Consider the following 96835-nt stretch of genomic DNA (forward strand, 5'->3'; position numbering starts at 1 on the left):
TTTCCCAATTAGTAAGACCCCTTGAAGACGACGAGGTTGATAGGTTCGGGGTGGAAGCGCAGCAATGCGTGCAGCTGACGAATACTAATCGGTCGAGGGCTTATCCTAAATTTACCCCACAAAGTGAAGCTTAGGCTTCCGGAGTATTCCGAATACTTTGCGGGGGCCCCAGAATCAGCTAAAGTAATTATTCTAATCTTTCGCATCCAGTTTTCAGCGTGCAAACGCTACGTTTGGTGGCGATGGCGGAGGTGAACCACGCGTTCCCATACCGAACACGACCGTTAAGCCCTTCAGCGCCGATGGTACTTGGACCGCAGGGTCCTGGGAGAGTAGGACGTCGCCAAGCACGAGAAGCCTGTCACATCATGTGACAGGCCTTTTTGTATTTTATTTTAGAGGGAGAATATGAATGCTTTAATTGCTTATAGTGAGCTATCTATGACATAATCTCTCTAGATTACAGTAAAGGTTGCGAGAGGTGGATAAGCATGAGTATTGAAATTCGACCATTAAATAACGATGAATTTTTGGAAAGCCTGGAATTATCGAAGTTTGCTTTTCAATATGAGGTTACATCTGAACAACTACAAGGAATACAGGAGCGTCAGGAGCAAGAACCTGCACAGCGTATCGGGGGCTTCTCGGATGGCAAGCTGGCAGCACAGCTAACTATTCTAGAGCTGCAAACCTATATCGGCGGTAAACCTTTTGCGATGGGAGGTATAGCTGGTGTAGCTACATGGCCGGAGTATCGAAGACAAGGTCTCGTATCGCAGCTGCTTAAGTATTCCTTACAGCAGATGAGAGAGAAGGGGCAGACTATATCCTATCTACATCCATTCGCAGTTGGATTCTATCGGAAGTTCGGATGGGAGCTCTTCACAGATAACAAAAAGTATAAGATCAATACGGCGCTTATGCCGGCAAGAACGAATTATAATGGAACTGTTGTAAGACAGCCAATAGATGATCCATTACTCTCTGAGCTGTATGATACCTATGCTAAGCAGTATAATGGACCATTAGTTAGAACAGAGACTTGGTGGAAATACCGGATCAAGAACTCGAAGAAGGGCCATGCTGCTGTCTACTATGGTGTAGACTCAGCTGCACAAGGCTATGTGTTCTACGAGGTTAAGAACAGAGTATTGCATATTCATGAGCTTGTCGCACTTACAGAGGAAGCTCGTCAGAGCTTATGGTCTTATATGGGTCAGCATGATTCTATGATCGATTATGCAGAGATTACGGTGTCAGCGGATGATCAATTAGCTTATTTACTTCCTAATCCTCGCATTCAAATAGAGATCCACCCTTACTTCATGGCTAGAATTGTCGATGCTGCTGCTTTCTTGGCTCAATATGGTTTCGTGCCAGGCAATGAGGAGACAATCGTTCTGAATATTAAGGATGAGCATGCGCCATGGAATAATGGAGCAATAGGTCTGCATATCGCTGCCGATGGCTCTGCCTCCGTTACAGCTGTTCAGAATAACGCAGCCGCAGAGGGTATAACCTTAAATATTGGAACATTATCTGCTCTATTATTAGGTTATCGCCGGCCTTCGGAGCTGTTCCGTTATGAAATGATAGCAGGTGATAGATCGGTGGTAGAGCGACTTGAATCTAGAATGGCGTATGCGAATCCGTTTCTCCCAGATTTCTTCTAATGCAATAATTGAAAAAATACAAGCCTCCCAGTAGTGGGAGGCTTTTCCTTATGGGCCTGTCGCGCAGTCTGATCGAGGTATGGGACAGCCTTGACAGCCCCTACCCCCTCTGATAATATTGCTAATAATATATATCAGAGGTACTAAATTTAAAGGAGGAACATACTCGTGTGGGAAACGAAATTCGCCAAGGAAGGCCTTACATTCGATGACGTGCTACTCATTCCACGGAAATCAGAAGTGCTGCCTCGAGAATCAGACATATCAACAAGACTTAGCGGGAGCATCAAGCTGAATATTCCGCTCATTAGTGCAGGGATGGACACGGTAACGGAATCGGCTTTGGCGATTGCTATAGCTCGTGAGGGCGGAATCGGCATTATTCACAAGAACATGTCGGTCGCACAGCAAGCGGAGGAAGTAGATCGTGTAAAACGTTCGGAAAGCGGCGTTATTACGAATCCTTTCTCGCTGACGCCAGATCATCATGTATATGACGCAGAAGAGCTTATGGGCAAATACCGCATATCAGGGGTTCCGATTGTTGATGCGAATAAGTCGCTAGTCGGTATTCTTACGAACCGTGACCTACGGTTTGTTCATGACTATTCGATCAAAATAAGCGAAGTAATGACCGTATCCGATCTGGTTACAGCGCCAGTAGGAACAACATTGGAAGAAGCAGAAGTTCTTCTCCAAAAGCACAAAATCGAGAAGCTTCCGCTTGTCGATGAGTCGAATATTCTTAAAGGCCTTATAACCATTAAAGATATCGAAAAAGCAATTCAATTCCCGAATGCAGCTAAAGACAAGCATGGCAGACTGCTATGCGGCGCTGCAGTAGGTATTGGCAAGGATACGGTAGATCGTGCCGAAGCGCTTGTCCAAGCAGGTATTGATGTTCTCGTAGTTGACTCAGCTCACGGACATCACATCAACATCATTGAAGCTGTCCGCAAGCTGCGTGCCAGCTACCCGGATCTGACTATCATTGCAGGTAACGTTGCAACAGGCGAGGCAACTCGCGATCTAATTGAAGCAGGCGCATCCGTCGTTAAAGTCGGTATTGGACCTGGCTCGATCTGTACAACACGCGTTATCGCAGGTATCGGTGTTCCACAAATTACTGCAATCTACGACTGCGCAGCTGTAGCTCGTGAATACAATGTGCCTGTTATTGCTGATGGCGGTATTAAATATTCTGGCGATATTACGAAAGCTATTGCTGCAGGAGCAAGTGCGATTATGATCGGCAGCTTGTTCGCAGGAACAGCAGAAAGCCCTGGCGAGACTGAAATCTTCCAAGGCCGCAGCTTCAAAGTATATCGTGGTATGGGCTCGCTTGGCGCTATGAAGGAAGGCAGTAAAGACCGTTACTTCCAAGAGAACGAGAACAAGCTCGTTCCGGAAGGTATCGAGGGCCGTGTTCCTTTCAAAGGGCCACTAGCTGATACTGTACACCAGCTTCTTGGCGGCCTTCGCTCAGGCATGGGCTATTGCGGTACTTCGAACCTTGAAGAGCTGAAGAATGATACACAGTTCATTCGCATCTCTGGATCAGGTCTTCGTGAGAGCCATCCGCATGATGTTCAAATTACGAAGGAAGCACCAAACTACTCGCTGTAATAACCCGACTAACGGGAAAGACGGCAGACAAGGACTAAGCGACTAGGTCGCTGATCCCTTGTCTGCTTTTTTTTGTGAGGAAAATGAAAGCTGTTCATGTCAGGTTTATCTCTCCCTCCCGCATGTGATACAATTAACACGACAAACTTACGGGGAAAAGGGGAGAAGACGTTGAAGGCAATGATTAGGCCGATGAGACTGCGTATGGCAGTGACGGCTTTTATGGCGGTATGGTTGGCGGTGTTCTCATTAGGCGGAAGCTATGTGAACGCAGCGGGGACAGCAGGCGGCGAATGGGTTACCAATTCTCTCGGTCTGGAAGTAAGCTCAGCGATATTGATTGACGCGGATTCTGGCCAAGTCTTATATGACGTCAATGCGGACGAGCCTCGGCCTCCGGCAAGTATGACGAAGCTAATGACAGAGTATATCGTTCTTGAAGAAATTTCGAAAAAAACGTTGGCTTGGGATCAAGTGATTACTGTAAGCGAAGAAGCAGCTTCTACACCGCCTGATGGTTCACAAATCTATTTGGCACAAGGTGACCAGCATACAGTAAAGGACTTATATATTGCTATGGCAGTAGGCTCTGCGAATGATGCAACAGTAGCACTGGCTTCCCATATTGGGGGCAGTGAGCAAGGCTTCGTGGAGAAAATGAATGAGACGGCTAAGGATCTTGGACTGAAGACGGCGCATTTCACAAGTGCAACAGGTCTGCTCGATACGACAGTTATCTCAGCACGTGACATGGCATTGCTAGCTCAGACTATTCTGAAGAAGCATCCGGAGTTCCTTGATTACTCCAAGCTTCAAGAATATAAGTTCCGTGAACGTGATGATAAAGCGATGACGAACTGGAACTGGATGCTCGGCTCGAATGCCAGCAATACTTATTTGCGCGCTTTTGCATATGAGGGCGTTGATGGTATGAAGACGGGCTATATCTCAGCCGCAGGCTATACCTTCACAGGTACCGTGAAACAAGGCGATACGAGATACATTAGTGTTGTTATGAATGCCAAGTCTAAGGAATCGCGATTCTACGAAACAGCGAAGATGTATAATTACGCCTTCAGCACGTTCGAGAAGAAATCCGTTATTGCTGCGAAATCCGTAGTGGAAACGATCGAATCGGTCAAAGTTAAGAAGGGCGTCGAGAAAACGGTGCCAGTCGTGACAGAATCAGACATTTCCTTTATGATCAAAAAAGGCGTGGAGCCTAAGATTGAAATGGTAAGCAGTGAATTGATGAAGCCAGAAGAACTCGTTGCACCAATTGCCGCTGGTCAGAAGGTTGGTACGGTAACGTATAAGTATACGAATGATGAAGGCATCGAAATGGATAAAACGATTAATCTAATCGCAGCTGAAGAAGTGGAGAAGGCAGGCTGGATTCGCCTGTCCTTCAGAGGCATCGGAAACTTTTTCACAGGGCTGTTCAATGGGATTGTTGATCTGTTCTAGACCGCTGCAAGAAGGCAAATCAAAGCTTGTCGATTGATAAGCCTTCCTGTAAAATAAGTGCTTAGAACAAGCGATGATAGATGAATTTATGATTAATATGAATAAGCGCAGCCAAGGTAGATGAGCCTATAGAGATGCGCTAAACTTTGAGGAGGATTTACAGCATGGAAACTGGAACTTCGCGTGTAAAACGTGGTATGGCAGAAATGCAAAAAGGCGGCGTCATCATGGACGTTATGAACGCCGAGCAAGCAAAGATTGCGGAAGCTGCTGGGGCAACGGCTGTTATGGCCCTTGAGCGCGTACCTTCCGATATTCGTGCTGCTGGCGGCGTAGCTCGTATGGCTGACCCGACGATTGTCGAGCAGGTAATGAAGGTTGTATCAATTCCGGTTATGGCGAAGGCACGTATCGGACATATTGTAGAAGCACGCGTACTCGAATCTATGGGCGTAGACTACATCGATGAGAGTGAAGTTCTTACTCCTGCTGATGAAGTATTCCATATTAGCAAGAATGACTTCACAATTCCATTCGTATGCGGCGCCAAAGACCTCGGTGAAGCTCTTCGTCGTATTCAAGAAGGTGCAGCTATGCTTCGTACGAAGGGTGAACCAGGAACAGGCAATATCGTAGAAGCTGTTCGTCACCTTCGTCTGATCAATGGCCAAATCCGCAAAATTCAAGGCTTGTCGAAGGACGAGCTCTATAATGAAGCAAAAGTTCTAGGCGTACCTTATGACCTGCTGCTTCAAGTGCATATCGATGGCAAGCTGCCAGTCGTTAACTTTGCTGCAGGCGGCGTAGCTACACCTTCTGACGCAGCTCTTATGATGGAGCTTGGTGCTGACGGCGTATTCGTAGGCTCCGGTATTTTCAAATCCGACAGCCCTGAGAAATTCGCTCGTGCTATCGTAGAGGCAACTACGCACTACCAAGATTACAAGCTGATCGCGGAAGTATCCAAGAACCTGGGTACACCAATGAAAGGCATTGAAATCTCCAAGCTTGCTGCTTCAGAGCGGATGCAAGACCGCGGTCTATAAGAGACGGCATATAGAAAGGCGTGTAAGCGATGAAGATAGGTGTACTAGCGCTTCAAGGCGCAGTTGCAGAGCATATACGAAGTTTGGAGGCGGCGGGCGCAGAAGCGCTCGCCGTTAAACGGATTGAACAGCTAGATGAGCTGGACGGGATCGTTATACCTGGTGGAGAGAGCACGACAATCGGCAAGCTTATGCGCAAGTATGGCTTTATCGACGCACTGCTCGATTTCTCTAAGCATGGCAAGCCATTGTTCGGAACATGTGCAGGGCTTATTGTGCTTGCTGATCGTATTGAAGGGCAAGAAGAAGCCCATCTGCGACTCATGAATATGATCGTGGCGCGTAATGCATTCGGTCGCCAACGCGAGAGCTTTGAGACAGATTTGGACATTCAAGGCATTGATCAACCGGTAAGAGCTGTATTCATTCGTGCGCCTCTCATCAAGGAAGTCGGTCAAGGTGTAGAGGTATTGTCTGTATACAACGGAGAAATTGTCACTGCAAGACAGGGGCATTTGCTTGCCTCATCCTTCCATCCGGAGTTAACCGATGATTACCGTCTTCATGCTTATTTCGTTGATATGGTGAAAGAAGCGGCAGCAAGCCGGTTATAGAGAGGGGTTCATAAGTCGTGTTAGATATAAAATGGCTAAGAAACGAATATGAGCAGGTGGAGCAGGCGCTGAACAATCGTGGCGCTTCGCTCGACCTGATTGCTGGTTTCACAGAAATAGACGTCAAGAGACGTGATTTGCTGCAAGAGACGGATCAGCTGAAAAACCGCCGTAATACCGTGTCACAAGAAGTGGCTAAGCTGAAAAAAACAGGCGGCGACGCGGATGCATTGATCGTTGAGATGCGTGAGGTTGGCGATCGGATCAAGGAGCTCGATGAGGAGATTCGTGCCATTGAAGCTCAGATAGAAGAGCTGACACTGGCTATTCCGAATATCCCTCATGAAAGTGTGCCTGTAGGCTCTTCGGAAGCTGACAATGTGGAGATTCGTCGTCATGGCGAGCAGACCAAGCTTGATTTCGAACCGAAGGCACACTGGGAGCTCGCTCAAGAGCTTAATATCCTTGATTTTGAACGTGCAGGCAAAGTTACAGGCTCTAGGTTCACTTTCTATAAAGGGCTGGGTGCGCGTCTGGAGAGAGCTCTAATCAGCTTCATGATGGATCTGCATAGCGATCAGCACGGGTATGAGGAAATACTACCTCCATACATCGTGAATCGCGACAGCTTGATTGGAACAGGCCAGCTGCCGAAGTTCGAAGAGGATCTGTTCAAAATTGCGGATTCCGATTACTTCTTGATTCCGACTGCTGAGGTTCCCGTTACGAACCTGCACCGGGAAGAGATTCTGTCCTTAAGTGATCTTCCTAAGCATTATGTGGCATACAGCTCTTGCTTCCGTTCAGAAGCAGGTGCAGCAGGCCGTGATACGCGCGGTTTGATCCGTCAGCATCAATTCAATAAGGTTGAGCTGATCAAGCTGGCGAAGCCGGAGGATTCCTATGAAGAGCTGGAGAAAATGACCGCAAATGCGGAAAAAGTATTGCAGCTGCTCGGACTTCCTTACCGTGTGCTTGCGCTGTGTACGGGTGATATGGGCTTCACAGCTGCGAAGACCTATGATCTAGAAGTATGGCTGCCAAGCGCAGATACGTACCGTGAGATATCATCCTGCTCGAACGTAGAGGACTTCCAAGCGCGCCGTGCTGGTATCCGATTCCGTAGGGATACGAAGAGCAAGCCAGAGTTCGTTCATACGCTTAATGGATCAGGTCTTGCGGTCGGACGTACGTTCGCTGCTATTCTAGAAAATTATCAGCAAGCAGACGGAACTATTGTTATTCCTGAAGTTCTTCGTCCATATATGGGCGGAATTTCGGTCATTGGTCCGCGCGCTTAATTTTTTTTGGCAGAGGATCAAAAAAAGGTTGCATCTTTTTTTGATCCTGTGCTATAATAACACTTGTGCTGATTTAGTTCTTGGAGAGGTACCGAAGCGGTCATAACGGGGCGGTCTTGAAAACCGTTAGGGGGCAACTCCACGTGGGTTCGAATCCCACCCTCTCCGCCACTAACTTATAACCGACAACGTCTGGGATAACATCCTAGACGTTTTTTTGTGTGTAAAATTAATAACATGTGGATAAGTAGGCTCATTTTTCACTGTTTTTGGGGATAATAACTTATAAAATGTTAATAACGGGGATTCAATGTGGATATAACTGTGGATAAGTAGGATAGATTTGGCCGCATAAATCGAATAACGTTGCCGCATCTTATAAGAGGTGGAGGTGCTTTATCATATGGCCAAAGAAGATGACGAGCTTCAAATCGATCAACAGCAGCTTGTAGAGGCTTGGCAGCGGACACTGCCGGACTGGATTAAGGAAGCGGACAAATGTGAAGTTGTAGGCGATGAATCGGAATCAAGCGCTCTGCGCGTAACGATTCAGACAGCAGGACGTCAAGCGTATTCCTTCGACTTCAAGGTGCAGTATGTGGATAGCCGAGAAGTAAGGGTAGAGCTTATCGACGTTGAGAAGGATGGCTTGCATGTGGATGAACGAGGAGATATCATCCAACAGCTTGTCGAGGACTATACCCGGCACTTGCACGAATGCGTACAAGCGCTGCATCAGTTAACGCACGCCTAGCTAAGGGAGGGCATAAGAACGATGACCAGAGCAAAGGGATCACTTGATAAAAACCTATCAAACGTGATTGATGAGCTGGCGGAGACGCCAGTGAACAGCCATCATGCACAGCAGATTCAGCAGGATGCGAATGATCGCAGCCATCAGGATGATATGAATCATGATAAGAAGATCGATATGAAGAACCAGCAAAGCTGAACTTGCTAGAAGGAGGAGGGTTAGCCATGGGTAAACCAAGCAGCATTCCCGTACCAGAGGCAGAAGGAAATCAGAACAAGAAGAGCAAGCGGCATAATCAGTCTCAAGAGCCGCTGTCTGGCTCCAAGAAGACCAAGCAGCATAATCATACACCGCACTTAAACCCTGAAGGATAATAATAGCCACTACTATTGCATACAAAATCCCGTATCCGTCCTTCGGTTACGGGATTTTTGGTGTGTGGCTTCTAAATCCAATAGAGGTGTTATAAAATGGAGGTGCTGTGTAGAACAATAAGGGGGGACTAAGACGAATGAAAAGGTTGCAACGAATAACAGTGCTACTGCTCACTGCCGTTCTTATTGTAATTGCTGGCTGCAGCTCAGGCACACCGCCGAAGGAAGCGCTGCAGGATGCTATGACTCGAATGATGGATGCGGACTCTTACTCAGCTACTATAGCCTTTGGAATCGATGAGCTCGAGCTCGCGGCAGATGCCTCGCAGCAGCAAGGATTGTTATCAATGCCAGCAATCGCAGGGATGCTGAAGGGTGCCGTTATGAATGTGAATGCCGTATACCAGAAGGAACCCATGCGCACGGATATGGAGCTCAGTATCGTTCTATCCGGACTTACCATAACGATTCCAATGATTCTGAGCGAGCAGAAGCTATATGTACAGGTGCCTAATATTCCATTGCTGCCGCTGCCAGAGAACCTTATCGGCAAATACATGGAGATTGATATAGAAGCGCTCGCCGCTCAGCAGGATGCACCTGCATCGCTTGATGCTGCTGTACTGCAGCAGTTCGCCCAAGAAATAGGCGTGGTATTCTTGAAGCATTTTGACGAAAAAGCATACTTTAGCAATGTAAAAGTGGAGGATGCGGGCTTGCCGGAGAGTATCACCGCAGATCAAGTTGTGAAATTCTCTGTTGATGAGAGCGGCTATCAGCAATCGGTGGAAATGATCGTGACTAAGCTCCTGCCAGAGCTGATTGATGTACTAGCCTCGAATGAGGCCTACCTCCAATCAGCCCAGAAGAGCCAAGAGGATATTGAACAGATGAAGACTGACCTGGAGAAGAACCAAGCCGACATCATAGCTACGCTGGAGAATGATGTGAAGGTGAATGAGCTCTCTGTTGTAGGAGCCATCAAGGATAAGCTTCTCGTGTATCAAGCAGGGAAGTTCAATGTACAGTATACAGATAAAGACAGTGGGCAGGCCTCTAAGCTCGGGTTCCACTTCGACGTAGCGTACAGCGACATCAACAAAGCTCCTTCATTCAAGACTGAGCCGCCTACCGATACGATCAAGCTGGAGGACCTGACGAAGCAGCTCCAATTGCCAGTCGGGCTATAGTCTGCAGCATATCAGAAAGAATGGCCCTTCACTCGGTCTGCCGAGGGTTGAGGGTTCTTTTGTACAGGACAGGTAAAATGATGAACTTGCTTTAGAATATAAAGTATATTACTATTAATAAGATAAACAGGAAGGTTGGTGTCTTATGAAAATAGAAGTATGGTCGGACTTTGCATGTCCCTTCTGCTATATTGGAAAACGTCGGCTGGAGGGTGCGCTTGAGCAGTTCGCTCACGGCGATGAGATAGAAGTTGAATTCCGCAGCTTCGAGCTTGATCCGAGCGCAAGCCGTGAAGTCGATTATGATGTACATGATATGCTGTCTAAGAAGTATGGGATGACCCGGGAGCAAGCGGTTTCCAACAATGTGAGCTTAACCGAGCAAGCTAGAACACTCGGCCTTGATTATCATATGGATACAATCAAGCTGACCAATACATTCGATGCGCATCGCTTGACGCATTTCGCAGCGCAGTATGGGAAGCGGGAAGAGATGGCAGAGCGTCTGCTCAAGGCATACTTCACTGACTCCAAGCATATTGGCAATCAAGAGACGTTAGCGGATTTGGCGGCAGAGATCGGACTTGATCGTGATGCAGCTATGAAGGCGCTTGAAGATGCTGCTTATGCTGAGGAAGTTCGTGCAGATGAGGAGGAAGCGGGTCAGCTTGGCGTGAGGGGTGTACCGTTCTTCGTTATTGACCGTAAATATGCGGTATCTGGCGCTCAGCAGAGTGATGTGTTCCTCGGGGCCATTCAGAAGGCTTGGGAAGAGCAGCAGCCCTTCACCGTTATTGGTGATGAAGGCGATGCAGCGGATGCTGCGTGTGCCGATGGTGTCTGTGCACCAACTCCAACTAAACCTTAACCATAGGAAGAAGCTTGCGGCTAATGTGCCGCAAGCTTTTTTGTGGAGGTTTCCGTGGAGCCTTGCAGGAATGGAGCAGTAAATCCGTCAGTCCGTCGTTAGGCCACGCCTAAGGACTGCTTAAGCAGCTCTTTCATCATTTGTGCGGCCTTCACCTTCACATGAAGACATGGTGATATCTCGAGCTGATAGGCACCCGACAGCAGGGCAAGACGCAGCTGCTCAGCGGTATCGCAATCCTGATCCAGGCGATTCATCACACTTCCGAATTGAAGCGGCTGATGGGAATCGCTGCCGGCGAATACAGGCAGCCCCACCTGCTCTGCAAGCTCTCGAACCCGGTCTGCCATAGAGATTCCGGCAGCATGCAGGTCCTTGGCGTTGAGGTCTAATCCATCAAGGCGTCCAAGCAGCTCGCTCGGGTGGTGAATAAGCGGTGTGCTCTCACGCAGCGGATGAGCGCCAATACGTACGCCAGGCATGTTCTCCGTCCGATCAAGAAGCTGCTCGAAAGGAATGAATTCCCTCTTCTGCGAGAAGGGCTCCAGCTCGGTACGAAGCTCGCGAATCCAGTGGCGGTTGCCGATCACAAGAATATGCCCGGTTTCCTTCACGTCAATCTCCATGCCGGAGAATACCTTCAGTCCTTCAACCACGTAATGATCACCGACATAGTCGAAGTTATGATCCAGCTGGTCGATCATATCGAAGAACCGATGGGTGTTGAAATGCTCGGTAAGCGCAATGGCATCAAGTCCGTTATCCTTCGCTTCACGTGCCATAGATAAAAAATAATCGAGTGAAAACTCCGTTTTTTTGGATAGCTTTCCATGAGTGTGCAGGTCAATGTTCATGCAGATATTCCATCTCCGTTCATTCAGCAGATATTATAATACGATGTAATTGCCAGCGGTAAATAACCCAATAATATAGAGCAGTGAAACCGTTAGAAAAACATAATCAAGCGGGCGAATACGCAAGTAGGCGAGCTTTAGCCGTTTCGCATCCGGACTCACTAGGGCATAAGTGAAGCCCTTCACCTCGAGAGCTTCGACGGTGGTTCGCGTCCGCTTCGCGGTGTTGAGTATGAGGGGGTAAAAAGCAAACACAGCAATCTTCATCATATAGACGATAGCCCGCCAGTGCAGGAGGCCTCTACGCAGCGGAGCGCGTCCGCGCAAGCGGAAGGAATGAATGAGGTTATGATATTCCTCAATTAAGATTGGCAGCATACGGTAGCCATAGGATACACCGAAGCTGAATTGTCCAGGCATGCCTAGACTAAGCAGAGCGTCACTCAGCTTCTCCGGGTCCATACTGTTAAATACAGCGATACTGGCTAGCGAGATGATAAGCAGCTTCAGCGTTAAGGTCATTAATGGCCATACACCCTCGAGGCTGCCTCCGAATAGGAGGGAAACGATCAGAATATAACTGATCTCGCTCACAAGGCCGATTCCAAGGATGAGAAGGACAAGCGGGCTCACCTTGGAGGTTAGCGTTAGGACGACCATCGGTATGAGCAGGCCAATCAGTACCGCTTGGTTGTGAATGAACCAAGGGATGACGGCGAAAAAGGAATACCACACCAGCAGGATACGGGGATCAAATCGAGAGAGCAGAGTCGATTGTCGTCCGAATGCTGTTCGCATCAGCTCGATCTTGATCTGCTCGACGCTTAGTTTATCCAGCAGGCTTTGTTTCAGAGTTTCCAAGGCTGTATTCCTCCTCTTGAATGCTTGTAGCGCTCGTGCTGGCTATGCCTGCGAACCGGCTAGTGAACTCCTCGACAGACAAGCAGGGTGGACGCATGCCAAGCTGGACGCTGAGCTGTGTAATCTGTGGTGAGATAAGACCAGCTTGCTCCAGCAGGGAGACGCGGCTGAATAGTGTTCTGACGTCAGTATCGAGCGCAATTTGACCATTATGCATCACGATGACACGGTTCGCCCATTCCGCGACCAGCTGCATATCGTGCGTGGCGATAACAACGGTACGCACCCGATCCTTCAGCTTGGACAGCATCGCTGTCATCTCGCGTCTGCTGGAGGCATCGAGGCTGGCAGTTGGCTCATCCAGCAGCATAACGGTCGGACGCATAGCCAGCCCGATGGCTAACGTTGCTCTGCGCTGCTGCCCGCCGCTTAAGAGACGGCCATCCCTCCCTTGAAGCTTGGTCAGATGAAGACGCTCCATAATCTCATCTATGAACGGCTGGCGGTCTGCGATCTGGCGCGCCTTCAGGAAATACTCCACATCCTTGCGGATGGTATCTTCAATGAACATTTCCTCAGGGTTCTGGTAAATGTACGAGACATAGTCAGACAGATGCTCCGGTGCGGTGGTTCGCGTGTTATATCCGCATACATCAATCTGCCCCTCGCTTGGCCTGCGGATGCCGGAAATTAGCTTCAGCAGTGTAGATTTGCCTGCACCGTTGTTGCCGACCAAGGCAATCCTCTCCCCTTCATGCAGGGTCAAGCTGATGTCCCGCAGAACGGGATGCTTCTGCCTTGTTATCGTCTTATAGGCATAGGAGACATTGCGGAAGTCGATGACGGGCGCTGGCTGCTCCTTGCCTTGATCAGCTTGCGAAGAGGTCGAGTATGGCTGATCCAGAGTGAAGTCGGTATGGCCTTGCTTCTGGGCGGTGTCTATGCTGTCTCTGAAATAGGTTACGGCCTCAGCTATCGTAACCGGATACAGCCTTGGAGCGGGCTGGCGAGCGTCAGCCGCCTTCGTCTGTGCTTCCATATCCCGTACGGCTAGTGTCACCTGCGGAGGCAGAATATGAAGGGATTCCAGCTCCTCTACCGCAGATAGTGCTTCCTGAGTCGGCTTCACAGAACGAATGCTGCCACTGTCCATCAAGATGACCCTGCTGCAATAATCCGCTATGAATTCGGTATGGTGCTCAATCACGATAATCGTCTTGCCATGCTGCTCATTCAACAGCTTCAGCTTGTCGTAGATTAACCGAGCATGGTAAGGATCGAGCTGGGCTACCGGCTCGTCAACGATAATGATGTCTGGATCAAGCGACAGAGCACCGGCAAGTGCGGTCAAATGCTTCTGGCCGCCGCTTAGCTGCCAGATCCATTGATCCTTTAAGTGTTCCATATCAAGCATCGCAAGTGCGCGGCTTCCCCTGTCCCGATAATCGGGATATCCGTAATTAAGTGGAGCGAAGATAACCTCATCGTAGACAGTAGGGCGTACGAGCTGATTCTCGAAGTCTTGAAACACATAGGCGGTCTTACGAGATAAGGAGGCAACTGATTCCGCTTCTGCGCTTAGTCCAGCGATCGAGATCTGACCTGTCAGATCTCCAACATAATAATTCGGGATAAGCCCATTCAAGCATTTGCATAAGGTGGATTTGCCGCTCCCGTTCGTTCCTGCGATTGCTATGAATTCACCGCGCTCAATAGTCAGATTAATCTGCTTAAGAGAGGGCGATTCCGCTCCGGGGTAGGTGAAGCTGACGTCTGACATTTGGATAATCGGAGCTTCTAGCTGCCTGCTAAGTAGAGAGCTCCTTGCTGAGGAAGTGCTCACAGCTTAGCTCCCCCAGCGGTCTTGCCAGAACGGCTGCGTACGGCATAGATAATAGTAGCAGCAAGCACTAGAGCAGCTGCGCCTACACTCACCCACATGAAGCCGCTCCCGTATTGCTCAATGAACTCAGGCTCCCATACGGCAAAGTTAATGTCGGATTCAGACAAGAATTCGGCAATGACACCGACAAATACGAACAGAATCGATACGATGAGCAGGCGTGGTGTAACGAGCTGTCCCCAGGATACAGCTACACGGCTGTCACGCGGCTTCATGCCGAGCAGTGGTTCGATTTTGCCATATAGACGGGGTACAAGATAAAGAGTTGGCAGCAGAGTGAAGAAGATACCCGTAACGACCATCGCATTAAGGAAGCCTAGTCCCTCAATAAGGAGAATGCTCTCAGGGATGCCCTGCACCGCTTCAAGCTCCTCAATACCGAACCAGACCTTACTCATGTCGACGATTGCACCCAGCATCTGATCGATGCCCACGGCCGTGAAGGAAGCGATTGCGAGCTGCTTGCGGTTGCGTGGATCTTTGACCATCAGTCCAGCTATGTACATGGCTAGCGAGAATTCGATGAATTTCTCCAGCTCGCCAAGCCCGCCGAATTGACCGAGCAGCAGCTCACCGAAGATGACTTCTCCGAATGCGGCTCCAATAGCCGCATACAGCGGGTGAAAGAGCACGCAGAGGGTCAACGGGATAAAAGCAAAATACTCCACCTTGATTTCAATCGGGCCAAGCTTGAGCTCGGGGATGAGCTCGGAGAACATGTTCGATATTCCGTATAATGACATCGACAGGATGAACACCATTAGCTTCTGAGATTGCGTTAACTCGTATCGGCGCTTAAGCGCTGAGACCATTGTAATTCCTCCCTATTATTGGCTTCTCACTCAATATAGGGATCAATTGTTATCGGACAGTTAAGGTATTATATATATTGTGTAAAAAAATACATTTTTATTTAACATGAAAGAAAACTTTCATTTAATTGCATGAACAGCTATAATAAAGGAAGCATTAATAGCCTAGTCAACAGAAGAAGGAGCAACCACAATGGCAACATTTCCGTTCGAGATGGATACCCAGCGCATGTCGAAGAGTCAGCAGGTGATAGCCAATTATGTAGCTGGAGCATTGAACCAAATCCCGTTTTGCACCGAGGAGGATATTGCAGAGGCTGTTGGTGTAAGTACGGCAACCGTATCTCGGTTCTGGCGCTTCATAGGCTTCGATAATCTGAAAGCGTTCAAGAAGCATCTGCAGGAGAACGAACATGCCACACCCGCCGGGAAAATGCAGCATATCATCCGCAAAGTAGGTTCCGAGGAAGCCGATGTGATGGGGGAGATGGTAACCATCGCGCACTCTAATCTGGCGATAACGTCTGAACGATTGGATCGTGCCCACTTCGCTAGTGCGGTGGAAGCTCTCCATCAGGCAAATACGGTGTATGTATATGGTACGGGAGCGGCATCCTGCTTAACGGAGCTCTTAAGCTTCAGGCTAAGCCGAATAGGGCTTAGAATTGTGGTGATGGCTGGCAGTGGTCGTCAACTGCTGGAGACGCTTGCCCTTGCTGGCGCACAGGATGTCGTCCTTCTCTTCGGCTTCGTCAAGCGTTCACCAGAGCTGACCGTTCTGCTCGACCATGCTGCGCATGCAGGCTACACAACGCTTCTCGTTACAGATCTGCTCGTATCCGACATGCTCACCCAAAGCGATATCGTCCTTCAGCTAGATAGAGGCGAGATTGAAGGCTTTCATTCGATGACGGCACCAATCGCATTAGTGGAAGCACTCATCGTCGGCGTCACGAAGCTGCGAGGCAGCCGGGCCTTCGAGCAGCTCGATAAGCTAAGCGGTCTAAGAAGGCAGTATGCTTCATTGCTTCCGAAGTAAATCATTAGGTAGAATAGAATAGGATAGTATAGTGAACGAACATCAGGGGGAAACGTACAGTTGAGTCGGAAACGGAAAAAGAAATCGAAAAACAGTTTTTTAGCAGCCGTCCTTATTGCTCTATTCGTCATCTTCATTGCGCCCAGGCTGGATTTGCTGAAGGAGAGCCCCTCATCGTCGGAGACGACAGTGGGCAGCGATTACACGATCTATGTCCCGTCTGACCGCTACCCAGAGACAGCCAAGCATATTGAGGATGCCATTGCAGCCGGCGAGTCAGCGATATGCACGATTGATCGGGAAGGCGCAGAGGATAACCGGAAGGCATCTCTTAAGGATATTCCTACGAAAAAAGGATTTGATCGCGACGAATGGCCGATGGCCATGTGCGCGGAGGGCGGTGAAGGTGCTGATATTGCCTACATAACACCATCTGATAACCGCGGAGCGGGGGCCTGGGTCAGCAATCAGCTGGAGGAATGGCCAGATGGAACGAGAGTGGAGTTCAAGATCGAATAACTAACCCTACAATGAAAAGCAGGAGCAGCTGCCGCAGCAGACTGCTCCGTTCTTATGCTTACCGAGGCGGACCTCTACTCTAGGATTGCTGCTCCAGACGATCTACGCGCCTGCGGAGGCGATCAAATTGATTGTTCAACTGTTCTACTTGACGCTCCAAGCGCGTCACCCTTCGTTCTAGGTTATCCGGTCCGGGCGGGCTAGGAGGGAACGGTGGACCAGGCGGGAACGGCGGGCCGGGTATAGGGATGTACAACGTTAATCCGACATAAATATAGTTCGGGTTCGTCAAGCCGTTCGCTTGCATAATGGCTTGAACGGACGTGCCGAATCTCGAGGCGATCGACCAAAGGGTATCTCCGGGTCGTACCACATAATTCATGAAATATTCCTCCCGATAAATAAGTCTTTACCGAGATAGTGTATGTGCCTAAGGTTTTTATTGATTGAGGCTAATGCCTATTTCAGATGTTAATCTTGAGCGTCCCCGTTATTGCTGTATTCAAGAATATCTCCAGGCTGACATTCCAAAGCCTTGCAAATCGCCTCTAAAGTGGATAATCGAATCGCTTTGGCCTTACCGTTCTTCAATATAGACAGATTAGCCATCGTTATTCCAACCCTCTCCGAAAGCTCAGTAACACTCATTTTCCTTTTAGCCAGCATCACATCAATGTTAATAATAATTGCCATGTTATTCACCTCAGACGATTAAGTCATTTTCTGATTTAATATCAATAGCTTCTTGTAAAAGTTTCTGAAGAACAGCAGCGAAGACTGCAATCACCATAGAAGCAAAAATAATGATTAATCCGAGTACGATAACCCCAGGGGCGTCGTCTTTTTCTCCAATGAGATAAAAGAGCGGCATGCCTGCTGCAATCAAGATACTGATTGTGATTGCACAGTTTTTGATCGCCTTTAAGGCTTTTACAGATAAATCCGAGAAAGCTATATTCTTATCAATATAGCTTAAGAGCTTAAAGGATTGATACAGAGCAATGTAAAAAGGAATCGCTGATGCATACAAATCGATATAAATAAGAAATTTCAAGTAAGCCATATCCGGATACAATTCTACTGCGAAATTTGCTATCTCAGGCACCACAAATACGCACAAAGCAAGAACTGGAATTCCAATAAGAATAACAGCCAGCTTTAAAAAGAGTGTTGTTCCACGTTTCATAAAAAAGCACCTCACTTGTATATTGTCAATTGACTTTACCATGAATTTTATTGTTTTACAATAAAATTTTGTTTTATTGTATTATATTATTATTGTTATGGAAAAATCCCTGATCCTAACAAAGACACCCTTTCGGAAGCATCATTGGCTCCCATGCGGGTTTGCCCAATGTCTACTTAAAAGGGTGTGCTTCAAGGTCATTATTTAATAAATAATTATTGCTTCAATCCGCTTCCCAGACCTACTAGCTTCGCTGTTCCATTAGGGGTGATTAGCGTATTGCGTGTATCGAATATAAACCGGCTATGCTCGGCAATGAATGAAGCGGGCATCTGATCATGGTCGGTGCAAATCAGGATACAGTCTGCCTGTTGGAGCTGCTCCTCAGTGAGGGGGACGCTGTGCAGCTCCGTTCCATCCTCTAGCTTCAAGGATGGTGCGAAGGGATCATGATAGCTGACAGTAGCGCCTCTCTCCAGAAGCTTATGAAGAATTGGCAGGGCTGCGGATTCTCGCAGATCTGCGATGTTCTTCTTGTAGGTAACGCCATATACAAGAATAGAGGCTCCAGACAAGGGCCTCTGATCGGGCAGATGGGCTTGCAGCTTGTCGACGATGTAGGAGGGCATCGATTCATTGATCTCCTGAGATAGCGTAATGAAGCGGCTGGAGCTGCCGAACTGTGCGGCTTTCCATTGCAAGTAGAGCGGGTCGACTGGAATGCAATGCCCTCCGATTCCCGGTCCAGGGTAGAAGGCGCTGTAGCCATAGGGCTTCGTCGCTGCGGCCCTGATGACCTCCCATACATTCACACCTATTGTGTCGCATAGCTGTGCGAATTCGTTCATGAACGAGATATTAATGAACCGGAACGTATTCTCCAGCAGCTTCGTCGTCTCGGCAACCTCTGGAGAAGAGACTGCAATGACGTGCAGGAATACCTGCTCGTACAGTCGGTGTACAAGGCTCTGGCAAGTAACCGTTATGCCGCTCACTACTTTTGGAATTTCGCTGAGAGCGAGCTGATGGTTGCCAGGGTCAATCCGCTCAGGCGAATAAGCGAGGAACAGCTGGCGACCGATGGATAGGCCGCTTTTTTCCAAGATGGGCTGAACGACCTCTCTAGTCGTACCTGGATAAGTGGAGCTCTCGATAACGATAAGCTGACCGGATCTCAGAAGTGGATAGAGCTGCTCACAAGTATGGGTTAAGAAGCTTAAGTCCGGGCTATTGTCCGTGGATAATGGCGTTGGCACGCATATGATAATCGTATCGGAATCCACTAAAGCCGAGTAGTCTGTCGACACTTGCAATTTGCCTGATGAGACCGCATTTGCTACGACATCATCCTGAATATCCTGAACGTAGCTTCGCCCGCTCTGAATTGTCGTTATTTTGCTCTGATCATAATCAACACCGATGATGTCGAACCCGCTGTGCAGGAATGTGATCGACAGTGGCAGTCCGACAAAGCCGAGGCCGATAATGCCAACCTTGCCGTGTCCGTTATGAGCCGAGTATCCTTCCTTCATATAATATTCCTCCCTATCAAACATGCTGCTATATTCTATTAAAATATTAAGAAATGTGAGATTTGAGCACGACCGATGCCTAGTGCCGCATGTCCATTTTCATAGAAGGAGAGGAGAGCCTACCGTGGATCTTCGAGAACAAAGAGGTGTCACTATCATTGCCCCGACTATTAGACCAGAGTTCATTCGCCATATCTTCCGCAATTATGCTCGCCAGAAATGGCAGACCAAAGAATTAATTATTATTATTAACAAGAATAATGTCAGTATAGAGCCCTACAGGAAGCTCGCGCAGCAATACCCGAACGTTAGAGTATTCAGACAGCCGGGGAGCAAAAAGCTCGGCGCTTGTCTGAATTACGCCATTGCCAGAGCCAAATATAAATACATCGCCAAGTTTGACGATGATGATTATTATGCACCCAGCTATATACCAGAAGCGATGGCAACGTTCACGAAAGCTAGAGCCGATGTCGTTGGTAAACGCGCTTGTTTCTTCTATTTCCCGCATCGCTCCTTATTGCTGAAGCGCATAAGTCCCATTCGACCATACAGAAGATGCAAGCGGATAGCTGGTGCTACAATCATGTTCCATAAGCGCGTGTTCCGTAAGGTAAAATTTTCTACGAATGTGCGGCAGGGCTCTGATGTCCGCTTTGTCGCGGCATGTGTAAGAAAGGGCTTCCGCATCTATACGACCTCTACGTACAATTTCGCGGCATTCCGCAGAGCTAATCGCAAATCTCATACGTGGAAAATAAGCGATAAGCAGCTGCTAAGAGGGAAGAATGCACGAAAGATTAAGACGAAGCATTTTCAGGGACATGTGAATCGATCCTTGGATCAATTAAAGGGAATTAAGCATTTCAAGCGTTCGCGAATCATAAAGCGGCCTGACGACCATATACGTTATGGTGTATAGCCGCATGACAAGCCAGCTTTCTGCATGCAGAAGGCTGGCTTGTCTCGTGTCGTCCGCAAAAAAATGGTATTCTAAGCTTAAACGTTGAAGGATAGGAGTACACCAATGATTCGGTTGCAGGAAGTGAGCAAAATCTATAGAGATGGAGCCAATGAAGTGCAGGCCGTGAAGCCTACCTCATTGGAAGTAAAGAAAGGTGAGATTCAAGGTATTATTGGATTCAGCGGGGCTGGCAAATCGACTTTGCTTCGAATGGCTAATCTGCTGGAGAAGCCTACTGGCGGTGAGGTCTATATAGATGGACAAGAGCTGACGAAGCTGTCTGCCAAGGAGCTGCGTGAGGCTAGACGCTCGATTGGAATGATCTTTCAGCACTTCAATCTGCTTAGTAATGAGACATGCTCGGCCAACATTGAATTCGTGCTGAAGGCAGCAGGTGTGGCGGTTAATGAACGTAAGAAGCGGGTGAAGGAATGCCTCGATATCGTTGGATTATCAGATAAAGCGAATCAATATCCCGCACAGCTCAGTGGTGGGCAGAAGCAGCGGGTAGCGATCGCCAGAGCACTGGCGAACCATCCGAAAGTGCTGTTATGCGATGAGCCAACCTCTGCGCTGGACCCGATTACGACCCTGTCTATATTGGAGTTTCTGGAGCGAATAAATCAGGAGCTGGATGTCACGATTCTACTCGTCACGCATGAGATTAACGTCGTGAAGCGATTATGCCATCAAGTTGCAATCATGGATAGTGGAAGCATCATTGAGCGGATTGATCTACGAGCAGCCGATGTAGTGCCGACTACTCCGCTTGCGAAGTTCCTCTTCGACACATCGAATGGCTGGAGCAAGGAGACTCAGCATCATGGATAGTATTCTTGCGCTTATGCCAGAGATTATGAAGTCGATTCAGCAGACCTTCATTATGGTGTCCATATCGGTGACTAGCGCGGTTCTAATTGGGATGCCGATCGGTCTTATTTTGTTCTTATTCGCTCCCGGTAATTTCTATGAGAATCGGTATTTGTACAGCAGTATGAATTATATCGTCAATCTAGTGAGATCCTTTCCTTTTATCATTCTCATTGTTGCGTTGATCCCGTTCACTAGGTTTGTTACTGGCACGACCATAGGACCTATCCCAGCTGCTGTATCGCTGTCCGTGGCAGCGATTCCTTTCTATGCCAGACTAGTGGAGCAGAGTCTTCGGGATGTGCCTAAGGGAGTGATCGAGGCTGCGGTAGCCTCGGGAGCGTCGCTGCGGCATCTCATATTCGGCGTATTGCTCTCGGAAGCAAGACCTGGCTTAGTATCTGGTCTGACGGTTACAATCATTAGCTTCATCTCGTATTCAGCTGCTGCGGGTACAGTCGGCGGTGGTGGCATCGGAGATTTAGCGATCCGTTATGGGTATCAGCGGTTTGATACGAGCATTATGATTGCTTGTATCATCTTGCTGCTCGTTCTGGTGCAGATCGTGCAGCTGCTCGGAACGTGGTTAGCCAATAAGTTGGATAAGCGAAAATAAGTGGGCTGGACAGGCAGGAACTCTCCTATTCTTGGGATGGCTCCTGTTTTTCGTGTGCTGGAATGGCTGAGAAATGCTTTAATACCATACAAGGGACTAGGCCAAGTGACTGAGCTAGTGCGATAGAGCCTACATTCGTATCTAGAACATGATAGCGTGGAGTAAGCTGTCTGCTGCTCAAATACTGAAGAGCCGAACGAACGGTTCTTTTGGCTAGACCACGTCCTCTCATGGGCTCTATAGTATGAACAGCACCTATTTCCCATATGTCTTTATAATTGTGGAATGCCAGGGCTGTGCTTACGGGTTGACCCTCTTCAAATATGGTGAAGGATACAGCCCCACGATGGAAATATTGCTCGACCTCTTGCTTGCTATAGCCGTTGCTAGCCCACAATGGGATAATCCTCTCCTCTAGCGAATGATGGATTTGAACCTCCGGATCTACATGCAGAGCCTCCTCTTCCTGAGAAGGTGAAGTATAGGAGCAGAAGGTTCGCTGTTTCTCTAACCTATAGAAATCAGCAAGTCGAATACAGCTGTATTCTCGATGAAGCTTGAAGATGAAACGGGAGTGAGGGGGCAGTCCTTCGAGCAGCTGGAGGAAGATCGAATCCTTGGTGTAGTCTACAAAAACAATATAATCAGCATTCGGGTACATGGCTGTATCGTAAGGAGCGGCAGATACGGGCAGCAGCATTACGAAGCCCCAATGATGAGGCTGCTCCTCTATTAGATAGCTGATCATCCTGTTGCGATACGAATCAATCATTTTGAGCAGCGTAATGCTGCCTAGAGCATCTTCCTTCAGATAAGATATAATTTTGGACAGTTGATCCACAAGCGGGCACCTCATTCCTTATTTGTTTCGTATAAAAATACTATATTATGAATATTTATTCAATATGCAATAAGAAAAACCGCCCATGCTGACCGGCGCATGAGGCGGTTAATTCGTTGGATTTGATTACTTATGGTCTTTAAATACGCCGAATGGAGCGCCAACTGGAAGAAATACTCGTCCGAAATGGGTATTCAGCACAGATGCGCCTGCGCCATACAGGGATAATAATCCGATGCACAGCTCTGCATAGGCAGCGATAGAGTGGAAGATTGCTGGTGCACCGAAAGCATCGAAGCTTAAGCCTAGGAATAAGAAATCAATCAGGACGAAAATAAAGAACAACACTTTATTCGTCTCCATTGCTCCAATAGTCATGAACAGGGTGAATACGAGGTAACCTGCGAAGGCGAAGCCTAGCTGCTTCCCATCGACGCCCTCTGCCAGAGTTGTTCCAAATACGCCGAGCTTAATCAGCCAGCTGGCACCCATTGAGAACCAGAAGAAAGCATAGGCACCGAAAGCAGTCATGCCGAATGTATTATTATGTTTGCCATCTTGGATACTAGCGAATAGTTGGGCGAACGCCCCGAGAAAGATTGCCCAAGGAAGGACTAAGCTGTAGCCAGACGTAATGCCAAGCTTCTCTGATGAGGCAACCAATGTAACCATAGCCAAGCCAAATAAACCAATCGCGCTCGGATCGGCTGTAACGATTTTAACAGTAGAAAGGGATTCCTTTTGCATTTGAGCCTCCAAAGTCTTTGTTAGTAACAGAATCCGCCGGGTCCGGAAACACACTTGTCATATTGTAACCGAATCGACCTATTAAGGAAAGCGGCTGGCCACTAGAAAATATGATCAATGACCGCATTGGATAATCTAGGTGATTATGGATAAATAATTGCGCTTTCAAACATTATAACGTTATATTTACTTAGACGGATTGCTGTGTTATTCTAATAGCGTTGGTGAGCAAGCCAGCTGGCATATTTGATTATAAATGAACGCAATATAGGTAAGTTGGTATGACATTTCGGGCATTCATTGCTTCAGTTGATTCGTCAGAGAGGTGAGTTCAGGTGCAGATGCAAGAGAGATTCGTGCTGCGTCATGTGAAGCGCGTAACAGAGGAAGCCGTCGACATCGTTATAGAGAATGGAATGATTGCTGAGATCACGGAGGCAGGGGCTGCTGTTGGAGACGATGGATTCGACGGCTCAGGGCTGTATGTGTCCAGCGGCTGGATTGATATGCATGTGCATGCCTTCCCTGCATTCGATCCTTATGGGGATGAAATAGACGAGATTGGTGTGAAGCAAGGGGTAACAACCATCGTCGATGCAGGAAGCTGCGGCGCGGACCGGATTGCAGAGCTGCTCTCTAGCGCAGAGGCGGCTGCGACTAACGTATACGCCTTCCTCAATATTTCACGTATTGGTCTTGCGAGAGTAGACGAGCTGTCCCAATTGGAATGGTTGGATAGGGAGAAGGCTATTCGAGCCGTTCATGACTATTCAGACCGCATTGTTGGCTTGAAGGCACGGATAAGCAGCAGTGTAGTGAAGGATAGTGGAATCGAGCCGCTCCGGATTGCGAGGCAGCTATCGAAGGCTACATCGCTCCCGCTTATGGTGCATATCGGCTCGGCTCCTCCTCGAATTGAAGAGGTTCTGGAGCTGCTAGAGGATCGGGATATCATTACTCATTATTTAAATGGAAAACCAAATAATCTATTCGATGCAGCGGGCAAGCCGCTTAAGGAGCTGCTGGCAGCCATTCATAGAGGGGTCCATCTCGATGTCGGTCATGGGACAGCAAGCTTCTCGTTCAAGGTGGCAGAAGCTGCAAGCCGGGCTGGTGTTCGTCCAGATACGATTAGCACCGATATCTATCGGGGCAATCGGATGAACGGGCCGGTATACAGCATGGCGAACGTATTAACGAAGTTCCTCTATTTGGGCTACAGCTTGGAGGAAGTGATCGCCGCCGTTACTACTCATGCAGCCAGCTGGCTGAATAAGCCAGAGCTTGGACGTATACAAGTGGGGGATGCTGCCCACCTCTCATTGTTCCACGTGAAGCAAAGCGCGATTACGTTAACGGATTCTGATGGAGAGAAGCGGGTGGCAGACCGCTATATTGAGGCACAAGGAGCGATTGTCAATGGATCATTCATTAAATGCTAAATACGGATTGAAGCGGGTTATTAATGCGAGTGGACGAATGAGTATTCTCGGTGTATCCGCACCTACGAATACAGTCATGGACGCGATGAAGCAAGGCGGACAGCAGTATGTGGAGATTGCCGATCTTGTTGATAAAGCAGGCAATTACATTGCGGGGATACTCGGATCGGAAGCTGCCGCAGTGGTCAATTCTGCTTCGAGCGGTATTGCGCTTTCTGTTGCGGCAATCGTGACGGAGGGAAACCGCCGGGCAAGCGAGAGGCTTCATCAAGACCCGATTGCGCGTAATGAGATCATTATGCTGAAGGGGCATAATGTCCAATATGGCGCACCTGTGGAGACGATGGTCTATCTGGGTGGAGGGAAAGTGGTGGAGGTCGGCTACGCGAACGAAGGACGCAAGGAGCATATTGAAGACGCCATTTCCGCGAATACGGCAGCCATTCTCTATGTGAAGTCCCATCACTGCGTGCAGAAGAACATGATCTCTGTAGAGGAAGCGTGGGAAATCGCACAGCGCCGCAGTATTCCGCTTATCGTTGACGCGGCGGCTGAGGAGGATATTCGCAAATATGTGAAATACTCCGATCTTGCCATCTATAGCGGCTCCAAGGCGATTGAAGGACCGACTTCAGGCATCGTGGGCGGCAAGCGCCGCTACATCGATTGGCTGAAGGTACAGCTTCATGCCAGCGGGCGAAGCATGAAGGTGGGCAAGGAGACAACCTTCGGACTGCTGCAGGCATTGGATGAATATATGGTGAAGGAAGATAATAGCGAGCAGGAGAAAGCTTCACTTCAGGCACTTGAATCCTTATCCGAGTTGTCTGGCGTTCGGGTATCAGTAGTACAGGATGAAGCAGGCAGAGCGATCTATCGCGGCCGCATTGCTATTGATCCGCAGAAGGCCGGAGTTACTGCTAAGGAAGTGAATGATCAGTTAAGAGAGGGAGACATTGCGGTATATACTCGCGATTATGGCGTGCGCCAAGGATATTTCGATATTGATCCTCGTCCTCTGCTTGGAGACGATATTGAGGTTATTGCAGCAAGAATACGTGAAATCATAGGAGGCAACTAACATGTCCAAGATCGAACAACGTCTATATAAGAACCGTGCAGCCCTGAACGTACTGGCAGGCAGCATTGAGAATGCCAAAGAAGTATTTGATGCTGCTGAAGGTCATGTTATTGTTGGTGTATTGTCCAAAAGCTATCCGAACGCGGAAGAAGCAGTCATTGCAATGAAGCAGTATGGTGCAGCTATAGAAGATGCGGTATCGATCGGACTTGGAGCGGGCGACAACCGTCAGGCTGCCGTTGTTGCAGAGATCGCGAAGAGTTATCCTGGCACTCATATTAATCAGGTGTTCCCTGCTGTTGGAGCAACGCGTGCCAACCTGCAAGGGCAAGACAGCTGGATTAACAGCCTTGTTTCCCCAAGCGGCCGTGTTGGTTATGTCAATATTTCAACGGGTCCTATCAGTGCAGCGAATAGTGAGCAAGCGGTTGTTCCAATCAAGGCAGCGATTGCACTCGTGCGTGACATGGGCGGCAATGCCCTGAAGTATTACCCAATGGAAGGCTTGAAGCTTGAAGAAGAATACCGGGCAGTAGCGCAGGCGTGCGGCGAAGAAGGCTTCGCTCTTGAACCGACAGGCGGAATAGACATGGAGAACTTCGAGCAGATCGTGCGCATTGCCCTTGAAGCGGGCGTACCGCAAGTCATTCCTCACGTCTACTCATCAATTATTGATAAAAGCACAGGCAATACGAACGTGCAGGATGTGCAGGTGCTTAACGAAACGCTGAAAAAGCTGGTTGATGCCCATGGCTAAGCGGATTGCGGCATTCGGTGAGGTCATGATGCGACTGCAAGTACCAGGCTATGAATCGCTCACTCAAGCGAGCTCGCTGCAATATACCTTCTCTGGAACGGGAGTGAATATCGCTTCCGCTCTAGCAAGGTTCGGTCATTCTGGCTATCTGGTATCCACGCTCCCTTATAATGCAGTTGGGGAAGCTGCGATTGCCTACCTGCGGAAGCTTGGCATATCTACGCCTTTCATCAGCAGAGCAGGCAAATACGTCGGCATGTATTTTTTGGAGAATGGATTCGGCGCCCGGCCAAGCCGGGTAACGTATACCGATCGGCTCGGGAGCAGCTTCAACACTTCTCTTCCAGACACGTATGATTTCGGCACGATTGCTGAGAATATCGATATTGCGCATTTTTGCGGCATCACGCTAGCTATGAATGATTCGGTACGCCTTCAGATGAAGGCATTCGCCAGGGCGGTGAAGGCAAGTGGCGGGCTGGTTGTCTTCGACTGCAACTTCCGTCCATCGCTATGGGGAGCAGACGGCTATGCGGTTGCAAGATCCCATTATGAGGAGATGCTGTCGCTAGCAGACATTGTGATGATGAATGAGAAGGACGCGCTATTCACGCTTGGTATGGAGACAGCAGCGGTAGGACGCATGGACCAGCTTAAGGATCTCATCCCGCAAGTGGCGGAGATGTATGGCATTACGGTGGTGGCGGGCACGCACCGTGAGATCAATCGAGATAATACGCATTCGCTTGAAGGGTATATGTACAAGGACGGCGACTTTACTTTCTCGAAGCAGCTCACATTCTCGGTCTATGACCGTATAGGAGCGGGCGACGCTTATGCCAGCGGCATCATTCATGGAGAGGCTAGTGGGTTTCCTCCGGAGCGAACGATTGCTTATGCGGCAGCTGCCGCCATGCTTGCTCATACCGTGGTGGGTGACACTCCAACATCGACCGAGGCAGAAGTGTTCCAGGCGATGACGGATAAAGCGCTGGATGTGGAAAGGTAGTGTAGTGGATGACGATTTCTCGTAAGAAAGGCCCTTTATATTTGCAGGTTAAGAAGATTATTAAAGACCGAATTCTGCATGGGATCTATCCGCTAGGTGCAATTATTCCTTCTGAACCGATGCTTGAGAATGAATTCAATGTGAGCAAGATGACGATTCGGAATGCGGTGCAGGAGCTTGTGCAGGAGGGGTACGTGGACAAACGAAGTGGTATCGGAACGAAAGTAGTCCGGAACACCTCGTTTTCCAAATTGTCAAAAGGAAAGCGCTTTACGGAAATATTGGTGGAGGAAGGACATCAGATCGAGAAGAAGCTTCTTCGTTCCCAATTGGTTCACAATGAGAAGGGAACAGAGGTATACGAGCTTCTTGGCGAGCAATGTCTAAGGATCGACCGCCTGTATGTGCTGGATGGGAAGCCTTACATTTATTACACGCACTATTTGACGTCGGATATTCCGGGAACAGAGCTTGAGGGGCTGGATATCCAGTCGTTGTATGATCTGATCGAAGAATACAATATCGTGCTTGAGAATTTCCGTGACCAATTCACGGTTGCTATTGCGACCCAGGAGATAGAGGACCTGCTCGGGGTGACCGAAGGTGCTCCGCTCCTGAAGCGGCTGCGTTACTCTTATGATACCGAAGGAAGGGTAAGGGAATTCAGTATTGGACATTATAATACCGAATTGCAGCATTACCTGGTTAGCTATGACGTATAGGCGTTCAACCTACAACTAGAGAAGACCTAAGGAGGAAACCCAGGTGGATGCATATCTTTTAGGAGTTACCGTATTATCGATCGTTATCGTTATTCTCGGCGTATCTTGGTGGAAATGGCACGCCTTTATCAGCTTAACCGTCGCCAGTTTATTTCTTGGTGTGATGTCCGGTTTGGAAATGGGCAAAATCGCTACCGTCTATGAGGCTGGTGTTGGAAGTGTACTTGGTCATTTGATCGGTATTCTGGCTCTTGGTACGATTCTTGGTAAAATGATGTCAGACTCTGGGTCCGGCATGCAGGTCGCCAACTTCTTCATTCGAACCTTCGGCGCTAAGATGCTCCCATGGGCGATGCTGGTATCAGGTTTTATCATCGGTATCCCTGTATTCTTCGAGGTAGGGCTGGTGATCTTGCTACCACTTGCGATATCTATCAGCAAGTCTACGAAGCAGAATATTCTGCTCATTGCGCTTCCGGTGCTGGCGGGGATTTCCATCGTGCATGGTCTTGTTCCCCCTCATCCAGGTGCGATGACAGCGATTAATATATACGATGCCAATCTAGGTAAAGTGCTGCTCTATTCCCTGCTTATCGCAATCCCTCCAGCGATTATTGCTGGACCTATATTCGCCAAATGGGTGAATAAACGGGTCATTCCGGTTGGCGAGCCTACTCTCATACAGGCAGAGCTTGATACAGACAAGAAGCAGCCGAGTGTGGGTATCTCATTCCTCATTATTCTGCTGCCAGTCGTTCTGATTCTATTAACCGTCATAGCGCCGTACACAGGGCTTCCAGATGGCGTTGTTCAGTTCATTGCCTTCATAGGCAGTCCGGTTATTGCGCTTCTCATTACTTGCTTCGTTGCATTTATCTTCCTCGGTTATCGCCTTGGAACGGACAAGTATCGCCTGCAGCAGCTGATCAATGAATGCTTGCTTCCATTAGCCTCGATTATTCTCATCATCGGTGCTGGCGGCGGCTTCAAGCAAATCCTCATCGAGAGCGGTGTAGGGGATGCTATCGCTCAATTGTCTGAGAATCTGTCTCTGTCTCCAATCGTGCTGGCATTCCTTGTAGCAGGTCTGATCCGAATTGCTACGGGCTCGGCGACAGTTGCACTGACGACTGCCGCAGGTATCGTCTCTCCGATAGTAGCTGGTGCAACAGGCGTTAATCTGGAGCTGCTCGTTATCGCGACAGGAGCGGGCTCCCTTATGTTCTCCCATGTGAATGACGCTGGCTTCTGGATGGTGAAGGAATATCTCGGTCTAACGGTGAAAGAGACGTTCAAGACGTGGACAGTGCTCGAGACCCTGCTGTCCTTCATCGCCTTCGCGGGCGTACTCGTAGTCGATTATTTTGTATAAGAACTGCCGCAGGTCATCTTCGTTGACCTGCGGTTTTTTTGTTTGTTATAGGAATGTCAGTACATACGCCATACTCTAGTCTATTCATTTATGATACAGTAACAAGGACGATGGCCTGTGGTTAACGGTTAATGGTAATGGTTAATGGACGGCTGTGGGCTTGAAGCTGAGGTCAAGCGTTCTTATACATATAGCTTTATGGTTGGAAGGAGGAATACAGGCTTGAGAATCAAGCTCGGGTATGTGGGTGTCGAGGACACCATGGGATTCGTGACCGATATTATTCGGCAGAGCACTGAATTCGAATGTTATTCTTTTACACATGAACGGTTCGAGGATATTGGTCCACTTGTAACGGAGCATAAAGGTCTGGTTGATATGTGGCTATTCTCCGGACCGCTTCCGTATCAGGCTGCCAAAGAGCAGGCGGCACATATTCAGCAGCCAATGTTCTATATCTCCTATAGCGGGACAGGTCTGTACCGAACGTTATGCCAGCTGTTCTATCGGCAGCGTGTCGATATAACGCGGTTAAGCTTCGATATGTTCAGCAGGGAAGAGCTTGCGAAGGTTGCAGCTGAGCTGGGGCTGGATGACAGCATGCTGAATACGAAGCCATTCGACGGCTCGTATCAGGCATTAATCGACTATCACCATGACCTGTGGGTACAAGGGGAGATCGATTACGCAGTTACCTGTGTCTGGTATGTGCAGGATAAGCTTAAGGGCCTCGGTGTACCTGTGCTGCGAGTGATTCCAACCGAATCCTCTGTCCTTGCAGCGCTGGCGGAAGCTTGGCGAACTTGGGAGACGCTTCGTTATAAGGATACGCAGATTGCGGTGCAGTTCATAGAGACGGACCCTTATGCCGGTATTACGAAGGATACGTACGTATCCGATGAGCTGCTTCGCAAAGAGCTTAAGTTGAGCGAGGCCTTGCTCGATTATTCGCGTAGAGTGCAAGGCTCGCTGAAGATGATTTCGCCGGGGCGCTACGCGATCTTCACCACGCGCGGTATTCTGAAGGAGATTACCGAGCATTTTACACAAATTCCCGAGTGTCCAGAGCTTCAAGACTTGGGCGGGGAGCTGACCTGCGGCATTGGAATTGGGCGTACGGCTTATGAGGCTGAGATTATGGCGGGCAGCGCCCTCATGCAGACGAGACATTATGGCACAGGAGCTTGGATGGTCGTATTCGACGATAAGACGGTAACGGGTCCGCTTGGGCAGGCGGAGAGGCTGTCCTACTCCTATTCTGCCGATGGGATGCAGGCGATCAGCGAGCAGACAGGTCTTAGTGCGGTCACGTTGAGCAAGCTGGAGGCTATACTGAAAAAAACACAGACCGATGTCATTCACTCCAATGAGCTAGCTGGGCAAATGAAAATATTGCCGCGCAGCGCAAGGCGTATTCTGGTGCAGCTGGAGAAGAGCGGTTATGCTGCTGTTATTGGTGAGGAGACAGCCAGCACGAGGGGAAGGCCGCTCAAAATGTATCGCGTAACGTTGAGACGGGACAGCTAAGTCCCGTCTTTTTTTTTGAGCTGCGCGGTTCCACAGCTATTCCTTATCTTGCAAAGATAATAAAATCAAGGCTAACGGGTTCTATACCATCTGCTCGAAGCTGTGAGTTAATCTGTCCTCGATGATACTGACCATGTAGGGCTACATGTGTTAAAATGTCCCGAATGGAATTTGTAAATGCCGTACCTTTACTATTCGTATAAGAGATGAAGTTATCTAGGTCAGTTTTTTCTATTGTGACAATCCATTCTTGAAAGTCTTCTTCATTTTGTTTAGTAAGCTTTGCACAGAGTGCTAGATCACCCTCCGACCAGATTGGTAGTTGTGTACTATCCAGCCCTTTTAATCTAGTTATCCATACTTGTTCTGCATAAAGAATATGAGTAAACAATCGTATCACTCGTGTGTTGTCAGCTTCAGTCTCAGTATTGTGTAAGGTTTGTAGAATACGTTGATTAGCCCAATTCAAATGCTCATACATCTTTTGGATTGTTTTCAAAAAGCACCGCCTCCTGTTTTACCAATTCTGCTGAAAGAAGGGCTATCCCTTCCTTGCAATTGACAGCTCTATCTTTTTTTATTAATATACGGTCATAGCCTTTAATTAGCCGTAATTAAAGGGCAAGTGGTAACATCAGAGGAGGGAAAACATTGAACATCATCGCATTCAAGCATTTTTCATTCGATGATGATTATGCTGTTACGTCTTGGGCTGAGCAGCATGGTCATTGTTTGCACGTACTGTCGCCAGCAGACTTAGCGGATCATTACTCAGCTTTGGCGTCGTTCGATATGCTGATCCTCTTAGGCGGGCCGATGAGTGTGTATCAGGAAGAGCAGTATCCATGGCTCGTTCTAGAGAAACGATTCATTAGTCAGTCTATTGAAGCGGGCAAGCTCGTTCTCGGTATATGTCTCGGAGCGCAAATGCTGTCGGAGATTCTCGGTGGACAGGTCAGTCGTAACGCACAGAAGGAAATTGGCTGGCATACGGTTACCCGAACGACGGAGAATCATCCATGCTTCGACCAGCTACCGCACACCTTCACCAGCTTTCAATGGCATGGCGATACGTTCACATTGCCTCGCGGGGCTAGACGACTAGCTTATTCCGAAGCCTGCGGGGAGCAAGCTTTCGCTTACGGTGATCGAGTGCTCGGCTTGCAGTTCCATCTGGAGACAACGCCAAGCTGCATCCATACAATGCTGGATGTCTGGGTGGATGAGCTGGTCGATGAGCCATATATCCAGCCAGTGGATGTAATTGCAGCCCAATCGGATCGCAGCAGCGATTCTCATGCTATGTTATTCGGGATTTTGGATCGGCTGGCGGAAGTGAATATTGTTGTCCGATAAGTCGATACGAGAACAGGCTATCTTGCGGTCATTTGTATGTCCTCGGATAGCCTGTTTGTGTATTATGCCTATTATTCTTCTGAGTACGAGGGTGCCTTCGCCTTGAAGGCTCCGCGAGCTAATATACCAACGATCACTGCACAGCAGCTTAATGAAGCCGTTATTAACTATCGAGGTTCTCAACAGTGACTCTGATTAAATGATTGTATAAATTTTTGAAACAGTTAATCTAGTTGGGTAATTTATCAAAAAATCATTCAAACTTACTGATTCTGTTATCTTTCTATTTGTAATAACCTCACTAAGATGCGTATTAGTATCTGGAGTTACAGTTGCATCTAGTAGGATAATATCAAATGGCTTAGGAAGACCTTTAAATAATATCGAGAGTTCATTATAACTGTTATAATTCTCTCTAATAAAGTCACATGAACACTGTCTGTGTATGAGGTAATAATGTTGAGGTACAGTAACATTGAGATATTCATTAATTTGGTCTATATAGATATCATGTTTTTGTTGGTAATGAGTTAATGTGCTCGAGGGTATTTTATCATTTGTTGCTATATGTAGAAAAAAAAACAAAATTCATTTCACCTCCGATGAGTGAACCCAGTGCGTAACTATAGCACTGGGTTTGAAATTTTTTATTAGCGTAGTTATTACCAGAAGGAGTGGCCACCAGTTCGTATACCTAGTACAGTTGCGTGAAAATGAGGACGATTCATAATCATCCCATTAGATGTATGACCAGGGTTTCCTTCATCTGGTTTGGTACCAAATGATATATTTGCTGCTAGCGTTAGAGCTGAAGATCTCTGAATAGACCATACATCACCATTAGCTTTTAGATGATCTGATGCCACAGCAAAAGTCATTTGATTTCCTAAGAATATTCCCCCGGTTTAACATTGTTTCTAAATGCTACAAAATGGTTGAATCCCTGCCTAATTTGAGCCGTTATTGTAGCAGCCCCTATAGTTACTTTCGAAGCATTCGCTTTGGCTGTGCTGTTGTAATAAGTTCCGATACCAACAGTGGAAAGTGCGACCACAGCATCACCGTTGTTTATACTATAAACATCATCATTCCCCCATTCTCTGTCAGAGGCCAGCACAACCAATTCTGAGGAATTAGAACCAGCTAGTACTGCTGCTTCTGAGGAATTAAATTCAGTTTCGGGTAAAATACCAGTTAATTTATATTGTTCGTAATATTCTTGGGCAAGGGCATCAATTCTTTTAAATTGTTCCTGGCTTTCTGGGGTATTCATTACTGAAAGAGTAGCTGTTTCAGTGTCTCCAAGTTTCACAGCAAGTTTTCTCATTGCTTCAGTTTTCCGATGTTTTCAATAGTATTTTTGCTTTTCTAGAGTATCTGCAAACTCTGGGTTTTCTATGAGATATTCGTTTGTAAATGAGTTCGAAAATTCAACTATCCCGGTTCATATATTAACAAAAAATTGGTAGATTATAGCATATATATTTGTCTAATCTGTGAACTAACTAGAATGTTAATCTATGGTTCTTATCAGGCTTGTTGATTAACTTGACTCCTAAGAAAATGATGAAAAGTGGTTGATGCGTTTCGTATGAACTATAATTTTTAGGGAGTTGACAACCTGCATCTAGAAGAGTATATTATATTTTATAAAATTAAATTGTATACAACTAGTTTAGTCGCGACGTCAAATTATCTTATCACCTACATTTATTTAGGAGGAATTAGCATGCAAACATTATATACAGCTACAGTAACAGCAACAGGTGGACGAGACGGAAAGCTCGTATCAGACGATAATCTATTGATTGTCGATGTGAAGGCACCGACAGAGCTTGGTGGACCGGGGGGAGCAACGAATCCAGAGCAGCTATTCGCAGGCGGATATGCGGCGTGTTTTGAAAGTGCATTGAACGTTGTTTGCAGAATGAAGAAAATCAAAGTGGACAAAACGCAAGTGACTGCGCATGTATCCATCGGGAAGGCAGATGATGGTGGGTTTGATCTGGAAGTTGAGCTGGATGTGTTGATCGAGGGAGTAGACGAGGCCCTGAAGCAAGAACTGGTCGAGGCAGCACATCAAGTATGCCCTTATTCAAGAGCAACTCGTGGCAATATTCCTGTGGAGCTGAATGTTCTGTAAGGTTGTTAAATGGGAGTCTAACATGACCCCTACATGCAAAACGAGCCTTAGAAGCGATTCTAGAGGCTCGTTTTTCTTTAATAATTTCTCGTTCGGAAAAGTGGAATTTATACCAGTCTCCATTAGTTGAATGGCTCTTTTTATACATATGGAAGGGAGAATGCAGATTGATAAGGCGTTTATTACCTAAATCGGGACTCTGCTTTGAGAAGAAAGATGAATGGAGGGTTATGCATACTATTAATCCTTAAATGTGCGTTTTTCAGTGTTTGCGACCATAAGCCGTGATCGCTCACTGATTGTTTAGGAAAGGAGCATGACAATTATGAAGATTATGCAGGTTTACCGGGCAGACTGTTTTCAAACATATCGATTATAACGAGGAAATGTTCTGCTTCCCGAAATACATGATCCGCCAATAACGGATGGATGATGCTTTTTATACGGCAAGCTTCAATTAGGTCTCGAGCTGTTTTCTTAAAGTCACGAAGCGATTTAACTGACACTCTATTCTGATCAAGAAATTGGTCAAGTAGTGGAACGGTTTGCGATTGAGGCCGCATAGAATCCAAGTCCTTTGCTTGAAATAGTAATGTGTCAAATTCTTGACTGAAGTTATTTGCTTGTTCTACTAACTGCCGCTCGGATGGATCAAGCAAGTGACTAATGAATTTGGCGTGATCAGCCATGATTCTAAGAAAGAAAACATTCTCGTCGATAATAGCATCAGGCAGCGGCTCCAGCCGACCTAAATTTAATTCTGACAAACGATTTCTGAAATAATTAGCTTCCCTACTCACATGATCAACTAACAATGGGAAGTTGTTTGCACCTGGAAGCTGGCACGTCAGTATTAAACCGAGCACTTTTCTTTTGAAAGCCCAAATATAAGAAACGGCAGTATGCACCTCTTCATTGAATCTTTTAATTACGGTGGGATCTGTTCCAAATGTAAAAGCATTAGATCTATTTTCGATTGCTTCAAATATGGCATAGAAATGATTTGCTTCATTAATTAATTGGGTATCCTCACAACGGAAACCCAATTTAAGAAAAAGAGAATGTTCTTTCATAATGCGAGACCAAAACCTAACTTCTTCTAAAGAACGAGCTACAAATGACTGATCTAACAATGGCGGCATCTCCTTTGTAATATTAATCACTAGGAGTAATGTATGTAAGGGAAATTTGTACTATTCCCAGCATTAGAAGTTAGGAATACATGGTCTAAATACGGAAGAACTTGGAGGGATACAAATGATATTCACGATTCGGTCGGGCATAAGCTGACCGCTCTGCTGATACAGCTTGAGGTGCTGCGGATGCTAGCGGACGAGCGGCTTGCCCCCCGGGTCGCGGAACTGAAGGAGCTGGCCAAGGAAAGTCTTGAGGAAACCAGGAGCGCGGTCAAGTCCTTAAAGCAGTAGGAAATTGGCGGGCTTGCAGCGATTCTCAATATGATCCGCAGACTGGAAGCCGAGCAGTTTATGCGGGTGCACTTCAACGTGCAGCAACGGAGCATTATCCGCTCCACTGAGCGCATCGCAGTCGTTCTCCGTATACCGGGCGGTAAAAATGTTCCCAACCCCGTTCCCAATAACAAAAATAGATATGCTGTAATACATATTGAAAAAATAAAAAACCCTTATGTATCAAGGGTTTTTGAAGGTTTTGTTATGGCGCGCCCAATACGATTCGAACGTACGACCTACAGTTTAGGAAACTGTTGCTCTATCCTGCTGAGCTATGGGCGCGCAGTATTGATTATTTTACCACGGGCACCTTAAGAGATGCAAGTTAGGCAGCGTAAGCTAACAAGTTGAACAGCTGATTTATTCGAAAAAAGGGCGTTCCCTAAGGTTGCCATAGCCTTGTGGGAACGCCCTTGTGCCTATAAAGATGTGCTAGAGCACTTGCTCTAGGAACTTGATCGCTCGTTCACTCTGTGGATTCGTGAAAAATTGCTGAGGCGGCGCCTTCTCCACAAGCTTGCCATCATCCAAGAAATAGATGGTGTTGGCAGCCTCCCTTGCAAACTTCATTTCATGGGTGACGATGAGCATCGTCATGCCGCTATGTGCGAGATCGCGGATAACGGCCAATACCTCTTTCACCATCTCAGGGTCGAGAGCAGATGTGGGCTCGTCGAACAGCATCATCTCCGGCTCCATGGCTAAGCTGCGAGCGATTGCCACCCGCTGCTTCTGTCCGCCGGACAGGCGGGATGGATAGCTGTCTGCCTTGTCTGCAAGTCCGACACGCTCGAGCAGCGCCAGAGCCTTCGCCCGTGCTTCCTCTGCTGACAGCTGCTTCACCTTCATAGGTGCGAACATAATGTTATCTATAACGGTCATGTGCGGGAACAGGTGAAAATGCTGGAACACCATACCGATTCCTTGGCGCACTTTCGTAATGTTGGTGCTAGGATCAGTGATGACTGTGCCATCTATCGATATGGTACCTGTCGTTGGTGTCTCAAGCATATTCAGACAGCGCAGGAAGGTTGACTTGCCTGAGCCTGAAGGGCCGATGAGGGCGACAACCTCTCCCTTTTCAATCGTAGTCGTAATTCCTTTGAGCACCTCATGCTTGCCGAAAGCTTTCTTTAATTGATCTACTTTAATCACTGCGGCGCAGCCTCCTCTCGAGCAGACGGGCAAATGATGTTAGGATGAGCACTAATACATAATAGATAACGCCTGCAAGCAGCAAAGGCTCAAGCGCCCTGTATTCCGTCGATTGAATGACATTGGCACGGCGCATAAGATCGGCGACACCAATAACGGATACGAGGGAGGATTCCTTCACCAGAGCTACGCATTCATTAACAAGCGCAGGCAGAATTGTTCGGAGTGCCTGCGGCATAATGATGCTGATCATCATCGTACGGTAGGGAATACCTAGAGCTAGAGCAGCCTCCCGCTGTCCGGGATCGACAGATGTAATGCCTGCGCGGATCGTCTCTGACAAATAAGCAGCCGAGTTAAGGCCGAATGCCAGTCCCGCTGCCAGCAGCGCAGGAATGTCATAATGGAACAGCTGCGGTGTGGCGAAGTAGATGATCGTTAATTGCAGCAGCAGCGGCGTCCCGCGGAACACCGAGGTGTACAGCGTCGCGAACCACTTGAGCGGCTTAATATTCGATATTTTGAACAGAGATAGAATCGTCCCCCAGATGAATCCGAATAAAGCGGAGACAATCGTGAAGAGCAGCGTAACATAGATGCCGCGAAGCATATAAGGGATATAATCCTTCAGAACGCTGAAGTCAAGGTTAAGGAAGGAGCCGCTACTCGCTTCTTTATCTTCCGATTCGAACCACTTGGCTGTCATGGAATCCAGCAGTCCACTATCCTTCATCTCACCTAACACACGATTGAAGTCAGCTACATAGGTTGATTGCTTGGGAAAAGCGATCGCATAGCCAGAATCCTCATCAGAGGTTGGCAGAAAGCTCAGTGAGAGGCCTGGATTAGCTTCCGTGAAGCCAATGGCAACCGCATCCTCAATGATAGCTGCATCTATTCGATTCGAGTTAAGCTCCTGAATAAGATCAGTAACGTCATTGAGCTTGGTCAGCTTAACTCCCGTTAATGAATTAGCTATTTGCTCTTGGAGCGAGCCAAGCTGAACACCAATGCGCTTACCCTCTAGATCCTCTAGCGATTGATAATCGCTCCCAGATTTTGACACAATTGTGTTTCTTGCGACATAATATTCGTCCGAGAATTCGACACTTCGCTGTCGTTCTTCAGTAACAGACATACCTGACATGACGAAGTCAACACGGCCTGTTTGGAGTGCTGCAATTAGCCCATTGAAATCCATACTGGCGATTTTGAGCTCATAGCCTAATTGGTCGGCAATATACTTGGCGATATCGATATCGAGGCCGATAATTTCACCATTGTTTTTGGCATCGACGCTCTCGTAAGGGGGATAATCAGGGGAGGTGCCCATCGTTATCGTCTTCTTCATTGTACCTGCTGCAGGGCTTGCGCTCACTTCTATAGAACCCGCGGCAGTGGATACATAAGGGAAGGAGATCATCGTCATAAAGGCAATTAGCAGAAAGGCAAGGTGTAGCTTTGTTCTTAGATGACTGCGCATGATGTAGTCCTTTCAATTGTTGTTGTTGGAATAGGGGATCTCGTATTAAGATACCCATAATGAAGATGAAACATCTAGACGACTTCTACAAAAGATGGTAATTTAGAACTATATTAGTTGGAAAAAACACCACCATTTGTCGAATAATGCCTAAAAATTGTGCATGCCCGTCGACACGTTTTTACAAACACATCAATGAAGAAGGCGTATAATATAACCATTACCACATGAGTGCTATATAAGGAGCGTGCCCCCAAGCGAGCTATGGACAAAACTAACCTGCTTAATCAATTGCAATCGCTGCGGCTGAAGCTTCATGAAATAGCAGAGGCACGTGGCAGTCTGACAGACCCTGAAGTTCTAGCCATTAGTGAGGAAGCAGATCAATTAATTGTTGCTTTACAGCATATACAGCGCAACGAAGTAGGAGATCCTGCGCTTCGACGAAGCGAAGTGTAAGGGATTATGCTTTTTTGTTACGCAAATTACGGAAGAATTGAGTCAAGAGCGATGCACATTCTTGCTGCCTGACGCCACTGGTTAATTCCGTCTCATGATTGAATCGAGGCTCTTGAAGCAGGTTCATCAAGGTACCGGCACAGCCTGCTTTAGGATCGCTTGTTCCATATACTACTCGTTTGACTCTCGACTGTACGATTGCTCCTGCACACATCGGACAAGGCTCCAATGTAACATATAATGTGCAATCGATCAATCGCCAGGCATCCAGTCGTTCACAAGCCTCTCTAATAGCGACCATCTCAGCATGTGCGGTGGGATCATGAGTCGTTTCCCTTAGGTTATAGCCCCTCCCGATGATTTCGCCATCCTTCACAATAATGGCTCCTATCGGAACCTCTCCAATAAGCTCGGCTTTGTGAGCTTCTTCAATAGCCATTAACATCCATGCTTGATCTTCTTCCAGAATCATGTAATAGAACCTCCAAATAGATTGAAATCACGAATTATGCATCGAACAGATATTCTGTTGTTAACATGTGGTGGATAAAACTGTGGATAACTATATAGATGTCCACAAAAGTACACACATCTTATTCTAGGTGCTTGTGGATTGGTTGTTGATAATGTGAATAACATGTGGATACGATGTGTAATTCTCCCCTGAGTAAAGGATGTGTAGTGCCGTTGTCCTTCAAAATCAAATTCTCATTGCTGATCTCCATGCTCGTACTCACTATGCTCATCCTTATCGTTATTTTGGACCAATATTCTATGCAACGCAATATGGAAAGACAATTAAGGGTCACCTCTGAACAAATATCTCATTTGTTCGAGACTCCTGCGAGTTGGGATCACAGCCACACAGCGGAACAACTGAACTTCGAGAGAAATCAACTCTCCTCGCTGCTACAGGAGATCGATCCCGACCTGGTGGAGGTTACCGTGTTTCGTAAGGGATTAGACGCTGCCAGTACCAAGCTGGACAATCAGATTGTATATGGTACATATGAATTTCGGAGTGATGATCTGGATGAGGAGTATGTCAGGGAAGCCTCTGAGAATAAATTTCTAACGCGTGAATTTGTTGTTCAGGACAGAAAATATATTAAAAGCTACTATAGCAACGAGCATTTAGGTCCTTATGTCATAAGCCTTGTGTATAACTGTGATAAATTTCACGATAGTCTTGCTTTCAAACGTGTAGAGGCAATGAAGCTCGGAAGCTTGGTTATGGTTGTCATTCTGATAAGCAGTTATCTACTTGCCGGATTCATGCTAAGGCCGCTTCGAGCGATCCTGTGGAAAGTCAATGAGGTGTCATTAGGCCGGTTTCAGACGGTCATTAAGGTCAGCGGCAAAGATGAGTTTGCGCTTCTGGCCTTGAAGGTTAATGCGATGTCACAGAACCTTAGCATATACATGGATAAGCTTCGCATAGCCTTCGATGACAACCGTCGAATGAAGGAGTATTTGCAATCCTTCATTAATCATACGAGCGATGCCATCCATGTTGTTGATCTAGAGGGCGTTATTATTCAGGTGAACTACGCCTTCGAGCAGTTGTTCGGCTATGAGAGCGATGAAGCAATTGGGCATAAGCTGGAGCTTATACCAGATACGCATAGAGGAGAAATGCGGCTGCTCATTAATTCTCTGCTAGCAGGCAAAGTGCTCCCTGCACAGGAGACAGTCAGAATGACGAAGCATGGGGAAATCATTCCGGTCAGTGTAACGGTGTCGCCGATAAGAGACGCTGAGGGGAATGTGCAGGCGCTCGCCAGCATAACCCGCGATATGAGAAGCCGCAACAAAATGGAAGAGCTGTTAAGACGTTCGGAGAAATTGACGACGGTCGGCCAGCTGGCGGCAGGGGTAGCGCATGAAATACGGAATCCACTCACTACGCTTCGCGGCTTCCTGCAATTGCAGCAGCAGAGCCAGCGGATGAATCAGCAGCATACTAGTCTAATGCTGTCTGAGTTGGATCGGATTAACTTGATTGTTGGGGAATTTCTCATTCTGGCCAAACCACAGGCCATCCGATTCGCCAATAAGGATGTTAGAGATGTGTTCAGAGATGTATTATCTCTGCTCGACAGCGAAGCACATCTCCATAATATTGTTTTCAGTACATTATTCACTGAGCTGCCCTGTCATATTTCCTGTGAGGAGAATCAGCTTAAGCAGGTATTCATCAATTTATTGAAGAATGGCATCGAGGCTATGCCATCTGGGGGACGCATACATACGCATATCGCACGTAAGGGCGATCAAGTTACGATCTCAATCTCGGATGAAGGGATTGGTATTCCCGAGGAAATGATTCCGAAGATTGGCAATCCTTTCTTCACAGGCAAGGAGACAGGAACAGGGCTCGGAATGATGATTAGTCAGCGGATTATTCATAGTCATCAAGGCTTGATGGAAATTCAAAGCCAGGTCAATGTAGGGACGACGATTACGATCACGCTTCCTGCTTTGAAACTAGAGCAGGACGAAGGTATACTGGATGAAAGGCAATAGGAGAAGGTGAGAATGGGAAGATGGGGAATCAATCGACTGGGGAACAGAAGACGGATAGGGCTCTAACCTATAGCTGTCTCATTGCTGGAGCAACGGGGCTGGTCGGCTCGGCCTTGCTGCGGCAGTTGTTGACCGATCCGCATTGTCATCAAGTTACGGTGCTCGCTCGCAGGCCGCTAGAAGAGCCTGTGCAGGATGCAGGTGGCCGCTCGAAATTAAGAGTACTCATCGTTGATTTCGATCAGCTTGAGGATGCACTGGAGGATGTGCAGGCAGACATCGTCTTCTGCGCGCTCGGCACGACGATCAAGGTGGCGGGGTCACAGGAGGCTTTTCGCAGAGTGGATTACGATTATCCGTTAGCGCTGGCTAAGTGGGCGGAGTTCGCTGGAGTGAAGCATTATATGATCATTACAGCAATGGGGGCTTCCGCCTCATCACGTATCTTCTATAGTAGAGTTAAGGGAGAGCTTGAGGATCAGCTTATCCACATTCAGGTGCAGACTGTACACTTGTTTCATCCATCCCTGCTGCTGGGACATCGCTTTGCTAGGCGGAGTGGAGAATCGATTGGCGCCGTTCTATCGAAGGCGTTACAATGGATGATGGTTGGGTCCTTAAGGAAGTACAGGGCGATTCGGGGAGAAGATGTGGCAAGAGCGATGAGATTGGCCGCTGTTCAAGCTTCTCAAGCTGCTATGGTTAACAAACCCGGCAACCAACCGGTCGTCTACAAATATGAGTCCGACCAGATAGCAGCAATGGCCGTACATACAGCGAGGTGAGTGCTTATGCGTATTAATAAGTTTATTAGCGAGACAGGCTACTGCTCGCGCCGGGAAGCCGATAAGCTGGTGGATAGCGGACGTGTGACCATTAATGGAGAGAAGGCACAGCTTGGCAGCCAAGCGGAGCATGGCGACGATGTTCGAATTGACGGCAAGCAGATTGGTGAACAGAAACGCCATGTCTATATTGCTCTCAATAAGCCTGTAGGCATTACGTCTACGACAGAGCTCCATATTAAAGGCAATATCGTTGACTTCGTAGGACATAGCGAGAGGATCTTCCCGATTGGAAGACTGGACAAGGATTCAGAGGGCCTCATTCTATTGACTAATGATGGAGATATCGTGAATCCAATTCTACGCTCAGAGGGTAAGCATGAGAAGGAATATATCGTGACGGTAGATCGTCCATTAACGGCTTCCTTCGTGAAAGGGATGTCGGAGGGAGTTCATATACTGGGCAGTATGACCTTGCCCTGCCAAGTGACGAGAGTAACAGAGCGAGTGTTCCGCATCATCCTGACAGAAGGGCGCAATCGGCAGATTCGACGGATGTGCGAAGCGTTCGGCTATCATGTTCGGAAGCTGCAGCGGGTTCGTGTAATGAATATACAGCTTGGAGGGCTCCAGGTAGGCAAATGGCGTGACTTGTCTGAGACAGAGCAGCAGGAGCTGTTCGAGTCTTTGAACTATAAGCCAGCATCTGCACTGCCGAGATCCTAATACAAATCCCCTGCACTAACGCTTATAGAAGCGATAGGGCAGGGGATTTGTCCTGTTATAAGAAGGAATCAGGATTGCGGTGTTGCTGGGATGGACTGTGCATTATCCACATCCGTATAGTTCCGAATGATGGATACCTCAACTCGGCGGTTCTTAGCACGTCCGTCGATTGTGTTGTTCGTAGCTAGCGGACGATATTGCCCGTAGCCGATTGCGCTGAAGCGCTCTGGCTTCAGCTGTTCATTTTGGAGCAAAATATCCATGAATCGAATAGCGCGTGATGAGCTGAGATCCCAGTTGGACTTGAACTCACTCGTACTAATCGGCTCATTATCGGTATGTCCGGAGACGATAATCTCATATTGCGGATACTGCACCAGCATCTTAGATATAGCTGAGGCTAGTGAACGGGAGGTTTCCTTGACATCCGACTTGCCTGAAGCGAACAAGGCGTTATCGCTGATCGTAATCATCAGCTGCGATTGGTTCAGCTTCGTCTCGAGCTCGCTCGTCAGTCCACTCTCCTTAATATAATCGTCGAGGCTTTTCTTCAGCTTCTCCAGATCCTCTTGCTCTTGCTTGATCAATTCCTCGCGTCTGGATTCTGCGTCCTCTTGCTTCTCCTCGTCTTCTATTTCAGTCGATTCTGGATCTGTGGAGGATGGCCCCGTCTCAATAATGGTCGGTTGGTCAAGCACACCCGAGCCTGTGTTGAGCGCGATACTGAAAGCCTCGCTCATCTCTTCGAATTTCTTAGCGTCAACTGCACTAACGGCATACAGTACAATAAACAGGGCTAGAAGCAAGGTAAGCAAGTCGGCATAGGGTATGAGCCACGACTCGTCGACATGTTCCTCATGCTCTTCGTGCCTATGCTTTCTGCTCAACGGCTCCTTCCTCCTTCTCCTTCATCTTAAGGCGCTCTGTCGGAGTCAGGAATACCGACAGCTTCTGGTTGATAGCGATGGTGGATACACCGGATTGAATGGAGAGAAGGCCTTCAACCATCATCAGACGGATTTGAATCTCGCGTTTGGAGATACGCTTCAGCTTATTGGCGATTGGATGCCACAACACATAACCGGTGAAGATACCAAGCAGGGTAGCGATGAACGCACCAGCGATAGAGTGGGCTAGAGTAGCCATGTCATCCATATGGCCGAGTGCGCCAACCAAGCCGACTACGGCACCAAGCACCCCGAGAGTAGGTGCATATGTCCCTGCTTGGGTGAAGATTAGGGCGCCAGCTTTGTGGCGATCCTCTGTTGCTGCAATATCCTCAAGGAGAACATCACGTACGAAATCCTGGTCATTGCCGTCAATAATCATACGCATACCATTGCGTAGGAATGTATCTTCGATCTCATCTACTTTTGCTTCTAGTGCGAGTAAGCCTTCGCGACGAGTAATGGATGCCCAATCCATGAAATTTTCAATGAGAAGCTCACGGGACATCACTTGTTGCTCAGAGAACACTATTTTGAACAGCTTCCCTACCTTAGACAGCTCTGACATAGGAAAGGCGATCATAACTGCAGCAATGGTGCCGAGAATTATGATCATGTACGCAGCAGGGTTCAATAGACTGCTTAAGGGAGCCCCCTTTAACACCATTCCGACTAATACAGCTACAAGTCCAAGTACAATACCTATTACTGTTGAATTTTTCATCATACACCCCGTCCAGTACGTTTTCGACAATTATCTACTATTATTATCGACAGGATGAGGCTGTGAAGTTAGACTTTGTAAACGATTTGCGAGGATAGGCGTTAAATTTCATAAAATGCGGTAAAATGAACGTATAAGGATAATTCAAATAGATAGATAAGGTGGTTATTAGAATGGGTGTTAGACATGCTAGGGAATATGTAGATATATTGAAGGAATTGACAGAAGCAGTGGCTGGGATTGAAGGAAGCTATGCCTTCTTCGAGATGGAGCAGGAGGAATGGGAAGCGCTCGGGGAGGAAGATCGGCATGAAGTAATGGAAGCTTTGGCGGATGATGTCTTCTTTGGACTAGGTGAACAGCCTGTCATTGCTGTAGGCCAAGGTGCGATCTCGTACCATTCGAAGCATCATGTCATCGAAGTATCGCAAGGGGATAACGTAACTCGCATGATCAGATTGATTTAGCTGCCGTTTTTCGCTCTCTTTGAGACGAATGTCGAATCTTTACATTTATTGTCGATTCATATACAATATGAGTCAACTTATTATGGAAGATAATATGACATAGACGTAATCCAGGGGAGAGCGTAATGGAAGACTGCCTATCAAACATGATGTTGCCACAATCACTCAGATTGCTTCAAGGGGAGCAAGTATCTGCTTACTATCAACCGATTATTGCGATGGATACGAGATGCATAATGGGATATGAGGTGCTTGGCAGAGCTACTAGAGCTGAGGGACAAGAGGTTCGAAGCTTAGGGCCTTTCTTCGGTGATGCCTCTGTTGCAACAGAGGATCATATTATCGTAGACCGCCTTGTGCGCGAGGAAGCGATGCGGAAGCTCGGTGCAACCGATAATCCACCTATGCTGTTCATTAATCTTAAGCCGAGCTGGATTTATCGATACAGGGATTCTGGCGAGCTATATACGTTATCCCTCATTGATAAATACAAGATTGATCCAAGAAGAGTGGTTATTGAGATCACGGAGGAGAGCTTCGCTGGCTCCATGGAGGAGCTGCGCGAGGTTGTCGATCTGTATAGGTCAAGAGGCTGTCTCATAGCAATTGATGATGTAGGGAGCGGTTTCAGCAGTACGGATCGAATCGCACAAATTCAGCCGAATATATTGAAGATCGATATTCATATGATTAAGCGCAGTGCTACACATGATGGGTATCTAGGAGCACTGCGTTCCTTCTCAGCCCTAGCCGAGCAGATCGGCGCATCCCTTCTGGCCGAAGGGGTGGAGACGAAGCAGGATTTGGCTAGGTCCATTGAGGCTGGCGCAAGGTATGTGCAGGGATTTCTCTTCGCGAGAGCTGAGCCGGAGTTCCAGCAGGCGGGCCGCTTCGCTGAGCTGCTTGAGACGGAGCTTACGCTGCATCTCTCGAACCATCTGCGTTCAGAGAGGTATTGGCAGGGTCAAGCAGAGCAGCTAGCTCAGCAGCTAGACGAGATCGTTCAGCAGTCGAGACCTTCGAATAAGAAGAATGAATGGATTCAGAGCCTGCTTCCGAAGCTGCATCCGAGCTGCATTCGTGTCTATTTGTGCCGTGAGGATGGGATTCAGCTGTCTTCCAATTTCTCACGCCGAGCGGAAGAGCAGTGGCATCAAGAGAATGAATATAGAGGCGCTAATTGGAGCTGGCGGCCGTATTTCGTGCCGAACCTGGTCCAATTAAGCGAGGAGCGCCGCGCCATCGTGTCGCGAGCCTATACCGATCTCGATTCACATGCATGGATTCGAACCGTATCGGTATTGGCAGAACCGGGGCTTATCTTATTTGCCGATATGAAGGACCCGGAACCGGATGGCGAGCGAATGTAAGCTGGTAATCCCTCTTCTGCCTATGAGCTGTATACCATGCAGTGGAATTCGGCAGCGCCTGTAGGGGTGCTGCGGATATAGGTATCTTCGATGGTGAAGCCTACTTTCTCATAAGTCCGGATCGCTCTTATATTCCATGTCAGCACTTCTAGATCAATCTCATCCTTAGGGGCTCTTCGCTTGGCTTCTTCGACAATCAACTGGGTGAAGGCTGCACCTCTTCCGGAGCCGCACAGGTCTGGCCGCAGGCCAAGCCCAAGCCTTGTCACGCCCAGAATAGGGAAGAACTGAGCGAAGCCAATGAGCTCAGATTGTCTATCGACAACAGCTGCATACTGTAATTGCCTCAGAACGGGATCGCCGAATTCGATTCCGTCTTTTTGCATGTCCAGCCATGATGGCCAATGATATAATTGAAAGGGCGGCTCGTACTGCCATGAGCATAACTGCTCAGCATGATGGGGCTCAAGCGGCAAGATGGTCATTTCTCCATCGGGTAGTTTATAATGAGATGAGTTAGTGGGGAAATCAGACATGCTGCATACCTCCCTATGAGTAACATGGAATACATTCATTATATCAAATTAGGCTTAAGCAATCTGAGCAGCTATGACTAGACAAGAGATGAATGGATTGTGCTGCCCTTAGAACATGAAGGAGAACGGTTCCATGAGGAAATTATTATGGCTCGGTTGTTTATCTTATCTGATCATCGGTTTAGCTCACGTCGTTGGCGGCGCCGTATTATGGCAAATCATGGAGAAATACAGCCTGACCTACAAGGATGGCGGGCAGTGGCTTATGAATCAATTTCTTGGTTTCCTGATTGGTGTTCTGCTAGCTCCCTATATTACCTCTAAGCTGGGTAAAAGAGGAGCGGTGCTCGTGGCGATCGGCTTGTTGACCATTAGCGAGGCAGCTTACAGCTTGCTGCCGCCTTGGGGTCTCATGCTTACTATAGCTCCATTCGCAGGGTTTGGCTTCGGGATGACAGAGGCCGTCATTGGAGCCATGATTATTGATATAGCAGCAGAGGATGGGAAGGCTTCGGCTATGAGCCGACTGGAAATCTTTTTTGGTGTAGGCGCTTTTATTATGCCAATAATGGCAGGTCTGTTGATCCGCTATGATGTCTGGCAGCTGTCCTTCCCAGTTCTATCTGCCATGGCAGGCATAACCTTTATTTTGTGGTTCACGGTATCTTTCGGGAAAATAGACGATCAGATCGGGTATCACGCGCGAAGCGGGCTCAAGACGGGCAGTGAGGGCGTGGCAGCCCGGCAGGGTGGTTCTAAGAAGTGGCTTGGCTACCAACGAAGTGCACTGCCATTCTTGTTATTATCGGCGTTATTCTTTATGGTCTACGTCGGTATGGAGATGAGCTTCGCCAACTATTTGCCTTCTCTATTCATTGAGCGCTCGGATATGGATATGACAAGTGCAACAGCGGTGCTGAGTCTATTCTGGGCTACGATGATTATCGGCAGATTGTTCGCTGGACAGCTGGCCGATCGGATGGGGTACTCCCGTTATTTATTAATCGCGATGGCGGGGGGCTCGATTATCTTCCTGCTATTAGCCTTAATTGGAACGCTGAGCTGGGCGATTGCGCTTGTTGCGCTAAGCGGGTTATTCCTCTCTGGCGTGTTCGGCATTGCGCTTGTCTACGCGAATCAGCTAATCCCCGGCATGACGGAGCGTACAACCAGCCTGCTTGTTGCTTTTGGCGGATTGGGCGGAGCACTGTTCCCGAGACTGACAGGCTGGATAATGGACGATTATGGGGCGAATGAGACGTTGTGGATGGTGAGCATCATGATATTCATTCTGCTCGCTCTGCTCCTAATGATGCTGGTGCTTGGACGGCAGCAGGTGCGTAGGAAGGAAGCTCCTGAAGCCTCTTAAAGCTTACTGATGATGAACAGAGAATAAGATCATAAACACGAAGAAGACCTTCCTGCGGGAAAGGTCTTCTTTGTGTGTATCAAAGGTGAATTTTCCACACAAAAAAATGTAGGATCATATAAGTTTACGTAGGTTACCCGTAGTATTGAGTCAGGTTATCTAACACATTCTTACAATTAGTTGGTAGATGATGCTGGAAGGAGAGGCAAATGCTGCTCCCAAGGTTTTCTGGCAGTAATAACCAACTTCTCGCATACGAGTGACGCTTCCACGCCAAGACCAGACAGGGCCTCGTCTTCCCGTTCCCGGGAATGGATATGAATGAAGCCCGCAGCAGACAAGTCTGCCGTCACCTCGTCTCGCATAGTGGATGGGGCATGCAGCCTTCGCATGGTCCCGTGACGCTTCACTATGCCTTGACGACGGGGAGCTCTCTTCCTGTCGGTCCACTGCATCAGGGCATAAGGCGCCAGATTTCTGGCGGTCCAATCTCCGTCCCATATGGCTATTCGGCCGCCAGGCTTCAATACACGAAGCCACTCCTCCAGAGCTAGCCGGCGATCGCTTACGTATGGAAGCAGATGGCGGCAGACGACGGCGTCAAAGGCGCCATCGGCGAAAGGAAGCCTGTCGGCCCGCCCTTTCACAAACGCGGCGTCCAGTCCCATACCGCTCGCCTTCTGCGCGGCGATGCGCAGCATATCCTCCGAGAAGTCCAGACCGGTAACGCGATGACCGAGCCGGGATAAAGGGACGGTGAGAAATCCCGCGCCCGTGCCAATGTCGAGCACTTCTAGCCCTGTGGCTCCGCCCAGCATCAATTGCAGACGCAGGCACCACTTCCGCAGCTGGTCCGGAGCGCTCCACAGGCGATCCGTCCGGTTCGCGTACGCCTCCGCGCGCGCGCTCCATACCGATTCCTCCAGCCATGCATTCATGAACGCGCCTCGCCTGCGTATAACGCTGTCATGGCTCTTGCGCAGTCTTCCATCAAGAGGCAGAACGAGCGGTTATGTCCAATATAGAACGACGACAGATCAAATCGATCACGTCCCGGCTCGTATGTAACCAATAGCCGATGCTTCATTCGCTTCATGGCAAGCATGACGAATGCTTCCGTGCGCGCCGAAGTGGGAAACGTAATATAGGCATACAGCGAATGATCCTCCGGCTCGTCGAGGAGACTTACGCCCGCGCATGAAAATTCGGTGTCGATCCCGAGACGCTTGAACAGTGTAAGCGCCGGCAACAGCTCCGCGTCGATATCGGCCCCTCCGTAGCAAACGATCTGCTTGGCGCGAACTCTCGGCTTCGGCACGTTCAACCAACGGGACAACTCTTCCTCCCTGCGCCTCCAGCGCTGTTCGCCGTGAAGGCTCATTACAATCTCCGCTTCGCCGCTGTGACTGATATAGGCCATGATGCCACCCTCCCTTGGGCTAGAATGCCGGCAGCGGATCTGGAAGCGAGCGCCAATTCCCGCTGATCTCCTCGGCCGTCAGCAAAGCTCCGTCCAACGATCGGGCAATGGCTTCCTTATCGAGATCAATGCCAATGAATACAAGCTTGGTGATGCGATCACCCCACACGTCGTCCCAGTCGGGAGAATTGGGATAATCATCTCCGAAATACTCCCTTCTTTCGTCCTCCGACAGTGACGCCACCCATAGCCCGGCCGGAGCCAGCTGCCGCGATACGCCTGCCTGACTGAACGAAATAGCCGTATTGTTCCGAGTCGCCAGCCAGAGAATGCCTTTGGACCGCACGACCGGCTTCGGCCATTTCGCCATCCACTTAAGCAGCCGTTCCGGATGAAACGGAATTTTGCGCGTGTACACAAACGAAGAGATGCCGTATTCCTCGGTTTCAGGCGTATGGTGCTCCTTCTGCAGCTCCTGAATCCATCCGGCCGACTGGCTTGCCGCGTCGAAATCGAATAGCCGCGTATTCAAAATCTCCTTCGGATCAATCTTTCCGTGGCTGGTCCGAATGAACCGCGCGCGCGGCTGAAGCCCTCTTAGAGCAGTCTCCAGCCTTGTGAGCTCCTCTTCGCTGACCAAGTCGCATTTATTAATAATTAACACATCGCAAAACTCCACCTGATCGGTAAGAAGATGCACGACGGTTCTCGTATCTCCCTCTCCCGCTTCCTGATTGCGCTGTCTCAGTGATTCCGGAGAATTGAAATCCTGCCAGAAATGATACGCGTCAATGACCGTCACCATGCAATCCAGACGGGTCAGCTTGGACAAATCGATATTCTGGTCTTCGTCTACGTAAGTGAAGGTTTGAGCGACCGGAAGCGGCTCGCCGATTCCCGTTGACTCGATCAGAATGTAATCGAAGCACCCCTCCTCCGCAAGCCGTTCCACCTCTTGCAGCAGATCGTCGCGCAGTGTGCAGCAGATGCAGCCGTTCGACATCTCCACCAGCTTTTCTTCAGTCCGGCTGAGCCCTCCGCCATCGCGCACCAGCTCGACGTCGATATTCACTTCGCTCAAGTCGTTGACGATGACCGCTACCTTGAGCCCATCGCGGTTATTCAACACATGGTTCAGTATGGTTGTCTTTCCTGCGCCCAAATACCCGCTCAACACCGTCACCGGAATTTTTTGATCCTCTTGCCATACACTCATTTTCATAGCCTCCTTCGTACGCATTGGAAATTAGTCCCGTGCATGCTCCCCTCCCGCATCGCTGCAATCCGTGCAATACCCGAACACATCCAGCTTGTAGCCGACAGACGTAAAACGCTGGGCTGGCGGAAGCGCAAGCTGTGCGGGATGAATGTCAACTGAGATCGTCTCCTTGCATTCCATGCAAATCAGGTAAAGCTTGGGCTGCCGGCGCTCGATCAGACGATAGCGAACTTCATTGTCGACGGCGAATGCTTCCACGACCCGCAGCTTAGCGAACATTTTTAAATTCGAATAAACCGTCCCATAGCTTAGACCTCTGAATTTCTTCTCCATCTCATGATAAAGCTCGATAGCCGCGAAGGGTCGCGTATAATGAAGCAACAGCTCGAGCATGTACCGCCTCTGCGCCGTCACTCGGAAGCCCTTCTTCAGCATATCACTTAACAAATCGTCAACGTTCATTCCGTCCAACATACCGTCTACCACCTGCCCGCAATCGTCATGATGATGCCCGTAGAAAACAAGCGACGTAACGTCTATTCTCAATATCGTTCAGTCTTCCGCAACGACAACATCAGGTTGGTCAACGGCCTCTATTTTACGTAATAATTACGATTAACTATGAAATGAAACGTGCCGAACACAGGTTCAACACGTTTTGGGCTGATACTCGGCCAGAGCCTCGTCTATATGTGCCGTACGGAGCAAGCTATCCTCAATAATTGCCTTCCTCTTCGCCTTGAGCATAATTTGCTCCATATCCGCGTAGCTGCATCCGACCAAGCGCTCCGAAGCAGTCTCCCGAACACCTTCCTCATGCCCGAAATCTCCAACCAGCAACGAAATATATTGCTCTCTTCCCGCTTCGTCCGGCAAGCTGTAAGCCATCTTCGTATCGAAACGGCGCCAGATCGCATTGTCCAGCTCCGCCTCCAGATTGGTTGCGGCCATAAAGATGCTGCCGCCTTCGAATTCGTCCAGACATTGCAGAAGCGTGTTGACCACCCTGGCCATTTCCTTCACTTCATCGTTGTTCTCGCGCGTTCTCGCTATGGCGTCGAATTCGTCCAGGAACAAGACGCACGGCGATGCCTTCGCGTATTCGAATATTTTGCGGACGTTGCTGGCCGTCTCCCCCAGGTGGCTGTGAATAATCGCATCGAGTCGAACCAGAATGAGAGGCAGCTCCAGCCTGGAAGCCATATAAAACGCGGTTAACGTCTTGCCCGTGCCCGGAGGACCAAACATGACCACTTTATTCGGGATCGGGACATCATAACGTTCGAACCTCTCCTTCATGCCAAGGATTGTAATAAACTCCTCGACGATTTGCCGGTTCTGGGGCGGCAATACGATCCGTTTTACTTTCCTTGTACATTCCTTTGCCGCGTAATAAGCGGCCATATCGATTCCTTTGGCTCGCGGAAGCCGCGCGTTCGAAGCTGTTTTGCTCATCCTGCTATTCTCCCTTACTTAAGTTGTATTGATGACAGGCGGAGTTGCCCTGCGTGCGCCGTTCACGAAATCCAGAACAGCCCTTCGGGATCCATCTCTACCTGTTCGAGCTGCCGCTCGAAATCGGGATCAGGGCGAATGGAGGGAACGGGCAGGAAGCTCCCGTCCGCCTGCTTGGCATAAACGCGCCAGCTTCCCGCCTCCAGCTGAAATTGCGCGATCACCTCGCGGCTCCAATCCCGCTCCGGATAAGCCGGTCTGCTCTCGCACAAGGTCAAGCAGCTGCCGTTCCACTCGTACGCCAATCTGACAGAGGAGTGTACGCCCCGAGGCACCTTCATTTCAATGTAGCCGTCCAGTATCCTCTCTAGTCTTCTGACTGTGAATGTATCCATCTTTTCTTCACCCCAAGCGTCGCGCCGTTACCAGCTGGACTTCTTAATGCCGGGAATTTGACCTTTATACGCCAGCTCCCGGAAGACGATACGCGACACTTTGAATTTGCTCAGGTATCCATGCGGCCTGCCGGTGACCTCGCAGCGGTTATGCAGACGCGTCGGAGACGCGTCTCTCGGAAGCTTGTTCAGCCCTGCGTAATCCTTGTTTTCCTTCAGCTGCTTTCGAATCTCCGCATAACGGGCTACGGTAGCCTGTCTTTTCATTTCTTTGACGACCTTTGATTTTTTGGCCAAGCCTAACACCTCCTTAATAGTAATAATTACGATTAATTATAATCAACTATTTGGAAATTGCAATCCCTTGTCGATCTGCCTGTTTTTGCTAGCCTTTCGAATCCTTGTAGATTTCCCTCATGACATGCCGCAGCTCCGGCACGATGATTCGGCAGACTGCCAGACGGACCGCTCCCTTGGAGCCCGGCATGGAGAATACGGCTTTCCCGCCGCAGACGCCCGCGACAGCCCTGCTCAGAATCACGGCCTCTTGTCTGATTCCGGCATTCGGGTATCCGATACGGTAATAATCATGCAACTGACCGTTGCGGGGCTATCCTTACGATGTTGTTCAACAGACGTTTCCGTCATTCCCATCTCTCCTTCAATCGTTATCGTCATAAGCCGCTGCGCTTCGAAGCGGCGTGCGCAGGGCGATGGCGAACAGGAGAAGCATAAGCGCCGACATGAACGCAAAGGTCGGCTGAGCACCAATGCTTGATGCGGTTAGTCCGCCCAGCAGAGCCCCAAAAGGCGACCCGCCATAAGCGATCATGCGGCCGCCGGCATGCACTCTGCCCTGCAGATGATCGGGCGTCAGCTGCTGGCGCAGCGTAATGCCGTTCATAATAATCAAGGTACTGGCAGCGCTCCATAGTAGATAGAATGCGGATGCCGCGGGAAGAGCTCCGCTCATGGCAAAGCCGAACAACGAGATGCCGCTGACGGCCAATCCCACGATCGTTATTCGCCCTGGTCTGAGTCTGGCCCTGAGACGAGGCAAGCTCAGGCTTGCAAGCAAGGCGCCGACGGAGCCGGCGGTCAGCAGCAGCCCGAACTGCGGCGCTTCGTCTGCGATGCCGATCTCGCTTGCGGCGAACACGACAAGCAGACCGGCCGCAGCGCCTCCAACGAAGCTGTTGCCGAAGCCCAGCAGCGTCAGACTGCGAATGAGCGGCTCCGCCCATATAAAACTCAGACCTTCGCGTATGTCGGTCCCGAGCATCCGCAGCCGTCCCTCGGGTGCCGCTTCCGCGCGAGTTCGTTCCGCCTGGAACGGTTGTCTGATCAAGCCGATCGTCAGCGCGGACAGGAAGTAGCAGACCGCTGTTACGGCAACGGCCCATTCCGCGCCCCACGCCGCGATCATCACCCCCGCGAGCAGCGGACCCGCGATTCGGATTACGGTGTCCGACGCAATAAGGAGACTGTTCGCGGCGACAAGGCTCCGTCTCCCGACCAGCTGCAGCAGTGCGCCATGGCTGGCGGAATCGAATCCGACAAAAGCGACGGCGGACAGGAACGACACTGCGATCAAATGCCAAGGCGAAGCCTGGCCCGCCAGCATAGCCGCCACGGGCACCGAAGCGAGCGCAGCCGCGCTGAACAGGTCGCAGCCGATCATCATCCGCTTTCGGTTGCCGCGATCGGCGAATGCTCCAGCGAGCAGGCCGAACAGCAAATACGGCAAGCTTCCGCTCGCTGCCACCAGAGACGTGAAAATCGGCGAAGAGGTTTGCTCGTAAATATAGAACGGAAGCGCCACAACCGATATTCCCGAGCCGAAGTAGCTAAGCAAATTGAAGGCGTAATAAAGCCCGAAGCCTCTATTCGACCATAGAGAGGCTTGGCCCGCAGCCGATGCTGCGCGCCGGCTCACTTCTTCACCCCCGACCTGCGCAGCAGGTAGAGGAAGAACGGCGCGCCCAGCAGCGTCGTAACCGCCCCGACCGGCAGACTGGATAAGTGATGCTCCATTCCCGGCAGGACGAACGTAAGCGTTATGCTCTGTCCTGCCCAATCGGCCGCAGATAGCAGCACGGCGGACAGCAGCGCGCTCGCTGGGAACAGTAGAAGCGGCTGGGAGCCGACGAGGCGACGCGCGATATGAGGGCCGATCAAGCCGATGAAGCCGATCGCGCCGACAACGGATACCGCCGCGGCCGTCAAGACGGCCGCCGACAGCAGCAGCAGCAGCTTTATCCGGTTCACGGCAAGGCCGAGTCCCGCGGCCGTCTCGTCGCCCAGCCGAAGCAGCGACGCATGCCGCGCGAGCAGCATGGCCAGAGCGAATAACGCCAGTCCCCATGGCCATATATGGCTCCAATGCGTCCACACCTTGCCGTTCAGCGAGCCGAAATTCCACAGCAGGATGGAGGACAGCCCCTCCTGATTGCGCAGCAGCAGGAGGGACGTCGCCGATTGAATAATGGAGGTCGCCACAATGCCCGTAAGAGCGAGTCTGGCTCCGTTATTGCCGCGTCTGCCGTTCAGCAAATAAATAACGACGACTGCCGCCATGCCGCCGGCCAGCGCTACCCAAGACAGACCTCCGCTCGCAAGCCCAATGCCCGGCCAGACATGCATAGCCAGTACAACGGACAGCACGGCACCTGCGGATACGCCGATCAGCCCGGGCTCCACCAGCGGATTGCGCATGACGATCTGCAGAATCGCGCCGGCGAGCCCCAGCATGGCGCCTGCCGCCATCGCCACCAGGACGCGGGGCAGACGTAAGTTCCAGACGATATGGCGCGTTCCCGCATCGTCCGATACGTTCAACAGTGCCCTCACGACTTCGGCTATAGACAGCGAGGTTCTCCCGAACGCTATATGCAGTACGAGCATAACCGCGAGCAGCGCCGAGAGGATAACCATAGCAGTTAGAAAAGAGGCGCTTGATCGATTAGCCAATTGGCCCTCCCCCTCTCCGTATTAGCACATATATAAGAAAGACGCTCCCGCCGAGCAGCGTCGTCCATAAGCCGACCGGAATTTCCATAGGAGCGAACAGCAGCCGGGCAAAGCCGTCTGCAGCCGATAGCAGCGCCGCTCCGCAAATTGCCGAGACGGGCAATACGAGCCGGGCATCCGTCGTGCGAAGCATGGCGCGGGTCAGATGCGGCGCAAGCAGTGAAATATAGCCGATCGGGCCGCATTGTGCCACGGTTACCGCGACCAGCAAGGCGCAGGTCACAAGCATGAGCAGCCTGGTTCGCCCTACCTTCATGCCGAGTCCGGCTGCCGCATCGTCACCTAGCTGCAGCAGATTGACGGAACGCGCCAGCAGCATCGCGGCAGGAAGCATAATGACGAGCCAAGGAACAAGGCGATCGACATGCTCCCAGCTGCGATTGGCTAACGATCCCAACAAATACGTATACAGCAGGTTGACGTCGTTGCTTGTCCCGAGTGCGATGAGCACGACCAGAAGTCCATTCAGCATGGCGGACACGGACATACCGACGAGCAGCATGCCCACAGCCCCCCTGCTCCCCCTGGCCGCAAGGACGACAATTGCCCCGCCGGCCAGACCGCCAACGAGCGCAAGCAGCGGCTGCAGCTGGAACGGCACCGGCAGCCGCAGCACTGTTACGGCCGCTATGGTCAACGAAGCGCCTGCCGTAATGCCGAGCAGCTCGGGTCCTGCCAGGCGATTGTTCAGCGCACCCTGCATCAGCGTACCGGAGGCGCCCAGAAGAGCGCCGACCATCAAGCCGAGTATATAGCGCGGCAGCCGAATCTCGCGTACCAGTATTTGCTCAAGCTCGTCTCCGCCCGGCGCGAACAGAGCGGACGATATCGCGCTCCAGCCCAGTACGGGCGTTCCGTATTTCAAACAAGCCGCAAAGGAGACAACGAGTACGACCGCTAAAACAAAAACCGGAAGAATAAGAGTTCTTCCGGTCTTCAACGTCTTCATTCGATTCAGCATGCGAATTACCAATCCCTAGTAAAGATCCGGATACATGATGGCCAGCGCCTCGTCCATCAGAATCGACAGCGAGCGCGTCCCCCGGCCGTCTCCCCAGATTGGCGACCGCACCTCATGCACCTGTTCGTTCTGAACCGCCTTAAAGTTGCTCCAAAGCGGCGATTCGGCTAGCTGCTCCGAAACCGACTTCGTTCCCGGACTATACGAATAGCTCTCGACAAAGATGATGTCGGGATCCTCGACGAGCAGTTTCTCCAAGGAATACGGAACGCTGCCTTCGCCGTAAGGATCGTCCTCCGAATTCTCGACCTTCCAAGGATAATTGGAAATCTCCTTCATCACCGTTCCGCCTAGGCCGCTGTCGGTAATAACCGAGAAATTGACGTCGGAGCCGAAAATAATTAAAGCTTTTTTATCCTTGGGAGCTTGCTCGCTGGCCGTCTCCAGCTTATCGAGGAACCGCTCCTTGGCTGCAGCAGCTTCCTCCGTTCTGCCCGTTAGCTCGCCAATCGTCTCGAGGAACGCGATCGAATCATCGTAATGCTTTGGATTTCCCAGAAATAGCGGTGCAACCCCGTTCAAGCCTTCACGGAGCGAGTCGTGAACGCCCGACAGACCGATAACCAGGTCCGGCGCTGCGGTAACGAGATCCTCCAGACTCGGCTCGAAGAAGCTGCCGCCGATCGAAGGGAATGTATCCCCTTCACTGCCGTAAAACTCCGGCGAGCTCGCAATCTCGCGAACGCCGCTCTCCGCTATGGCCGCCGGCTTCATGCCAAGCTCCGCCAGCACATCTACGCAGAGGGAGACGACGCACGCAATCTTCTCGACGGGCTTGTCAACCGTAATGGAAGCGCCCGTCACATCGGTAGCCGTCACCGGCTCGAAGGTCGGCTTAGCCTCCGTCTCAGGCGATGGCGACGCGGAAGGCTCCTCCGCAGCGTTATTGACATTGCCCGCGTTGCTGCCGCAGGCTGCCAGTATAATCATCATCAGGATAAGTGCCAGGTGAATCGTTGCTTTCTTTTGCCGCATGAATGATATACCCCTTTGTGTTTGATTGGAAATGAGATTATAACAATATTCCGGCCTACAAATAGTAATTGTTACGATTACTAATAGTAATATTTACTATTAACTTTGTCAATGGATTTATTGCCAATAAAAAACTATTCTTCAGAGCGTCAGACCGTTCTGGCTCAAGAAGAAGCCGTTTCAATTCGTTTTCGGAAAATCGCTCCTAAAAAAACGGTCACGTCTCGAATAGGGCCTCTGGGCTCGACGGCAGCCGACAGTGGCAAAACGATCAGACTTGGAGGTACAGGATAAAGTGAGAAATCAATAACCTTCAATAACAATACAAAAGCTCGCTGACAGCTGAACTGCTGCAGCGAGCTTGTATGTTGAAGAAGTTGAGTCGCATTTGCTCAGCTAAGAATCCCCTTATACACCTCAATAGCCCTTGCCCGCGACGCCTTTAAGTCGACGATTGCCCCTGGCTGCGGCTGGTGAATCGCTTTATCGGACAAGTGAGCAAGATGCGGAAGCCAGCGGCGAATATAGGAGCCGCTCAGATCATGCGTCTGTGATTGGGTGACGGGGTTCATTACACGGAAATACGGCGATGCATCGTAGCCGAGAGAGGAGCTCCACAGCCATCCACCGCGGTTCAGGGTATTGTCATAGTCACTCAGGTTGAGCCGGAAGTAATTCTCTCCGAGCGTGAACCGGCTTAGCAGGTTTTTCGTCAGGAACATAGCTGTTACCATCCGCAGCCGGTTAGGCATCTCTCCTGTCCGATTCAGTTGCGTCATGGCCGCATCAATAATCGGGATCCCCGTTGCACCGCGAGACCATGCTTCAAAATGCTCATTCGTAAGTGAAGTCAAATCTAAGTCTGCTTCATAACGGAAGAACTGCTCATGGAACATCGCTTGGTAGATATAGAAGTCCCGCCATGCCAGCTGTCGTATCCAAGATTCAGATCCTGGCAGCCCTTGAGCTGTTTCGTAAGCTTGGCGAGCGGAGACCGCTCCTGTATTAATGAATCGGGACAGCCCGCTGGATAAATCCTCTGCGTATAGATCCCGTTGCTCGGAATAAGAGGCCATCCGTTCTCGCACGAAGCGATCAAGCGTGCCTGCGGCCTTCACCGCAGTACAATCCATAATAGTAGTACCGCCGAGAGCCGCCGCCGCTTCCTCCGGCAATTTATACCGTACGGATAATTCGCAGCTCAGCTCTTGTATAGTTGTTAAATGCTCAATAGTCGTCTCTTCAGATGGAGAGTAATATTGCAGCATATAGGTACTCCACATTCTATAGAAAGGAGTGAATACCTTATAAGGCTCCGTACGTCTGGTGAACGCTTGGAAACCTTCAAGATCTGCCAGTGCCGCATCTGCAAGGGGCGTCCAACGTCTGCCTGCAGCTCTTACCCTCTGCTGCACATGCTCATCGCGCTGTCGAGCGTAGGGCGTGTAGTCCGCTTGAACAATAACCTCATCAATCGGATGGCATTGCAGCAGAGCTTCCGTAATTTCGGCTGGATCGCCGTAGAGCACGTGAAGCTCTTTGCCCGCCACTGCATATTCATGCAGCAGCGCAGCAGCCTGGCGGATGAAATTCCGCCCGCTATGGGTGTGCAATCGACCGCCTCCGGCTAACTGCGGATCGATAATCAGAAGATGAATACCGACATCTTTCTGTTTTTTTATATAATCAAATGCGCGCATATGGTTTGAACGTAGATCTTTGCGGTGAATAAATAAGTACATGGCAGGCGCTCCCCCTTAGACGTGAGAAAACAGCAAAGCCGCATGTGGTTTGTCATAACAGAGACAAACAACTGCGGCTTTGCTGAAAAAGTCATTCCTCGCTTCGGTGAGGAAGTGAGGTGCTGGCTTTATTTTTCGTCAGCATATTTGTCAAATGTGGATTGGTCCATGACGCGACGAGCGTTCATGTACCGAGTTTCGTAATAGGAATCGCTAAGCTTGCTGATAATAACACCCTTGCTGGAAGAAGCGTGTGCAAACTTACCGTCGCCTACATAGATGCCGACATGGGAAACGCCTTTGCCACTTGTGTTGAAGAACACAAGATCGCCAGCTACCAGATCGCCTTTAGCGACTGCTTCACCGGTTTTGGATTGCGATGCAGAAGTACGTGGAAGATCAATGCCCATTTTGTCAAACACATAGGTTGTGAAACCTGAGCAATCGAAGCCTCTCGTTGTTGTGCCACCGCTTTGGTACGGAGTGCCGATTACATTATCGATGATTCCGTCCATTTTGGAGCCTGCAAAAACGCTGCCTGCTTGAAAAGCTAGCATTAACACAAGTCCGAATAGTATTGCTGTAACCTTTTTCAAAATGGTGAAACTCCTTCCAATGCCTACGAGGTTAGCTGTGGGGTTCGGTTGAAGGATCCCTATGATTTCTCAGGCGCCGATTAGAGCTTGGCTCGGACGTCGAAATCAATTCACCCAGAGTGGTTCCCCCGTTTCCAGTACAAGGAATTAGGCAAGCTTTGTTATGTACTCGATAACTATTCTGTTTTTTTTCTTGAACTCCTCCCCAAACTGGCAAATTCTAATAATTCTCATGTAACCTTTTGGCTGAAAGGAACGTTTATTATGATTTTTTGTATAAACATTTGAAAATTATAGGTCATTTAGACTAATGAAACGGATACTATTTACATTTATTATGTGAGGTATTTGTAGAATATGCAGATTATTCTCGCGAGAATGAACGGCTCTCACGCTCCTTAGAGAGAATAATGTGTAAAAGTGACAGGTTTAGAGACAAAAAACAGCCTTGCAGAGGATCCTCTACAAGGCTTGTTAGTCGTCATTCGGCATTAGGTCTGCTTAGATTGCAGGCACTCGTATTGCGCAGCTACCGTCCATACCTTCATCATACTGCGGATCAAGTTATAGCCTTGGTGAAGGATGAGTGCGAGCAGGCCGGCCCATACTAGCGAGATACTGGTGACGAATAGACTGATTCCGGCGCCAATAGCCCACATGAGCAATGAGATGGCTGCAAAAGGAAGGATATGCCGCATAGCAGTCCATAGCTTAGGGAGGATGCCTTCTCCTGTGATGGTGCCAAGCTGCATAGCGAGGAGCAGCAGGTGGAGCACCACGCCCCATAAGAGCCAACCGCCAGCGGCGGGCAGCAGCCCCAGTATAAGCTCCGTGATGGAGCTGCTCTGCAGCAGCGACTGCAGGGCTTTGGGCAGGAGCCACCAGGCAGGGGCGAGTACGAGCAAGGTTTTCAACCAATATAAGAGTGCGATCGGCCTGAATTTCTTGCGTATGCCTTGGATGAACTGCGTTCCTCCCGCATCAGTAGAGTGATGAAGGGAATAGTATAGGCCGGCATCGAACAGTGGCGTGAGCAATATTCGCGTAACGAGCAGCCCCCCCAGCAGCCAGATATACGGGGTAATAAGATCCGTCTTCAACAATTGGAATTGCGCTTCGTTGAAGAAGAGCCTGACAGCTGAAGGGGATTCAGGGAAACGTCTGAGCAGCGGCGTAACGATAGAATCAATGAATCGATATAAGAAGAATCCCCAGAGCAGCTGGTACAAGAAGAAGAGAATCACGATATAGAAATGCTTGACTGCAAGATGCCAGCCTTGCTTCATATAATGCTTCATGGTCATTGCCTCCTTACCACCCTAACATACCGAGCAGCCCTTCGATTATTTTGGCCGTACTGAGGCTCCAACGTGTACGCGTGCTCTCTGGAAGGTCAGCCTTCATGTAGTTATTAATATGCTTGTTGTCGAGCACATTCGTATTGCCCGGATCAATCGTTACCGAAGCGAGCGGGGCATCATGAACAATCTTGAACTGGATGTGCGACTCATCGGCTTCCCAAGTCTTCGGCAGCTGAGTTCCGTCCTTGAACTGCATAACGAGTGGGATAGTGCCGTTGCTGCCGCCGTTCTTTTTGATGAGAACGACTGATTCGTACATGCTCTTGCCATCCTGCTCCACCTTGTTCACGTTGATGGACTCCACAGAGAAGTCTGCCATTTGGCTGCCATAGACATATTGGGTGAAATAATCATGCCACTTCTGCTTCGTCACCTGCTCGACTACCCTCTGGAAGTCGCTGCTCGTCGGATGCTTGAATTTGTACTTCTGAAAATAAGTGCGCATAATCTTCTGCATCATCTTGGTACCGACCTGATTCTCGATGCCAATCAAGACAAGCTTGGCCCGCATGTACACATTTTCCGCATAAATATCATGGCTCTTGTAAGCCCAAGAAGGCTGCTTCAGCGGAGCGGGAGATGTTATGTAGCTGGCTTCCAGAGGGAGATTGGGTGTAAGTCCATAGACGTTCTCCATCACCTTGTCCTCCGCATAGGAGGTGAATCCTTCATCCAGCCAAGCTTCCTCGAATTCATTGGAGGCAACCATGCCATACCAATATTGATGACCGACCTCATGGACAACGGTTCTCTCCAGGCTGTAGCCAGGATTTGCGGTCTCAGCGGCGAATGCGGTCACGAGAGTCGGATATTCCATTCCCCCTGCGCCATTCGCGCCTTTCGGAGGAACGACGACGGACAGCGTAGAATAGGGATACTCTCCGTACCACTGAGCATACTTCGAGAGAGCGGACTTCGCCGCATGCATATAGCGGTCTTTCAGCTCCGCATGTAAAGGATCGATGTAGAGCTTGATGCGAACGCCAGGAATATTAGTCCCAGAGAGCGTGTCCTCCACATAGACGAAATCAGGTGATGCTGCCCAAGCGAAATCATGTACATCATCCGCATAGAATTGATAAGTAATGGTGCTGCCATTACTCTCTGCTGCTTTGGTCTGGAAGCCAGTAGCAGCTACGGTATAAGTGTCAGGTACTTGGATGCGAGCAGAGTAAATACCGAAGTCGCTGTAAAATTCGGAATTGCCGTGGTATTGATGCGTGTTCCAGCCTTCAGCGGCTCGGCCTCTTGTTCCTGCTGTCTCATAGACCGCCAGCTTCGGAAACCACTGTCCTGCCATGACGAAGCTGCCGGAATAGCCCATGCGTGCGAATACTTCAGGCAGCTTCACCTCATAGCTCATTTGCAGGGTAACGGAGGCACCGGGTGCAACAGGTACAGGAAGCTTAAGCTTGGCCAGTGAGTAGTCATTCGGATTGCCATCGTCAGGCTGAACGTAATGAAGCCGCGGCAGCAGACTTTCCCCCTCGAGCGTCTGGAGCGATAACAGCTTCATATAGCCTTGACTGTCGGACGTTGCCTTATCAGACCTAAGCTGACCGCCCGATTCTTTCATGAAGGTGGTCTTGTCTGAGTAGAAGGCATTCGGATACAGGTGAAAATACAGCTCGGACACTGTTTTATTGCCTGGATTGGTCCATGTAACTGACTGCTCGCCGTCCAAATAACGGATATCGTCTCTAAGTGCGACGTGCATGTGGTATTCGACGACTCGCTTACTGAGCGCTTCAGGCTTGGACGCCCAATTATCAGGCTCGGATACAGGTGGCTTGGCCGCTTGTGGCGCAGGCTCCGACAGGGCTTTGGCAGCAGGGGCGAAGGCATACGTATATTGGGATTGCCAAGCGTGGCTGAAGCCCTGCTGGATGGATAGGCCGAGCAGGACGGCGGTGAGTATGAATAGCATTAATCGTTTGACGTGGCGTGGAGTCATTGAACGTTTCCCTCCCGTTGACAAGCATCTACAGCATGTATATGTTGGCTTTTCTCTGAATATTAGCTAAAATGGAATTATTGTATGGGGAAGGTGGAAAGACCATGACAGAGCAGCAAGGACAGCCGGCTGAGCCGGAGAAAAAAGAGAAGAAACAATTGGCGCTCAACGTTGTGAGCAACAAACAACATAAAGGCTTCGGAGCCGGAACAATCGACCTTAGCGCAGTATCCTGCGTCATTATTGATCAGGGTGTTGCCTATATTGATGACGGAGCCATGCACGCCAAGAGCAAGATAGAGCGAGGAATTAAGTTCAGTCCTGACAAAGAAAATACACCAAATGGCCGGCAATGCTGGATCGTATGGGTAGCCGTAGAGCGTACGGAGGCAGGTACTTTGTATGCTGGTGCTACCGCTTGCGAGATGCTGATTGATACGGAAGCACGCCGGGGCTGGAAAATCCTTGCCGATCACGTCAACAAGCTGGATCATGCGCTCAAGCGTCGCTTCAACCTAAGCGAGCTGGGACAGGAAGAGAAGGCAGCATTCCGTAAGCTGCTAATCGCGCATAACGAGGAATGGTGGAACCATTCCTCTGATGAGCTGAAGCAAGCTCTAGAGCCAGGCGAGCAAGCTTGAGAATAATCATATTCGGTGCGAGCGGTGGCGTCGGCAAGCAAGCCGTAAGGCAAGCTCTGGATGCGGGGCACCAGGTTGCGGCCTATGTTCGTAATGCGAACAAGCTTCCGATTCAACACGCTTCGTTGACGATCATTCAAGGCGATGGCTTAGATGAGACAGCCGTGAAAGAAGCCATTAGAGGCTGTGATGCCGTTATTAGCTGCGTAGGCAGCAGAGGGACTGGTGCGACTACGCTTATGTCCGATGTGACTAGGCATGTTCTAGCCGGTATGCAGGAGCATGGTGTGGATCGTATTTCCTATGTGGCATCAGCGGGTATTCATTCCGAGCTGAAGGGTGTTATAGGCTTTCTATTGTCACGAATATTGAAAAATGTGCTTATTGATCATCGAAGAGCCTATGAGCTTCTTGCAGGCAGTAAGCTGCAATGGACCGTTGCTCGTCCGATGCAGCTAACCGATGGGCCATGGACAGGGCAGTATCGCCAGTCTGAGGCTGTACCTAAGGGCGGTCAGAAGATCTCCAGAGCGGATACTGCTCACTTCTTATTGACTGCCGTAACGGAATCAGGCTATGCACGGAAATCCGTTGCATTAGCTTACTAAATCAATAGACTGGGGATGCCTTTGGCGACAAGCTGAAGGGATCTCCAGTTTTTTTTGTGAGAAGTGCAGGGGTGAGCGGGCTAATGTCCGTCTATTAATCAGGAAGGGAGGAGAGCGAGATTCAAGACGAAGCATGGATCAGAGCCGTTCGCGACGGCGGGCCTGCGGAGTTCCAATTATTCGTAGAGGCCTATGGGCCTTACTTATATAGAACCGTCTATGCTGTTATACGTTCACCGCATGATGCGGAGGACGTTACACAGGAAGTATTGCTGCAGATCTATCGCTCCCTCCCGGAATGTAGATTAGATGGCTTCAAGACGTGGATTACCCGTATCGCGGTTAATAAAGCAATTGATTGGAAGAGAAGTAAAGCTCGGAAGCCGGAGGAGCTTGTAGAGAGCGCGTATTCCCTTGAAGCGGCGGGCAACGAATCCGGCTGGAGCGAGCAGGCTGTGGAGCTCACGGTTGTAGAGCTCGAGGACAAACGGCAGGTTCGAGAACAGGTGAAGCAGCTGCCAGATAATTACCGTGAGGTTGTAACGGCTTATTATATGGAAGATAAATCCTATGAGGAAATTTCGATACAGACTGGCCTTGAGCGCAAAAGCGTGGAGTCCAGATTGTACCGGGCACGTAATTGGATTAAGCGGCATTGGCGAAAGGAGGACTTTGAATGAACGGGAAAAATGATGTGCGTAATTCGATGAATAGGAATAGCGAGCCACCGTATCCATCACATGAAGATGCGTCAACAATGAAGCTGTACGTACTGGGCCAGCTTAGTGATCATGATGCCGAGCGAATGGAGCAGCATATGTCGGATTGTGAAGCCTGTCTACTGCTATTCATGGAAGCAGTGGAGTCTGAGCAATCGACTATCGTAAGTCATGAGCAGCTTCCTGATATGGAGCAGCTCGGCATGCAGGTGAGAGATATCTTACTCTCTGAGCTGGAACAGGATGAACCATGGAGCGCAGAGCTGCTCGTTCAGGAGAAGCCTTACAGGCGCCGTACTTGGCTGCAGCATCCCATTACGCATTTCTCGGCTGCTGCTGCTATAACGCTGCTGCTGCTCGGAACGGGATCATTCAATGGCGTATCTGAGAGATTGACGGACCTCGACCGCGAGGAGCAAATGAGGCAGCAAGAAGGGCAGGATGCGCTTGCTCCCACCTGGTCTGATCGGATGGTTAGCAGAACACTTACGTGGCTGGATGGGGTCGAGGAAGTCCGGTTCAATAAAGAATGAAAGCGAGGATTGAGTGAGGGTGTATAAGAATCCGATAGTTGCTTTTTTGTTGTCCTTCATACCAGGCGCGGGCCATGCTTATCTTGGCCGGCCGCTACGGTTTTTCTTTTATGCAGGAGGGTTTTTCGGGCCGCTGGCTTTGTTGTTCCTCATTGCGATAACGGATTCTCATGTGGATGAAGGGTTGATGTACTTCTTGTTATTCATTGCTGCAGTATGTTGGGGCATTAATATGCTGGATATGCTCCTCTCCCTGCTGTCAGGCAAGCACAGAGGGGTGGGGGCAGCCGCAGACAGGGGGTATGAGCAGCCGGATCATCTTAATCTGATGGAGCAGCAGAGAGAGAAGACGCAGACTATGCTGATGTCTGTGATTCCAGGGCTAGGGCACATGTCCATAGGGCAGCTGCAGCGAGGAATTACGTTTCTCATTGCTTTCCTAGGCTTGTTCTCTATCATCATCTTTATAAGTGTGGTAACTGATGCTCCTGGATTTCTGATCTTTCTGCTTGGGCTGCCTGTTATCTGGATTTATTCGATGTTCGATGCGATCCAGCAGCTGCAGCGCAAGCAGCGTGGTGAGCTGCTGATAGACCGTCCTTTCTTCGAAGAGCTCGAGAATTATATCGGTACCGGGAAGAAGAACAAGGTGCTTGCGGCTACACTCTCCCTGTTCCCTGGAGCAGGTCACTTGTACCTTGGTCAGCAGAAACGCGGCCTTCAGATCATGGTTGGCTTCCTGTCAGCAGTCTACTTAATGGACTCGCTGCGGTTAACCCTGTTCCTGTTCCTGCTTCCTTTGTTCTGGTTCTTCGCTTTCTTCGATGTGCTGCAGCAATTGTCGCGTTATGAGAAGAATGAGTTGTCAGATGAAGCTGTTATAGCTCAGCTGGGACCTTATCAGAAATGGATAGGTTTAGCGCTTCTAGCGCTCGGTCTGTACTATCTAGGCGATAAAATGCTCACAAGCGGCTTCGTTAGAGAGAATTGGAGCGTAATTTATCAATACTATTTGGACTTCAAATATAATCTGCCGACCGCTGTCGTTGCATTCATTATGATTGCCGCCGGCCTGCGTCTGGTGTTCGGTGGCGGCTGGAAGGCTGCGCCGACAGCGAAGCCGCCTGCCCCGAAGAATCATACAAGAGCTGCGAGCAATGATAAGGAGGGGCGTTCATGAAAGCATGGCGAGTAGGCTCCTTATCGATGGGCATTACACTGCTCCTTCTTGGAGCGGCAGTAGCCATCTCAGTATGGAGCGGTGCTGAGGCTCTGAATATTATGCTGTGGGTGGCGCCGCTCGTCTTTATTCTACTCGGAGCCGAGCTGCTCCTGTATCTATGGCTCGCTGGAAGCGAGCGGATGGTTATTCGGTATGATTGGATAAGTGTCTTCTTCGTGGCGATCATCGGAACAGGCAGCATCGCTATGGCGGCACTGTCCTCTACAGGCCTGCTAGGCGAGTTTCGCGAAGCGCTGCAAATGAAGGACAGAACGGCTGTTGTTCAGACAGAGCCGGTACGTGTGCCGGATAACGTGAACAAGATTGTCGTTCAGTCATTTAAGCCTGTACAGCTTGATCTCAGCGAGGGCCGGGATGTAACGCTTCTGGGACAAGTGCAGTACCGTTCTGTCTACGTACTCGAGCATCCCGATCGAATGATTAGTACGAATACCGTCGGCAGCACCATGTATGTCATGGTGAGCAGACCGGAATATAAGAATGGCGCGCTCATCTCCGAATCTATTCATCCGAAGCTCACCCTCATACTGCCTAAGGAAATCAAGGTGGAGCAGCGCGAGTTCTAATCGCTCGAATATAGTAAAAACCCTGTAACTGGGCTAGGGACTGACCCCTGTTTGTGAGACAGATCAAAACACCTTGCAAGCTATGTGGCCAGTCGCCTGAAATCAATCGGCGACTGGTTATTTAGTTTCGTTTGAATGCGAGTTGAGTTATAGTAAGTAATGTAGTCTCGAACGGTTTGTACAACGATTGCCGTCGTTGTACAGGTAAGACCTTCGAGGTAGAACGTTTCAGACTTTAGGGTGGAATGAAACGATTCGATGGGGGCATTATCAGCGGGCGTTCCCTTGCGGGACATGCTCATGGTAATGCCTTTTCCTTTGATTGCTGCTTGATAGGCCTCAGACGTGTACACACTGCCTTGATCACTATGGAGCATCATCCCAGGTCGACTCGGTAGTTGATGCAACGTATCTAAAACAAACGACGTATCTTGTTTGTCTGCTATACTGTAAGCCACAATCTCACTGTTGTACAAGTCCAAGATGCTCGACAAGTATAACGTTCTCCCACCATAGGGCAAGTACGTAATGTCGGTCACGAGCTTTTGCAAGGGCGCCTCTGCTTGAAATTCTCGTTTTAGTAGATGCTCAGCTAGATGAGTGGGCTGTCCTGTCTGCTTACGTTTCTTCATTCTGACCCGACATTGTAAGTACTCTTGCTGCATAATCCTCTGTACACGCTTGTGATTGATGGTTTCATCGATTCGAAGGAGAGCTGTGATCTTCCGATACCCGTAGCGAAATTTGTGCCGAATACAGAGCTCCCGAATCTTCTCAACCACAGGTTTGAGCGGTTTAGTTCGATGCTCCGCTTTCCAACGATAGTACGTTGCGCGGGCAATGCCTAGCAGATTACAGGCATGCTTTACAGGCATGCTTTACAGGCATGAACCCTTGAATGGATTCCATCCAAGCGACTACAACTTTTGGGGACACCTCCTTTTCATCTCGTTGTACTTTTTTAAGACTTCGATTTGTTGCCTGAGAAACCGATTTTCTGCCCGCAGCTTCTCTGTCTCCGATCCATACTCGGGCCCCTTGCCATAGCTATATTGTTTACCTACGGGTTGTTCCAGTCGATGCATTTCACCATTGCGATACCAGCGCATCCATGTTTTCACTTGTGTTTGATTGCTTACGTTTAGTTGCTCCATGACCTCTCGTACCGTAACTCCGGCCAATCTCATTTTTATGGCGTTCATCTTCACTTCTAATGGATAACTCACTCTTGTTGCCAATGCAAAAACACCTCCAAAGTTGTCCCCACACATCTTACGACATGGGAGCCTTTTTTTGAAGGTGTTTTAATTTGTCTCACTCTAGGGGGTCACCCCCCTAAGCCAGCTACAGGGTTTTTTATTAATTTATTTAGTTGTCTCAGGCTCCGGATAGTCTACCCCAAGCGTATCAACCGTCACTTTTTTCATCGCGAGCGGTGTATTTGGGCGGTCTTGACTGCCACGAGGCTGATTCACGATCTCATCGACTGTCTCCATACCCTCAATGACTTCGCCAAATGATGCATATTGTCCGTCAAGCGAAGGTGCGTCAGCAACCATGATGAAGAATTGGGAGCCTGCAGAGTCAGGATCACCCGATCTAGCCATGGACAGGATGCCGCGCGTGTGCAGCAGCTCATTCTCGAAGCCATTATTCGTGAATTCGCCTTTGATGCTGTATCCAGGTCCGCCCATTCCAGTGCCTTCAGGATCACCGCCCTGAATCATGAACGTTGGAATGACGCGGTGGAAGATCGTTCCATCATAGAAGCCTTTATTAACAAGAGAGATGAAGTTGTTCACCGTATTTGGCGCAATCTCGGGATACAACTCGATTTTGATTAATTTGCCGTTGTCCATCTCGATAGTGACAACCGGATGCTTGTCAGAACCTAATAGCTTGCTGGGTTTGGGAACAGGTGTAGGAGCTTCTGGTGCCGTTGTTGCTGCGTTAGTGCTTCCCTGATTAGTGGTCTTCTTATCTCCACATCCTGCTACGATAAGGAGTATTGCTGCAGCAATCAGAAGTAATGCTGGCGTAAGTTTCGTTCTCATTTCTTAATGCCCTCCCAAAAGATAGTTGCCCAGTAGGTATTATAGCATATGCAAGCCCTGTCCCAAAGACAAATAAAGAAAGGGCTAACAGAAGGAGGTAGATAGCTGATGAAATGATGATCGACAGCATAAGAAACGCCCCCCGAGTAAGCTCGGAGGGCGTTTCTACTTCTATATTAGCCGATTACGTTGTTCTCCATAATCCAGATCGAGCCAGCGACAACCGTCACTAGAATAATAAGCCCGAAGATAAGCGCATAGATGTTGTATTTGGGCTTCTGCTCATCTCTGATGTGCATGAAGAAGAGCAGCTGCACAACAAATTGCAGAATAGCCATGATGATAATGAAGACAACCGTTGCACTCTTGCTGAACAGGTCATTCAATACGACGACGAGTGGAAGAATAGTTAGAACAATCGATAAGATGAATCCGATCACATAGGATTTCATCGAGCCGCTATGAGCGTCATGCGAGCCGGCATGGGCGTTTGAGCTATGCTTTTCCATCCTACATCACCCCCATCAAATAAACGACTGTTAGAACAAAGATCCATACTACGTCAAGGAAATGCCAGTACAAGCTGATAATGTTCACTTTACGCTGTGTGACTGGTGTGATTCCGCGGCGACGAAGCTGAATGATCAGCGCGATCATCCATATCAAGCCGACAGATACGTGAAGTCCGTGAGTACCAACGAGGGTGAAGAAGGCGGACCAGTAAGCACTAGTCCCGATGTTCACACCTTCATGTACCAATTCGATAAACTCGGCTACTTCGAGGTATATAAAGGACGCGCCTAGAACTGCTGTAACAGCCAACCAGCCGATAAGGCCTTTTTTATTCCCTCTATGCATCTGAAGAACAGCGATACCGCTCGTGAAGCTACTTGTCAGCAAGATGAAGGTCTCAGCGATGACACCAGGCATCTTGAACATTTCGTCAGGCGTTGGACCGCCATCCGTGCTGAAGCGCAGAACCATGAAGGTAGCGAACAGCGTACCGAACAGGATAATATCCGTTATAAGAAACAGCCAGAAGCCGAATGTCTTTAATGATTCATGATCATGGTGATCATCATGTCCATGGCTATCATGACCATGAGCACCGTGACCCTTTACTGCTTGTGCCATTATGTTGTCCTCCTTAACGCTGCTGCTTCGGTGCGCTCGATCTCATCTACAGGAATGTAGTAGTCGGTATCGTAGCTGAACGAACGAGCAAGCATGCAGATGGCTACGCCGATAAGGCCAGGAACAATCATCCACGTCCAGCCCCATACAAATCCGAATCCGGCAATGAAGAAGAACACGGACATGACGAACGGAATTGCAGAGTTTTTCGGCATATGAATCGGCTCAAGTGGTGCAAGCGGCTTAGGCTTCTCACCCTTGGCGATGCGTTGCTTCTCTTCCCACCACTCATCCTGGCTAGTTACAACAGGAAGGCGTGCGAAGTTGTACATTGGAGCTGGTGATGAGATCGACCATTCAAGCGTACGACCGTCTCCCCAGTTGTCTCCGCCGTCGACTTTCTTCAAGAACTTGATGCTGTGTGCAATTTGCCATACTTGGAACAGGAATGCCAGACCCATAATGAATCCGCCGATTGTCGAAACGACGTTAAGCGGCTGCCAGCCCATATCGAAGTTGTATTCGTTGAAGCGGCGAGTCATACCCATCAAGCCAAGCGCGTATTGCGGCATGAAGCAGACATAGAAACCAATGTTCCATAGCCAGAATGCCCATTTGCCAAGCCCTTCATGCAGAGTGAAGCCGAACATTTTTGGCCACCAGTAGTATAGGCCTGCGAAATAACCGAATACAACGCCGCCGATCAACACTTGGTGGAAGTGAGCGATCAAGAAGTAGCTGTTATGGAACTGGAAGTCAGCAGGTGCTACGGACAGCATAACCCCGGTCATCCCGCCGACAACGAAGCACGGAATGAAAGCTAGTGTCCACATCATAGGCTGCGTGAGCGTGATCCGTCCTCGGAACATCGTGAACAGCCAGTTAAATATTTTGACCCCTGTAGGTATCGCAATCAACATGGTTGTGACCGCGAAGAATGCATTAACGTTAGCGCCTGAGCCCATTGTGAAGAAGTGGTGAGCCCAAGTGAAGAAGGAGAAGAATGCGATCGATATAAGTGCGAATACCATCGATTTGTATCCGAACAGCTTCTTCTTCGAGAAGGTTGACACGATATCAGAGAAGATACCGAATGCCGGTAATATAACGATATATACCTCGGGGTGACCCCACATCCATATTAGGTTGATATACATCATCGGGTTGCCCCCGCCGTCGAGCGTGAAGAAATGTGCCCCTACATAACGGTCGATGAAGAGCAGGAACAGCGTAACAGTAAGAATAGGGAAAGCGAACATGATCGTAATGGATGAAGACAATACCGACCAAGTGAACATCGGCATTTGCATCAGCTTCATACCTGGTGCACGCATTTTTAGAATAGTTGCTACAAAGTTGATACCACTCGCCAAGGAGCCGATACCGGAAATCTGTATACCCCAGATGTAGAAGTCTTGACCAACACCTGGACTGCCTGACAGCTCAGACAACGGTGGATAAGCAAGCCAGCCTGCATCAGGCGAACCACCGATAACGAATGATACGTTGAACAGCATCGCGCCCATGAAGAACAGCCAGAAGCTGAGTGAGTTCAGGAACGGATAGGCAACGTCACGCGCGCCAATCTGAAGCGGAACAACAATGTTGAATAGACCGAACATAAGTGGCATGGCCATGAACAATATCATGATGACGCCATGCGTGGTGAAGATGGCATTGTAGTGATCGGCATGCAGGAACTCTAGATTCGGAAGAGCCAGCTGCGTTCTGATCAGTAGGGCATCGACGCCTCCGCGGAAGAGCATGAGAATCGATGCGAGAATATACATAATACCGATTTTTTTATGATCGACAGTAGTAAGCCATTCCGTCCATAACCAGCGCCATTTCTTGAAGTAGGTTAGAACGAATACGACTGCTACTGACGCTAGAGCGATAGATACTTGCGCGCCCAAGATGAGCGGATCGCCGGTGACGAAAAAGTCATTCAGCATGAAGTCTATAAAATTCTGAAACATTTGGCTTCTCCTTTCCGTAAACTCAATTTAATGCCCTTCATGGGAAGACGTTGCTTCATTATCCGTCATTCCCTCCATGTCATGATCCATATCTGTCATGTCATGGTCCATATCTGTCATATCTTCGGAAGCGTCCTCCGATTGCTCGGACTCTTCTGTATGGCCATGCTGGTGACCTGTGCCACCTTCGCCGATATATTGCATAACAACATGATCGAACAATCCTTCTGGGAAGGATGAGAAGGTTTCAGGGTTAGAAGCGCCAGGTTCGGTTAGTTTCTCGAAACCTGCCATAGTTAATGCAGGGTAGTTGCTCTTCACATCTTGTACCCATGCTTCGTAGTCCTCTTCTGAAGTTGCCTTCACGTTGAACGTCATCTTAGCGAATAGCTCCCCGGTAAAGTTGGCGCCTGATCCGTAATAATCTCCAACTTCGTCGGCTTGCAAATAAAGGGTCATCGCCATGCCGGACATCGCGTAGATTTGACCGCCAAGCTGTGGAATCCAGAAGGAATTCATCGCCTGATCCGCAGTAACCTTGAACTTGATCGGTACACCTTCAGGAATTTGCAAATAGTTCACAGTAGAAATACCCTCATCCGGATAGGTGAACAACCATTTCCAGTCTAATGAGGTAGCTTCAATTGTTATAGCTTCCTTCTCTGACACAATTGGCTTGGAAGGCTCAAGATCGTAGGTGTACTTCACTGTCACTATGCCTAGAATAGCAATAATAACGATTGGAATACCCCACCAGGTTACTTCCAGCTTCGTGCTGTGCTCCCAATATGGCTTATACGGAGCGTTGTTGCCCTTCTTATCACGGTAGCGCCATATAATGTAGGCGGTTAGGATGAGTACAGGAACAAGAATTATGAAACATAGCAGCGCAGTGAAATAAATTAAATCTTTCTGTGCTTCGCCGATTGGTCCTTTCGGATCGAGCACGATATACTGCTCGCCGCAGCCCGTAAGCAACACGACCATCAGCATGATTAGCATGGGTGGCAATAGACGAATATACGATCTCACATTGTTTCAACTCCTCAGGTTTACTCTTAGCTCTACATTAACAGAACTGAGGCGGAATAACTGCGGGCTTAACAATTACGTCAACAATTCGTCTTTTTTCTGTAATAGAAAGTTCACCAGTTAGACAACTGTACTAAATTTCCTTTTTATTTTCTGGAAGAAACAAGAATAGACCGCTATTCGTCATGTTGGACGAATAGCGGTCTATTTGTTATTGCACTTGGGAAAAGGATTCGTTATAGATCCTGATTCTGTTCAGAAGAATTGGTACTCTCAGCCAACTGCTGGTTCATTCTCGCATGGACAAGACCGATCGCTGTACCAATGACGAAGATGAACACGCTGCCTACCATGAAGCCTAATCCTACCATTAACCAGACGTTTTTATCGCTAAAGTGGGTTATATTGACAAGACACATCAGAACACCCAGCGTCAGAGCTGTCCATGCGAATATGGTCATTAGTGTAACCAATTTCTTCACAATTACGATTGAGGCAGGCTGAGCATGGCTTACTGTTACTGTTTTCGTTGTCATAATAAACACTCCCGTATATTTGTAAGTGCTTTCTTGAGATCACTATAACACATTATATGGGTTTGTTCAAAGAAAATTCACTTTTTGATCAAATTTCCGACAAAATTAGGCGAAGGTTTGTTCAGATTCCTTAATCTTTCCACCAACGCTTAAGATCATCCCACCAATGCTTGCCTGCTTCACGGCTTGTGTCCTCTCCAGCAGCTGGTTCTTCCGTATCTGGCGCTGCTTCGCCGCATACTTCGATTGGCTCAGTGCCGCTGACGAAGGTTTCCATTCTCCTGCTGGAACAGGTGGCCGCAGCCAGCTTGCCGCTCGTAGGATCCACATATACACTCACCACATTGTCCGGTATAGGGAAAATCTTAGGTGGAACCGCTGCAAGAGCTTGCTCGGTGTATTGGGCGAAGATTGGGGCAGCCCGGTGGGCTTCCGCCACCGTCAGCTTCCGATCCTTGTCATAGCCTACCCACACAGCAGTGGCAAGCTCGGGTGTATAGCCGACCAGCCATGCATCAGTCGCTGTTGTTCCGGTCTTGCCGGCAACAGGCCTTTTAATGAACGAAGACACACGATGTGCCGTCCCGCCACTCTCGAATACACTCTCCATCATACTCGTAAGAACATAGGCATTCGCCGGATCGACCGCCTGCTCTGCTTTTCGTTTCGCTTCATATATAATGTTGCCGTCACGGTCTTTGATTCGCAGGATGGCTACAGGCTCCACTCGCATCCCGCCATTGGCTATAACGGCGAAAGCCGATGCCATCTGAAACGGGCTGACCGGGAAGGTCCCAAGCGCGAGCGATGGCACTGGATTCATGGGGCTCGTGATGCCGAGCTTCCTAGCCATATCAATGACGTTGGATGCGCCAACTGTCATGATTGCGTTCACTGCATAAATATTATCGGAGCTTGCAATAGCTCTGCGCATATCAATGTAATCATTGAAGTATTTGTCGTTATAGTTGCGCGGCTCATAAGTCTTGCGGCCTTCATCATAAGAGAAGGAGGTGGGCTCACTCTTAAATCTAGAGACAGGGTTCAAGAAGCCGCTCTTCAGTGCCGCTAGATAGAGAACCGCTTTGAAGGAGGAGCCTGGCTGACGTGTCTCTGCTAATGCACGGTTGTACTGATTTACTTTATAATCCCGTCCTCCCACCATTGCTTTTATATAACCATTCCTAGGGTCAATCGAAACAAGCGCGGCCTGCTGCTCTTGGCTGCCGGCAAGTCCTTTTTCAACTGCGTCCTCTGCTGCCTGCTGAGCGGCTGGATCAAGCGTCGTATAGATCGTAATTCCGCCTTCATTAAGCAGCTGTTCGTTAATACCGAGCTTATCTACAGCGATATAACGAATGTAATCGCGGAAGTAGGGTGCGAAGCCGGACTGATCGCCGGTTCCAAGCGGTTGGAATTGCAAGACTTCCTTATAAGCAGCGTCAGCCTCTTCGGAGGTAATGTCGCCAGCCTTCGCCATCTCCAGCAGTATCGTGTGCTGTCTATCCTTCGCGTTCTTCATATCCATGAAAGGCGAGTAGTACTTGGGCCCCTTCGGAATGCCAGCCAGCATGGCGCTCTCGGCAAGCGATAGCTCGGAAGCCTTCTTATTGAAATAGAGTAAGGAGGCGGCTTCAATGCCGTAGGCTCCATGTCCGTAATAAATCTGATTCAAATACAAGCCCATAATCTCGTCCTTAGAGTAGTTCATCTCCAGCTGTACGGTGTAGACGGCTTCCTTCAGCTTGCGCTGCCAGGTTTTCTCGTGAGTGAGATAGAGATTGCGCGCGAGCTGCTGCGTGAGTGTACTAGCCCCCTGCTTGGCTGACCGTGATTCTACATTAACGACTACGGCACGCGCCATCCCTTTCATATCGAAGCCAAGATGATCGTAGAAGCGTCTGTCCTCAATAGCTATGGTGGCCTGTACGACGTACGGCGAAATCTCCTTCAGAGGCACAGAGCGTCGATTCTCTCCTGCATGAAAGGTATCAATAATCTGTCCCTGCAGATCAAGCATCTGTGAGGTTTGGCTGATGGAAGCAACGGGAAGTGTCTGGAAGCGCAAGTACAGCAAGGATGCGCCGATAAGCATCAAGAAGATGGCAGCCATCCATGCGGTTATTCGCAGTCTTTTTTTGAATTTGAGAACATGGGGAAGAAACCGTTCGGTTATAATAGGAAAAGCATATTTGCGGCTCGGTCCGCCCGGCCGGGCTTTAGGCTTATTCATGGAGCGGGCTCCCTTCAATTGAACGATCACTTTTCCTTAGTATGGAAAAAGCGGGATGCCTATATTCACTGCATGCTTAGCTTAGGTTAATTTTTTATGGATATAGCTTGGAAAAGGTTGCTTTTTTGCCCTGAACTACTATAATACATGGTGAACCATTGACGGAAAGAAGGGATTTACGACATGGAATTGTGGTATACCGAAAAACAAACAGAGAGCTTCGGCATTACGGCGAAGATTACTAAAACTTATGTAAATGAACAAACTGATTTTCAACAGCTGGATATGATTGAGACAGAAGAGTTCGGCACTATGCTCGTACTCGACGGTATGGTTATGACTACAGTGAAGGACGAGTTCGTCTATCATGAGATGGTTGCCCATCCGGTATTGTTCACGCATCCTAACCCAGAGCATGTTCTAGTGGTTGGCGGCGGTGACGGCGGCGTTATTCGTGAAGTGATGAAGCATCCACAGGTGAAGAAGGCTGTACTTGTCGACATCGACGGTAAAGTTATCGAATATTCGAAGAAATATTTGCCGACCATTGCTGGCGAGCTGGACAACCCGCGCGTAGAAGTGCTTGTGAATGACGGCTTCATGCATATCCATGATCATAAGAACACTTATGATGTCATCATGGTTGACTCCACTGAGCCAGTAGGGCCAGCAGCGAACCTATTCACACGTGGCTTCTACCAAGGTATCTATGAAGCGCTGAAGGAAGACGGTATTTTCGTTGCTCAGACAGACAACCCTTGGTTCAAGGCAGATCTGATTCAAAGCGTGAACAAAGACGTGAAGGAAGTATTCCCAATCGTCCGCGTGTACGGTGCGAACATTCCTACATACCCAAGCGGTCTGTGGACGTTCACAATGGGCAGCAAAAAGTATGACCCGCTTGAGGTCGACGAAGCTTCCATTCCAGAAATCTCAACGAAATATTACACACCGCGCCTTCACAAAGCGGCATTCGTCCTGCCTAAATTTGTCGAAGACCTCGTGAAATAAGAAGGTTAACGCAGAAAGGGAGGGCAAGCCTCATGAAATTGGATCAAAAATATTCAGGCAATGTCTTCATTCTAAGCTCCGAGAATTACGAGGCTTCCAAAGCCGTAATCTACGGGATGCCGATGGATTTCACGGTCAGCTTCCGTCCGGGCTCGCGCTTCGGACCGCCCCGCATTCGTGAAGTATCGATCGGGCTTGAGGAATACAGCCCATACTTGGACCGCAGCCTAGAGGATATTGAGTATTTCGACGCTGGCGATCTGCTGCTGCCATTCGGCAATGCAGCACGCAGTCTGGATATCATCGGTGAATTCGTTCGCGGAGTGCTGGATGACGGCAAGATGCCTGTCGGTCTAGGCGGAGAGCATCTCGTATCTTGGCCAATCTTCCGTGAAGTGTATGCCAAATATCCGGATCTTGCGATCATTCACTTCGATGCCCACGCTGATCTGCGTGAGTCCTATGAAGGTGAGCCGTTGTCTCACTCGACGCCTCTTCGCAAGGCAGCAGGACTTATCGGCGGCAAGAACGTCTACCAATTCGGTATTCGCTCAGGTTCCCGTGAGGAATGGCAATTCGCGAAGGAGAACATCAACTTCCATCCGTTCGAAGTGCTTGAGCCGCTCAAGAAGGTGTTGCCTGAGCTTGCAGGACGCCCTGTATACTTGACGATTGATATCGATGTGCTTGATCCTTCGGCAGCACCAGGTACGGGAACTGCCGAAGCAGGCGGTATTACGTCCAAGGAGCTTATCGATGCGGTTCATGCGATCGCACGCTCCGGTGTCAATGTTGTTGGCTGCGACCTTGTTGAGGTAGCTCCAGCCTATGACCCTACAGAGCAGACACAGATTGTGGCAGCCAAGGTTATTCGCGAAATGCTGCTTGGCTTTATTAAGTAGCTCTTTATACAGAAGCTTGCCCGTCTTGGGGCAAGCTTTTTTTGTGGGCACATAGGGAAGAATAGTGGAGCGAGTGGCTAATGGATAATAATGATTCGGCCATTAGCCTGAGGAGGTTGATTCTAAGATGCGCATTCATTCTTTTGAGCCTGTAATAGATGAGCATTCACGCGTGCTCATACTTGGTTCCGCTCCCAGCGTCAAATCACTTGAATACGGACAATTCTACGGGCATCCCCGCAATTACTTCTGGGGAGTCGTCTATGGTCTGTTCGATGCAGGTGTGCCCGATGCCGAATATGAACGTCGGTTAGCTTTCTTGAAGGCGCATCATTTGGCGGTGTTTGATGTGATTGAATCCTGTGAGCGGGAGGGCAGCTTGGACGTGAATATTCGGAAGGAAATTCCGAATGACCTGCCGAGCTTGCTGAAGCGTTATCCGCAGCTGCGCTGCTTCGCTTTCAATGGAAGCAAAGCCTATGATACGTTCCGCAAACATTTTGGAGCTGATTCAGCGTTCGACTCTGTCGCGCTTCTTAAGCTTCCGTCTACGAGTCCGATTCCAACGCAAAAGATGCGGAATTTAGAGGATCGTATCGGTGCGTGGAGCGTCATTAAGCCCTATCTGAACGGATAAAACCTCGTAATCGTTGAAATTGCAGGGGTTCCTGTATATAGTAGTTACATACGATAACACTGAGAAATAGGAGCAAGTCCATGCCAGACAGAATGCAAGTCAAGGTTACTCTCTTAAGCACACTGGATGGTGTAACGGAGGAACATAGCTACCCGGGGGAATGGTTCCGCAAGGAGCAATCGATATTCATCCGTTATGAAGAAGGAACATCGGAAGCTGGCTCTGAGGAGGAGCGCGTCCGTACAATTGTTCGCTATCGCCCTGGCGAGCTGTCGGTCACACGCAGAGGTGCGGTGGAGTCCGAGCAGCTGTTCGTCCCTGGAGCGGGGCGGCGATTAGGGCAATATCGCTCGCCCTATACGACTTTCCAGATGGAGATTGAGACATCGGTATTGAAGCTCCAAGCAGCTTCTGCTAAGGCTGATGGTCAAGCGGTGGAGCCGCCTTTTACAATGGAGTGGCAGTACGAGCTGTTCATTCATGAGCAGCCCTCAGGACAATTCCTTATGCAGCTCCGAGTAGAGCCTGCACTTGCCGGGGAGTAGGCGCTGCGCTTATTTATACACGATTGGGATAATGAGACGAGAAGAGCTTGCTTATGCTTACTTATGCTTACGAAGTAAGTTTTACTTCGTAAAACTTTAAAGCTTATGCTTACGAAGTAAGTTTTACTTCGTAAAACTTTTAGGCTTATGCTTACGAAGTAAGTTTTACTTCGTAAAACTTTTAGGAGGACAATCATGAACGTATTGGATCAAATGTACGATAAAGTGAAGGAAGCAATCGCGGATGCGGCTGTAGCAGGGGGCCTTGCAGCACGCGAGGAGCTGCCTGCTTTTGTATTGGAAGTGCCGAAGGACAAGGAGCATGGTGACCTAGCGACGAATGCGGCTATGCAGCTGACGAAGCTGGCGAAGAAAAACCCGCGTATGATTGCAGAGACGATTATCGCTAACCTGAATGGTGAGAAGTTCGGTATTCAGTCGGCTGAGATCGCGGGACCTGGCTTCATCAACTTCCGGATGGATAAGAGCTATCTCTACTCCGTAATTGGGGAAGTAACTGCAGCGGGTGACAACTATGGACGCATTAGCACAGGCACAGGCCGCAGCGTAGAGGTGGAATTCGTTAGCGCGAATCCAACAGGAAGCTTGCATCTTGGTCATGCACGTGGAGCGGCTGTAGGCGATGCTTTGTGCAATGTCCTTGATTTCGCAGGGTATGAAGTAACTCGTGAATATTATATTAATGATGCGGGCAACCAAGTGAACAATCTGGCTCGTTCTATTGAAGCACGCTATCGTCAGGCGCTTGGTCAAGATGCCGCGATGCCAGAGGATGGTTATCATGGCGAGGATATCGTTGGCTTCGGCAAGCTGTTGGCCGAGCGAGAAGGGGACAAGCTGCTTGCACTTTCTGATGAGGAACGGTTCACCTTCTTCCGTGAATTCGGACTGGAGCGGGAGCTTGATAAGATCAAGCGGGATCTCGGACTATTCCGCGTTAACTTCGACATCTGGTACAGCGAGACGTCTCTCTATAAGAGCGGAGTAGTTGAACAGGCGCTTGAAGCGCTGAAGGCCAAAGGTCAAGTGTACGAAGAAGAAGGCGCAACTTGGCTGTCGACGATGACTTATGGGGATGACAAAAACCGCGTATTGGTGAAAAATGACGGCTCGTATACTTATTTGACGCCAGATATCGCGTATCATCAAGACAAGTACAGCCGCGGCTATGATCGGATGATTAATATTTGGGGTGCTGACCATCATGGTTATATCCCTCGTGTAAAAGCAGCTATGGCTGCGCTTGGTAACGATCCTGATAAGCTTGTTGTGCTTATTGCTCAAATGGTGAGCTTGTTCCAAGACGGCGAGAAGGTCAAGATGTCCAAGCGTACCGGCAAAGCTGTTACGATGCAGGATCTGATGGAAGAAGTAGGCGTAGATGCGATTCGTTACTTCTTCACAATGAGAAGCATGGACTCTCATCTCGATTTTGATATGGATTTGGCAATCTCGACTTCGAATGAGAACCCGGTATTCTATGTGCAATATGCGCATGCCCGGATTTGCAGTATTTTCCGTCAAGCGGAAGAGCAGGCCATTGCCTTGCAGCCGCTTGAGGGTCTAGACTTCAGCAAGCTCTCATCTGAAGCGGAGTTCGATCTGCTGCGTAAGCTTGGAGAGTTCCCGCAGGAAATCTCTGAAGCAGCTGAGCAGTACGCGCCTCATCGACTTGTTCGTTATGTATACGAACTGGCTTCGCAATTCCACAGCTACTACAAAGCAGAGCGTGTCATCACAGACGATGCGTCCCAGACGCAGTCCCGTCTTGCGCTGCTAGGAGCTGTGCGTACAGTTATCGCTAATGCGCTTCGCCTTATTGGAGTATCCGCACCAGAGCGGATGTAGATAGTAAAGAGCCTGCATGTCCGGATGGATGGTGCAGGCTCTTTTTGGTATGTCGGTAAAGGACAGTCCCTACCCGCTAACCCATCAAATAAGCTCGGAACCGACAAACAGACCGCGGACTCTACCGATCCGCGGCCTGCATCATACGCATAATATCGAGCTCTCCAACTAAGCGGGGGGCTTTGGCGCCTCTAAGGGGCTGTACAGATTTTTTTAGAATCGCTTTGATCTCAGCGGGCATTAGCCCCGGCTTGTAGGCCATGAGCAAGGCGATGGCACCACTGACATGAGAAGTAGCCATTGAGGTGCCGCTCATCTCATGATACTTGCCTCGCAGCCATGCAGATAGAATCTTATCTCCAGGTGCGTAGATGTCAATATAAGTGCCGCGATTGCTGAATGGTGCAACACGCCGCAGCTTATTGGTAGCTCCGACCGATATGGTCTGAGGATATCTTGCGGGATAATCGACAGCACGGCGCTTACCATCATTGCCTGAGGATGCGACAACGATAGTGCCGGCATTATAAGCATTTGTTATGGCGGTGAGCAAGGCTTTGCTTCGCGTTTTCATACCGAAGCTCATATTAATAATATTGACTTTGTTTCTAACACACCAGTCAATGCCGAGAATAATGTCGGATACGAACGCGCTTCCGTTATGATCGAACGCTTTGACGGGATAGATCTGAGCGCGAGGTGCAACCCCGATCATCCCTTTTACTTGGTTAGCGGCAGCAATCGTTCCAGCGATATGGGTGCCATGCCCGTTGTCATCATGAGGGAGCATGCTCCGGTTGAGCAGGTTAATGCCTCGTGCCAGTGAATGGCGCAGATCGGGATGGCTGAAGTCGACACCGGTGTCGATCACCCCTATTTTGATGCGGTGGCCAGTAGTTGTGCTCCAAGCTAGAGGGGCTTTGACCTGTTGTACTCCCCACGGAATGCCTTTCTCCGGGGAAATTGATTTTTGTGCGGTGGCATGCACAGTAATGCGGCGATCATTCTCAATCCATACCCGACCAGAGAAGCGCGCTAGCGTTTCTTCGACAGGAAGACGGCAGGAAATGGCACGGATGATTTGCATTTGCTTGACGGCTTTGAGCGGCGAAGACGATGTAGACATCTCTGCGAGGCTATGCAGAAATTGTCGGTAGTCGCTGTCCTGCTGGAAGCGGATGATCCGCTTTTTTGTCGCTTGGCTAGTGCAAGCCATCGTGTCCTGTAACCAATGGAGAAAAGCGGTTGTATCCAAGTTTTCGCGTCCCCTCCCGACGGACGATGCTGAACTATTGTATGAACGAGTTGTTGCAGTCGCATGAGCAACTTGCCTTTTTTCATATAATTAGGCTTGAAACCGTGTCAAAAAACGATGCGGGACATAGGATGATGTAAGAGTTCTCAGGAGCTCCCACGTCTCCGGAGTGCATTCCTATGCGCTATCCGGATGGATACAGTCGAAGCGAAGGGACAGCCCTTCGCTTTTTGTTCGTTTGTCCAAGCTTTATGGCTGGCATGGAGTGAAGAGGTCGCTTGCTTTTTTAGAGGAAATAGGTTTTACTATACTGTGATAAAGGAATGAACAAGCAAGTCAGAAGAAGGCAAGAGAGGATGTGTCCATATGAGCAGCGGCAACTTTACATTAAAGCTGGATCCTGAACGAATTAAGGAAATGCCTATGGTCGATTTGGCGTTCGAAGTGTTGAAGGCAGCTAATACGCCGTATTATTATCGTGATCTGATGAATGAACTTGCCAAGATACGCGGCCTGTCCGAGGATGGCATCAATCAAGTTATCGCTCAGGTATATACGGAAATTAATATCGACGGACGTTTCGCCTGTGTAGGCACGAATATGTGGGGATTGAAGCGTTGGTATCCAGTTGAGCGCAACGAGGATCCGATCTCGAACGCGAAGCGTTCACGTATTATTAACGACGACGACGATGATGACGATGTAGATCTGTTCGCGGATGAGGAAGATGAAACATACGCGGCGGATGAAGAAGATTACGATGTATACGATGAGGATCGCGACTTCGAGGAAGCGGAAGCGGAAGAAGAAGTCGATGAAGAGGTCGTCATTGATGACGAAGAGATCGACGAAGAGGCCGTTGACGAGGATCTTGATGCTGGTGATGATTCGGATTCGGATGAAGATGGTTTAGATGACGATGAAGACGAAGAGGATGACAAGTAGCCGCTCCATAGTCTACCGTTTGTTTCTGCTTGACATGTTCTATTGGGGCAGAGTAAACTATTGCATGGGCTTTAAGATTCGGTTAACATACCGCACGAGCATATACGGCATTAGCCGGGTTTGTCGGGTGCTAACGTTTCGAGGTGAAATATAAAGGCAAGAGCAAGCGATATGCTTGGACTTCCTTGTATATTTTAATAATATGCCAAATGAAAAGTGCCCCGTGAAGACGGGTGTCACTTTTTTTGTTTGTGTAAGGCAAGGTTTAGTGCAGAGCTCATGAGAGCTTTATTCCAATAAATGGATAGGTGTGATTGATGCTTCTGCATCCATGTTTATCGAGCAATTGGGAGAACCTAAACATAACCATAATAACCAATAGAGGCATGGAGGGTATTAACAAAGTGACTAAATATATTTTTGTAACCGGGGGCGTTGTCTCTTCATTGGGCAAAGGGATTACAGCTGCTTCACTGGGCCGCTTGCTTAAGAACCGTGGCTTGAAAGTAACGATTCAAAAGTTCGATCCTTACATTAACGTAGACCCAGGGACGATGAGTCCTTACCAGCACGGCGAAGTATTCGTAACAGATGATGGCGCGGAAACAGATCTGGATTTGGGGCATTATGAACGGTTTATTGATATTAACTTAACGAAATATAGCAGTGTTACGACTGGTAAAATTTACTCCAATGTTATTACAAAAGAACGCCGCGGCGACTATCTGGGCGGAACTGTTCAGGTTATCCCGCATATTACGAATGAAATCAAAGAGCGTGTATATCGTGCTGGCAAAGAAGCGGGCTCGGACATTGTTATTACGGAGATTGGCGGAACAGTCGGCGATATCGAGAGCTTGCCATTCCTTGAAGCCATCCGTCAAATCAAGAGCGACATCGGCCGTGACAATGTGATGTACATCCATGTAACGCTCATTCCTTATATTAAAGCTGCAGGCGAAGTGAAGACGAAGCCAACACAGCACAGTGTAAAAGAGCTTCGCAGCATCGGTATTCAGCCTAACGTTATCGTATGCCGTACTGAGTATGAGCTTGCAGAAGATATGAAGCGCAAAATCGGTCTGTTCTGCGATATCGATGCGAATGCGGTTATCGAATGCCGTGACGCTTCAACTTTGTATGAAGTACCGCTTATGCTTCGCGAGGAAGGTCTTGATGAGATTGTCGTTAATCACCTGAAGCTATCGACGAACCAACCGGATATGACGGAGTGGGAAGGTCTTGTTCAGCGCGTCAAATCGCTTCATAAGAAGACTGAGATCGCTATTGTTGGCAAATACGTTGCGCTTCATGATGCTTACCTCAGTATTGTAGAATCCCTCAGCCATGCAGGTATCGACGCTGATTCTGAAGTGAATCTTCGTTGGGTCAATGCAGAGGAGCTGACGGACCAGAATGTTGCAGACAAGCTGCACGGTGTCCATGGTATTCTCGTGCCAGGCGGCTTCGGCGATCGTGGTATTGAAGGTAAGATCTCAGCTATCCGATATGCACGTGAGCAAGAGGTGCCTTTCTTCGGAATTTGCCTAGGCATGCAAGTGGCTGTTATCGAATATGCTCGTAACGTTGCGGGCTTGGATAACGCTAACAGCTCAGAGATTAATCCTTCATCACCATACCCTGTTATCGATCTTCTTCCTGAGCAGAAAGACATCGAAGATATGGGCGGTACAATGCGTCTTGGTCTGTACCCTTGTAAGCTTACTCCAGGGTCGCTTGCAGCGACAGAATATGACGATGAGCTTGTGTACGAACGTCATCGTCACCGTTACGAGTTCAATAATGAATACCGCGAGCAGATTGAATCTGCAGGAATGCGCATTTCGGGGACATCACCTGACGGCCGTTTAGTTGAAATGGTTGAGGTGCCGAATCATCCATGGTTCCTGGCTGCACAATTCCATCCGGAATTCACATCGCGCCCGAACCGTCCACAGCGTTTGTTCCGTGGTTTTGTTCGCGCAGCATTGAAGTTCTCGGGACAATAATCATCCTAATAGTTGGTGCAGGAAGCTTTTCCAATTTTTTTCTAGGGGCAGAAGGATTATATACCACTATCCGCGAATATATTAACGATTATGGAAGAGTTGACCAGTTGTCGCTCAAGTCGTAGGAGGTTTTATATTTGGAGAAGAAGAAGGTATTGATCGTCGATGATCAGAACGGCATCCGAGTGCTCCTGATGGAAGTGTTCAGCAGTGAAGGCTACGACACTTTCCAGGCTTCGAATGGTAAGCTGGCACTGGAGATTGTGAAACACGAAAGTCCTGATCTGGTCTTGCTGGATATGAAGATTCCCGGAATGGACGGACTTGAAATTTTAAAACATGTGAAGGCAATTAATCGTGATATTAAGGTCATTATGATGACGGCTTACGGGGAACTCGACATGATCAAGGAAGCGACCGACCTCGGTGCGCTCATGCATTTCACGAAGCCGTTTGATATTGACGAGATGCGCATTGCGGTCAATATGCAGCTCCACGGTGGCAACTCGAACAGCCGCTTTGCGGTAGGGTCCTGATACAGGGCTCTTTTTTTTGCACTGACTTCCGATGTGATTCCTATCATTGCCAAGAGAGGCTAATCGAGCATGCTATGCCTTAAAAGAGCTTTACCATTCCTCGTCCCATTATGTTATAATGGCTCAGAATGACCATTCAATATGTGCAACTGTTACCTAAGGATAATTAACATGTTTCATAAGCAACTACCAAGTGTAATAACAGGAGCACGGGATGACGAATCGCTATGAAATAGCGAGCGCGCTCTTTTCGTTGTTCCCTTCCAATTCACGGGAGGACTACTAATTTGATGGAGAAATTGATGATACGCGGTGGACATCCGCTGCGAGGTACCGTACAAATCAGCGGCGCTAAGAATAGTGCGGTGGCGCTTGTGCCAGCTGCTATTTTAGCAGAATCGGAAGTTGTATTGGATAATCTGCCTCATTTGAGCGATGTTGCTGTCTACAGAGAAATATTGCAGGACCTGGGCGCTGTCGTAACTTGGCAGGGAGATGTAATGAGGATTGATCCTTCTAACCTGAAGGCTAAGCCAATGCCGAACGGCAAGGTGAAGCTGCTTCGTGCATCTTATTATTTGATGGGTGCGATGCTGGGTAGATTTGGAGAAGCCGTAATTGGGCTGCCAGGTGGATGTAACTTCGAGCCAAGACCGATTGATCAACATATTAAAGGGTTTGAAGCATTAGGTGCAACGGTAACCAATGAGCACGGCTCCATGCGTATATCTGCCAAAGAGCTGCGCGGAGCGAAGATTTATCTTGATGTTGTCAGTGTTGGTGCAACGATTAACATTATGCTTGCGGCCTCGCGGGCCAAGGGCTCTACCATTATTGAAAACGCGGCAAAAGAGCCTGAAATTATAGATGTAGCTACTCTTCTAAACGCCATGGGCGCCAAAATAAAAGGAGCAGGAACAGAAACGATCCGTATCGAGGGAGTCGACAGTCTGCATGGCTGCCGCCATTCTATTATTCCTGATCGGATTCAAGCCGGCACCTATATGATCGCTGCTGCGGCAACGCGCGGTGACGTATTAATAGATAATGTCATTCCTAAGCATATGGAAGCTATGACAGCTAAGCTGGAAGAAATGGGTGTCAAAGTATACGAGATGGATGAGTCCATCCGTATCGTTGGTGCTCCTGAATATTCGGCTATTGATGTCAAAGCGTTAGTATATCCGGGCTTTGCAACGGATCTGCAATCTCCTATGACCAGCTTGCTTACACAAGCAAGCGGTGTTAGTATTTTGTCCGATTATGTGTACAGCAACCGATTCAAGCATGTGCCTGAGCTTGCTCGGATGGGTGCCAATATTCGCGTAGAAGGCCGTTCGGCTATTATTGAAGGCGGAGCACTTAATGCGGCTAAGGTTCGTGCAGCGGATCTGCGTGCAGGTGCTGCACTCGTTATTGCTGGACTTACAGTGCCGGAAGGCATTACAGAAATTACAGGCGTGGAGTATATTGACCGTGGTTACGACAATCTGGTGGAGAATCTCCGCAAACTTGGCGCTGATGTATGGCGTGAAACGGATGTAACGGATTCGTCTGAATCATAAGACTTAAGGATTTCGGTGCCTAATCGGAGTTGTTTCTGCTAGAGCAACGAATAGAAGGCACCAAATCCGGTATATAATGATAGATCAGGATCGAAGCAAATAAAACTGAATAAAGTGGTGAGAACATGACAGATCTTCAGATCTCAGATCTGGAAGAGTTGAAGCTGACTGATTTGTACAAGCTGGCGAAGCAGTATCAAATCCCTTATTATGGTCAACTCAAGAAGAAGGAATTAATTTTTGCTATTCTACGTGCACAAGCGGAAAAAAGCGGTCTCATGTTTATGCAAGGCGTTCTAGAGATACTGCCAGAAGGATTCGGCTTCTTAAGACCGATTAACTATCTGCCGAGTAAAGAGGATATTTATATATCCGCATCGCAGATTCGTAAATTTGATTTGCGTACAGGTGATCTTGTATCAGGCAAATGTCGATTGCCGAAAGACTCAGAGAAATATTTTGGATTATTGCAAGTCAATGCTGTTAATGGCATGGATCCCATACAAGCTGCTGAAAGACTTCATTTTCCCGCTCTTACTCCTCTTTATCCACAGAAGAAACTCGTTCTGGAGACGGCACCTTCCAAAATTTCTACTCGAATTATGGATTTACTTGCACCTGTCGGACTTGGTCAACGTGGACTTGTCGTTGCACCGCCAAAAGCAGGTAAGACGTTATTGTTAAAAGAAATTGCTAACAGCATTTCAACGAACCATCCGGATATTGAACTGTTCGTTCTATTGATTGATGAGCGTCCAGAGGAAGTTACGGATATGCAGCGTTCTGTGAAGGGTGAAGTTATTGCTTCGACATTCGATGAAGTGCCGGAGAATCATATCAAGGTAGCTGAGCTGGTACTCGAGAGAGCACTGCGTCTTGTTGAACACAAAAAAGATGTCGTCATCCTGCTCGATAGCATCACACGTCTGGCACGTGCATACAATCTGGTCGTTCCTCCATCTGGCAGGACGCTAAGCGGTGGTATTGATCCGGCTGCTTTCCATCGTCCTAAGCGCTTCTTCGGCGCGGCTCGCAATGTGGAGGAAGGCGGAAGCTTGACGATTCTGGCGACTGCACTCGTGGAGACTGGCTCACGTATGGATGATATCATTTATGAAGAATTTAAAGGTACGGGTAATATGGAGCTTCATCTTGACCGGAAGCTGGCGGAACGCCGAATTTTCCCTGCACTCGATATTCGTAGATCCGGCACTCGCCGTGAAGAAATGCTCTTATCGAAGGAAGAACTCGAAAAACTATGGGTTGTGCGCCGTAATATGACCGATACGCCTGAATTTGTTGATGGCTTCTTGAAGAAGCTGGCTGATAGCAAATCGAACAGCGAATTCCTGATGTCGTTGGATACGTCTGTGGATGAGAAGCCGCAGCAGCAGCGTACGGGATTGAAGAGCAGCAGCGCATCAACCGGAAGACGGCCTACTACTCCGCGTACGACACACGGATCTTAAGGCTGCTGGAAGGAGGACATCAAGATGAATCTCGTATACGCAGATGAACATAATAATGTGTTTGACCATCCGGACTATGTAGCCCTGGGACGCAGTGGCGATATGATTGTAGAGCTAATGGAAGATGAGCTTATTCCGCTGCCTAGCGGCGCGACTCTCGTCGGACTGCCTTTTACAAGACCGGTCGGATTAAACCCTGATACAGGTGAGATGCAGCTGCTGCCTGGTAATTACCAAGCGGTTGGTGCGCTTCTGCCACAAGGCTTCACGAGGCTGGCTCTCCCCGGTTATGTGAAGACGGACAAGAAAGAAAAATTCCCGTTATTCGGCTACACTTCTGTTGTCTGGAAGGATGGCGGGTTTTATGTAGCTGCTGAGCAGAGCGATGATCCTGAGAAATGGGATCCGTTGAACTGTGATCGCGGCGAAGTGAATCGACAGGTCGAGCACTTGCTGGAGAAGTACCCTGAGAACAGGCTGTACAAGCACCTGTCCAATTGTGCTCTAGGCTATGAGTGCTTGACCTCCTCGAATACGTTCCTGCAGCGCTGGGAAGGCGGAGTGCCGGTCTCGTATTCCTGCAATGCGGGATGCTTCGGTTGTATTTCTGAACAGCCGGACGACAGTGGATTCGTTGCTCCTCAGACTCGTATGAACTTCAAGCCCACTGCTCAGGAAATATCAGAAATTATGCTGGAGCATTTGCGCGAGCCGGATTCCATTATCAGCTTCGGACAAGGCTGCGAGGGTGAACCATCTACACAAGCTAAGATTATTGTTGAAGCGATGCGCCAAGTGCGCAGCCAGACTTCACTTGGCTATATTAATATCAATACGAATGCAGGCTTGACGGATCATATTCGTGCTATCGTCGATGCGGGTCTCAATCTGATGCGTGTTAGTACGATAAGTGCCCTTGACGAGCATTATAATGCGTATTACAAGCCTCGTGCTTATACGCTGGCTAATGTAGAGAAATCACTCAAGTATGCGACCGACAAAGGTGTGTATACTTCCATTAACTACTTGATCTTCCCTGGAGTTACAGATCGCGAGGAAGAGATTGAAGCGATGATCGGATTCGTGAAGCGGACGGGCCTTAAGCTCATTCAGATGCGCAACTTAAATATTGACCCAGAGAGCTATCTCGAGCTCATTCCACCCGCACAAGGTGAAATTTACGGAATGAAGCAAATGCTGGAGATTTACCGTCAGGAATTGCCGGATGTCGTTATTGGCTCCTATACGCACATTCCGCCGGCTCTGCTGCAAAGATAAGCTGCTGGAAGCGATATATACATTGCAAGCGGGATATGGTCGTGCTATAATCCGTTATGTGTTATTTTAACTCTGGGTCCGCCTGTGACTCAGGGCAGAAAGAGGTGAACGAGATGAAACAAGGTATTCATCCGACATACCACGTATCCCAAATTACTTGCGCTTGTGGCAACAGCTTCGAGACTGGTTCGATCAAATCGAACCTGCGTGTAGAGGTTTGCTCCGTATGCCACCCGTTCTTCACGGGTAAGCAAAAGTTCTTGGATGTGGGCGGTCGCGTCGATCGTTTCAAAAAGAAATACGGTATCTAATACTTCGACTCAACATTCTGTCTTTAATTGGCAGAATACAAGGGCCTCCCTCAGCCATCCTATGGTTAAGGGAGGTTTTTTGATTGATTAATACACGTAGGCGGAAGCGCAGGATGATGTGGTTAAGCTTCACTATTATCGCTTTGCTTGCTTTAAGTCTAGGCGGCTGCGGCAGCAAAGAGCAGATTAAGGCGAATCAGGTCAAAACATATGGTCATGACGGTTATATGGGGTATTCGAACAGCAATCCGAACATACCCAACAATTTCTCCTATTTAAATTATGAGTCGGATGGCAAGTTCGCTGGCGAAGTACTAAAGGGTATTAAAGGAATTAAGTCCAGCAGGCTGGCGTTCAATGGCGAATACTTGCGTGTATACACGAAGGTTGATCCGAGCGTCACGAATGAGGAAATGAAGCAGCTTCAGCAAAAAACGCAGGAAATCGTTCAGCATAATATGCCTCGTTACCATGTGAAGGTAGAGACTACACGCTAAAGCAGAAGGTTTGAACAAGCTTGTACCTGTCATATTGATCCAGCGGTTGCGCTTTGCGCTTGGATGGGCTATACTTAGTTTTGCCGTGCTAGATGGGGAGTTAGCGGTGCCCTGTAACTCGCAATCCGCTTTAGCGAGGTTGAATTCCTGTTTGAGGTTATGTCTATGCAGGGTCTGGCATTTGCAATCAGTGTTGACAGTTGGGTCCTTCGCAATGGACGCTTGTGAACCCGGTCAGGTCCGGAAGGAAGCAGCCGTAAGCAGGTTAGTTCATGTGCCGAGGGAGTGCCTGGCTCGAGCTGAGACGCAAGGAAGCCGCCTGGGTTACATTAATCAAGGACAGGTGCACGGTACAACATTTTATAATCATAGTTGGAAGATAGAGAACACCAGTAGAGCATTTCGACAATGTCGAATTTGCAATTGCGGGTGTTTTTGTTTTGTTAATAGACTCGTTCATGTATAATATAGAAGAATGAATAAAGCCGAAGGGAACGGTCCGCGTGACACACATAGCATTGTATCGTGCCTGGCGTCCGCAGACGTTTCAGGATATGGTCGGACAACAGCATATAGTTCAAACCTTGCAGAATGCCATTCGAGAGAATCGCGTATCACATGCCTATTTATTTAATGGACCACGAGGTACGGGTAAGACCAGTGCGGCCAAAATTTTAGCGAAGGCCGTTAACTGTGAAAGCGGCCCAGCCGCTGAGCCCTGTAATGAATGTGATGCTTGCTTAGGAATTACAGCAGGCAACATCATGGATGTGGTGGAGATTGATGCTGCTTCTAATCGGGGTATAGATGAAATTCGAGATATTCGTGATAAAGTAAGATATGCACCATCAGAAGTGCGGAATAAAGTGTATATTATTGATGAGGTTCATATGCTTACCTCAGAAGCCTTCAATGCGCTGCTCAAGACGCTTGAGGAGCCTCCGGGGCATGTTATATTTATACTGGCAACAACGGAGCCCCACAAGCTGCCTGCTACAATTATTTCTCGTTGTCAGCGCTTTGACTTCCGCCAAGTTTCTCTAGAGGAGCAGTCTGAACGGCTGCTGCGAATTTGCCGGGAAGAAGGGCTGGAGGCTGAAGAGGATGCTATCGCCTACATCGCTAGACTGTCCGAGGGCGGTATGCGTGATGCGATTAGTCTTCTTGAGCAGGTATCTGCATTCAGCGGGGGGAAGATAACGCTTGAAGCTGCAGTGGATGTAACAGGCGGAATGGCCGCTGACCAGTTCTATGAATTGGCAGAAGCAGTTAAGGATCGCAACGTCGCTGCAGTCATGCCTCTTGTTGAGAGTCTGACGCAAGCAGGCAAAAGCGCTGATAAGTGCATGGAGAATTTAATCTACTACTTCAGAGATTTGCTTGTACTGAAGCTGGCGCCTCAGGGTGGAGCTGTGACCGAGAGGGTTGTTGATGCCGAACGTTTCCGTACAATGGCGGATGCGTTCAGCTCAGAGCGGCTGTTCAAGATGATTGATACGCTGAATGGTTATCAATCGGATATGAAGCATGCTGCTCAGCCTCAGACCCTGTTCGAAGTAGCATTAATGAAAATATGCACATTGGGCGATGGTCAAGCCGGCAATCAGGGCAGTGCGGCTTCTGAAGCAAGTTCCGTCTCCAGCACTCCTTCGGGAGAGGTTGGAAGACTCAGACAGCAAGTTGAGGCATTGGAGCGTAAGCTGGAGCAGGTGATGCGAAGTGGCGGAGCTGGTACTGCTGGCGCTCCAGCTGGCGGAGCGGAGGGCGGCGGCTCTCGAGCACCAAGCGGCCAACGGCAAGCATTCGGCAATCGGAGCGCAGCAAGTGGCGCAATTAGCCGAGGCACCGTCAAGCTTGATCCTTATGTTGCCGCTGCAGGAAGTCCTGGGTCTGGCCAAATTCGGATGAAATGGAGTGAAGTGCTCCAGCGCGTGAAGGAAGCCAAGATTACGGTGCATGCTTGGTTCGTGGATGGGGAGCCGGTATCTATAGCTGATGATACGGTACTCATTGCATTCAAGAACACTATGCATCGTGAGACGACGGAGAAGCCTACGCATCGAGAAATTATTGAGCGAGTTCTTCAAGATGTGTTCGATAAGCCGGTTAGATTCGCTACCGTTATGCTGAAGGAATGGCAAGCGGCAGCTAACCGTGCAGGAGATGCTCCGGCAGGCGAGACGCTTGAGCTGAATCCTGATGCCATCGACACTGGTGAGCCTGAACGTCCGAAGTGGGTCGAAGAAGCTGTCAAGCTGTTTGGCGAAGATTTAGTTGTAGTGAAAGAGGAAAGTTAACTATAAATAAGAGGTGATTAAGATGAACAATATGAATCAAATGATGAAGCAAGTGAAGAAGATGCAGGAACAAATGATGAAGGCTCAAGAGGAACTGGTTAACAAATCAGTAGAGGGTACCGCTGGCGGTGGCGTAGTAACAGTTACAGCTAATGGACATAAGAAGATTACGAATATTACAATTAAACCTGAAGCAGTCGATCCAGAAGATGTAGAAATGCTGCAAGACCTCGTTCTTACAGCAGTTAATGATGCACTAGCGAAGGTTGACGAAATAGCTAACAATGATATGGGCAAATTCACCGGTGGTATGAAAATCCCGGGCTTGTTCTAGAACGCAAATAACGTATCGTCAACAGGATTCTTGCATGTGCATGATCTTAGACGAGGAATCGTTAGAGCGTGGCTTCAGCATGAAAGGAGCTACATCAGTTGTATTACCCCGAACCGATAGCGAAACTAATAGATGCTTTCACACGTTTGCCCGGGATTGGTCCTAAGACCGCCGCAAGGCTGGCCTTTCACGTTCTGCGTATGAAGGAAGATGATGTTATTGATTTCGCTAAAGCGCTGGTTAGCGTGAAACGGAACTTAACGTACTGTTCAGTGTGCTGCAATATCACGGATGTTGATCCGTGCCGTATATGCCAAGACAAGACACGGGATAATTCCGTCATATGTGTCGTTCAGGAGTCCAAGGATCTTGTGGCTCTGGAGCGAACGAAGGAATTCCAAGGTCATTATCATGTTCTTCAAGGCTCCATCTCTCCTATGGAGGGAATTGGACCTGATCAGATTCGGATAGCTGAGCTGTTGCGCCGCTTAAGTGATGAGCGAGTGAAAGAGCTGATACTTGCTACGAATCCGAATATTGAAGGTGAAGCTACAGCGATGTATATCTCGCGGTTAGTGAAGCCGTTCGGAATTAGCGTCACACGTATTGCTCATGGTCTGCCTGTAGGTGGAGATCTCGAGTATGCGGATGAAGTAACGCTGTCCAAGGCACTTGAAGGACGTAGAGAATTGAGGTAATCCATAGAGGGGTTGTCCAGGGGTCATCTTACGATGACTAGGGGCAGCTCCTTTTTATTAGAGATTCTGCTATGCATAATGATTACCGCCCGCAGCAGCGAAATAAACTCACTATGGAGAACGTTAATACTCTTCCCTCCCCTCCCGCATGTGATGAAGTAACTAGTTTGTCTACTCGCGCGACATTAGCTGGAGCTTAGTTCTATTTTTGTTTGAACGATTATACATATCTAATACAAGATACGTTCAATGGATGGACAAGCGAGGGGGAGATGAGTAGATGGGCAGCAGCAAACCAATGTATAGGCTGGAATCGAATAAGCTGGAGATCTTGGAGCATACCAAGCCACCGATTGATATGGATTCTAACGAGTGGACGGAGCATTTGCACCAAGAGATCATTGAGGCGCATAGGGACTGGGTTAATGCTAACCGGTTCTTTGATACAGCGATTGGCAAGGATCAGGTTGATTATGCGATTTACGCAATAATTACAGCAGAGAAGAGATATGAAATGCTGTTAAGAGTAGCTAAGCGAACGGGGAAAGATTGGCCAGAGTGGAGGAGGGTACCCCAATGAAAAGCGTATGGTTAACGATATTGATTGTGTCCTCATTATTGTTATTGGCTGTCTTAGTGAAGAATCGTTTATCTTGGTCATGGTTGCGGAGCTTCTCTATTCATTTGGTCTTAGCTGCAGCTGTACTGTACCTATTGAATTTCTCTGGACTCATTCCTGATGTGTATATTCCGCTAAATCCGGTTACTATAGGAACTGTAGTTGTATTAGGAGTGCCGGGAATAGCTCTAATTGCCGGCGTTCAATACTTCATTGTATGAGTGTAGGAAATGCCTGCAAAGTTATTTTAACAATTGGGTTGACTTAATTCCTCTTTGTGTGGTAAATTAGATCTCGCGCCAAGAGCAAGTGATTAAAGCTTCAAAAAAAGAAATAAAAAAAGTGCTTGCAATCATCTGGGCAGCTGTGGTATATTATAAAAGTCGCCGATGAGAAACACATTGGTTGACACCGAAAAGAATTGTTCTTTGAAAACTGAACAACGAGCGAAACTGCCCCATAGATTCCACGGAATTTATGGAGAAGCAATAAACAAGTAATGAGCAAGTCAAACACCTAAATGGAGA

Annotated in this window: 99 protein-coding genes, 2 tRNA genes, 2 rRNA genes, 1 other RNA gene, 2 pseudogenes and 1 riboswitch; of the genes and pseudogenes, 61 read left to right on the plus strand and 45 right to left on the minus strand. The window is 48.9% G+C overall.

Annotation, left to right across the window (positions count from 1 at the left end; all coding sequences use genetic code 11):
• From AC6ESP_RS21930 to AC6ESP_RS21995, 14 genes are all read left to right on the plus strand, one after another.
• Nucleotides 1–108, plus strand: a 23S ribosomal RNA gene (locus AC6ESP_RS21930); the annotation flags it as partial.
• Nucleotides 109–232: 124 nt separating this feature from the next.
• Nucleotides 233–349, plus strand: a 5S ribosomal RNA gene (gene rrf, locus AC6ESP_RS21935).
• 142 nt (nucleotides 350–491) lie between these two features.
• Complete coding sequence (locus tag AC6ESP_RS21940; RefSeq protein ID WP_497098872.1) at nucleotides 492–1673, plus strand: GNAT family N-acetyltransferase; 1182 nt, start codon at nucleotides 492–494, stop codon at nucleotides 1671–1673.
• Between the two features lie 168 nt (nucleotides 1674–1841).
• Complete coding sequence (gene guaB, locus AC6ESP_RS21945; protein ID WP_497098873.1) at nucleotides 1842–3299, plus strand: IMP dehydrogenase; 1458 nt, start codon at nucleotides 1842–1844, stop codon at nucleotides 3297–3299.
• A gap of 180 nt (nucleotides 3300–3479) precedes the next feature.
• The gene (locus AC6ESP_RS21950) at nucleotides 3480–4766 is read left to right on the plus strand and encodes a D-alanyl-D-alanine carboxypeptidase family protein (RefSeq protein WP_497098964.1); all 1287 of its coding nucleotides are present in this window, start codon (nucleotides 3480–3482) and stop codon (nucleotides 4764–4766) included.
• Nucleotides 4767–4930: 164 nt separating this feature from the next.
• Nucleotides 4931–5812 (plus strand): pyridoxal 5'-phosphate synthase lyase subunit PdxS, encoded by an 882-nt coding sequence (pdxS, locus tag AC6ESP_RS21955; protein ID WP_497098874.1) that lies wholly within the window; start codon nucleotides 4931–4933, stop codon nucleotides 5810–5812.
• Nucleotides 5813–5841: 29 nt separating this feature from the next.
• A complete protein-coding gene (gene pdxT, locus AC6ESP_RS21960) occupies nucleotides 5842–6426 on the plus strand; it encodes a pyridoxal 5'-phosphate synthase glutaminase subunit PdxT (RefSeq protein WP_497098875.1) in 585 nt (194 codons plus the stop codon).
• Between the two features lie 17 nt (nucleotides 6427–6443).
• On the plus strand, nucleotides 6444–7727 hold the full coding sequence (serS, locus tag AC6ESP_RS21965; RefSeq protein WP_497098876.1) for a serine--tRNA ligase: 1284 nt from the start codon (nucleotides 6444–6446) through the stop codon (nucleotides 7725–7727).
• A gap of 82 nt (nucleotides 7728–7809) precedes the next feature.
• Nucleotides 7810–7898 (plus strand) — tRNA-Ser (locus AC6ESP_RS21970).
• 232 nt (nucleotides 7899–8130) lie between these two features.
• Entirely contained in the window at nucleotides 8131–8481 is a 351-nt protein-coding gene (locus AC6ESP_RS21975; protein WP_497098877.1) for a hypothetical protein, read from the plus strand.
• 21 nt (nucleotides 8482–8502) lie between these two features.
• A complete protein-coding gene (locus AC6ESP_RS21980) occupies nucleotides 8503–8679 on the plus strand; it encodes a hypothetical protein (protein ID WP_497098878.1) in 177 nt (58 codons plus the stop codon).
• A 26-nt stretch (nucleotides 8680–8705) separates the two neighbouring features.
• Entirely contained in the window at nucleotides 8706–8855 is a 150-nt protein-coding gene (locus tag AC6ESP_RS21985; protein WP_497098879.1) for a small acid-soluble spore protein P, read from the plus strand.
• A gap of 137 nt (nucleotides 8856–8992) precedes the next feature.
• Nucleotides 8993–10045, plus strand: coding sequence for a hypothetical protein (locus AC6ESP_RS21990; RefSeq protein WP_497098880.1), 1053 nt, complete (start codon nucleotides 8993–8995; stop codon nucleotides 10043–10045).
• A gap of 145 nt (nucleotides 10046–10190) precedes the next feature.
• Nucleotides 10191–10913 carry a DsbA family oxidoreductase gene (locus AC6ESP_RS21995; protein ID WP_497098881.1) on the plus strand — a complete coding sequence of 241 codons (723 nt, stop codon included), beginning with the start codon at nucleotides 10191–10193 and terminating at the stop codon, nucleotides 10911–10913.
• Between the two features lie 98 nt (nucleotides 10914–11011).
• Here the strand turns inward: AC6ESP_RS21995 and AC6ESP_RS22000 are convergent, their stop codons facing one another.
• The 4 genes from AC6ESP_RS22000 to AC6ESP_RS22015 are packed head-to-tail and all read right to left on the minus strand — an operon-like array spanning nucleotide 11012 to nucleotide 15343.
• Nucleotides 11012–11767: a PHP-associated domain-containing protein gene (locus AC6ESP_RS22000; RefSeq protein ID WP_497098882.1), complete on the minus strand. Its 756-nt coding sequence runs from the start codon at nucleotides 11765–11767 to the stop codon at nucleotides 11012–11014.
• 33 nt (nucleotides 11768–11800) lie between these two features.
• Nucleotides 11801–12628: an energy-coupling factor transporter transmembrane component T family protein gene (locus AC6ESP_RS22005; protein WP_497098883.1), complete on the minus strand. Its 828-nt coding sequence runs from the start codon at nucleotides 12626–12628 to the stop codon at nucleotides 11801–11803.
• Nucleotides 12597–14408 (minus strand): ABC transporter ATP-binding protein, encoded by a 1812-nt coding sequence (locus AC6ESP_RS22010; RefSeq protein ID WP_497098884.1) that lies wholly within the window; start codon nucleotides 14406–14408, stop codon nucleotides 12597–12599. The genes AC6ESP_RS22005 and AC6ESP_RS22010 overlap by 32 nt, the downstream gene beginning before the upstream one ends.
• A gap of 59 nt (nucleotides 14409–14467) precedes the next feature.
• Nucleotides 14468–15343: a DUF8171 family membrane protein gene (locus AC6ESP_RS22015; protein WP_497098885.1), complete on the minus strand. Its 876-nt coding sequence runs from the start codon at nucleotides 15341–15343 to the stop codon at nucleotides 14468–14470.
• Between the two features lie 193 nt (nucleotides 15344–15536).
• Here AC6ESP_RS22015 and AC6ESP_RS22020 point away from each other — a divergent pair, with 193 nt between their 5' ends.
• Together AC6ESP_RS22020 and AC6ESP_RS22025 are read left to right on the plus strand one after the other, a co-directional pair.
• On the plus strand, nucleotides 15537–16382 hold the full coding sequence (locus AC6ESP_RS22020; RefSeq protein WP_497098886.1) for a MurR/RpiR family transcriptional regulator: 846 nt from the start codon (nucleotides 15537–15539) through the stop codon (nucleotides 16380–16382).
• A gap of 147 nt (nucleotides 16383–16529) precedes the next feature.
• Nucleotides 16530–16901, plus strand: a complete 372-nt coding sequence (locus tag AC6ESP_RS22025; protein WP_497098965.1) for a NucA/NucB deoxyribonuclease domain-containing protein — start codon at nucleotides 16530–16532, stop codon at nucleotides 16899–16901.
• Between the two features lie 79 nt (nucleotides 16902–16980).
• Here AC6ESP_RS22025 and AC6ESP_RS22030 read toward each other — a convergent pair whose 3' ends face one another.
• From AC6ESP_RS22030 to AC6ESP_RS22045, 4 genes are all read right to left on the minus strand, one after another.
• Entirely contained in the window at nucleotides 16981–17283 is a 303-nt protein-coding gene (locus tag AC6ESP_RS22030) for a LysM peptidoglycan-binding domain-containing protein (RefSeq protein WP_497098887.1), read from the minus strand.
• An 89-nt stretch (nucleotides 17284–17372) separates the two neighbouring features.
• The gene (locus AC6ESP_RS22035) at nucleotides 17373–17594 is read right to left on the minus strand and encodes a helix-turn-helix domain-containing protein (protein ID WP_497098888.1); all 222 of its coding nucleotides are present in this window, start codon (nucleotides 17592–17594) and stop codon (nucleotides 17373–17375) included.
• Nucleotides 17595–17604: 10 nt separating this feature from the next.
• A complete protein-coding gene (locus tag AC6ESP_RS22040) occupies nucleotides 17605–18087 on the minus strand; it encodes a DUF2975 domain-containing protein (RefSeq protein WP_497098889.1) in 483 nt (160 codons plus the stop codon).
• A gap of 215 nt (nucleotides 18088–18302) precedes the next feature.
• Nucleotides 18303–19619, minus strand: a complete 1317-nt coding sequence (locus AC6ESP_RS22045; protein ID WP_497098890.1) for a nucleotide sugar dehydrogenase — start codon at nucleotides 19617–19619, stop codon at nucleotides 18303–18305.
• A 124-nt stretch (nucleotides 19620–19743) separates the two neighbouring features.
• Here AC6ESP_RS22045 and AC6ESP_RS22050 point away from each other — a divergent pair, with 124 nt between their 5' ends.
• The 3 genes from AC6ESP_RS22050 to AC6ESP_RS22060 all read left to right on the plus strand — a co-directional run bounded on the left by AC6ESP_RS22050 (nucleotide 19744) and on the right by AC6ESP_RS22060 (nucleotide 22069).
• On the plus strand, nucleotides 19744–20541 hold the full coding sequence (locus AC6ESP_RS22050) for a glycosyltransferase family 2 protein (protein WP_497098891.1): 798 nt from the start codon (nucleotides 19744–19746) through the stop codon (nucleotides 20539–20541).
• A gap of 105 nt (nucleotides 20542–20646) precedes the next feature.
• Nucleotides 20647–21414: a methionine ABC transporter ATP-binding protein gene (locus AC6ESP_RS22055; RefSeq protein WP_497098892.1), complete on the plus strand. Its 768-nt coding sequence runs from the start codon at nucleotides 20647–20649 to the stop codon at nucleotides 21412–21414.
• Nucleotides 21404–22069 carry a methionine ABC transporter permease gene (locus tag AC6ESP_RS22060; RefSeq protein WP_497098966.1) on the plus strand — a complete coding sequence of 222 codons (666 nt, stop codon included), beginning with the start codon at nucleotides 21404–21406 and terminating at the stop codon, nucleotides 22067–22069. Before AC6ESP_RS22055 ends, AC6ESP_RS22060 begins: the two co-directional genes overlap by 11 nt.
• 25 nt (nucleotides 22070–22094) lie before the next feature.
• Here the strand turns inward: AC6ESP_RS22060 and AC6ESP_RS22065 are convergent, their stop codons facing one another.
• On the minus strand, nucleotides 22095–22910 hold the full coding sequence (locus tag AC6ESP_RS22065; protein WP_497098893.1) for a GNAT family N-acetyltransferase: 816 nt from the start codon (nucleotides 22908–22910) through the stop codon (nucleotides 22095–22097).
• Nucleotides 22911–23036: 126 nt separating this feature from the next.
• Nucleotides 23037–23657, minus strand: coding sequence for an acetate uptake transporter (locus AC6ESP_RS22070; protein WP_497098894.1), 621 nt, complete (start codon nucleotides 23655–23657; stop codon nucleotides 23037–23039).
• Between the two features lie 341 nt (nucleotides 23658–23998).
• Between AC6ESP_RS22070 and AC6ESP_RS22075 the strand changes: the two genes are divergently transcribed.
• The 7 genes from AC6ESP_RS22075 to AC6ESP_RS22105 all read left to right on the plus strand — a co-directional run bounded on the left by AC6ESP_RS22075 (nucleotide 23999) and on the right by AC6ESP_RS22105 (nucleotide 31567).
• Nucleotides 23999–25099, plus strand: coding sequence for an amidohydrolase/deacetylase family metallohydrolase (locus AC6ESP_RS22075; protein ID WP_497098967.1), 1101 nt, complete (start codon nucleotides 23999–24001; stop codon nucleotides 25097–25099).
• Nucleotides 25077–26180: a DgaE family pyridoxal phosphate-dependent ammonia lyase gene (locus AC6ESP_RS22080; protein WP_497098895.1), complete on the plus strand. Its 1104-nt coding sequence runs from the start codon at nucleotides 25077–25079 to the stop codon at nucleotides 26178–26180. The genes AC6ESP_RS22075 and AC6ESP_RS22080 overlap by 23 nt, the downstream gene beginning before the upstream one ends.
• 1 nt (nucleotide 26181) lies before the next feature.
• A complete protein-coding gene (dagF, locus tag AC6ESP_RS22085; RefSeq protein WP_497098896.1) occupies nucleotides 26182–26937 on the plus strand; it encodes a 2-dehydro-3-deoxy-phosphogluconate aldolase in 756 nt (251 codons plus the stop codon).
• Entirely contained in the window at nucleotides 26930–27946 is a 1017-nt protein-coding gene (locus tag AC6ESP_RS22090) for a sugar kinase (RefSeq protein WP_497098897.1), read from the plus strand. The genes dagF and AC6ESP_RS22090 overlap by 8 nt, the downstream gene beginning before the upstream one ends.
• Before the next feature lie 8 nt (nucleotides 27947–27954).
• On the plus strand, nucleotides 27955–28668 hold the full coding sequence (locus tag AC6ESP_RS22095; RefSeq protein WP_497098898.1) for a GntR family transcriptional regulator: 714 nt from the start codon (nucleotides 27955–27957) through the stop codon (nucleotides 28666–28668).
• 43 nt (nucleotides 28669–28711) lie between these two features.
• Nucleotides 28712–30040, plus strand: a complete 1329-nt coding sequence (locus AC6ESP_RS22100; protein WP_497098899.1) for a GntT/GntP/DsdX family permease — start codon at nucleotides 28712–28714, stop codon at nucleotides 30038–30040.
• A 222-nt stretch (nucleotides 30041–30262) separates the two neighbouring features.
• Nucleotides 30263–31567 carry an ArsR family transcriptional regulator gene (locus tag AC6ESP_RS22105; RefSeq protein WP_497098900.1) on the plus strand — a complete coding sequence of 435 codons (1305 nt, stop codon included), beginning with the start codon at nucleotides 30263–30265 and terminating at the stop codon, nucleotides 31565–31567.
• 43 nt (nucleotides 31568–31610) lie between these two features.
• On the opposite strand, the gene AC6ESP_RS22110 is transcribed toward AC6ESP_RS22105, so the two are convergent.
• Nucleotides 31611–32066 carry a DinB family protein gene (locus AC6ESP_RS22110; protein ID WP_497098901.1) on the minus strand — a complete coding sequence of 152 codons (456 nt, stop codon included), beginning with the start codon at nucleotides 32064–32066 and terminating at the stop codon, nucleotides 31611–31613.
• A gap of 152 nt (nucleotides 32067–32218) precedes the next feature.
• On the opposite strand from AC6ESP_RS22110, the gene AC6ESP_RS22115 reads away from it, so the two are divergent.
• Nucleotides 32219–32923, plus strand: coding sequence for a type 1 glutamine amidotransferase (locus AC6ESP_RS22115; protein ID WP_497098902.1), 705 nt, complete (start codon nucleotides 32219–32221; stop codon nucleotides 32921–32923).
• A gap of 886 nt (nucleotides 32924–33809) precedes the next feature.
• Here the strand turns inward: AC6ESP_RS22115 and AC6ESP_RS22120 are convergent.
• A complete protein-coding gene (locus AC6ESP_RS22120; protein WP_497098903.1) occupies nucleotides 33810–34250 on the minus strand; it encodes a hypothetical protein in 441 nt (146 codons plus the stop codon).
• A 402-nt stretch (nucleotides 34251–34652) separates the two neighbouring features.
• On the opposite strand from AC6ESP_RS22120, the gene AC6ESP_RS22125 reads away from it, so the two are divergent.
• Complete coding sequence (locus tag AC6ESP_RS22125) at nucleotides 34653–35066, plus strand: organic hydroperoxide resistance protein (protein WP_497098904.1); 414 nt, start codon at nucleotides 34653–34655, stop codon at nucleotides 35064–35066.
• A gap of 332 nt (nucleotides 35067–35398) precedes the next feature.
• Here AC6ESP_RS22125 and AC6ESP_RS22130 read toward each other — a convergent pair whose 3' ends face one another.
• Entirely contained in the window at nucleotides 35399–36199 is an 801-nt protein-coding gene (locus AC6ESP_RS22130) for a DUF2935 domain-containing protein (RefSeq protein ID WP_497098905.1), read from the minus strand.
• A gap of 180 nt (nucleotides 36200–36379) precedes the next feature.
• Between AC6ESP_RS22130 and AC6ESP_RS22135 the strand changes: the two genes are divergently transcribed.
• Nucleotides 36380–36493 (plus strand): hypothetical protein, encoded by a 114-nt coding sequence (locus tag AC6ESP_RS22135; protein ID WP_497098906.1) that lies wholly within the window; start codon nucleotides 36380–36382, stop codon nucleotides 36491–36493.
• A 250-nt stretch (nucleotides 36494–36743) separates the two neighbouring features.
• On the opposite strand, the gene AC6ESP_RS22140 is transcribed toward AC6ESP_RS22135, so the two are convergent.
• From AC6ESP_RS22140 to AC6ESP_RS22150, 3 genes are all read right to left on the minus strand, one after another.
• Nucleotides 36744–36820 (minus strand) — tRNA-Arg (locus AC6ESP_RS22140).
• Nucleotides 36821–36970: 150 nt separating this feature from the next.
• Nucleotides 36971–37693 (minus strand): amino acid ABC transporter ATP-binding protein, encoded by a 723-nt coding sequence (locus AC6ESP_RS22145; RefSeq protein ID WP_497098907.1) that lies wholly within the window; start codon nucleotides 37691–37693, stop codon nucleotides 36971–36973.
• A complete protein-coding gene (locus tag AC6ESP_RS22150) occupies nucleotides 37686–39122 on the minus strand; it encodes an ABC transporter substrate-binding protein/permease (protein ID WP_497098908.1) in 1437 nt (478 codons plus the stop codon). The genes AC6ESP_RS22145 and AC6ESP_RS22150 overlap by 8 nt, the downstream gene beginning before the upstream one ends.
• Before the next feature lie 318 nt (nucleotides 39123–39440).
• Here AC6ESP_RS22150 and AC6ESP_RS22155 point away from each other — a divergent pair, with 318 nt between their 5' ends.
• On the plus strand, nucleotides 39441–39635 hold the full coding sequence (locus tag AC6ESP_RS22155; RefSeq protein WP_497098909.1) for a Spo0E family sporulation regulatory protein-aspartic acid phosphatase: 195 nt from the start codon (nucleotides 39441–39443) through the stop codon (nucleotides 39633–39635).
• Nucleotides 39636–39639: 4 nt separating this feature from the next.
• On the opposite strand, the gene tadA is transcribed toward AC6ESP_RS22155, so the two are convergent.
• Complete coding sequence (gene tadA, locus AC6ESP_RS22160; RefSeq protein ID WP_497098910.1) at nucleotides 39640–40107, minus strand: tRNA adenosine(34) deaminase TadA; 468 nt, start codon at nucleotides 40105–40107, stop codon at nucleotides 39640–39642.
• A gap of 215 nt (nucleotides 40108–40322) precedes the next feature.
• On the opposite strand from tadA, the gene AC6ESP_RS22165 reads away from it, so the two are divergent.
• From AC6ESP_RS22165 to rluF, 3 genes are read left to right on the plus strand one after another with little or no spacing between them, the layout of a single operon-like run.
• Entirely contained in the window at nucleotides 40323–42161 is a 1839-nt protein-coding gene (locus AC6ESP_RS22165; protein WP_497098911.1) for an ATP-binding protein, read from the plus strand.
• 20 nt (nucleotides 42162–42181) lie between these two features.
• The gene (locus AC6ESP_RS22170; protein WP_497098912.1) at nucleotides 42182–42946 is read left to right on the plus strand and encodes an NAD(P)H-binding protein; all 765 of its coding nucleotides are present in this window, start codon (nucleotides 42182–42184) and stop codon (nucleotides 42944–42946) included.
• A 6-nt stretch (nucleotides 42947–42952) separates the two neighbouring features.
• On the plus strand, nucleotides 42953–43672 hold the full coding sequence (gene rluF, locus AC6ESP_RS22175; RefSeq protein ID WP_497098913.1) for a 23S rRNA pseudouridine(2604) synthase RluF: 720 nt from the start codon (nucleotides 42953–42955) through the stop codon (nucleotides 43670–43672).
• A gap of 68 nt (nucleotides 43673–43740) precedes the next feature.
• On the opposite strand, the gene motB is transcribed toward rluF, so the two are convergent.
• Complete coding sequence (gene motB / locus AC6ESP_RS22180; RefSeq protein ID WP_497098914.1) at nucleotides 43741–44559, minus strand: flagellar motor protein MotB; 819 nt, start codon at nucleotides 44557–44559, stop codon at nucleotides 43741–43743.
• Entirely contained in the window at nucleotides 44543–45343 is an 801-nt protein-coding gene (gene motA / locus AC6ESP_RS22185; RefSeq protein WP_497098915.1) for a flagellar motor stator protein MotA, read from the minus strand. The genes motB and motA overlap by 17 nt, the downstream gene beginning before the upstream one ends.
• Before the next feature lie 173 nt (nucleotides 45344–45516).
• On the opposite strand from motA, the gene AC6ESP_RS22190 reads away from it, so the two are divergent.
• Together AC6ESP_RS22190 and AC6ESP_RS22195 are read left to right on the plus strand one after the other, a co-directional pair.
• Nucleotides 45517–45810, plus strand: coding sequence for a hypothetical protein (locus tag AC6ESP_RS22190; protein ID WP_497098916.1), 294 nt, complete (start codon nucleotides 45517–45519; stop codon nucleotides 45808–45810).
• A 146-nt stretch (nucleotides 45811–45956) separates the two neighbouring features.
• Nucleotides 45957–47180: an EAL domain-containing protein gene (locus AC6ESP_RS22195; RefSeq protein WP_497098917.1), complete on the plus strand. Its 1224-nt coding sequence runs from the start codon at nucleotides 45957–45959 to the stop codon at nucleotides 47178–47180.
• 20 nt (nucleotides 47181–47200) lie between these two features.
• Here AC6ESP_RS22195 and AC6ESP_RS22200 read toward each other — a convergent pair whose 3' ends face one another.
• Nucleotides 47201–47716 carry a GNAT family N-acetyltransferase gene (locus tag AC6ESP_RS22200; protein WP_497098918.1) on the minus strand — a complete coding sequence of 172 codons (516 nt, stop codon included), beginning with the start codon at nucleotides 47714–47716 and terminating at the stop codon, nucleotides 47201–47203.
• A gap of 133 nt (nucleotides 47717–47849) precedes the next feature.
• On the opposite strand from AC6ESP_RS22200, the gene AC6ESP_RS22205 reads away from it, so the two are divergent.
• On the plus strand, nucleotides 47850–49085 hold the full coding sequence (locus AC6ESP_RS22205; RefSeq protein WP_497098919.1) for an MFS transporter: 1236 nt from the start codon (nucleotides 47850–47852) through the stop codon (nucleotides 49083–49085).
• 176 nt (nucleotides 49086–49261) lie between these two features.
• On the opposite strand, the gene AC6ESP_RS22210 is transcribed toward AC6ESP_RS22205, so the two are convergent.
• From AC6ESP_RS22210 to AC6ESP_RS22285, 16 genes and pseudogenes are all read right to left on the minus strand, one after another.
• Nucleotides 49262–50023, minus strand: coding sequence for a class I SAM-dependent methyltransferase (locus tag AC6ESP_RS22210; protein ID WP_497098920.1), 762 nt, complete (start codon nucleotides 50021–50023; stop codon nucleotides 49262–49264).
• Nucleotides 50020–50505, minus strand: coding sequence for a hypothetical protein (locus tag AC6ESP_RS22215; protein ID WP_497098921.1), 486 nt, complete (start codon nucleotides 50503–50505; stop codon nucleotides 50020–50022). Before AC6ESP_RS22215 ends, AC6ESP_RS22210 begins: the two co-directional genes overlap by 4 nt.
• 19 nt (nucleotides 50506–50524) lie before the next feature.
• Nucleotides 50525–51721 (minus strand): GTP-binding protein, encoded by a 1197-nt coding sequence (locus tag AC6ESP_RS22220; RefSeq protein ID WP_497098922.1) that lies wholly within the window; start codon nucleotides 51719–51721, stop codon nucleotides 50525–50527.
• A 30-nt stretch (nucleotides 51722–51751) separates the two neighbouring features.
• Complete coding sequence (locus AC6ESP_RS22225) at nucleotides 51752–52270, minus strand: Fur family transcriptional regulator (protein ID WP_497098923.1); 519 nt, start codon at nucleotides 52268–52270, stop codon at nucleotides 51752–51754.
• 102 nt (nucleotides 52271–52372) lie between these two features.
• Nucleotides 52373–53179: an AAA family ATPase gene (locus tag AC6ESP_RS22230; protein ID WP_497098924.1), complete on the minus strand. Its 807-nt coding sequence runs from the start codon at nucleotides 53177–53179 to the stop codon at nucleotides 52373–52375.
• 62 nt (nucleotides 53180–53241) lie between these two features.
• The gene (locus tag AC6ESP_RS22235; RefSeq protein WP_497098925.1) at nucleotides 53242–53574 is read right to left on the minus strand and encodes a DUF3024 domain-containing protein; all 333 of its coding nucleotides are present in this window, start codon (nucleotides 53572–53574) and stop codon (nucleotides 53242–53244) included.
• Between the two features lie 27 nt (nucleotides 53575–53601).
• Nucleotides 53602–53871 (minus strand): 30S ribosomal protein S14, encoded by a 270-nt coding sequence (rpsN, locus tag AC6ESP_RS22240; RefSeq protein ID WP_497098926.1) that lies wholly within the window; start codon nucleotides 53869–53871, stop codon nucleotides 53602–53604.
• 88 nt (nucleotides 53872–53959) lie between these two features.
• A pseudogene (locus AC6ESP_RS22245) lies at nucleotides 53960–54118 on the minus strand (molybdenum cofactor biosynthesis protein); the annotation flags it as partial.
• Between the two features lie 117 nt (nucleotides 54119–54235).
• Entirely contained in the window at nucleotides 54236–55510 is a 1275-nt protein-coding gene (locus tag AC6ESP_RS22250) for an MFS transporter (protein WP_497098927.1), read from the minus strand.
• On the minus strand, nucleotides 55507–56544 hold the full coding sequence (locus tag AC6ESP_RS22255; protein WP_497098928.1) for a FecCD family ABC transporter permease: 1038 nt from the start codon (nucleotides 56542–56544) through the stop codon (nucleotides 55507–55509). The genes AC6ESP_RS22250 and AC6ESP_RS22255 overlap by 4 nt, the downstream gene beginning before the upstream one ends.
• Nucleotides 56537–57565: a FecCD family ABC transporter permease gene (locus AC6ESP_RS22260; protein ID WP_497098929.1), complete on the minus strand. Its 1029-nt coding sequence runs from the start codon at nucleotides 57563–57565 to the stop codon at nucleotides 56537–56539. Before AC6ESP_RS22260 ends, AC6ESP_RS22255 begins: the two co-directional genes overlap by 8 nt.
• Before the next feature lie 15 nt (nucleotides 57566–57580).
• Nucleotides 57581–58600, minus strand: a complete 1020-nt coding sequence (locus AC6ESP_RS22265) for an ABC transporter substrate-binding protein (RefSeq protein ID WP_497098930.1) — start codon at nucleotides 58598–58600, stop codon at nucleotides 57581–57583.
• 392 nt (nucleotides 58601–58992) lie between these two features.
• Nucleotides 58993–60342, minus strand: coding sequence for a cryptochrome/photolyase family protein (locus AC6ESP_RS22270; RefSeq protein WP_497098931.1), 1350 nt, complete (start codon nucleotides 60340–60342; stop codon nucleotides 58993–58995).
• A gap of 128 nt (nucleotides 60343–60470) precedes the next feature.
• Nucleotides 60471–60941: a C40 family peptidase gene (locus AC6ESP_RS22275; protein ID WP_497098968.1), complete on the minus strand. Its 471-nt coding sequence runs from the start codon at nucleotides 60939–60941 to the stop codon at nucleotides 60471–60473.
• A 2-nt stretch (nucleotides 60942–60943) separates the two neighbouring features.
• A riboswitch (cyclic di-AMP (ydaO/yuaA leader) is annotated at nucleotides 60944–61102 on the minus strand.
• 327 nt (nucleotides 61103–61429) lie between these two features.
• Complete coding sequence (locus AC6ESP_RS22280; RefSeq protein WP_497098932.1) at nucleotides 61430–62236, minus strand: hypothetical protein; 807 nt, start codon at nucleotides 62234–62236, stop codon at nucleotides 61430–61432.
• Between the two features lie 13 nt (nucleotides 62237–62249).
• Nucleotides 62250–64253, minus strand: coding sequence for a M1 family metallopeptidase (locus AC6ESP_RS22285; RefSeq protein ID WP_497098933.1), 2004 nt, complete (start codon nucleotides 64251–64253; stop codon nucleotides 62250–62252).
• Between the two features lie 104 nt (nucleotides 64254–64357).
• Between AC6ESP_RS22285 and AC6ESP_RS22290 the strand changes: the two genes are divergently transcribed.
• The 6 genes from AC6ESP_RS22290 (at nucleotide 64358) to AC6ESP_RS22315 (ending at nucleotide 68563) form a co-directional block, all read left to right on the plus strand.
• On the plus strand, nucleotides 64358–64894 hold the full coding sequence (locus AC6ESP_RS22290) for a YwhD family protein (protein ID WP_497098934.1): 537 nt from the start codon (nucleotides 64358–64360) through the stop codon (nucleotides 64892–64894).
• Complete coding sequence (locus tag AC6ESP_RS22295) at nucleotides 64891–65502, plus strand: NAD(P)-dependent oxidoreductase (protein WP_497098935.1); 612 nt, start codon at nucleotides 64891–64893, stop codon at nucleotides 65500–65502. Before AC6ESP_RS22290 ends, AC6ESP_RS22295 begins: the two co-directional genes overlap by 4 nt.
• A 137-nt stretch (nucleotides 65503–65639) precedes the next feature.
• Nucleotides 65640–66182 (plus strand): RNA polymerase sigma factor, encoded by a 543-nt coding sequence (locus tag AC6ESP_RS22300; protein ID WP_497098969.1) that lies wholly within the window; start codon nucleotides 65640–65642, stop codon nucleotides 66180–66182.
• On the plus strand, nucleotides 66179–66754 hold the full coding sequence (locus AC6ESP_RS22305) for a zf-HC2 domain-containing protein (protein ID WP_497098936.1): 576 nt from the start codon (nucleotides 66179–66181) through the stop codon (nucleotides 66752–66754). The genes AC6ESP_RS22300 and AC6ESP_RS22305 overlap by 4 nt, the downstream gene beginning before the upstream one ends.
• A 19-nt stretch (nucleotides 66755–66773) precedes the next feature.
• A complete protein-coding gene (locus AC6ESP_RS22310) occupies nucleotides 66774–67934 on the plus strand; it encodes a hypothetical protein (RefSeq protein ID WP_497098937.1) in 1161 nt (386 codons plus the stop codon).
• Nucleotides 67931–68563, plus strand: a complete 633-nt coding sequence (locus AC6ESP_RS22315) for a hypothetical protein (RefSeq protein WP_497098938.1) — start codon at nucleotides 67931–67933, stop codon at nucleotides 68561–68563. The genes AC6ESP_RS22310 and AC6ESP_RS22315 overlap by 4 nt, the downstream gene beginning before the upstream one ends.
• Nucleotides 68564–68643: 80 nt before the next feature.
• Here the strand turns inward: AC6ESP_RS22315 and AC6ESP_RS22320 are convergent.
• The 8 genes and pseudogenes from AC6ESP_RS22320 to AC6ESP_RS22355 all read right to left on the minus strand — a co-directional run bounded on the left by AC6ESP_RS22320 (nucleotide 68644) and on the right by AC6ESP_RS22355 (nucleotide 77531).
• A pseudogene (locus tag AC6ESP_RS22320) lies at nucleotides 68644–69801 on the minus strand (IS3 family transposase).
• A 126-nt stretch (nucleotides 69802–69927) separates the two neighbouring features.
• A complete protein-coding gene (locus AC6ESP_RS22325; protein WP_497098939.1) occupies nucleotides 69928–70617 on the minus strand; it encodes a peptidylprolyl isomerase in 690 nt (229 codons plus the stop codon).
• A 176-nt stretch (nucleotides 70618–70793) separates the two neighbouring features.
• Nucleotides 70794–71126: a cytochrome o ubiquinol oxidase subunit IV gene (gene cyoD / locus AC6ESP_RS22330; protein WP_497098940.1), complete on the minus strand. Its 333-nt coding sequence runs from the start codon at nucleotides 71124–71126 to the stop codon at nucleotides 70794–70796.
• A gap of 1 nt (nucleotide 71127) precedes the next feature.
• Nucleotides 71128–71751 (minus strand): cytochrome o ubiquinol oxidase subunit III, encoded by a 624-nt coding sequence (gene cyoC / locus AC6ESP_RS22335; protein WP_497098941.1) that lies wholly within the window; start codon nucleotides 71749–71751, stop codon nucleotides 71128–71130.
• A complete protein-coding gene (locus tag AC6ESP_RS22340; protein ID WP_497098942.1) occupies nucleotides 71751–73730 on the minus strand; it encodes a cbb3-type cytochrome c oxidase subunit I in 1980 nt (659 codons plus the stop codon). Before AC6ESP_RS22340 ends, cyoC begins: the two co-directional genes overlap by 1 nt.
• A gap of 27 nt (nucleotides 73731–73757) precedes the next feature.
• Nucleotides 73758–74732, minus strand: a complete 975-nt coding sequence (cyoA, locus tag AC6ESP_RS22345; RefSeq protein WP_497098970.1) for a ubiquinol oxidase subunit II — start codon at nucleotides 74730–74732, stop codon at nucleotides 73758–73760.
• Nucleotides 74733–74998: 266 nt separating this feature from the next.
• Nucleotides 74999–75298, minus strand: a complete 300-nt coding sequence (locus AC6ESP_RS22350) for a hypothetical protein (RefSeq protein ID WP_497098943.1) — start codon at nucleotides 75296–75298, stop codon at nucleotides 74999–75001.
• A gap of 130 nt (nucleotides 75299–75428) precedes the next feature.
• Nucleotides 75429–77531 (minus strand): transglycosylase domain-containing protein, encoded by a 2103-nt coding sequence (locus AC6ESP_RS22355; protein WP_497098944.1) that lies wholly within the window; start codon nucleotides 77529–77531, stop codon nucleotides 75429–75431.
• A gap of 183 nt (nucleotides 77532–77714) precedes the next feature.
• On the opposite strand from AC6ESP_RS22355, the gene speE reads away from it, so the two are divergent.
• The 5 genes from speE (at nucleotide 77715) to argS (ending at nucleotide 82495) form a co-directional block, all read left to right on the plus strand.
• On the plus strand, nucleotides 77715–78542 hold the full coding sequence (speE, locus tag AC6ESP_RS22360; protein ID WP_497098945.1) for a polyamine aminopropyltransferase: 828 nt from the start codon (nucleotides 77715–77717) through the stop codon (nucleotides 78540–78542).
• A gap of 32 nt (nucleotides 78543–78574) precedes the next feature.
• Nucleotides 78575–79444 (plus strand): agmatinase, encoded by an 870-nt coding sequence (gene speB / locus AC6ESP_RS22365; RefSeq protein ID WP_497098946.1) that lies wholly within the window; start codon nucleotides 78575–78577, stop codon nucleotides 79442–79444.
• 127 nt (nucleotides 79445–79571) lie between these two features.
• Nucleotides 79572–80081, plus strand: a complete 510-nt coding sequence (locus AC6ESP_RS22370; RefSeq protein WP_497098947.1) for a DNA-deoxyinosine glycosylase — start codon at nucleotides 79572–79574, stop codon at nucleotides 80079–80081.
• A gap of 80 nt (nucleotides 80082–80161) precedes the next feature.
• The gene (locus AC6ESP_RS22375) at nucleotides 80162–80626 is read left to right on the plus strand and encodes a YwiB family protein (protein ID WP_497098948.1); all 465 of its coding nucleotides are present in this window, start codon (nucleotides 80162–80164) and stop codon (nucleotides 80624–80626) included.
• Nucleotides 80627–80821: 195 nt separating this feature from the next.
• Nucleotides 80822–82495 carry an arginine--tRNA ligase gene (argS, locus tag AC6ESP_RS22380; RefSeq protein WP_497098949.1) on the plus strand — a complete coding sequence of 558 codons (1674 nt, stop codon included), beginning with the start codon at nucleotides 80822–80824 and terminating at the stop codon, nucleotides 82493–82495.
• A 121-nt stretch (nucleotides 82496–82616) separates the two neighbouring features.
• Here argS and AC6ESP_RS22385 read toward each other — a convergent pair whose 3' ends face one another.
• Nucleotides 82617–83750 (minus strand): S8 family peptidase, encoded by a 1134-nt coding sequence (locus AC6ESP_RS22385; protein WP_497098950.1) that lies wholly within the window; start codon nucleotides 83748–83750, stop codon nucleotides 82617–82619.
• 366 nt (nucleotides 83751–84116) lie between these two features.
• Between AC6ESP_RS22385 and rpoE the strand changes: the two genes are divergently transcribed.
• From rpoE to AC6ESP_RS22455, 14 genes are all read left to right on the plus strand, one after another.
• Nucleotides 84117–84695, plus strand: coding sequence for a DNA-directed RNA polymerase subunit delta (rpoE, locus tag AC6ESP_RS22390; RefSeq protein ID WP_497098951.1), 579 nt, complete (start codon nucleotides 84117–84119; stop codon nucleotides 84693–84695).
• A gap of 404 nt (nucleotides 84696–85099) precedes the next feature.
• The gene (gene pyrG / locus AC6ESP_RS22395; protein ID WP_497098952.1) at nucleotides 85100–86704 is read left to right on the plus strand and encodes a CTP synthase; all 1605 of its coding nucleotides are present in this window, start codon (nucleotides 85100–85102) and stop codon (nucleotides 86702–86704) included.
• Between the two features lie 137 nt (nucleotides 86705–86841).
• The gene (locus AC6ESP_RS22400; RefSeq protein ID WP_497098953.1) at nucleotides 86842–87240 is read left to right on the plus strand and encodes a response regulator; all 399 of its coding nucleotides are present in this window, start codon (nucleotides 86842–86844) and stop codon (nucleotides 87238–87240) included.
• Between the two features lie 290 nt (nucleotides 87241–87530).
• Nucleotides 87531–88805 (plus strand): UDP-N-acetylglucosamine 1-carboxyvinyltransferase, encoded by a 1275-nt coding sequence (murA, locus tag AC6ESP_RS22405; protein WP_497098954.1) that lies wholly within the window; start codon nucleotides 87531–87533, stop codon nucleotides 88803–88805.
• A 125-nt stretch (nucleotides 88806–88930) separates the two neighbouring features.
• Nucleotides 88931–90274 (plus strand): transcription termination factor Rho, encoded by a 1344-nt coding sequence (gene rho / locus AC6ESP_RS22410; protein WP_497098955.1) that lies wholly within the window; start codon nucleotides 88931–88933, stop codon nucleotides 90272–90274.
• Nucleotides 90275–90298: 24 nt separating this feature from the next.
• Nucleotides 90299–91552 carry a radical SAM family protein gene (locus AC6ESP_RS22415; protein ID WP_497098956.1) on the plus strand — a complete coding sequence of 418 codons (1254 nt, stop codon included), beginning with the start codon at nucleotides 90299–90301 and terminating at the stop codon, nucleotides 91550–91552.
• Nucleotides 91553–91665: 113 nt separating this feature from the next.
• A complete protein-coding gene (gene rpmE / locus AC6ESP_RS22420; RefSeq protein WP_497098957.1) occupies nucleotides 91666–91863 on the plus strand; it encodes a 50S ribosomal protein L31 in 198 nt (65 codons plus the stop codon).
• 83 nt (nucleotides 91864–91946) lie between these two features.
• Nucleotides 91947–92360, plus strand: coding sequence for a hypothetical protein (locus AC6ESP_RS22425; protein WP_497098958.1), 414 nt, complete (start codon nucleotides 91947–91949; stop codon nucleotides 92358–92360).
• Between the two features lie 83 nt (nucleotides 92361–92443).
• Nucleotides 92444–92711: signal recognition particle sRNA large type (ffs, locus tag AC6ESP_RS22430), an RNA gene on the plus strand.
• Nucleotides 92712–92863: 152 nt separating this feature from the next.
• A complete protein-coding gene (dnaX, locus tag AC6ESP_RS22435; protein ID WP_497098959.1) occupies nucleotides 92864–94657 on the plus strand; it encodes a DNA polymerase III subunit gamma/tau in 1794 nt (597 codons plus the stop codon).
• A gap of 22 nt (nucleotides 94658–94679) precedes the next feature.
• Complete coding sequence (locus AC6ESP_RS22440) at nucleotides 94680–94991, plus strand: YbaB/EbfC family nucleoid-associated protein (protein ID WP_497098960.1); 312 nt, start codon at nucleotides 94680–94682, stop codon at nucleotides 94989–94991.
• Between the two features lie 98 nt (nucleotides 94992–95089).
• Nucleotides 95090–95689 carry a recombination mediator RecR gene (gene recR, locus AC6ESP_RS22445; RefSeq protein WP_497098961.1) on the plus strand — a complete coding sequence of 200 codons (600 nt, stop codon included), beginning with the start codon at nucleotides 95090–95092 and terminating at the stop codon, nucleotides 95687–95689.
• Between the two features lie 280 nt (nucleotides 95690–95969).
• Nucleotides 95970–96269 carry a hypothetical protein gene (locus tag AC6ESP_RS22450; protein ID WP_497098962.1) on the plus strand — a complete coding sequence of 100 codons (300 nt, stop codon included), beginning with the start codon at nucleotides 95970–95972 and terminating at the stop codon, nucleotides 96267–96269.
• Nucleotides 96266–96529 carry a pro-sigmaK processing inhibitor BofA family protein gene (locus AC6ESP_RS22455; protein WP_497098963.1) on the plus strand — a complete coding sequence of 88 codons (264 nt, stop codon included), beginning with the start codon at nucleotides 96266–96268 and terminating at the stop codon, nucleotides 96527–96529. Before AC6ESP_RS22450 ends, AC6ESP_RS22455 begins: the two co-directional genes overlap by 4 nt.
• Nucleotides 96530–96835: the final 306 nt, after the last annotated feature.

The sequence above is a fragment of the Paenibacillus xinjiangensis genome, from assembly GCF_059686975.1.

Bases quoted from the DNA above. Each gene is read 5' to 3' on its own strand.
- AC6ESP_RS21940 (WP_497098872.1), top strand. From the start codon at position 492: ATGAGTATTGAAATTCGACCATTAAATAACGATGAATTTTTGGAAAGC.
- AC6ESP_RS21950 (WP_497098964.1), top strand. From the start codon at position 3,480: ATGATTAGGCCGATGAGACTGCGTATGGCAGTGACGGCTTTTATGGCG.
- pdxS (WP_497098874.1), top strand. From the start codon at position 4,931: ATGGAAACTGGAACTTCGCGTGTAAAACGTGGTATGGCAGAAATGCAA.
- pdxT (WP_497098875.1), top strand. From the start codon at position 5,842: ATGAAGATAGGTGTACTAGCGCTTCAAGGCGCAGTTGCAGAGCATATA.
- AC6ESP_RS21975 (WP_497098877.1), top strand. From the start codon at position 8,131: ATGGCCAAAGAAGATGACGAGCTTCAAATCGATCAACAGCAGCTTGTA.
- AC6ESP_RS21980 (WP_497098878.1), top strand. From the start codon at position 8,503: ATGACCAGAGCAAAGGGATCACTTGATAAAAACCTATCAAACGTGATT.
- AC6ESP_RS21985 (WP_497098879.1), top strand. From the start codon at position 8,706: ATGGGTAAACCAAGCAGCATTCCCGTACCAGAGGCAGAAGGAAATCAG.
- AC6ESP_RS21990 (WP_497098880.1), top strand. From the start codon at position 8,993: ATGAAAAGGTTGCAACGAATAACAGTGCTACTGCTCACTGCCGTTCTT.
- AC6ESP_RS21995 (WP_497098881.1), top strand. From the start codon at position 10,191: ATGAAAATAGAAGTATGGTCGGACTTTGCATGTCCCTTCTGCTATATT.
- AC6ESP_RS22000 (WP_497098882.1), bottom strand. From the start codon at position 11,767: ATGAACATTGACCTGCACACTCATGGAAAGCTATCCAAAAAAACGGAG.
- AC6ESP_RS22010 (WP_497098884.1), bottom strand. From the start codon at position 14,408: ATGTCAGACGTCAGCTTCACCTACCCCGGAGCGGAATCGCCCTCTCTT.
- AC6ESP_RS22015 (WP_497098885.1), bottom strand. From the start codon at position 15,343: ATGGTCTCAGCGCTTAAGCGCCGATACGAGTTAACGCAATCTCAGAAG.
- AC6ESP_RS22020 (WP_497098886.1), top strand. From the start codon at position 15,537: ATGGCAACATTTCCGTTCGAGATGGATACCCAGCGCATGTCGAAGAGT.
- AC6ESP_RS22030 (WP_497098887.1), bottom strand. From the start codon at position 17,283: ATGAATTATGTGGTACGACCCGGAGATACCCTTTGGTCGATCGCCTCG.
- AC6ESP_RS22035 (WP_497098888.1), bottom strand. From the start codon at position 17,594: ATGGCAATTATTATTAACATTGATGTGATGCTGGCTAAAAGGAAAATG.
- AC6ESP_RS22040 (WP_497098889.1), bottom strand. From the start codon at position 18,087: ATGAAACGTGGAACAACACTCTTTTTAAAGCTGGCTGTTATTCTTATT.
- AC6ESP_RS22045 (WP_497098890.1), bottom strand. From the start codon at position 19,619: ATGAAGGAAGGATACTCGGCTCATAACGGACACGGCAAGGTTGGCATT.
- AC6ESP_RS22055 (WP_497098892.1), top strand. From the start codon at position 20,647: ATGATTCGGTTGCAGGAAGTGAGCAAAATCTATAGAGATGGAGCCAAT.
- AC6ESP_RS22070 (WP_497098894.1), bottom strand. From the start codon at position 23,657: ATGCAAAAGGAATCCCTTTCTACTGTTAAAATCGTTACAGCCGATCCG.
- AC6ESP_RS22075 (WP_497098967.1), top strand. From the start codon at position 23,999: ATGCAAGAGAGATTCGTGCTGCGTCATGTGAAGCGCGTAACAGAGGAA.
- AC6ESP_RS22080 (WP_497098895.1), top strand. From the start codon at position 25,077: ATGGATCATTCATTAAATGCTAAATACGGATTGAAGCGGGTTATTAAT.
- dagF (WP_497098896.1), top strand. From the start codon at position 26,182: ATGTCCAAGATCGAACAACGTCTATATAAGAACCGTGCAGCCCTGAAC.
- AC6ESP_RS22090 (WP_497098897.1), top strand. From the start codon at position 26,930: ATGGCTAAGCGGATTGCGGCATTCGGTGAGGTCATGATGCGACTGCAA.
- AC6ESP_RS22095 (WP_497098898.1), top strand. From the start codon at position 27,955: ATGACGATTTCTCGTAAGAAAGGCCCTTTATATTTGCAGGTTAAGAAG.
- AC6ESP_RS22120 (WP_497098903.1), bottom strand. From the start codon at position 34,250: ATGAGAAAACTTGCTGTGAAACTTGGAGACACTGAAACAGCTACTCTT.
- AC6ESP_RS22125 (WP_497098904.1), top strand. From the start codon at position 34,653: ATGCAAACATTATATACAGCTACAGTAACAGCAACAGGTGGACGAGAC.
- AC6ESP_RS22150 (WP_497098908.1), bottom strand. From the start codon at position 39,122: ATGACGATGATCTCCTTCCCTTATGTATCCACTGCCGCGGGTTCTATA.
- AC6ESP_RS22155 (WP_497098909.1), top strand. From the start codon at position 39,441: ATGGACAAAACTAACCTGCTTAATCAATTGCAATCGCTGCGGCTGAAG.
- tadA (WP_497098910.1), bottom strand. From the start codon at position 40,107: ATGATTCTGGAAGAAGATCAAGCATGGATGTTAATGGCTATTGAAGAA.
- AC6ESP_RS22170 (WP_497098912.1), top strand. From the start codon at position 42,182: ATGGGGAATCAATCGACTGGGGAACAGAAGACGGATAGGGCTCTAACC.
- rluF (WP_497098913.1), top strand. From the start codon at position 42,953: ATGCGTATTAATAAGTTTATTAGCGAGACAGGCTACTGCTCGCGCCGG.
- motA (WP_497098915.1), bottom strand. From the start codon at position 45,343: ATGAAAAATTCAACAGTAATAGGTATTGTACTTGGACTTGTAGCTGTA.
- AC6ESP_RS22190 (WP_497098916.1), top strand. From the start codon at position 45,517: ATGGGTGTTAGACATGCTAGGGAATATGTAGATATATTGAAGGAATTG.
- AC6ESP_RS22195 (WP_497098917.1), top strand. From the start codon at position 45,957: ATGATGTTGCCACAATCACTCAGATTGCTTCAAGGGGAGCAAGTATCT.
- AC6ESP_RS22200 (WP_497098918.1), bottom strand. From the start codon at position 47,716: ATGTCTGATTTCCCCACTAACTCATCTCATTATAAACTACCCGATGGA.
- AC6ESP_RS22205 (WP_497098919.1), top strand. From the start codon at position 47,850: ATGAGGAAATTATTATGGCTCGGTTGTTTATCTTATCTGATCATCGGT.
- AC6ESP_RS22210 (WP_497098920.1), bottom strand. From the start codon at position 50,023: ATGAATGCATGGCTGGAGGAATCGGTATGGAGCGCGCGCGCGGAGGCG.
- AC6ESP_RS22215 (WP_497098921.1), bottom strand. From the start codon at position 50,505: ATGGCCTATATCAGTCACAGCGGCGAAGCGGAGATTGTAATGAGCCTT.
- AC6ESP_RS22220 (WP_497098922.1), bottom strand. From the start codon at position 51,721: ATGAGTGTATGGCAAGAGGATCAAAAAATTCCGGTGACGGTGTTGAGC.
- AC6ESP_RS22230 (WP_497098924.1), bottom strand. From the start codon at position 53,179: ATGAGCAAAACAGCTTCGAACGCGCGGCTTCCGCGAGCCAAAGGAATC.
- AC6ESP_RS22235 (WP_497098925.1), bottom strand. From the start codon at position 53,574: ATGGATACATTCACAGTCAGAAGACTAGAGAGGATACTGGACGGCTAC.
- AC6ESP_RS22260 (WP_497098929.1), bottom strand. From the start codon at position 57,565: ATGCTGAATCGAATGAAGACGTTGAAGACCGGAAGAACTCTTATTCTT.
- AC6ESP_RS22265 (WP_497098930.1), bottom strand. From the start codon at position 58,600: ATGCGGCAAAAGAAAGCAACGATTCACCTGGCACTTATCCTGATGATG.
- AC6ESP_RS22270 (WP_497098931.1), bottom strand. From the start codon at position 60,342: ATGTACTTATTTATTCACCGCAAAGATCTACGTTCAAACCATATGCGC.
- AC6ESP_RS22280 (WP_497098932.1), bottom strand. From the start codon at position 62,236: ATGAAGCATTATATGAAGCAAGGCTGGCATCTTGCAGTCAAGCATTTC.
- AC6ESP_RS22285 (WP_497098933.1), bottom strand. From the start codon at position 64,253: ATGACTCCACGCCACGTCAAACGATTAATGCTATTCATACTCACCGCC.
- AC6ESP_RS22290 (WP_497098934.1), top strand. From the start codon at position 64,358: ATGACAGAGCAGCAAGGACAGCCGGCTGAGCCGGAGAAAAAAGAGAAG.
- AC6ESP_RS22305 (WP_497098936.1), top strand. From the start codon at position 66,179: ATGAACGGGAAAAATGATGTGCGTAATTCGATGAATAGGAATAGCGAG.
- AC6ESP_RS22315 (WP_497098938.1), top strand. From the start codon at position 67,931: ATGAAAGCATGGCGAGTAGGCTCCTTATCGATGGGCATTACACTGCTC.
- AC6ESP_RS22325 (WP_497098939.1), bottom strand. From the start codon at position 70,617: ATGAGAACGAAACTTACGCCAGCATTACTTCTGATTGCTGCAGCAATA.
- cyoD (WP_497098940.1), bottom strand. From the start codon at position 71,126: ATGGAAAAGCATAGCTCAAACGCCCATGCCGGCTCGCATGACGCTCAT.
- cyoC (WP_497098941.1), bottom strand. From the start codon at position 71,751: ATGGCACAAGCAGTAAAGGGTCACGGTGCTCATGGTCATGATAGCCAT.
- AC6ESP_RS22340 (WP_497098942.1), bottom strand. From the start codon at position 73,730: ATGTTTCAGAATTTTATAGACTTCATGCTGAATGACTTTTTCGTCACC.
- cyoA (WP_497098970.1), bottom strand. From the start codon at position 74,732: ATGCTAATCATGCTGATGGTCGTGTTGCTTACGGGCTGCGGCGAGCAG.
- AC6ESP_RS22350 (WP_497098943.1), bottom strand. From the start codon at position 75,298: ATGACAACGAAAACAGTAACAGTAAGCCATGCTCAGCCTGCCTCAATC.
- AC6ESP_RS22355 (WP_497098944.1), bottom strand. From the start codon at position 77,531: ATGAATAAGCCTAAAGCCCGGCCGGGCGGACCGAGCCGCAAATATGCT.
- speE (WP_497098945.1), top strand. From the start codon at position 77,715: ATGGAATTGTGGTATACCGAAAAACAAACAGAGAGCTTCGGCATTACG.
- speB (WP_497098946.1), top strand. From the start codon at position 78,575: ATGAAATTGGATCAAAAATATTCAGGCAATGTCTTCATTCTAAGCTCC.
- AC6ESP_RS22370 (WP_497098947.1), top strand. From the start codon at position 79,572: ATGCGCATTCATTCTTTTGAGCCTGTAATAGATGAGCATTCACGCGTG.
- AC6ESP_RS22375 (WP_497098948.1), top strand. From the start codon at position 80,162: ATGCCAGACAGAATGCAAGTCAAGGTTACTCTCTTAAGCACACTGGAT.
- argS (WP_497098949.1), top strand. From the start codon at position 80,822: ATGAACGTATTGGATCAAATGTACGATAAAGTGAAGGAAGCAATCGCG.
- rpoE (WP_497098951.1), top strand. From the start codon at position 84,117: ATGAGCAGCGGCAACTTTACATTAAAGCTGGATCCTGAACGAATTAAG.
- murA (WP_497098954.1), top strand. From the start codon at position 87,531: ATGGAGAAATTGATGATACGCGGTGGACATCCGCTGCGAGGTACCGTA.
- rho (WP_497098955.1), top strand. From the start codon at position 88,931: ATGACAGATCTTCAGATCTCAGATCTGGAAGAGTTGAAGCTGACTGAT.
- AC6ESP_RS22415 (WP_497098956.1), top strand. From the start codon at position 90,299: ATGAATCTCGTATACGCAGATGAACATAATAATGTGTTTGACCATCCG.
- rpmE (WP_497098957.1), top strand. From the start codon at position 91,666: ATGAAACAAGGTATTCATCCGACATACCACGTATCCCAAATTACTTGC.
- AC6ESP_RS22440 (WP_497098960.1), top strand. From the start codon at position 94,680: ATGAACAATATGAATCAAATGATGAAGCAAGTGAAGAAGATGCAGGAA.
- AC6ESP_RS22450 (WP_497098962.1), top strand. From the start codon at position 95,970: ATGGGCAGCAGCAAACCAATGTATAGGCTGGAATCGAATAAGCTGGAG.
- AC6ESP_RS22455 (WP_497098963.1), top strand. From the start codon at position 96,266: ATGAAAAGCGTATGGTTAACGATATTGATTGTGTCCTCATTATTGTTA.